At 70.5% G+C, this 115,343-nt stretch carries 92 protein-coding genes, 4 tRNA genes, 1 other RNA gene and 2 pseudogenes (1 of these 99 running past the window's edge); 46 read left to right on the forward strand and 53 right to left on the reverse strand.

The window, feature by feature from the left end; translation table 11 throughout:
• On the reverse strand, positions 1-347 hold a 347-nt coding region (locus QM779_RS00270; protein WP_428530074.1), incomplete at its 3' end, for an aminopeptidase P N-terminal domain-containing protein.
• A 97-nt stretch (positions 348-444) separates the two neighbouring features.
• On the opposite strand from QM779_RS00270, the gene QM779_RS00275 reads away from it, so the two are divergent.
• The 4 genes from QM779_RS00275 to rnpB all read left to right on the forward strand — a co-directional run bounded on the left by QM779_RS00275 (position 445) and on the right by rnpB (position 3,550).
• Positions 445-1,188 carry a zinc ribbon domain-containing protein gene (locus QM779_RS00275; protein WP_428530076.1) on the forward strand — a complete coding sequence of 248 codons (744 nt, stop codon included), beginning with the start codon at positions 445-447 and terminating at the stop codon, positions 1,186-1,188.
• Positions 1,188-1,667: a reverse transcriptase-like protein gene (locus QM779_RS00280; RefSeq protein ID WP_428530078.1), complete on the forward strand. Its 480-nt coding sequence runs from the start codon at positions 1,188-1,190 to the stop codon at positions 1,665-1,667. The genes QM779_RS00275 and QM779_RS00280 overlap by 1 nt, the downstream gene beginning before the upstream one ends.
• 9 nt (positions 1,668-1,676) lie before the next feature.
• On the forward strand, positions 1,677-3,113 hold the full coding sequence (locus tag QM779_RS00285) for an RNB domain-containing ribonuclease (RefSeq protein WP_428530080.1): 1,437 nt from the start codon (positions 1,677-1,679) through the stop codon (positions 3,111-3,113).
• Between the two features lie 44 nt (positions 3,114-3,157).
• An RNA gene (gene rnpB / locus QM779_RS00290) (RNase P RNA component class A) lies at positions 3,158-3,550 on the forward strand.
• Between the two features lie 234 nt (positions 3,551-3,784).
• Here rnpB and QM779_RS00295 read toward each other — a convergent pair.
• Positions 3,785-4,837 (reverse strand): threonine aldolase family protein, encoded by a 1,053-nt coding sequence (locus QM779_RS00295; protein ID WP_428530082.1) that lies wholly within the window; start codon positions 4,835-4,837, stop codon positions 3,785-3,787.
• A gap of 31 nt (positions 4,838-4,868) precedes the next feature.
• The gene (locus tag QM779_RS00300) at positions 4,869-6,242 is read right to left on the reverse strand and encodes a DUF6421 family protein (protein WP_428530084.1); all 1,374 of its coding nucleotides are present in this window, start codon (positions 6,240-6,242) and stop codon (positions 4,869-4,871) included.
• Between the two features lie 91 nt (positions 6,243-6,333).
• On the opposite strand from QM779_RS00300, the gene QM779_RS00305 reads away from it, so the two are divergent.
• A complete protein-coding gene (locus tag QM779_RS00305) occupies positions 6,334-7,191 on the forward strand; it encodes a hypothetical protein (RefSeq protein ID WP_428530086.1) in 858 nt (285 codons plus the stop codon).
• A gap of 234 nt (positions 7,192-7,425) precedes the next feature.
• On the opposite strand, the gene map is transcribed toward QM779_RS00305, so the two are convergent.
• On the reverse strand, positions 7,426-8,274 hold the full coding sequence (gene map / locus QM779_RS00310) for a type I methionyl aminopeptidase (protein WP_428530088.1): 849 nt from the start codon (positions 8,272-8,274) through the stop codon (positions 7,426-7,428).
• 47 nt (positions 8,275-8,321) lie between these two features.
• Between map and QM779_RS00315 the strand changes: the two genes are divergently transcribed.
• The gene (locus tag QM779_RS00315; protein WP_428530090.1) at positions 8,322-8,558 is read left to right on the forward strand and encodes a hypothetical protein; all 237 of its coding nucleotides are present in this window, start codon (positions 8,322-8,324) and stop codon (positions 8,556-8,558) included.
• A gap of 257 nt (positions 8,559-8,815) precedes the next feature.
• On the opposite strand, the gene QM779_RS00320 is transcribed toward QM779_RS00315, so the two are convergent.
• A complete protein-coding gene (locus tag QM779_RS00320) occupies positions 8,816-9,205 on the reverse strand; it encodes a VOC family protein (RefSeq protein ID WP_428530092.1) in 390 nt (129 codons plus the stop codon).
• 76 nt (positions 9,206-9,281) lie between these two features.
• Here QM779_RS00320 and QM779_RS00325 point away from each other — a divergent pair, with 76 nt between their 5' ends.
• The gene (locus QM779_RS00325) at positions 9,282-10,619 is read left to right on the forward strand and encodes a glutamine synthetase family protein (protein ID WP_428530094.1); all 1,338 of its coding nucleotides are present in this window, start codon (positions 9,282-9,284) and stop codon (positions 10,617-10,619) included.
• 334 nt (positions 10,620-10,953) lie between these two features.
• Here QM779_RS00325 and QM779_RS00330 read toward each other — a convergent pair whose 3' ends face one another.
• The 5 genes from QM779_RS00330 to QM779_RS00350 all read right to left on the reverse strand — a co-directional run bounded on the left by QM779_RS00330 (position 10,954) and on the right by QM779_RS00350 (position 16,362).
• Positions 10,954-12,675 carry an HlyD family efflux transporter periplasmic adaptor subunit gene (locus tag QM779_RS00330; protein ID WP_428530096.1) on the reverse strand — a complete coding sequence of 574 codons (1,722 nt, stop codon included), beginning with the start codon at positions 12,673-12,675 and terminating at the stop codon, positions 10,954-10,956.
• The gene (locus tag QM779_RS00335) at positions 12,675-13,901 is read right to left on the reverse strand and encodes an ABC transporter permease (protein ID WP_428530098.1); all 1,227 of its coding nucleotides are present in this window, start codon (positions 13,899-13,901) and stop codon (positions 12,675-12,677) included. Before QM779_RS00335 ends, QM779_RS00330 begins: the two co-directional genes overlap by 1 nt.
• Complete coding sequence (locus tag QM779_RS00340; protein WP_428530100.1) at positions 13,901-14,587, reverse strand: ABC transporter ATP-binding protein; 687 nt, start codon at positions 14,585-14,587, stop codon at positions 13,901-13,903. Before QM779_RS00340 ends, QM779_RS00335 begins: the two co-directional genes overlap by 1 nt.
• 22 nt (positions 14,588-14,609) lie before the next feature.
• Complete coding sequence (locus QM779_RS00345) at positions 14,610-15,806, reverse strand: efflux RND transporter periplasmic adaptor subunit (RefSeq protein WP_428530102.1); 1,197 nt, start codon at positions 15,804-15,806, stop codon at positions 14,610-14,612.
• A 172-nt stretch (positions 15,807-15,978) separates the two neighbouring features.
• A complete protein-coding gene (locus QM779_RS00350) occupies positions 15,979-16,362 on the reverse strand; it encodes a sterol carrier family protein (RefSeq protein WP_428530104.1) in 384 nt (127 codons plus the stop codon).
• 24 nt (positions 16,363-16,386) lie between these two features.
• Between QM779_RS00350 and QM779_RS00355 the strand changes: the two genes are divergently transcribed.
• On the forward strand, positions 16,387-19,350 hold the full coding sequence (locus QM779_RS00355; protein ID WP_428530106.1) for a bifunctional [glutamine synthetase] adenylyltransferase/[glutamine synthetase]-adenylyl-L-tyrosine phosphorylase: 2,964 nt from the start codon (positions 16,387-16,389) through the stop codon (positions 19,348-19,350).
• A gap of 440 nt (positions 19,351-19,790) precedes the next feature.
• Here QM779_RS00355 and QM779_RS00360 read toward each other — a convergent pair whose 3' ends face one another.
• Entirely contained in the window at positions 19,791-20,519 is a 729-nt protein-coding gene (locus QM779_RS00360; protein WP_428530108.1) for an HAD family hydrolase, read from the reverse strand.
• A gap of 65 nt (positions 20,520-20,584) precedes the next feature.
• Between QM779_RS00360 and QM779_RS00365 the strand changes: the two genes are divergently transcribed.
• The 3 genes from QM779_RS00365 to QM779_RS00375 are packed head-to-tail and all read left to right on the forward strand — an operon-like array spanning position 20,585 to position 23,610.
• Positions 20,585-22,018, forward strand: coding sequence for an FAD-binding protein (locus tag QM779_RS00365; RefSeq protein WP_428530110.1), 1,434 nt, complete (start codon positions 20,585-20,587; stop codon positions 22,016-22,018).
• A 55-nt stretch (positions 22,019-22,073) separates the two neighbouring features.
• Complete coding sequence (locus QM779_RS00370; protein ID WP_428530112.1) at positions 22,074-22,835, forward strand: decaprenylphospho-beta-D-erythro-pentofuranosid-2-ulose 2-reductase; 762 nt, start codon at positions 22,074-22,076, stop codon at positions 22,833-22,835.
• A 43-nt stretch (positions 22,836-22,878) separates the two neighbouring features.
• Positions 22,879-23,610 (forward strand): phosphotransferase, encoded by a 732-nt coding sequence (locus QM779_RS00375; protein ID WP_428530114.1) that lies wholly within the window; start codon positions 22,879-22,881, stop codon positions 23,608-23,610.
• 309 nt (positions 23,611-23,919) lie between these two features.
• Here the strand turns inward: QM779_RS00375 and QM779_RS00380 are convergent, their stop codons facing one another.
• From QM779_RS00380 to QM779_RS00395, 4 genes and pseudogenes are all read right to left on the reverse strand, one after another.
• Entirely contained in the window at positions 23,920-24,312 is a 393-nt protein-coding gene (locus tag QM779_RS00380; RefSeq protein WP_428530116.1) for a VOC family protein, read from the reverse strand.
• Positions 24,313-24,398: 86 nt separating this feature from the next.
• A complete protein-coding gene (locus QM779_RS00385) occupies positions 24,399-25,232 on the reverse strand; it encodes an MBL fold metallo-hydrolase (protein ID WP_428530118.1) in 834 nt (277 codons plus the stop codon).
• A gap of 167 nt (positions 25,233-25,399) precedes the next feature.
• A complete protein-coding gene (locus QM779_RS00390) occupies positions 25,400-26,386 on the reverse strand; it encodes a zinc-binding dehydrogenase (protein ID WP_428530120.1) in 987 nt (328 codons plus the stop codon).
• Positions 26,387-26,434: 48 nt separating this feature from the next.
• A pseudogene (locus tag QM779_RS00395) lies at positions 26,435-26,536 on the reverse strand (hypothetical protein); the annotation flags it as partial.
• Between QM779_RS00395 and QM779_RS00400 the strand changes: the two are divergent.
• From QM779_RS00400 to QM779_RS00415, 4 genes are all read left to right on the forward strand, one after another.
• Positions 26,524-27,531: a LacI family DNA-binding transcriptional regulator gene (locus tag QM779_RS00400; RefSeq protein WP_428530122.1), complete on the forward strand. Its 1,008-nt coding sequence runs from the start codon at positions 26,524-26,526 to the stop codon at positions 27,529-27,531. The pseudogene QM779_RS00395 and the gene QM779_RS00400 sit on opposite strands and share 13 nt — an antisense overlap.
• The gene (locus tag QM779_RS00405) at positions 27,528-27,980 is read left to right on the forward strand and encodes a heme-binding protein (protein ID WP_428530124.1); all 453 of its coding nucleotides are present in this window, start codon (positions 27,528-27,530) and stop codon (positions 27,978-27,980) included. Before QM779_RS00400 ends, QM779_RS00405 begins: the two co-directional genes overlap by 4 nt.
• Positions 27,977-29,122 (forward strand): Gfo/Idh/MocA family protein, encoded by a 1,146-nt coding sequence (locus QM779_RS00410; protein WP_428530126.1) that lies wholly within the window; start codon positions 27,977-27,979, stop codon positions 29,120-29,122. Before QM779_RS00405 ends, QM779_RS00410 begins: the two co-directional genes overlap by 4 nt.
• A gap of 85 nt (positions 29,123-29,207) precedes the next feature.
• Positions 29,208-30,185 (forward strand): hypothetical protein, encoded by a 978-nt coding sequence (locus tag QM779_RS00415; RefSeq protein ID WP_428530128.1) that lies wholly within the window; start codon positions 29,208-29,210, stop codon positions 30,183-30,185.
• A 103-nt stretch (positions 30,186-30,288) separates the two neighbouring features.
• Here the strand turns inward: QM779_RS00415 and glnA are convergent, their stop codons facing one another.
• Positions 30,289-31,719 carry a type I glutamate--ammonia ligase gene (gene glnA / locus QM779_RS00420; RefSeq protein ID WP_428530130.1) on the reverse strand — a complete coding sequence of 477 codons (1,431 nt, stop codon included), beginning with the start codon at positions 31,717-31,719 and terminating at the stop codon, positions 30,289-30,291.
• Between the two features lie 206 nt (positions 31,720-31,925).
• Between glnA and QM779_RS00425 the strand changes: the two genes are divergently transcribed.
• From QM779_RS00425 to QM779_RS00445, 5 genes are all read left to right on the forward strand, one after another.
• Positions 31,926-32,354 (forward strand): RDD family protein, encoded by a 429-nt coding sequence (locus QM779_RS00425; RefSeq protein ID WP_428533009.1) that lies wholly within the window; start codon positions 31,926-31,928, stop codon positions 32,352-32,354.
• 40 nt (positions 32,355-32,394) lie between these two features.
• On the forward strand, positions 32,395-33,375 hold the full coding sequence (locus QM779_RS00430; RefSeq protein WP_428530132.1) for an ABC transporter permease: 981 nt from the start codon (positions 32,395-32,397) through the stop codon (positions 33,373-33,375).
• Positions 33,372-34,292, forward strand: coding sequence for an ABC transporter permease (locus QM779_RS00435; protein WP_428530134.1), 921 nt, complete (start codon positions 33,372-33,374; stop codon positions 34,290-34,292). Before QM779_RS00430 ends, QM779_RS00435 begins: the two co-directional genes overlap by 4 nt.
• Complete coding sequence (locus QM779_RS00440; protein ID WP_428530136.1) at positions 34,289-36,412, forward strand: dipeptide ABC transporter ATP-binding protein; 2,124 nt, start codon at positions 34,289-34,291, stop codon at positions 36,410-36,412. The genes QM779_RS00435 and QM779_RS00440 overlap by 4 nt, the downstream gene beginning before the upstream one ends.
• 195 nt (positions 36,413-36,607) lie before the next feature.
• Positions 36,608-38,314 (forward strand): ABC transporter family substrate-binding protein, encoded by a 1,707-nt coding sequence (locus QM779_RS00445; RefSeq protein ID WP_428530138.1) that lies wholly within the window; start codon positions 36,608-36,610, stop codon positions 38,312-38,314.
• A 766-nt stretch (positions 38,315-39,080) separates the two neighbouring features.
• On the opposite strand, the gene QM779_RS00450 is transcribed toward QM779_RS00445, so the two are convergent.
• Both QM779_RS00450 and QM779_RS00455 read right to left on the reverse strand, forming a co-directional pair.
• A tRNA-Phe gene (locus tag QM779_RS00450) sits at positions 39,081-39,154 on the reverse strand.
• A 22-nt stretch (positions 39,155-39,176) separates the two neighbouring features.
• Positions 39,177-39,250 (reverse strand) — tRNA-Asp (locus tag QM779_RS00455).
• A gap of 100 nt (positions 39,251-39,350) precedes the next feature.
• Between QM779_RS00455 and QM779_RS00460 the strand changes: the two genes are divergently transcribed.
• On the forward strand, positions 39,351-40,811 hold the full coding sequence (locus QM779_RS00460; RefSeq protein ID WP_428530140.1) for an MGDG synthase family glycosyltransferase: 1,461 nt from the start codon (positions 39,351-39,353) through the stop codon (positions 40,809-40,811).
• 31 nt (positions 40,812-40,842) lie between these two features.
• Here the strand turns inward: QM779_RS00460 and QM779_RS00465 are convergent, their stop codons facing one another.
• The 4 genes from QM779_RS00465 to QM779_RS00480 all read right to left on the reverse strand — a co-directional run bounded on the left by QM779_RS00465 (position 40,843) and on the right by QM779_RS00480 (position 44,803).
• On the reverse strand, positions 40,843-42,126 hold the full coding sequence (locus QM779_RS00465) for a VOC family protein (RefSeq protein WP_428530142.1): 1,284 nt from the start codon (positions 42,124-42,126) through the stop codon (positions 40,843-40,845).
• Positions 42,127-42,136: 10 nt separating this feature from the next.
• Positions 42,137-42,727, reverse strand: a complete 591-nt coding sequence (locus QM779_RS00470) for a hypothetical protein (protein ID WP_428530144.1) — start codon at positions 42,725-42,727, stop codon at positions 42,137-42,139.
• A gap of 68 nt (positions 42,728-42,795) precedes the next feature.
• Positions 42,796-43,425 carry a TetR/AcrR family transcriptional regulator gene (locus QM779_RS00475; protein ID WP_428530146.1) on the reverse strand — a complete coding sequence of 210 codons (630 nt, stop codon included), beginning with the start codon at positions 43,423-43,425 and terminating at the stop codon, positions 42,796-42,798.
• Positions 43,426-43,495: 70 nt separating this feature from the next.
• Positions 43,496-44,803 carry an MFS transporter gene (locus QM779_RS00480; protein WP_428530148.1) on the reverse strand — a complete coding sequence of 436 codons (1,308 nt, stop codon included), beginning with the start codon at positions 44,801-44,803 and terminating at the stop codon, positions 43,496-43,498.
• Between the two features lie 129 nt (positions 44,804-44,932).
• Here QM779_RS00480 and QM779_RS00485 point away from each other — a divergent pair, with 129 nt between their 5' ends.
• Complete coding sequence (locus QM779_RS00485) at positions 44,933-47,341, forward strand: family 78 glycoside hydrolase catalytic domain (protein WP_428530150.1); 2,409 nt, start codon at positions 44,933-44,935, stop codon at positions 47,339-47,341.
• 20 nt (positions 47,342-47,361) lie between these two features.
• Entirely contained in the window at positions 47,362-48,891 is a 1,530-nt protein-coding gene (locus tag QM779_RS00490; protein ID WP_428530152.1) for a family 43 glycosylhydrolase, read from the forward strand.
• 44 nt (positions 48,892-48,935) lie between these two features.
• Here the strand turns inward: QM779_RS00490 and QM779_RS00495 are convergent.
• Both QM779_RS00495 and QM779_RS00500 read right to left on the reverse strand, forming a co-directional pair.
• Positions 48,936-49,011 (reverse strand) — tRNA-Glu (locus tag QM779_RS00495).
• Positions 49,012-49,139: 128 nt separating this feature from the next.
• Positions 49,140-50,462, reverse strand: a complete 1,323-nt coding sequence (locus QM779_RS00500) for an SH3 domain-containing protein (RefSeq protein WP_428530154.1) — start codon at positions 50,460-50,462, stop codon at positions 49,140-49,142.
• 203 nt (positions 50,463-50,665) lie between these two features.
• Between QM779_RS00500 and QM779_RS00505 the strand changes: the two genes are divergently transcribed.
• Complete coding sequence (locus tag QM779_RS00505) at positions 50,666-51,019, forward strand: metallopeptidase family protein (RefSeq protein WP_428530156.1); 354 nt, start codon at positions 50,666-50,668, stop codon at positions 51,017-51,019.
• Positions 51,020-51,167: 148 nt separating this feature from the next.
• Here the strand turns inward: QM779_RS00505 and QM779_RS00510 are convergent, their stop codons facing one another.
• The 3 genes from QM779_RS00510 to QM779_RS00520 all read right to left on the reverse strand — a co-directional run bounded on the left by QM779_RS00510 (position 51,168) and on the right by QM779_RS00520 (position 53,389).
• The gene (locus QM779_RS00510; protein ID WP_428530158.1) at positions 51,168-52,004 is read right to left on the reverse strand and encodes a hypothetical protein; all 837 of its coding nucleotides are present in this window, start codon (positions 52,002-52,004) and stop codon (positions 51,168-51,170) included.
• Positions 51,995-52,585 carry a hypothetical protein gene (locus QM779_RS00515; RefSeq protein WP_428530160.1) on the reverse strand — a complete coding sequence of 197 codons (591 nt, stop codon included), beginning with the start codon at positions 52,583-52,585 and terminating at the stop codon, positions 51,995-51,997. Before QM779_RS00515 ends, QM779_RS00510 begins: the two co-directional genes overlap by 10 nt.
• 114 nt (positions 52,586-52,699) lie before the next feature.
• Positions 52,700-53,389 (reverse strand): hypothetical protein, encoded by a 690-nt coding sequence (locus QM779_RS00520; RefSeq protein WP_428530162.1) that lies wholly within the window; start codon positions 53,387-53,389, stop codon positions 52,700-52,702.
• Between the two features lie 58 nt (positions 53,390-53,447).
• Here QM779_RS00520 and QM779_RS00525 point away from each other — a divergent pair.
• The 3 genes from QM779_RS00525 (at position 53,448) to QM779_RS00535 (ending at position 56,457) form a co-directional block, all read left to right on the forward strand.
• Positions 53,448-53,523 (forward strand) — tRNA-Lys (locus QM779_RS00525).
• Positions 53,524-53,651: 128 nt separating this feature from the next.
• Complete coding sequence (locus tag QM779_RS00530) at positions 53,652-54,806, forward strand: tyrosine-type recombinase/integrase (RefSeq protein ID WP_428530164.1); 1,155 nt, start codon at positions 53,652-53,654, stop codon at positions 54,804-54,806.
• A gap of 205 nt (positions 54,807-55,011) precedes the next feature.
• Positions 55,012-56,457, forward strand: coding sequence for a P-loop ATPase, Sll1717 family (locus QM779_RS00535; RefSeq protein WP_428530166.1), 1,446 nt, complete (start codon positions 55,012-55,014; stop codon positions 56,455-56,457).
• Positions 56,458-56,581: 124 nt separating this feature from the next.
• Here QM779_RS00535 and QM779_RS00540 read toward each other — a convergent pair whose 3' ends face one another.
• From QM779_RS00540 to QM779_RS00570, 7 genes are all read right to left on the reverse strand, one after another.
• Complete coding sequence (locus QM779_RS00540; RefSeq protein WP_428530168.1) at positions 56,582-56,800, reverse strand: helix-turn-helix domain-containing protein; 219 nt, start codon at positions 56,798-56,800, stop codon at positions 56,582-56,584.
• A 25-nt stretch (positions 56,801-56,825) separates the two neighbouring features.
• Entirely contained in the window at positions 56,826-57,734 is a 909-nt protein-coding gene (locus tag QM779_RS00545) for a hypothetical protein (protein WP_428530170.1), read from the reverse strand.
• Positions 57,735-57,758: 24 nt separating this feature from the next.
• A complete protein-coding gene (mobF, locus tag QM779_RS00550; RefSeq protein ID WP_428530172.1) occupies positions 57,759-60,719 on the reverse strand; it encodes a MobF family relaxase in 2,961 nt (986 codons plus the stop codon).
• A gap of 420 nt (positions 60,720-61,139) precedes the next feature.
• Positions 61,140-62,309, reverse strand: a complete 1,170-nt coding sequence (locus QM779_RS00555) for a Fic family protein (RefSeq protein WP_428530174.1) — start codon at positions 62,307-62,309, stop codon at positions 61,140-61,142.
• Between the two features lie 366 nt (positions 62,310-62,675).
• Entirely contained in the window at positions 62,676-62,810 is a 135-nt protein-coding gene (locus QM779_RS00560) for a hypothetical protein (RefSeq protein ID WP_428530175.1), read from the reverse strand.
• A gap of 146 nt (positions 62,811-62,956) precedes the next feature.
• On the reverse strand, positions 62,957-63,883 hold the full coding sequence (locus tag QM779_RS00565; RefSeq protein ID WP_428530177.1) for a hypothetical protein: 927 nt from the start codon (positions 63,881-63,883) through the stop codon (positions 62,957-62,959).
• Between the two features lie 235 nt (positions 63,884-64,118).
• Entirely contained in the window at positions 64,119-65,345 is a 1,227-nt protein-coding gene (locus tag QM779_RS00570; RefSeq protein ID WP_428530179.1) for a pentapeptide repeat-containing protein, read from the reverse strand.
• A 228-nt stretch (positions 65,346-65,573) separates the two neighbouring features.
• Between QM779_RS00570 and QM779_RS00575 the strand changes: the two genes are divergently transcribed.
• The gene (locus QM779_RS00575; RefSeq protein ID WP_428530181.1) at positions 65,574-66,491 is read left to right on the forward strand and encodes a hypothetical protein; all 918 of its coding nucleotides are present in this window, start codon (positions 65,574-65,576) and stop codon (positions 66,489-66,491) included.
• Positions 66,492-67,270: 779 nt separating this feature from the next.
• On the opposite strand, the gene QM779_RS00580 is transcribed toward QM779_RS00575, so the two are convergent.
• The 6 genes from QM779_RS00580 to QM779_RS00605 all read right to left on the reverse strand — a co-directional run bounded on the left by QM779_RS00580 (position 67,271) and on the right by QM779_RS00605 (position 73,272).
• On the reverse strand, positions 67,271-67,861 hold the full coding sequence (locus QM779_RS00580; protein WP_428530183.1) for a DUF1294 domain-containing protein: 591 nt from the start codon (positions 67,859-67,861) through the stop codon (positions 67,271-67,273).
• Positions 67,862-67,920: 59 nt separating this feature from the next.
• Entirely contained in the window at positions 67,921-69,177 is a 1,257-nt protein-coding gene (locus QM779_RS00585) for an amidohydrolase (RefSeq protein WP_428530185.1), read from the reverse strand.
• 58 nt (positions 69,178-69,235) lie between these two features.
• Positions 69,236-70,918, reverse strand: a complete 1,683-nt coding sequence (locus QM779_RS00590) for a hypothetical protein (RefSeq protein WP_428530187.1) — start codon at positions 70,916-70,918, stop codon at positions 69,236-69,238.
• Positions 70,919-71,027: 109 nt separating this feature from the next.
• Positions 71,028-71,762, reverse strand: a complete 735-nt coding sequence (locus QM779_RS00595; protein WP_428533012.1) for a nuclease-related domain-containing protein — start codon at positions 71,760-71,762, stop codon at positions 71,028-71,030.
• A 194-nt stretch (positions 71,763-71,956) separates the two neighbouring features.
• On the reverse strand, positions 71,957-72,931 hold the full coding sequence (locus tag QM779_RS00600) for an HNH endonuclease (RefSeq protein WP_428530189.1): 975 nt from the start codon (positions 72,929-72,931) through the stop codon (positions 71,957-71,959).
• A gap of 14 nt (positions 72,932-72,945) precedes the next feature.
• Positions 72,946-73,272: a YchJ family protein gene (locus tag QM779_RS00605; RefSeq protein ID WP_428530191.1), complete on the reverse strand. Its 327-nt coding sequence runs from the start codon at positions 73,270-73,272 to the stop codon at positions 72,946-72,948.
• A 409-nt stretch (positions 73,273-73,681) separates the two neighbouring features.
• Between QM779_RS00605 and QM779_RS00610 the strand changes: the two genes are divergently transcribed.
• Positions 73,682-74,557, forward strand: coding sequence for a nuclease-related domain-containing protein (locus QM779_RS00610; protein ID WP_428530193.1), 876 nt, complete (start codon positions 73,682-73,684; stop codon positions 74,555-74,557).
• Positions 74,558-74,744: 187 nt separating this feature from the next.
• Here QM779_RS00610 and QM779_RS00615 read toward each other — a convergent pair whose 3' ends face one another.
• Positions 74,745-75,596 (reverse strand): serine protein kinase RIO, encoded by an 852-nt coding sequence (locus QM779_RS00615; protein WP_428530195.1) that lies wholly within the window; start codon positions 75,594-75,596, stop codon positions 74,745-74,747.
• A gap of 202 nt (positions 75,597-75,798) precedes the next feature.
• Between QM779_RS00615 and QM779_RS00620 the strand changes: the two genes are divergently transcribed.
• Positions 75,799-76,491 (forward strand): VIT1/CCC1 transporter family protein, encoded by a 693-nt coding sequence (locus QM779_RS00620; protein WP_428530197.1) that lies wholly within the window; start codon positions 75,799-75,801, stop codon positions 76,489-76,491.
• A gap of 27 nt (positions 76,492-76,518) precedes the next feature.
• On the opposite strand, the gene QM779_RS00625 is transcribed toward QM779_RS00620, so the two are convergent.
• Positions 76,519-77,022 (reverse strand): DinB family protein, encoded by a 504-nt coding sequence (locus tag QM779_RS00625; RefSeq protein ID WP_428530199.1) that lies wholly within the window; start codon positions 77,020-77,022, stop codon positions 76,519-76,521.
• Positions 77,023-77,223: 201 nt separating this feature from the next.
• Here QM779_RS00625 and QM779_RS00630 point away from each other — a divergent pair, with 201 nt between their 5' ends.
• The 7 genes from QM779_RS00630 (at position 77,224) to QM779_RS00660 (ending at position 87,479) form a co-directional block, all read left to right on the forward strand.
• Positions 77,224-78,108, forward strand: a complete 885-nt coding sequence (locus QM779_RS00630; RefSeq protein ID WP_428530201.1) for a VOC family protein — start codon at positions 77,224-77,226, stop codon at positions 78,106-78,108.
• Positions 78,109-78,233: 125 nt separating this feature from the next.
• Positions 78,234-79,547 carry an IPT/TIG domain-containing protein gene (locus tag QM779_RS00635; protein ID WP_428530203.1) on the forward strand — a complete coding sequence of 438 codons (1,314 nt, stop codon included), beginning with the start codon at positions 78,234-78,236 and terminating at the stop codon, positions 79,545-79,547.
• Positions 79,548-79,628: 81 nt separating this feature from the next.
• Positions 79,629-81,470 (forward strand): DNA helicase RecQ, encoded by a 1,842-nt coding sequence (gene recQ / locus QM779_RS00640; protein ID WP_428530205.1) that lies wholly within the window; start codon positions 79,629-79,631, stop codon positions 81,468-81,470.
• A 218-nt stretch (positions 81,471-81,688) separates the two neighbouring features.
• Complete coding sequence (locus QM779_RS00645; RefSeq protein WP_428530207.1) at positions 81,689-84,142, forward strand: MDR family MFS transporter; 2,454 nt, start codon at positions 81,689-81,691, stop codon at positions 84,140-84,142.
• Positions 84,142-84,735: a TetR/AcrR family transcriptional regulator gene (locus tag QM779_RS00650; protein WP_428530209.1), complete on the forward strand. Its 594-nt coding sequence runs from the start codon at positions 84,142-84,144 to the stop codon at positions 84,733-84,735. Before QM779_RS00645 ends, QM779_RS00650 begins: the two co-directional genes overlap by 1 nt.
• 449 nt (positions 84,736-85,184) lie before the next feature.
• Positions 85,185-86,690 carry a DEAD/DEAH box helicase gene (locus tag QM779_RS00655; protein WP_428530211.1) on the forward strand — a complete coding sequence of 502 codons (1,506 nt, stop codon included), beginning with the start codon at positions 85,185-85,187 and terminating at the stop codon, positions 86,688-86,690.
• Between the two features lie 45 nt (positions 86,691-86,735).
• Positions 86,736-87,479, forward strand: coding sequence for a uracil-DNA glycosylase (locus tag QM779_RS00660; RefSeq protein WP_428530213.1), 744 nt, complete (start codon positions 86,736-86,738; stop codon positions 87,477-87,479).
• Positions 87,480-87,820: 341 nt separating this feature from the next.
• On the opposite strand, the gene QM779_RS00665 is transcribed toward QM779_RS00660, so the two are convergent.
• The 6 genes and pseudogenes from QM779_RS00665 to QM779_RS00690 all read right to left on the reverse strand — a co-directional run bounded on the left by QM779_RS00665 (position 87,821) and on the right by QM779_RS00690 (position 94,875).
• Positions 87,821-88,630 (reverse strand): ferritin-like domain-containing protein, encoded by an 810-nt coding sequence (locus tag QM779_RS00665; protein WP_428530215.1) that lies wholly within the window; start codon positions 88,628-88,630, stop codon positions 87,821-87,823.
• Positions 88,627-89,664, reverse strand: a complete 1,038-nt coding sequence (locus QM779_RS00670) for an HAD-IB family hydrolase (RefSeq protein WP_428530217.1) — start codon at positions 89,662-89,664, stop codon at positions 88,627-88,629. The genes QM779_RS00665 and QM779_RS00670 overlap by 4 nt, the downstream gene beginning before the upstream one ends.
• Before the next feature lie 301 nt (positions 89,665-89,965).
• A pseudogene (locus QM779_RS00675) lies at positions 89,966-90,886 on the reverse strand (SDR family oxidoreductase); the annotation flags it as partial.
• A complete protein-coding gene (locus tag QM779_RS00680) occupies positions 90,883-91,518 on the reverse strand; it encodes a hypothetical protein (RefSeq protein ID WP_428530219.1) in 636 nt (211 codons plus the stop codon). The gene QM779_RS00680 and the pseudogene QM779_RS00675, both read right to left, overlap by 4 nt.
• Before the next feature lie 616 nt (positions 91,519-92,134).
• Positions 92,135-93,916 carry an FAD-binding oxidoreductase gene (locus QM779_RS00685; protein WP_428530221.1) on the reverse strand — a complete coding sequence of 594 codons (1,782 nt, stop codon included), beginning with the start codon at positions 93,914-93,916 and terminating at the stop codon, positions 92,135-92,137.
• 194 nt (positions 93,917-94,110) lie between these two features.
• On the reverse strand, positions 94,111-94,875 hold the full coding sequence (locus QM779_RS00690) for an SDR family NAD(P)-dependent oxidoreductase (protein ID WP_428530223.1): 765 nt from the start codon (positions 94,873-94,875) through the stop codon (positions 94,111-94,113).
• A gap of 151 nt (positions 94,876-95,026) precedes the next feature.
• Between QM779_RS00690 and QM779_RS00695 the strand changes: the two genes are divergently transcribed.
• Positions 95,027-96,379, forward strand: coding sequence for a DUF2252 domain-containing protein (locus QM779_RS00695; RefSeq protein ID WP_428530225.1), 1,353 nt, complete (start codon positions 95,027-95,029; stop codon positions 96,377-96,379).
• Between the two features lie 46 nt (positions 96,380-96,425).
• Here QM779_RS00695 and QM779_RS00700 read toward each other — a convergent pair whose 3' ends face one another.
• Positions 96,426-99,302 (reverse strand): hypothetical protein, encoded by a 2,877-nt coding sequence (locus QM779_RS00700; protein WP_428530227.1) that lies wholly within the window; start codon positions 99,300-99,302, stop codon positions 96,426-96,428.
• Positions 99,303-100,450: 1,148 nt separating this feature from the next.
• Here QM779_RS00700 and QM779_RS00705 point away from each other — a divergent pair.
• Both QM779_RS00705 and QM779_RS00710 read left to right on the forward strand, forming a co-directional pair.
• On the forward strand, positions 100,451-101,311 hold the full coding sequence (locus QM779_RS00705; RefSeq protein ID WP_428530229.1) for a fumarylacetoacetate hydrolase family protein: 861 nt from the start codon (positions 100,451-100,453) through the stop codon (positions 101,309-101,311).
• A gap of 13 nt (positions 101,312-101,324) precedes the next feature.
• On the forward strand, positions 101,325-102,341 hold the full coding sequence (locus tag QM779_RS00710; RefSeq protein WP_428530231.1) for a zinc-dependent alcohol dehydrogenase: 1,017 nt from the start codon (positions 101,325-101,327) through the stop codon (positions 102,339-102,341).
• 4 nt (positions 102,342-102,345) lie between these two features.
• Here QM779_RS00710 and QM779_RS00715 read toward each other — a convergent pair whose 3' ends face one another.
• Positions 102,346-103,557: a hypothetical protein gene (locus QM779_RS00715; RefSeq protein ID WP_428530233.1), complete on the reverse strand. Its 1,212-nt coding sequence runs from the start codon at positions 103,555-103,557 to the stop codon at positions 102,346-102,348.
• A 94-nt stretch (positions 103,558-103,651) separates the two neighbouring features.
• Between QM779_RS00715 and QM779_RS00720 the strand changes: the two genes are divergently transcribed.
• Positions 103,652-104,905: an ROK family protein gene (locus QM779_RS00720; RefSeq protein WP_428530235.1), complete on the forward strand. Its 1,254-nt coding sequence runs from the start codon at positions 103,652-103,654 to the stop codon at positions 104,903-104,905.
• Positions 104,906-104,911: 6 nt separating this feature from the next.
• Here the strand turns inward: QM779_RS00720 and QM779_RS00725 are convergent, their stop codons facing one another.
• The 3 genes from QM779_RS00725 to QM779_RS00735 are packed head-to-tail and all read right to left on the reverse strand — an operon-like array spanning position 104,912 to position 111,197.
• Positions 104,912-106,780, reverse strand: a complete 1,869-nt coding sequence (locus QM779_RS00725) for an alpha-galactosidase (protein WP_428530237.1) — start codon at positions 106,778-106,780, stop codon at positions 104,912-104,914.
• Complete coding sequence (locus QM779_RS00730) at positions 106,777-108,192, reverse strand: hypothetical protein (protein WP_428530239.1); 1,416 nt, start codon at positions 108,190-108,192, stop codon at positions 106,777-106,779. The genes QM779_RS00725 and QM779_RS00730 overlap by 4 nt, the downstream gene beginning before the upstream one ends.
• On the reverse strand, positions 108,189-111,197 hold the full coding sequence (locus QM779_RS00735) for an alpha-mannosidase (RefSeq protein WP_428530241.1): 3,009 nt from the start codon (positions 111,195-111,197) through the stop codon (positions 108,189-108,191). The genes QM779_RS00730 and QM779_RS00735 overlap by 4 nt, the downstream gene beginning before the upstream one ends.
• Positions 111,198-111,370: 173 nt before the next feature.
• Between QM779_RS00735 and QM779_RS00740 the strand changes: the two genes are divergently transcribed.
• From QM779_RS00740 to QM779_RS00760, 5 genes are all read left to right on the forward strand, one after another.
• Positions 111,371-112,312 carry a hypothetical protein gene (locus QM779_RS00740; RefSeq protein WP_428530243.1) on the forward strand — a complete coding sequence of 314 codons (942 nt, stop codon included), beginning with the start codon at positions 111,371-111,373 and terminating at the stop codon, positions 112,310-112,312.
• Entirely contained in the window at positions 112,309-113,490 is a 1,182-nt protein-coding gene (locus QM779_RS00745) for a mandelate racemase/muconate lactonizing enzyme family protein (protein ID WP_428530245.1), read from the forward strand. The genes QM779_RS00740 and QM779_RS00745 overlap by 4 nt, the downstream gene beginning before the upstream one ends.
• Positions 113,487-114,218 (forward strand): SDR family NAD(P)-dependent oxidoreductase, encoded by a 732-nt coding sequence (locus QM779_RS00750; protein ID WP_428530248.1) that lies wholly within the window; start codon positions 113,487-113,489, stop codon positions 114,216-114,218. Before QM779_RS00745 ends, QM779_RS00750 begins: the two co-directional genes overlap by 4 nt.
• Before the next feature lie 220 nt (positions 114,219-114,438).
• Entirely contained in the window at positions 114,439-115,281 is an 843-nt protein-coding gene (locus tag QM779_RS00755) for a carbohydrate ABC transporter permease (protein ID WP_428530250.1), read from the forward strand.
• Positions 115,281-115,343, forward strand: partial view of a carbohydrate ABC transporter permease gene (locus QM779_RS00760; RefSeq protein WP_428530252.1) — the start only. The gene runs 792 nt beyond the window's last position; only the first 63 of its 855 coding nucleotides appear in the window; its start codon is at positions 115,281-115,283; the stop codon falls past the right edge of the window. Before QM779_RS00755 ends, QM779_RS00760 begins: the two co-directional genes overlap by 1 nt.

Here is a 115,343-nt window from a genome sequence, read left to right on the forward strand (position 1 = left end):
GCCTCGTGGCCGGTGTCGGTGGGCTCGAGGACGAGGACGGCGTCCGGCTCGCGGTCGCCGCCCAGCCCGGTCAGCCAGGCGAAGGCCGAGTGCGGCCGGAACCGGTAGTCGGTGTCGTTGGCCCGCACCTTGAACGCCCCCGCGGGGATCACCAGCCGCTCACCGGCGAAGGCCTCCGCGATGGCGCGGCGACGCAGCGCGGCCGGACCCGCTGCCGGGAGTTCGGCGGGGAGCTCCTCCGGGTAGGGCGCCCAGCCCTGCGGGATGAACTCCTTGAACGCCTCCGAGAACGGAACCTGCCGGTTGGGCAGGGCGGGCTGTTCGGTGTCGGTGGGCTCCTCGGTCATGTCCCGCATGCTATCCCGCACCGGCGCACAGCCCTCCGGAGGCCCCCGGCGCCGGCCACGCACTAGAGTCGGACTTCACAACTCCAGGAGGCTCATGATGTTGGCTGATCCCGCCGCGCAGCTCCGTCTGCTCGACCTGCAGGCGGAGGACACCGCGATCGCCCAGCTCGAGCATCGTCGCAAGTCCCTCCCCGAACACGCCACCCTCGCCGAGGCGCGGGTCGTGCGCGGCCGGCTGGGCGAGTCCCTGATCGCCGCGCGGACGACCGTGGGCGACCTGCAGCTGGACGTGGAGAAGGCCGAGTCCGACCTGGTCCCCGTGCGCGAGCGACAGGCGCGCGACCAGCAGCGGGTGGACGCCGGCACGGTGACCGACCCCAAGCAGCTGAACGCGCTCCTGGACGAGATCACGCACCTCGGACGCCGCATCTCCGACCTGGAGGACGTGGAGCTGGAGGTGATGGAGCAGCTCGAGTCGGCCACGGCGGAGCAGGACCGCCTCGCCGCGGAACTGGCCGACCTGGAGACCTCGATGCGTGCGCAGATCGCGTCCCGGGACGAGCAGGTGGCTGCGATCGACGCTGAGCAGGCCACCCACCAGGCCTCGCGCGACGGCATCGCCGCGGGCATCCCGGCCGACCTGCTGGCGCTCTACGACCGGATCCGGCCGCGCGCCGGCGGCGTGGGCGCGGCGGCGCTGAAGGGACGCCGCTGCGGCGGCTGCCAGCTCGAGGCCACCCAGAGCGCCCTCGTCGCCTACGCCGCGGCCGCGCCGAACGAGGTGCTGCGGTGCGAGGAGTGTGAGCGCATCCTCGTCCGGACCTCGGCCGTCGAGGCCTGATGCCTCGCCCGCCGCGCCTGCCCGGGGGCGTGCCGCCGGGTGCCGATCCTGCCGCGGACGTCGCGTCCCGTCGGCTCGTGGTCGAGGCGGACGCGGGCTCGCGCGGCGATCCCGGACCGGCGGCCTACGCGGCCGTGCTCCGCGACGCGGAGACGGGCGAGGTGCTGAACGACGAGGCGCTCCCGCTGGAGGTCGCCTCCGATGAGGTCGCCGAGTACGCCGCCCTGGTCGCCGGCCTGGAGATGGCCCGCGCGCTCGACCCGGCCGCGACCGTGGAGGTCCGGATGGACTCCCGGCTCGTCATCGACCAACTGACCGCGAGCGGGCGCGTCCGGGGTCCCGAGCCGTCGACACTGGCTGACAGGGTGCAGGAACTGCGGCCCGCGCGAATCACCTGGACCTGGGTCCCGCGGGACCAGAACGCGGCCGGCGCCCTCGTGGACGCCGCCCTGAACGGACACCCACGCACCCGACGCTGAGGAGGAACCGTGCCCAGTCGTTACGTCTCGCTCCAGACCAGTGAGCCGCCGGCCCTGAGGGAGGGCCTGCGCCGGCTCCGCGCCACGCTCGGGGTGCCCGGCCAGTTCAGCTCGGAGGTGCTGGCCGAGGCCGCGCACGCCGCGGCCAACCCCGTCCTGCCGACGGCCGACCGCACGGACGTCGAGTTCGTCACGCTCGACCCGGAGGGCTCGAACGACCTCGACCAGGCGTTCCACCTGGCCCGGACGGCGACCGGGTTCCAGCTGCTGTACGCGATCGCCGACGTGGCGGCCTTCGTGAGTCCCGGCGGGCACATCGACACCGAGGCCCACGCCCGCGCCGAGACGCTGTACGCGCCGACCCGCAAGACGCCGCTGCACCCGTCGGTGCTGTCGGAGGGTGCCGCGAGCCTGCTGCCGGACGAGGTGCGTCCCGCACTGGTCTGGGAGCTGGAGTTCGACGCGGACGGCCAGACCACGTCCACCCGGGTGGCCCGGGGGCTGGTCCGCAGCAGGGCCAAGCTCAGCTACACCGGCGCCCAGGCGGCGCTGGACGCGGGGGCCGGCGGTGAGCAGCTGGAGCTGCTGCGCACGCTGGGCACGCTGCGGCTGGAGCTCGAGGCGGCCAGGGGCGGGGTGAGCCTCTCGGTGCCCGAGCAGGAGGTGGTGGCGTCGGACGACCGGTGGGCGCTGCAGTTCCGGGCGCCGCTCCCGGTCGAGGACTGGAACGCCCAGCTGTCGCTGGCCACCGGAATGGGCGCGGCGTCGCTGATGCTGTCCGGCGGCGTGGGGATCCTGCGGACGCTGCCGCCCGCGCGGGACGGGTCGCTGGCCAAGCTGCGCCGGACGGCCGCCGCGTTGGGCATCACCTGGCCGCAGTCGCAGGGCTACCCGGCGTTCGTGCGCAGCCTGGACGCGTCCGTCCCTGCGCAGGCAGCGATGCTGAACGCGTGCACGACGCTGTTCCGTGGCGCGGGCTACCAGGCGTTCCGGGGGACGATCCCCGAGCAGCCGCTGCACGCGGCGATCGCGGCGCCGTACGCGCACACGACGGCGCCGCTGCGCCGGCTGGTCGACCGGTACTGCGGGGAGATCTGCGTGGCGATCAGCGCGGGCCAGGAGGTGCCCGACTGGGTCACGTCCACGATGGCGGAGCTCCCGCCGGTGATGGACGACGCCGACCGGAGGGCCAAGAAGTACGAGCGGGGGATCGTCGACCTGGTCGAGGCCCTGGTGCTCGCGCCGCGGCTGGGCCAGTCGTTCACTGGCACGGTCCTCGAGGTGGACCCGGAGGACGACCTGGGCGTCCTGCAGCTGCCCGATCCCGCCGTGGAGGCGAAGGTGAAGGGGGCAGAACTCGTCCTCGGCGAGCAGGTCTCCGCGACCCTGGTCGCCGCGGACCTGTTGTCGGGCAAGGTCGAGTTCCGGATCCTCGACCCGGCCTGAGCCGCGGCGGGGGGAGCATGGGGTCCGGTAGGCTGGACGCTGGACGAGTCGGCCGGGTGATCGCGGCGCAAGTCGAGGAAAGTCCGGACTCCACAGGGCAGGGTGGTGGGTAACGCCCACCCGGGGTGACCCGCGGGAAAGTGCCACAGAGAACAGACCGCCCCGCGCGAGCGGGGTAAGGGTGAAACGGCGGTGTAAGAGACCACCAGCACCCCAGGTGACTGGGGTGGCTCGGCAAACCCCACCCGGAGCAAGACCAAGAAGGGCCCCGGTCCGAGAGGACCCGGAGCCTGCGGACGCCGTTTGAGCGCTGCTCGCGCGAGGCGTTCGGGTAGGTCGCACGCCGGCAACGGCGAAGGGGGCTGGCAACAGCCGCCGCAGATGGATGATCACCGCCCCTCGGGGCACAGAATCCGGCTTACAGGCCGGCTCGTCCCCACAGATCACCCCGACTACGCCTGATGGGCTTCCAGTGGCAGAGTCCCGGCCTCGTCGTGCACCGTTTCTGACCGAGTTCGGTTCACAACGGTGCATGATCCGGCCGATGCTCGGGGTTGCACTCGCCCGGACCCGGTTGGGCGACCCGACCGTGGCGGCGGGCGTGGGCGTCACCCACCTCCGCTACCCCGTCCGCAACGGCTGAGGGGAATGCTGGTGCGCGGGGTCCCCGGTCAGGACGCTGCGGCGACCGCCTCGCGGACGAGGCCGGCGAAGGTGTCGACGTCGTCCTCCGTGGTGTCGAAGGAGCACATCCAGCGGACCTCGTTGACCGAGGCGTCCCAGTCGTAGAAGAAGAACCGCTGCCGGACCGCGTCCGCCACGCCGTCGGGCAGCCGGACGAACACCCCGTTCGCCTGCGTCGGCTGCGTGAACGTGATCTCTGGCAGCCCCTCCAGCGCGGCGCGGAGCCGGCTCGCCATCGCGTTGGCGTGCGTGGCGCTGCGCAGCCACAGGTCGCCCTCGTAGAGCGCCACGAGCTGGGCGGAGGTGAACCGCATCTTGCTGGCCAGCTGCATCGTGAACTTGCGCGCGTAGACGAGCCCGTGGACGACGTCCGGGTTGAGCACCACGACCGCCTCCGCGCCGAGCGCGCCGTTCTTCGTGCCGCCGAGGGTCAGGACGTCCACGCCCACGTCGGTCGTGAACGCCCGCAGCGGCAGCCCGAGGCTCGCGGCAGCGTTCGACAGCCGGGCACCGTCCACGTGGACGGCCATCCCCAACCCGTGCGCGTGCTCGGCCAGCGCCGCGATCTCCTCCGGGGTATAGAGCGTGCCCAGCTCGGTGGACTGCGTGATCGACAGCGCCAGCGGCTGTGCCCTGTGCTCGTCCCCGAACCCCCACGCCTCCGTGTCGACCAGCTCGGGGGTGAGCTTGCCGTCCGGCGTGGGCACGGCGTACAGCTTCAGCCCCCCGATCCGCTCCGGGGCGCCACCCTCGTCCACGTTGATGTGAGCGGTCTTCGCGCACACCACCGCGCCCCAGCGCGGCAGCACCGACTGCAGGCCGATCACGTTCGCGCCGGTTCCGTTGAACACCGGCCACGCCTGCGCGGCCTCCCCGAAGTGCCCGCGAACGACCTCCTGCAGCCGACAGGTGTAGTCGTCGTTGCCGTAGGACGACTGGTGGCCCAGGTTCGCCGCACCGATCGCGGTCAGCACCTCGGGGTGGACGCCGGAGTAGTTGTCGGACGCGAAGCCGCGCGCTGCGGTGTCGTGGATCTGCACCCGACGATTGTGGCACCGCCGGCGCGGCGGCTCAGGCGTCGACGCCGGTGATTCCCGACGTGGACGCGACCACGTCCCGCATCTTCTTCTCGAACGCCTCGTAGAACATCGACAGCGGGAACTCGTCGTCCATCACCAGGTCGGTGAGCTCCTTCGGCGTCCCCTTCAGCGGCAGGTCGCGGCTCTTCCACACCGAGGCCGGGTGCGGCTCGACGACCCCGCTGACCAGCGCGTACGCGGCCAGCCAGTGCGACACCTTCGGCCGGTCGATCGAGCGCCAGTACAGCTGCTCGATCTGGAGGCCGAGCTCGTTCACGCAGTCCGGCACCTCGTCCCAGTCGAACGCGAGCTTCGTGTCCGTCCAGTGCAGCACCCGCTTCTGGTGCAGCCATGCGAACAGCAGCTGGCCGCCCAGCCCGTCGTAGTTGCGCACCCGCGTCCCCGTGACGGCGAACCGGAAGATCCGGTCGAAGATCACGGCGTACTGGACGAGCTTCGCGTGCCGGGCCAGCCGGTCCTCCTCCGGCGTGCGGGACGGCAACGCGGCCAGCTCCCGCTCGATCCGGACGGCCTCGCGGAACGCGGTCAGGTCGCAGCGCAGCTCCTCCAGTGAGTACAGGAAGAACGGCATCCGCTGCTTGATCATGAACGGGTCGAACGGCAGGTCGCCCCGCATGTGGGTGCGGTCGTGGATCAGGTCCCACATCACGAACGTCTCCTGCGTGAGCCGCTGGTCGTCCAGCAGCTCGGCCGCGAGCTCGGGCAGCTCCAGCCTGGTCACGTCCACCGCGGCGCGGACGACCCGACGGAACCGGGCCGCCTCGCGGTCGCAGAAGATGCCGCCCCACGTGAACGGCGGGATCTCGCGCATGGCCACCGTCTCGGGGAACAGCACCGCGGAGTTGGTGTCGTACCCGGCGGTGAAGTCCAGGAACTGGATCGGGACGAAGGCGGCGTTGGTGTACGCGCCCGCCTCCAGTCCGGCCACGAAGTCGGGCCACACGACCTGGACGAGCAGGGCCTCGATGTGCCGGTCCCGGGAGCCGTTCTGGGTGTACATGGGGAACACGATGAGGTGGACGAGCCCGTCGATCCGGTTCTTTTCCGGGTGGAACAGGACCAGCGAGTCGTAGAAGTCGGGCTCCTTGAAGTAGCCGTCGCGCCAGCGCTCGAGATCGGTGATCGCCGCCTCGAGGTAGGCAGCGTCGTGAGGGAACAGCGGGGCGAGTTCGGCGATCCCCGCGGTCAGGTCGGCGACGTGCGCGCGGGCGTCGGCGTGGTAGGCGGCGTCGTCGATGGCGCCGTTGGGGGACTGGAGCGATGCCAGTTCGGTCGCGGACTGCTTCACCTTCAGCCACGCGGGGTGCTGCGTGAGCGTCCGGGTGTCGATCGTGACGGTGGTCATGACGCATTGTCACACGCACCGGCCCCGCGCGGGGTGTACGAGACCCGACGATCCGGGGGCGCCGGCGCGGGGACACGCCTACTCTGGCCTCGTGAGCGCACTCGTCCGTGCGGTGGGGGTCGCCCTGGCGGCGGTCCTGCTGTCGGGGTGCGGCATGGCGTGGCTGTGGAACGAGCCCGTCCACCGGGCCCCCTCGGCGACGCCCGTGGCGACCACGCCGGAGGCGTCGGCGTCCCCACTCGACGACCGCACCGCGCACCCGTACACCGGGGCGCTGGCCGAGGGCGCGACCTGCGTCCGCGCGAAGAAGCGGCAACTCGCGGACCTGGAGGACATCGGCGGGGTGGGCGGCTCGACCACCTATCCGGTGGGGGTGCTGGTCCGTGCGAACGCGGGGTGGTGGACGGTGGCCGTCGCGACGCGCACCACCGGCGACGGGGACGTCGATCCCTACGCGTTCTTCGTCACGAGCTACCCGACGTACGCCGACGACCCCGACCACGAACCGTTCGCCTGGCAGTTGGCCTCCACGGGCGGGGACGCCGCCGCGAAGAAGGCGCTGGCGTGCGTGAAGAAGCTGCCGGTGCCGAAGCTCCCGCCCGACCCCGACTCACCGGACAGCTACACCGGCCGGCTCGCGAAGGGCGCGGCCTGCCACGCGGTGTCGGCGAAGCTCCTCGCCCGCCTGCAGGCGGTCGGCGGCGTCGGCGGGGCCATCACCTACCCGCGCGGGACGATGGTGCACGCCAACGGCAGGTGGTGGACGGTCGCCGTGGCGACGAAGGTGAACCCGAACAGCCTCGGCTACACGAGCGACAACGTCGACGCGACCGCACTGTTCGTCACCAACGCCCCGAGCGCCGGTTCTCCCGCGGCCGCGGTGTCTTTCCCGATCAAGTCACACGCCTCTGACACGGCGGCCAGGAAGGCTCTGGGCTGCCTGAACTGAGGGGGTTCGGGCGGCCCCACCAGGTAGACCGGGGGGTTGGTGGCCTGGCGGGGCCTGACCACCGGCTCCGGTCGAACTTCAAGGGGGAGTGGAGCTGGGCGGCTGGCGTTAACGCTATCCCTATCGGGCGCGAAAAGCAGAATGCCGCTCGGCGGGTTTCTGGACGTCCACCCGCGGCTGGCTAGCGGCGATATTTCCACAGCTGGCCACGTCACCGACCGGCCGCGGGCGCGATCAGGGGACGGTGAGGATTTCCGCGCCGTCGGGCGTCACGACGAGCGTCTGCTCGAACTGCGCGACCCTGCTGCGGTCGTCCGTCACCACCGTCCAGCCGTCGTCCCAGACGTGCGACTGCTGGTCGCCCATGGCCAGCATCGGTTCGATCGTGAAGGTCATCCCGACCTCCATCACGGTGTCGAGGAGCGGCTCGTCGTAGTGCGGGACCACCAGCCCGGAGTGGAAGGCGGTGTGGACGCCGTGGCCGGTGTAGTCCCGGACCACGCCGTAGCCGAACCGGCGTGCGTACGACTCGATCACGCGCCCGACGACGTTGATCTGCCGTCCGGGCCGGACCGCGCGGATCGCCCTGTTCATCGCCTCCTCGGTGCGCTCGGTCAGCAGCCGGGACGCCTCGTCCACCTCGCCGCAGAAGAAGGTCGCGCAGTTGTCACCGTGGACGCCGTCGTGGAAGGCGGTCACGTCGATCTTGACGATGTCGCCGTCCTGCAGCGGACGCGCGTCCGGGATGCCGTGGCAGATCACCTCGTTCACCGAGGTGCAGCAGGCCTTCGGGAAGGCGCGGTAGCCGAGCGTGGACGGGTAGGCGTCGTGGGCGACGATGAAGTCGTGCACCACCTCGTCGATCTCATCGGTGGTGACGCCGGGGGCGACCACGGCCGCGCCGGCGTGCATGGCCTGCGCGGCGATCCGGCCCGCCACGCGCATCCGCTCGATGACGTCCGGCGTCTGCACGTGGGAGCCGTCGTAACGCTCCGGACGCGGGCGGCCGACGTAGGCCGGACGCGCGATGTGCGCGGGCACGGGGCGCATCGGCGAGACGGGGAAGGGCTTGATCGCGGTCACGCCCGGGATCATAGTGGGCGCAAACCAGAGGATCGGAGGCCGGGGTCATGGCGCAGGGCGAGTGGTACTACTGCCTCGACCACCACGCGGTGGAGCCCTACGAGGGGTGCCGGAGTGCGACCCGGCTGGGCCCGTACGCGACACCGGCCGAGGCCGCGAACGCGCTGGCGAAGGCGGCCGAGCGCAACGAGGACTGGGAGAACGACCCGCGCTTCAACGACGACACCGACGACAGCGCCGAGGACCGCGAGAACCGCGAGTCCCGCAACCCCTTCGCCGGCTGACACCCCGGAGACGTCCGCGCCGACTGCTGTCATCCCGGGCTTGACCCGGGCTCTCGTGGTCCCGTCCGCGCCCACTGCTGTCATCCCGGGCTTGACCCGGGATCTCGTTGTCCCGTCCGCGCCGACCGCTGTCATCCCGGGCTTGACCCGGGATCTCGCTGTCCCGTCTGGAGTGGAGCAGGGGTGACGTCCGCGCCCACTGCTGTCATCCCGGGCTTGACCGGGGATCTCGCTGTCCCGCCTGGCGTCTACCGGCGTCAGGTCCAGGCGAAGAGGTCGACGCGGTTGCCGTCGGGGTCGAGGACGGTCGCGTAGCGCTGGCCCCAGAACGCATCCCACGGCTCGCGGTGGACGGTGAAGCCGGCCTGGGCGACCTCGGCGACGGTGGCGTCCACCTCTGCGGGGGTGGCGCACTCGAACGCGAGGCTCATCGCCGGCCCGCCCACCGGGGGTTCCCAGCCGGGGTCGAAGCTGTGGATCACCGAGACGGTGTCGAACATGACCCGGACGCCGCCCGGGCCCTCCCACTCGACGTGCCCCTCGGCATCGTCCTCTGCCGCGAAGGACAGGCCGAGCAGGCGGTAGAACTCCAGGGTGGCGGCCATGTCGGCCACCGTGATCCCGATCGCGTTGAAAGTCGCAGCCATGCGCCTCACCGTACCCAGCCCGTCCGACAGCATGATGTAACCAGACTGAAACACTTCCGGCGGCAGACTTGGCGGCATGGATAAGCAGACCGAGTTCGTGCTCCGCACCATGGAGGAGCGGGACGTCCGCTTCGTCCGACTCTGGTTCACCGACGTCCTGGGCTTCCTGAAGTCCGTCGCGATCGCCCCCGCCGAACTCGAAGGCGCCTTCAGCGAGGGGATCGGTTTCGACGGCTCGGCCATTCAGGGCTTCGCGCGCGTGTACGAGTCCGACATGGTGGCCCACCCCGACCCCTCGACCTTCCAGCTGCTGCCCTGGCGCGGCCAGACCCAGGGGACGGCCCGGATGTTCTGTGACATCCGGCTCCCGGACGGTTCCCCGTCCTTCGCCGACCCGAGGTACGTGCTGAAGCGGACGCTGAAGAAGGCCTCCGACATGGGGTTCACCTACTACACGCACCCCGAGATCGAGTTCTACCTGTTCAAGCAGCCGATCGTCCCCGGCCAGCCGCCCGTCCCCGCCGACCAGTCCGGCTACTTCGACCACACCACGACGAGCCCGGGTGCCGACTTCCGGCGGCAGGCGATCACCCTGCTGGAGCAGATGGGGATCTCGGTCGAGTTCAGCCACCACGAGGGTGGTCCCGGCCAGCAGGAGATCGACCTGCGCTACGCGGACGCCCTCACCATGGCCGACAACATCATGACCTTCCGGGTGGTGATCAAGGAGGTCGCGGTGATGCAGAACATGTTCGCGTCCTTCATGCCCAAGCCGCTCAGCGACCACCCGGGCTCCGGCATGCACACCCACGTGTCGCTGTTCGAGGGCGACAACAACGCGTTCTATGACGCCAGCGCCGAGTACCACCTTTCGAGGACGGGGCGGCAGTTCATCGCCGGCCTGCTCAAGCACGCCGGCGAGATCACGGCCGTGACCAACCCGTGGGTGAACTCCTACAAGCGGCTGATCTCGGGCGCGGAGGCGCCGAGCTACATCTGCTGGGGCCAGAACAACCGCTCCGCGCTGGTCCGGGTGCCGATGTACAAGCCGAACAAGGGCGCGTCCGCCCGCGTGGAGCTGCGATCGATCGACTCCGCCGCCAACCCCTACCTCGCCTACGCGATGGTGCTGGCGGCCGGGCTGGCCGGGATCGAGAACGAGTACGAACTTCCCGAGGGCGCCGAGGACGACGTGTGGTCGCTGACCGACCGCCAGCGGCAGGCCCTCGGCATCTCGCCGCTGCCGCGCAGCCTCGGCAACGCGATCGACCTGATGGAGAACTCCCAGCTGGTCGCCGACACCCTTGGCGAGCACGTCTTCGACTTCTTCCTGCGCAACAAGAAGGCCGAGTACGACTCCTACCGCAGCCAGGTCTCGGAGTGGGAGCTCACCAAGTCCCTGCCCGCGCTCTGACCCCAGGCGTCCGCCGCCCGAGGTGGTGCGGATCCGGACAGAGGTGTACGGATCTGTCCGGGTCCCGAACAGTGTCACCGCCACGCGGTTGAATGGTCCTGCCACCGAACGCCGGGCCGACAACAAAGGCCCAGCACGCGCGCGCCCCGTTCGGGGGGACGGAGGCGTACGTGCGTCGGTGAGCGGGTCCGTCGGCACCATCCGGGGGGAATGTGCTGACGGACCCGCGGCGGCGCTCCCGTCCCCAGCGCTCCCGTCAGCCGCACGCCGCCCGACAACGACAACGACAACGCCGCCGCCCGGGGGTCCGGGCGGCGGCGTGTGGGTCGGTCGGTCAGCGAGCTGACGAACTCGCCGCCGCCGTCGGAGCAGTACTGGCCGCGCCGGTGCCGGCAGCCGTCGGGGCCGTGGTGGCCGCCGCGGACGCCGAGCTCGACGAGCTGCTCGAGGAGCTGCTGCTCGACGAACGCCGGTTCGTCGTGTTCGACGGGATCTCTGCCGTGTTGTCGGCCAGCACCACGAGCGTCCCGGCGTCCAGCCCTGACGTGATCTGGACCCAGCCACCACCGACCGCGCCGGTCTTGACCTCGACGGACGAAGCCGTCGTGGCGTTGGCGCTGTCGACGACCTGGACGGTCGCCGTGCCGCTGCCGGTCGGCGTCACGGCGGAGGCCGGCACCCGGACCACGCCCGTGACCGCGTTGACCGGGATCGTCACCGAGGCCTTCGCGCCGCTGGCCAGCAGCCCGGAGGCGTCGCTGACCGAGACGGTCGTGGTGTAGGTCGGGGAGTCGCCGCTCGTCCCGCTGGTCTCGACCGAGGAGATCGCGGTGATCTTGCCGGTGAGCTCCTTGGACGAGCCGGCCGGGGTCACGGTGACGGACTGGCCCACCTTGACCAGCTCCCTGGTCGTGAGCGGGAGCTCGAAGGTCACCACGGCGCTGCCGGTGCCGACGATCGTGACCGAACCGGACGCGCTGTCGCCCGCCGTCAGGCCGACGAGGCCGACCGTGCCGGAGATCGGGGCGACCAGCGTGGCGTTGGCGAGGTCGTCCTGCGCCGCGGCCAGGTCCTGCTGGGCCGAGAGCAGGGTCGCCTTGGCCTTCGCGACCGCGGACTTGCTGACCGTGGTCGACGAGCTGGAAGAGCTCTTCTTCTTCGACCCGGTGCCCGTTGCCGAACCGCCTCCGGTCCCGCTGGTGGAGGTGAGCTGCGTCACGACCGTCTGGAGGTTGGAGTTGGCGAGGATCACCTCGGCTCGGGCGTCGGCACAGGCCTGCAGCTCGTCGTCGGTGAAGTCGTCACTGTCCAGCGTCCTGGCCAGCTGGGACGCCGTCGCGGAGGCACTCGCGGACGCGTCATCCCCCGACTCGTCGTCCCCGGTGGAGGTGTCGTCCGAGCTGGACGCGGTCGGCGAGCTGGTCGCGCTCGCCGAGGCGGACGGGGTCGCCGTCGCTGTGCTCGCCGTGTCGTTGTCGTCGTCGTCCGCCGCAGGGAGGATCGAGCTGAAGATCGCGTCGCACTTGTCCGCCTCGTCGAGCACGGCAAGGTTGACCCGCGAGGTCGCCTCGAGGAGCACCGTCGGGTCGATCACGATGCTGGCGGCGGTCGCCCCACCCGAGCCCTTCGACGAGGAGCCGCTCGAGCTCGAGGAGCTCTTGCTGCTGCTCGAGGAGGACGAGCTGGACGGGTGCTGGGCGGAGTACAGCGACGCCTCGGCCTGGGCGACCGTGGTGGTCGCGTTCAGCACCGCGAGCCGGAGTTCGCCCTTGTTCAGCGTGGCGAGGGTGTCGCCCGCATCGACCTCGTCACCGACCGCGACGTAGACCTTCTTCACCGTGCCGCTGACGGAGAAGGACGCCTCGGAGGTGTTCTTCCGCGTCACCGTGCCGGTGGCGGTGTAGGTCTGCGTGACGTCGCCCGTCCCTGCCGTCGTGGTCACGAACCGGGTGCTCGCCGCGGTGGACGTCTGCGCGACCCCGATCCCGACCCCCGCCACCAGGGCGAGGGCGGCACCGGCGCCGAGGACGCCCTTGAGCCGCTTGTTGACCTTCATCATTCACTCCTCAGTGCGTCGATCGGGGCGAGCTTGGCCGCGCGGGTGGCCGGGTAGACGCCGGCCACGAGGCCGATGCCCAGCGAGACCACCAGGGCGAGCAGCGTCGCCGGGATGGAGATGAGCACCGTCATGCCCAGGACCGGGGTCAGGATCGCGGCGCCGGCGAAGCCGAGGCCCACGCCGATCAGGCCGCCGAGGATGCCGAGGATGCCGGCCTCCACGAGGAACTGGCGTCGGATGACACCCGGCGTCGCGCCCAGCGCCTTGCGCAGGCCGATCTCCCGCACCCGCTCGCTCACGCTCACCAACATGATGTTCATCACCCCGATGCCGCCGACGAGCAGCGAGATCGCCGCGACGCCGCCGAGCAGCAGGGTCAGGATGCCGGTCACCGACGTGGCCGTCTCCACCAGCGATGCCTGGGACGCGACCGTGAAGTCGGCGCTGTCGGAGGTCACCTGGTGCGAGGCCAGCAGCGCCGTCTTCACCTGCTGGTAGGCCGCCGACAGGCTGTCCGCGTCCTTGCCCGAGAGGTAGATCGAGGAGACGCTGTTCGCGCTGCTCGAGGTGGACAGGCGCGAGGCGAACGTGGTGATCGGCACCAGGACGGTGTCGTCCTCGTTCGACGTCCCCGAACTGCCCTCGGACGCCAGGATGCCGATGATCGTGAACGACTCACCGTTGATGCTGATGCTCTGGCCGACGGCCGAGCCGGTGGTGAACAGTTCCTCCGCCGTCTCGGAGCCGATCACGGCGACGTTCGCCGAGGAGTCGACCTCGGTCTGGGTGAAGAACCGTCCGGTCTCGACCTCCCTGGCGCGGACCGTCAGCCAGTCCGGCACGGTGCCGACGACCGTCGAGGTCCAGGTCGTCTCCGACGACTGCAGGGAGCCGCTGGTGGACGAGGTCGGTGCGACGGCGAGGACGTCCGGCGCGACCTCCGGGTCGGCCAGCATGTCCGCGTCCTGCATGGTCAGCGTGGACACGGTGCTGCCGCCCCCGCGGAAGCCCCCGGAGTTCGAGGACGAGGGGGAGACCACCAGCAGGTTCGAGCCCAGCGAGTTGATCTGCTCGGTGATCTGCGCCGAGGCGCCCTGGCCGAGGCCGACGGTCAGCATGACCGCCGCGATGCCGATCAGGATGCCCAGCATGGTCAGCGCCGACCGCATCCGGCGCGCGTTCAGCGCCGAGATCGCGGTCTTGAGGGTTTCGGTCCAGCCCATCATCGCCGTGCCCCCGCCGCGTCGACGGGGACGGACTCGCGCAGGAGGCCGTCGTAGATGTGCACGAGGTGCTTGGCCCGCTCGCCGACGTCCGGCTCGTGGGTGATCACGACGATCGTGCGCCCCGAGTCGTTGAGCTCCTCGAACAGCTCGAGGATCTCGGCCGTCGAGTGGGAGTCCAGCGCGCCGGTCGGCTCGTCGGCCAGGATCAGCGCCGGGTCGGTCACCAGTGCCCTGGCCACCGACACGCGCTGCTGCTGGCCGCCGGACAGCTCGCCCGGGCGGTGCTGGACGCGCTGGGCCAGGCCCACCTTCGCCAGCGCCGCGAGGGCGCGCTCCTTGCGCTCGGCCGCGGGAACACCGGCGTAGACCAGGGGCAGCTCGACGTTCCGCAGCGCGGTCAACGCCGGCAGCAGGTTGAACTGCTGGAAGACGAAGCCGATCTTGGAGTTGCGGATCTCGGCCAACTGCTTCTCGCTCATCTTGCTCACGTCGGTGCCGTCGAGTTCGTAGGTGCCCGCGGTCGGCACGTCCAGGCAGCCGATGATGTGCATCAGCGTGGACTTGCCGGAGCCGGAGGGGCCCATGATCGCCAGGTACTCACCCGCCTCGATGGCGAGATCGATCCCGCGGAGCGCCTCGACCTCGACCACTCCCGTGGAGTAGGTCTTCCGGACTCCGTTCATGTACAGCATGCTCATCGTCCGATCACCGACCGCCCTGGCCGCCGCCACCGCCGGGCGGGGCGCCGCCACCCCCGGTGAGACCGCCCCCGCCGAAGCCGCCGCCGCCGAAGTTGAGGCCGCCCTGCTCGTCACTGGACGAGGTGGAGGTCGAGCTCGGCATGCTGAACGAGACGCGGACGGTGTCGCCCTCGCTGACGCCGCTGGTGACCTCGGTGTAGCTGCCGAACACCTTGCCGACCTCGACCTCGACCGTGCTGGTCGTGGTGCCGTCGACCTTGGTGACCACGGTCTTGCCGTCCTCGGTCTTGATGGCCGCCGTGGGGACGGTCAGCACGTCGTCGTAGGTGCCGGTGGTGATCACCGCGGTCGCCGTGGTGCCGGAGAACAGGTCCGTGTGGGTGCCGCTGAGGTTGATCACGACCGGGAAGGTCGCGGTGCCGTCGTCGCTGGTCGACGTCGCGACGATGCCGACCGACGTGACCGTACCGGTCAGCTCGTCGGTGGTGGCGTCCGTGGTGACGGTGACCTTCTGGCCGGCCTTCACGCTGGCCAGGTCGGACGCGCCGATGGTGCCCTCCACCTTCCACTTGGCGGTGGAGATGATCGTGATCTGCGCGCTGCTGGAGGAGCTGGTCGAGCTGCTGGAGCTCGAGCTGCTGGAACTCGAGGACGAACTGGAACCGGCACTGACGGTGTCACCGACGGTGAGGTCGACGCTGGCCACCGTGCCGGCGATGGTCGCGCGGAGCACGGCGTCGTCGAGGTCGTCCTCTGCGCTGGTCACGGCGGCGTGAGCCGAGGTGACCTGTGCCTTGGCCGACTTGATGGCCGCGCTGCTGCCGTCGTTGTCGTAGATCTCGGTGAGGTTCGCCTTGGCCGTGGTCAGGTTGGCCTCGGCCAGGTCGAGCGCGTTCTCCAGGCTCGTGTCGTCGATCCGGGCCAGCTTCTGGCCCTTCTTCACCGTGTCGCCGGCCTTGACGTAGACCTTGGTCACCGTGCCGGCCACGCTGAAGTTCACGTCCGACTGCTTGGTGGGGCTCAGCGTCCCGTCCAGGCTCACGGTGAGCGTCTGGTCGGCCTTCGTGACGGTCACGTCCTGGCTGAACGACCGTGCGGCGCCGGAGTTGGAGGGCCGCAGGAGCAGGAACGTCCCCACGCCGACCCCGCCGAGCACGACGACGGCCGCCAGACCGACGGCCAACCACTTCTTCCACGTCATGCGGCGCTTCTTCGGCGCATCCGGCGTGTCCGCCGGGAAACCGGTTTCATCGGTTGTCATAGGTTGTGAATCTCCTCTGGGCGCTTTACCACGACGGCCACGCTATGGGGGCCACCTGTGGGCGCTCCTGTGTGAACCTGTGGTCCAGCTGTGGGGCTCCGCAGGCTCCCGATCAGCGCAGTTCGGGCAGCGGCCACAGCTCCGCGAGGTCGCTGTGGATCCCGGAGGCGCGGACCTGGTGGGTGGCCAGGGCGTCGGGCCAGGCCAGGGCCCCGGAGGCGAGCCGCAGCAGGGTGGCCGCGTCGGTCTGGACGACGTTGGGCGGGGTGCCGCGCGTGTGCCGTCCGCGTTCGCCGATGCCGAGCTGGACGGCGGCGAACGGCGGCACCCGGAGTTCGACCGACCCCCCGGGGTAGCGTGCGGCCAGCAGCCCGCAGATGGTGCGGGAGGCGGCGGCCAGCGTGGCGCGGGGAAGCTCGCCTGCCGGTTCGTCGTCGAGGGCGCGGATCGCGTGGCGGAGCTCGTCGACCTGGGCCTGCGTCGGGGTTCTCGCCACGTCCCAGACGCTAGCATCGCCCTCGTGAGCCGCATCGAGAGCCCGTCCGCGCGACTCGCCCGGCTCGGCTTCGCCGACGCCGTGGCCGCCGCGGCGATGGTCGAGGCCTGGGAGCAGCACGGCACGCAGGACCAGATCGACCTGGCCCTGGCGGAGCTGCCCGGCACCGCCGACCCCGATCTCGCGCTGGCCGGCTTCAACCGCCTCCTCGCCGCGCGTCCCACCCTGTTCGCCGAGCTGGGGGAGGACGCGGCCTTCGCCCGCCGCCTGATCGCGGTCCTCGGGGCGAGTTCCGCGCTCAACCAGCACCTCGGCACCCACCCCGACGACGTGGCGGCCGTCATGGGCAGCGTCGAGCGGCGGACGCCGACAGAACTCCGCGCCGAGTTGCTCCTCGCCGTCGGCGCGGACCCGGACAGCCCCGTCCCCGTCGCCGAGAAGGTCCGCTCGGACGACCTGCGTCGCGCCTACCGCAGGGCGCTGCTGCGGATCGCGGCCCGGGACCTCACCGCGCCCGATCCGCTGCTCGCGCTGCAGGACATCGCGGGCGAGCTCGCCGACCTGGCGGACGGGACGGTGGAGACCGCCCTGGCGCTGGCCCGGGGAGAGGTGCCCGGCTGGGAGAAGTGCCGGATCGGGATCGTCGCGCTGGGCAAGACCGGCGCCGGTGAGCTCAATTACGTCAGCGACGTGGACGTGCTCTACCTCGCCGAACCCGCCCTGGACGACGACGGCGAGCCGGTCTGCGACCCGGGCACAGCCGTCGCTGTGGCCACCCGGCTGGCGAGCGCGCTGACCCGGGTGTGCTCCGCCCACACGGGTGCGGGCACGATCTGGCAGATCGATGCCGCGCTGCGTCCGGAGGGAAAGGCCGGACCGCTGGTCCGGACGCTGGCCTCGCACCGCGCCTACTACGAGAAGTGGGCGAAGAACTGGGAGTTCCAGGCGATGTTGAAGGCGCGGCCGATGGCCGGCGACCTCGCCCTGGCCGAGTCGTTCGTGGACATGGTGTGGCCGATGGTCTGGCGGGTCGCCGACAACGACCAGTTCGTCGGCGAGGTGCAGGCGATGCGCCGCCGGGTCATCTCGCTGCTGCCGGCGCGGGAGGCCAACACCGAGATCAAGCTCGGGGCGGGCGGTCTGCGCGACGTCGAGTTCAGCGTCCAGTTGCTCCAGCTCGTCCACGGGCGTTCCGACGAGCGGCTGCGCCTGCGCGGCACGTTCGACGCGCTGTCGGCGCTGGTCGACCACGGCTACGTCGGCCGGGCGGACGGGTACGACCTCGCCACCGCGTACCAGTTGCAGCGCTTGCTCGAGCACCGGATCCAGCTCTACCGGCTGCGCCGCACGCACCTGATGCCGGACGACGAGACCAACCAGCGCTGGCTCGCCCGGGCGATCGGCCTGCCCGAGCCGAAGGAGCTGATGCACCTGTGGCGCTCGACCGCCCGCCGCGTCCTCACGCTGCACCAGCGGCTGTTCTACTCCCCGCTGCTGGAGACGGTCGCGCGGATCCCGTCCTCGCAGGTGGGGCTGACGCCGGAGGCCGCGGAGGTGCGGCTGCGGGCGCTGGGTTACGGGGACGCGAAGGCGGCGCTGCGGCACATCGAGGCGCTCAGCCACGGCATGACCAGGCAGGCGGAGATCCAGCGGCAGTTGTTGCCCGCGATGCTCACCTGGTTCGCCGCCGGCCCGAACCCCGACCACGGGCTGCTCGCCTTCCGGCAGGTGTCCGAGGAACTTGGTAGTACACCGTGGTACCTCCGCACCCTGCGCGACGGCGATGTGATGGCCGAGCACCTGGCGAAGATCCTCGCGTCCTCCCGCTACGCGGTGGACCTGCTGATGCGCGCGCCCCAGAACGCGGCCCTGCTCGGCGACCCCGAGGGGCTGCGCCCGCGCCCGGGCGCGGACATCCTCGCCGAGATGCTCACCGCGTCCCGCCGGCACGAGTCGCCGGACGCGGCGATCGCTGCCGTCCGGGCGACCCGGCGCAGGGAGTTGCTGCGGCTGGCGATGGCCGACCTGCTCGGCGACCTCGACGTCCCCGCCCTGGGCAGGGCGCTGAGCGACCTGGCCGGTGCCACGATCGACGCCGCGCTGGAGGTCGCGTCGAGGGGCGTCAAGGTGCCGCCGATCGCCGTGATCGCGATGGGCCGCTGGGGTGGGTGCGAGCTGTCGTACGCCTCGGACGCGGACGCGATGTTCGTGGTCGCCGACAGCGACGACCCGGACGCCACGTCGTCGGCGACCACGGTGGTGAGCCGGCTGCGCGCGCTGCTGGCCAAACCGGGCCCCGACCCCGCGCTGGAGGTCGACATCGACCTGCGGCCGGAGGGCAAGGGCGGCGCGATGGTGCGCAGCCTCGCGTCCTACCGGGCCTACTACGAGCGCTGGTCGTCGACCTGGGAGGCGCAGGCGCTGCTGCGCGCGTCCGCGGGGGCGGGGGACCGCGCGCTGGGCACCACGCTGCTGGCCGACATCGATCGCGTCCGCTACCCCAAGGGCGGGCTCAGCCACGCCCAGGTGCACGAGATCCGCAAGCTGAAGGCGCGGATGGAGGCCGAGCGGCTGCCGCGCGCGGCCGACCCGGGACGCCACGTGAAGCTGGGCCCTGGCGGGCTCTCGGACGTGGAGTGGGTGGTGCAGCTGTTGCAGCTCCACCACGCGGGCGGCGACAAGCGGCTCCGCACGACGGGCACGCTGGAGGCGCTGGACGCGACCGTCCTGGCCGGTCTCCTGGATGAGGCGGACGCCGAGGCGCTGCGCGCGGCGTGGCTGCTGGCCAGCCGGATCCGCAACGCGATCACGTTGCTGCGCGGCCGCGCGACCGACAGCCTGCCGACCGACGTCCGCGAGCTCTCCGCCGTCGCGCAGATCCTCGGCTACGCCAAGGGCGACTCGTCCCAGTTCACCGAGGACTTCCGCCGCGGCGCCCGCCTCGCCCGCCAGGTCATGGACCGCGTCTTCTGGGACACCACCGACTAAGGCTGTCCTCCCGGGCTTGACCCGGCGGCGAGTTTGCTCGTCATCCCGGGCTTGACCCGGCGGTGAGTTTGCTCGTCATCCCGGGCTTGACCCGGCGGTGAGTTTGCTCGTCATCCCGGGCTTGACCCGGGATCTCGGGGACGAGGCTGACTGCACCGTCGTCGAGATCCCGGCTTTCGCCGGGATGACAGGTGGTTTGGCGGGGGTCGCAACGTTGCCGGTGGGGTTTGTTTGTCATCCCGGGCTTGACCCGGGATCTCGGGGACGAGGCTGACCGCATGGTCGTCGAGATCCCCGCTTTCGCCGGGATGACAGGGCCTCGTCATCCCGGGCTTGACCCGGGATCTGGGGGACGGGGCTGGCTGCAGGGTCGTCGAGATTCCCGGCTCTCGCCGGGATGACAGGGGGGAGTGGTTGCGCTTGTCTTCCCGTCTCAATCCTCAGGGCAGCAGTTCAGCGAGGTCGGTGACGACGAGGTCAGCGCCCTCGGCGAGGAGGGCGTCGTGGCCGACGCCGCGTTCGACGCCGACGACGAGGCCGAACCGTCCGGCGCGTCCGGCCTGGACGCCGGAGATCGCGTCCTCGAACACGACCGCGCGCTCCCTGGGGACGCCGAGCGCCTCGGCCGCCCGCAGGTAGGTGTCGGGCGCCGGCTTGCCCGCGATGGACTCCCTCCGCGCGAGCAGCCCGTCCACCACGACCTCGAACCGGTCGCGCAGGCCGGCGGCGACCAGCACGTCCTGGGCGTTGGCCGAGGACGACACGACGGCGACCTGCACGCCCACCCCGGTCAGGTAGTCGAGCAGCCGCACCGACCCGGGGTAGGGCCGGACGCCCTCGGTGGCCAGCACGGCGGCGAACTCCGCGTTCTTGCGGTTGCCGAGCCCGCAGACCGTCTCCGCCTCGGGCGGGTCGGACGGATCGCCGAGCGGCAACTCGATCCCGCGGGAGGCGAGCAGGTCGCGGACCCCGTCGTAGCGGGGCTTGCCGTCGACGTGGGCGAAGTAGTCGGCGTCGGTGTACGGCCGCTGGTCGCCGTGCGTGGGCAGGAAGGCGTTGAACATCCGGGACCACGCCCGCATGTGCACCTCTGCGGTCGGCGTCAGGACGCCGTCCAGGTCGAACAGGGCGGCGTCACACACGCTCATCAGGGTCGAGTTCGCGCTCATTGCCGCCGATCGTAACCCCGGCGGGCGGCCTCGCGGCCGGTGGCCGCAGAGTAGGCTGAACGCCGATGAGCGCCACCCAGACCCCGGACCTGCCCACCGTCACCACCAGCCTCTCCGGCTGGGGTCGCACCGCCCCCTCCACCTCGCAGGTGCTGTCCACGTCGGACCCGGAGCTGATCGCGTCCGCGGTCGCCGCCGTCGCCGACCACAACGCCGACTCCCCGTCCCACCTCAAGCGCGGCATCGTCGCCCGCGGGCTGGGCCGCTCGTACGGTGACGTCGCCCAGAACGCCGGCGGGATCGTCGTCGACATGACCGCGCTGGACACGATCCACGCGATCGACCCGGCATCGGCCACGGTGGACGTGGACGCGGGCGTGAGCCTCGACACCCTGATGCGCGCGGCCCTGCCGTACGGGCTGTGGATCCCGGTGCTGCCGGGCACCCGCCAGGTCACGATCGGGGGAGCGATCGGCTGCGACGTGCACGGCAAGAACCACCACAGCGCAGGCTCGTTCGGCAACCACGTCGCCTCGATGCAGCTGCTGGTGGCGGACGGCCGCGTCCTCACCCTGACCCCGGACGGCACCGCGGACGACCCGGACGCGAGCATCTTCTGGGCGACCGTCGGGGGGGTCGGGCTGACCGGCATCATCCTGCGGGTGGTCCTGAACATGACCCGCACCGAGACGGCTTACTTCATCGCCGACGGCGTCGTCACGCACACGCTGGACGAGACGATCGCCGTCCACTCCGACGGCTCGGAGTCGCGCTACGACTACTCCAGCGCCTGGTTCGACGCGATCTCTCCCGCACCGAAGCTCGGCCGTGCGGCCTTGTCCCGCGGCTCGCTGGCCACGCTCGACCAGCTCCGCGAGAAGGCGCCGAAGCTCGCCGCGGACCCGCTCGCCTTCCACGCCAAGCCGCTGTTCGAGCTGCCCGACGTCTTCCCCAACGGGCTGGCGAACAAGTACACGTTCACCCTGCTCGGCAACCTCTGGTACGCCAAGAGCGGCAACTACACCGGGAAGATCCAGAGCCTCACCGGCTTCTACCACCCGCTGGACATGTTCAGCGAGTGGAACCGCGCCTACGGCTCGCACGGCTTCCTGCAGTACCAGTTCGTCGTGCCGCCGGCCGCCGTGGCCGAGTTCAAGAAGATCATCGCCGACATCCAGGCGTCCGGGCACTACTCGTTCCTGAACGTGTTCAAGCTGTTCGGGCCGGGCAACCGGGCGCCGCTGAGCTACCCGATGGCGGGCTGGAACGTGTGCGTGGACTTCCCGATCAAGGCCGGCCTGCACGAGTTCCTGCACGGCCTGGACGCGCGGATCCTCGAGTTCGGCGGCCGGCTCTACACAGCGAAGGACTCCCGCACGACGGCGGAGACCTTCCACGCGATGTACCCGCAGATCGACGACTGGATCGCGACCCGGCGCCGGATCGACCCCCACGGGGTGTTCGTGTCCGACCTCGGCCGCCGCCTCGAACTCGTCTGAAGTGACCCACCTGTCATCCCGGGCCCCGACCCGGGATCTCCCGAGGAGAAACACCATGATCGACGCCACCGGCAACCCCCAGACCGTCCTGCTGCTGGGCGGGACGTCCGAGATCGGCCTGGCCATCGTCAAGGAGTACCTGGCGAAGCAGCCATCGCGCGTCGTGCTGGGCGTGCAGCCCGGTGACGAGCGGCGGGACGCGACGATCGCCGACCTGTTGGCCGCCGGCGCCAGCGACGTGGACGCGCTCGACTTCGACGCGACGGCGTTCGACACGCACGCCGGGGTGATCGACGCCGCCTGGGCGATCGCGGACGTGGACGTCGCCATCGTCGCCTTCGGCCTGCTCGGGGACGCGGAGGAGCTGTGGCAGGACCAGTCGAAGGCCGTCCAGATCGCGCAGGTGAACTACACCGGTGCCGTCAGCGTCGGCGTCCTGCTGGGCCAGCGGATGAAGGCGCAGGGCTACGGCCAGATCATCGCGATGTCGACCGTCGCGGGCGAGCTCGTCCGGCGCTCGAACTTCGTCTACGGCTCGACGAAGGCGGGGCTGGACGGGTTCTACCGGTTGCTCGGCGAGGCGCTGGAGCCGTTCGGCCCGAAGGTGCTGGTCGTGCGTCCTGGCCAGGTGCGGACGCGGATGTCGGCGCACGTGAAGGAGGCCCCGCTGACGGTGGACCCGGACCAGCTCGCCACCCAGGTGGTGGACGCGGCCCGCAACGGCAGGACGCTGATCTGGGTGCCGGCGCCGTTCCAGTTCGTGATGTGGGCGCTCAAGCACGTCCCCGCGCCGCTGTTCCGCCTGCTCCCGATCTGAACCGCTGGGGACGGTTCCTGTCGATCCCCCCGTCGCCGTGCCGATGAGCTCTGACAACCCGAACACCCGGCTCGACGGCGTGGTCGTGCCCGGGGTCGTCCGTGACCTCGCCGCGGGGCGTCGGGTCTCGCCGGTGTGGCGCAACGAGATCGGCGGCGTCACGTTCAGCGTCGGCGACGGCGCGGAGTACGTGAAGTACGGGCCGCCGCACGCGGAGTTCGACCCGGTGGCGGAGTCCGAGCGGCTCGGCTGGGTGGGTGCGTTCGTCACGGCCCCGTGTCCGCTCGGCCACGGGCGGGACGCGGCGGGCAACCTCTGGTTCCGGACCGCGGGCATTCCGGCGACCTCGGCCGTCCTCGGCGGCTGGCGGTCCCACCCCGAACGGGTCGTGCCCGAGCTCGGACGGGCGCTGCGCCGCTTCCACGAGGTGGTGCCGGTCGACTCCTGCCGCTGGGAGTGGTCTGTCGCGGGCCGCCTGGCGTACCGGGGACTCCCCGCCGACCACCTCGGGGCGTGGCCGGACCTCGACCCCGTCGTCTGCCACGGGGACGCGTGCAACCCGAACTTCCTGCTCGATGCGGACGGGCGTTGCGTCGGCTACGTCGACCTCGGTCGGCTCGGCGTCGGCGACCGCTGGGCCGACCTCGCCCCCGCGCTGCTCAGCCTCGGCTGGAACTTCGGCCCCGGCTGGGAGCCGGCGTTCCTGGCGGCCTACGGCATCGACCCGGACCCGGCCAAGCAGGACTTCTACACCCGCCTCTGGAACGCCGAGTAGGCGAGGATTCGCCAGGTCCGTCCCTCGCGCCGGTGGTGGCTGGCACGTGGCGTCCACGTTGTCGTGGACGGATGTGCGGCGTAGTCACGCGTTTCCGTCCACTTTGTCGGTGCGAGGACGCCGCCGAGGCACAAGGTGGACGGAAGTGTGGCGTAGTCGCGTCAATGCGTCCACCTTGTGGTGGACGGTCGGTGGGGGTGGGGCTGTCATCCCGGGCTTGACCCGGGATCTCCGGTTCGGGGTGGCCGCACATGGACGCGGAGATCCCGGCTTTCGCCGGGATGACAGGGATGGGCGGAGCTTCGGAGATCAGGCGGTCAGCTCGGCGTCGGAGCGGAGGATGCAGAACTCGTTGCCCTCGGGGTCGGCGAGGACCACCCAGCCGGTGCCGGGGCCGTGGATGCCGCGGTGGTCGGCGATGAAGGTGGCACCGAGGCCGAGGACGTGCTCGATCTCCTCGTCGCGCGTGCGGTCGGTCGGACGCAGGTCGAAGTGCAGCCGGTTCTTCACCGCCTTCGCCTCGGGAACCTTGATGAACAGCACGCCCTGGCCGCCGCCGGGCGGCAGGAGCAGGCACTCCTCGTGGTCGGGCTCGTTCGGGTCGTCCGGGTCGGCGTGGTAGTCGAGCACCTGCTCCCACCACAGCGAGAGCTCGTAGGGCTGGTCGCAGTCGACGGTGACGTGGGAAATCCGGCAGGTCATGGCAGTCCTCTCACGTGACGGTGCGCACCATTGTCGCCGTCATGCCCGCTCAACTCCACCGCCGCACGGGGCCTCGCGACCGCCGCTCAGACCACGATCGCGGTGCCGTCGGGCACGGCCTCGGCCCCGCACCGGGCCAGTTCAGCCCGCAGCCCGGCCAGGGGCGGGTTGTCGTGCCCGAGGTGGACGGCGACCACCCGCGTCACCTCGTCGGCGGCACCGACCTCGCGCAGCCTGGCCACCGTCGCGGCGAACGTGTCCAGCCGCAGGTGCTGGTCGCCCTTGTCGGAACGGGTCCCGAAGGTCTCCTCGAGCAGCACCAGGTCGACCCTGCGACCCCCGAGGAGCTCCCACGCCGCCTCCGGAAGGAGCCCGGTGTCGCTCGCGTAGAGCAGGGTGGACGTCCCGTCCCCGACCAGGTAGCAGAGCGCCTCGCCGAACGCCTCGTGGTTCGCCGGCAGCGCCGTGATCCGGTAACCGGCGAGCTCGAACTCCTCGCCCGCGGTCACCGTTCGGAAGGTCACGGCGGTCTGGTCGGCGTCGAGCCACTGCCGCGCCCACGCGACCACCGGCGCGGGTCCGGCGACCTCCAGCGGGGCGGCGGTGACCCAGGACCGGTGCAGGAGCACGGCCGGGTCCAGGTGGTCGTCGTGGACGTGGCCGACCACGACGGCGTCCAGCCCGACGAGGTCACGGCCCAGCCTCGCCACCTGCCGCGGCGCCTCGGGGCCGGGGTCGATCAGGAGGCGTCCGTCCACCAGCGCCGACGTCGGCGTCCGCAGCTCGCCACGCTCGCGGTAGTCCGTGCAGGTCGCGCACCGGCAGAACAGGTTCGGGACCCCGTCGGCCGCACCGGTGCCCAGCAGCAGCACCTCCATCAGGAGGCGTCCCCGGTCGGCATGCCCCAAGGCTAGGGCCATTCGGGACGCGACGACGCCACCGTCCCCCGGCAGCCCACGGCCCCGCCGAGGGATCGACGGGGCCGTGACACATGAAGGGGAAATCAGGTTGGCTGTCGTCATCTACCTCCCGAGGTGCCGGTTCTTCGTTGCTGAGGACTACTCAACCCCCGGTGCCTGTGCTGACCTCAGGCCGTTCCTGTGGGTTCGGTGAGGACGACGAGCTTGCCGGTCGCCTGCCCGCTCTCCATCCGCTCGTGGGCCTCCGGTACCTGGTCGAGCCGGTACACCCGGTCGATGGGGACGAGGGCGCGCCCGGCGGCGATGTCGTCGAGGAAGCCCTGCAGTACGGCACCGGGGAGGTCGGCGGCGTCGCCGGAGTAGGCGGTCAGCCGGACGCCCCTGGGCATGTCCATGGGGTAGAAGTCGGGGATGGTCCACTGGTTCGACAGCATCCCGGTGAAGCAGACCGTGCCGTGGACGCGGGTGGCGGCCATCGTGTCGAACAGGGTCGGGGCGCCGACCAACTCGACGGCACCGTCCACCCCCTCGGGAACGATCGCGCGCACCGCCTCGGCGATCGCGCCGTCGTCGATGACCACGTGGTCGACGCCGATCTCCTCGAGCGCGCCCGCCTTGGCAGGGCTGCGGGTCGTGGACAGCACGGTCAGTCCCTTCCGCTTGGCCAGGACTGCCGCGGCCATCCCGACCGAGGACGTGCCGCCGCGGACGAGCAGCGTCTGTCCGGCCCGCGCGTCCACCCCGACGGTGAGCGACCCGTGGGCGGTCTGGAGCATCTCCGGCACGGCCCCGATCACCTGCCAGGGAAGGTCGGACGTGAACGCGATCACCTGGCCCGCGGGGACGCAGGTGTACTCGGCGTAGCCGCCGTCGAAGCTGCGCCCCATGCCGCCCATCATCGCGACGACCTGCTGGCCCTGTGCGAACTCGCCGCCCGGTGCGGCGGCGACCACACCGGCCGCCTCGATCCCCAGCACGCGCGGCCAGGTCACCGCGTCCCCGGAGAACCCCAGCCGGGTGTACAGCTCGGAGCGGTTCAGCCCGAAGGCGTGCACCCGGATCAGCACCCACCCCGGCGCCGGCTCGGGGACGGGCAGCTCGCGCACCACGAGCTCGGAGGCCGGGCCCGGCCCGTCCAGCACCACCGCGCGCATCGACCCAACCATCTGACCCCTTCCCTGCCCGGCAACGATAGGCCCGGGTTATCCGTCCGGATACTGACACGTGCAAGTGATGCTCTTGACCGGAAGACCTCGCGCTTCTACTTTCACGTGTAAGCAAGGAGGGTCAGATGCCGCGAGAGCGCAGCACGAGCACCGATGTGGCGCGACGCGCCGGGGTGTCGCGGGCGACCGTCAGCTACGTGCTGAACGGCCGGGCGGACCAGTCGATCCCCGAGGCGACCCGGCAGCGGGTGCTCACCGCCGCGCACGAGCTTGGCTACGTGCCGAACGCGGCGTCGCGGGCATTGCGGGGCGGACGCTCGCACCTCGTCGTCCTCGTGAACTCGGGCATGCCGTGGAGCACGAACATCACCGACGTCGAGGACCGGCTCACCGCGGACGTGGCCGCGTCCGGCCGGTCGCTGGTCGTCTGGCGGCGTCCCGGCCCGGACGACCTCGCCGCGACCCTGGCCAACCTCGAGCCATGCATCCTGATCGCGCTGGACCCGCTCAGCGCGGCCGAGCGCGAGGTGCTGGCCACCGTCGGGGTGCCGCTGGTGGAGGCCGACCCCGGCCACCCCGGCACCGACCCCTCGCCGCGCGTGCAGGCCGAACGCCTCGTCGGGGGTGGGCACTCCCGGCTGGGCTACCTGACCACCAGCGAGCCGTCGCTGCGCCGGTTCGCCGAGCCTCGCACGGCGGGCTTCCGGGAAGCCTGCCGGTCGCTCGGCCTGCCCGAACCGAGGGTGGGGGAGGTGCTCGGCGGGCTGGCGGCGAGCGTTCCCGCGGTCGCCGATGTGCTCGCCGGGTGGCTGACGGGCCCGGAGCCAGTGACGGCAGTGGCCTGCTTCAACGACGTCCATGCCGCCGCGTGCGTGGCCGCCGCGGACGGCCTGGGTGTCGCCGTTCCGAACGCGTTGTCGGTGATCGGCCTGGACGACGAGGTGTTCGCACCGTTCATCCGTCCGCCGCTGACCACGGTGCGACTGGACCCCCTCGGCTTCGCCGACGACCTGTGGGCCCGCTGTCTGCACCGCCTCGGCGAGGGCGGGGAGCCGGGCGCCTTCGTCCCTTCGGTACGACTCGTGGAGCGCGCCAGCGTCGGCGTGGCGCAGGGAAGCAGGGAGACAGCATGACGATCGACATCCCCGACCTCGAGCGGTTCGGGCACGACGAGGCGTGGCGGCTGGGCCGCAACCTCGTCGAGGCGTGCCGGAGGAACGCTCTGCCGGTGGCGGTCAGCGTCCATCTCGGGGCCCAGCGGGCGTTCCACGCGGGCCTGCCCGGCAGCAGCGCCGACAACGATCGCTGGGCGGAACGCAAGACCCGGATCGTGTGGCACTTCGGGGTGTCGTCGCTGGAGGTGTGGCAGCGCTACGTCGGCGCGGACGGCGACCCGCTCGGGTTCCTCGCCGCGTTCGGGCTGCCGGCCGCCGACTACTTCCCCGCCGGCGGGGCGGTGCCGATCCGGGTGCGGGGCGCCCTGGTCGGCGTGCTGGCCGTCTCCGGCATGGAATCGAACGAGGACCACGACCTCGCGGTCGCCGCCCTCGGTGAACTCTCTCGCGAAGGAGCAGCGGAATGACCGCGCAGACCCACGGCGGACGGATGGGACGGGTCGGCGTCGGCCTGATCGGCGCCGGCATGATCAGCGACACCTACCTGGACAACCTGACCAGCTTCCCGGATGTGGAGGTGGTCGTGGTGGGCGACCTCGACGCCGGGCGGGCCAAGGCCCAGGCCGAGAAGCACGGGGTCCCCGGCTGGGGCACGCCCGACGATGTGCTGGCCCACCCTGACGTGGAACTCGTGGTGAACCTGACCATCCCCGCCGTCCACGCGGAGGTGTCGTCGGCGGCGATCGGGGCGGGCAGGCACGTCTGGTCGGAGAAGCCGATCGGGATCGACAGGGAGAGCGCGCGGCAGTTGCTGGACGACGCGGCGCGGGCGGGACTGCTGGTCGGCGTGGCTCCGGACACGCTGCTCGGGCCCGGCTTCCAGACCGTCCGCAGGGCGATCGAGCGGGGCGACATCGGTGCCCCGCTCGCGGCCCGGACCGTGTTCGAGTACCCGGGGCCGGACCTGTTCCACCCGAACCCGGAGTTCCTGTTCGCGGCCGGCGCGGGCCCGCTGTTCGACGTGGGGCCGTACTACCTGACCGCGCTGGCCCAGGTGTTCGGGTCGTTCACGAGCGTGAGCGCCGTCGGGACGCGAAGCCGCGCCACGCGGACGATCCAGGTCGGCGAGCGGGCGGGGACGGAGTTCCCGGTGGTGGCGCCGAGCACCGTGTCGGCCGTCGCCGCGTTCGCCGGTGGCGGGATCGCGCAGAGCCTGCTCAGCTTCGACTCCCCGCTGGCCCGCATGGGCTACGTCGAGATCACCGGGACGGAGGCGACGCTGCTCGTCCCTGACCCGAACACCTTCGGCGGCGAGGTCCGGCTGACGCGACCGGCGACACTGGCCAACCTGCAGGCCGAACCGGAGTGGATCTCGCTGCCGGTGCCCGCGGAGACGTTCAGCCGGGGCGCGGGCGCCCTCGACCTCGCCCGCTGCGTCCGCACGGGCGGGACGCCGGTCGCGTCCGGAGAGCTGGGCTACCACATCCTCGACGTGATGGCCTCGATGGAGGAGTCGATCGCGACCGGTAGGACGGTTCCGATCGCGAGCACCACGAGCCCCGTCCCGCTGCTCCCCGAGGGCTGGAACCCGAAGGAGGCGACGCTGTAGTCCCGCAAGGTTGCCGCACCGCGTCACAATGGGGCAGCCGACAGCGCAGGCCCGACTGCGCGATCGCACGTCGGGAGGAGGAGCGGTGCGCAGAGGTTGGCGCGGAGCCCGGACCGCCGCGTTCATCCTCGCGGCCGGGACCGTGATGCTGGCGTCCCAGGCGACGACGCTCGGCGAGCAGGTGCCGGTCTGGTCCCACCCCGACCACTACCTGCTCTCGAACGGCTGCCGGGTGAACGCGCGCGGCATCGGCGACTGCGGGCCCCTGGTCGGTGCCGCGGTCGGCGGCAACAGCGATCCCACCCCGCTCGAGCAGCAACTCGGGCGGCAGCTGGCGGTCCATCGCACCTACTACCAGGCCGACCAGCTGGACGCGGCGGTGGCCGCCGCACGGCAGGACCTCTCGGCGGGCCGGATCCCCTGGCTGAGTTTCAAGCTGCCCTATCCCTGGGTCGACATGGCAGCGGGACGGGGGGACGACTGGGCCCGGGGTGTCGCGGCGGCCCTCAACCGGCTGCCCGGCCCGGTCTGGGTCGCGTTCCACCATGAGCCCGAGAACGATCAGCCCGACATCGAGGCGTTGCGCGTGACGCAGGAACGGCTGGGGCCAGAACTGCGCTCGGGTGCGCCCAACGCGGCGTTCACGGTGATCCTGACCGGCTGGAACCAGTTCCACCGCCCGGCCCAGTTCGGTCTCGGCGAGATCTGGCCGCACACGACGGTCGACCTCGCCGGGTTCGACCTCTACGCCTCCGCCTCGGGGAAGGGAGGCCTCAGCGCCGAGCAGTTCTCCCGCACGTACCTCGTCTCGCTCTCGACGTGGGCGAGGACGCAAGGGGTCGCCTGGGGGCTGGCCGAGACCGGCATCGACGACGAACAGTCGAGTGCGCACCCGAAGTGGATCCAGGAGGTGCGCAACGCACTGGCAGAGGCCGGAGGCCAGGCGCTCATCTACTTCGACTCCGAGCTGAACTCGACGGCGTCCTGGCCGCTGGACACCCCCGTCAAGCTCGCCGACTTCCGCGCGGCGTTGAACGCGTCACCGAGCCTCCCGCCGCGCTGAACCCCGCGCCGAACTGCCGTGCGGTGGCTCAGGAAAAGGCCAGTGGCCCGGGGCGAACCCGGGCCACTGGCCTTCGTGCACGAGAGATGCGATTGCGGAGCGATCACATGTCGTAGTACATCTCGAACTCGTGCGGGTGCGGACGGAGCCGGATGGCGTCGATGTCCGACCGCTTCATGTCGACCCAGGTCTCGATGAGGTCCGGGGTGAACACGTCACCGGCGAGCAGGAAGTCGTGGTCGGCCTCCAGCGCGTCCAGCACCGCACCGAGCGAGTCGGGGACGGTGGCGACCTGGGCGTGCTCGTCCGGGGGCAGCTCGTAGAGGTCCTTGTCGACCGGAGCCGGCGGCTCGATCTTGTTCTGGATGCCGTCGAGGCCGGCCAGCAGCATGGCGGGGAACGCCAGGAACGGGTTGGACGACGGGTCGGGGCAGCGGAACTCGAGGCGCTTGGCCTTCGGGTTCGAGCCGGTGATCGGGATCCGGATGGACGCAGAGCGGTTGCGGCTGCTGTAGACCAGGTTGACCGGGGCCTCGAAGCCGGGGACCAGGCGGTGGTAGCTGTTCACGGTCGGGTTCGTGAACGCCAGCACGGCCGGGGCGTGCTTGAGCAGGCCGCCGATGTACCAGCGGGCCAGGTCGGACAGGTTCGCGTAGCCGGCCTCGTCGTAGAACAGCGGCTCGCCGCCCTTCCAGATGGACTGGTGCACGTGCATGCCCGAGCCGTTGTCGCCGAAGATCGGCTTCGGCATGAAGGTCGCGGTCTTGCCCGCCGCCCACGCCGTGTTCTTGACGATGTACTTGTACTTCATCAGGTTGTCGGCCGCGGTCAGCATCGTGTCGAACTTGGTTGCGATCTCGCCCTGGCCGGCGGTGCCGACCTCGTGGTGCGCCCGCTCGATGGTCAGGCCGACGTCGATCAGGTTGCGGACCATGTCGTCGCGCAGGTCGGCGAAGTGGTCGACCGGCGGGACGGGGAAGTAGCCGCCCTTGTACTTCACCTTGTAGCCGCGGTTGCCGCGGCCGTCGGTGTCGGACTCGGCGCCGGTGTTCCAGGCGCCCGCCTCGGAGTCGATGTAGTAGAAGCTCGCGTTCGACTTGGTCTCGAAGCGGACGGAGTCGAAGACGTAGAACTCGGCCTCCGGGCCCATGAACGCGGTGTCGCCGATGCCGGTGGACGCGAGGTAGTTCTCGGCCTTGCGGGCGATGTTGCGCGGGTCGCGGCTGTACGGCTCCTTGGTCAGCGGATCGTGGACGAAGAAGCTGACCACCAGCGTCTTCGACCGCCGGAAGGGATCCACGAACGCGGTGGACGGGTCGGGCATGAGCGTCATGTCGGACTCGTGGATCTTCTGGAACCCGCGGATCGAGGAGCCGTCGAAGGACAGGCCGTCCTCGAACACCTCGGGACCGAAGAACTGGGCGGGCACGGTGAAGTGCTGCATCACGCCCGGGAGATCGCAGAACCGGACGTCGATGGTCTCGACGCCTTCGTCCTTGATGTAGGCCAACAGGTCGTCGGCGCCTTGGAACATTGGGTCCTCCACACGTAAGGGAATCGAACGAAGCACACGCTAGGCACCAGCGGTAACCATGGAGTTGCGTCCATGTTTCAGCGGCGTAACGCGCTGGGCGGACGCCTCCCGGGCCACTCCCGGTGCCGTGGCACGAGCATGCCAGCGCCGCGCCCGGGCCCGGGATCCGTCCACGGGTCGTCCCCTAAGCTCGGGGCGTGGCGAGTGTGCAGACCGACGAGTACCCGGGCTCGAGCATCGGCCTGCCGGAGGCCGGGCCGGGCTCGCTGGCGTCCTGGCTCTCCCGGATCGCCGCCCTGGTCCTCGACTGGGGCGTCTGCATGGTCGTCGCGGTGTTCCTGTTCGGGACCGGCGTCCTGACCGGCGGCGGCTGGCGCGCCTGGATGGTGCTCGCGGTCTTCTTCGTCGAGAGCGCCGTCCTGGGAGCCCTCGCCGGCGGCAGCTTCGGTCAGCTGATCGCCGGCATCGGCATCGCCAGGCTGGACGGGGAACGCCTCGGCTGGCCCCGTGCCCTGGCCCGTGCCGCGATGATCTGCCTCGTCCTTCCCACGGTCGTGATCGGGGCCGAACGGAGGGCTCTCAACGACCTCGTCCTCGGTACCGTCGTGGTCAGTCGCAGGGCCAGATCACGCTGAGCCGTTTGGGGAAGTCGGGTCCCTGCGCTACGTTCCCTGCATGGTTCGCTACATCGGGAAGCGGCTGCTGAACTACCTCGTACTGCTGTACGTCGCGGTTTCGCTCACTTTCCTGCTGGCTGCCACGCAGCTGAATCCTCGAGCCCTGTGGGCCGTGCGCCAGCCGCCGGTGGACCCAGCAATCGTCGAGGCGCAGTTGCGCCAGTACAACCTCAGTGACCAGGTGCCGCTCCTGGAGCGCTACTGGGTCTGGCTCACCGGGGTGCTGCACGGCGACTGGGGGTACTCGCCGACCGGCGTCAACGTCGCAGAGCAGATCAGCACCCGGATGTGGGTCAGCCTGCGCCTGCTGCTGATCGGCACCATCGCCGGCATCGTGATCGGCGTCGCCGCCGGGGCGTGGACCGCCACCCGCCAGTACAAGGTGAGCGACCGGACGATCACCGCGCTGTCGCTGCTGATCATCTCCACGCCGGCGTTCGTGATCGGCCACGTCACCCAGATCAGCGCGACCTGGTTCAACAACGTGACCGGCACCCGGATCTTCGAGTTCATCGGCGAGACGGGGACGGTGGGCGACTACCCCGGCGCCGAACTCGTCGACCGGTTGCAGCACCTGTTCCTGCCCACGCTGGTCCTGATCGTCATCGGGGCGGCGTCGATGAGCCGGATCCAGCGCAACCTGATGCTCGACTCGCTCGGCGCGGACTACGTCCGCACGGCCAGGGCGAAGGGCCTGCCCCAGCGCAAGGCCGTGATGAAGCACGCGCTCCGCACCGCACTCATCCCGACCGGCACCTACGTCGCGTTCAGCGTGGCCACGATGTTCGTCGGAGCCACCTACACCGAGCGGATCTTCAATTTCCCCGGCATCGGCCAGTACGGCGTCGACACGATCACCAACCGGGACGTGAACGGCGTCGTCGCGGTGACGGCGTTCGCCGGCGTCTGCGTCCTCGCCGGCGCGGTGCTCTCCGACATCATGGTCGCGATTCTCGACCCCCGAGTGAGGCTCGCATGAGCGCTGCCACAGACCCCGTGCTGACCGAGATCGTCGCCGCCAAGCCGGCCAAGCGGCTCTCCCGCGGCCAGCTGATCTTCCGGCGCTTCCTGCGCAACAAGGCTGCCGTCGTGGGGGCGTTCGGGATCCTGTTCCTGATCTTCCTCGCGATCTTCGGCTCGTTCTTCCTGTACTGGAAGTTCGACGACATCGACACCAACGCGTTCCTCAACCCGCCGGACTCCGCGCACATCCTGGGCACCACGCAGGCCGGACGCGACGTGCTCGCGCTGACGGTCCGGGGCCTGGGCAAGTCGCTGCTGATCGGCTTCCTGGTGGCGATCCTGTCGACGTCCATCGCCGCGCTGGTCGGTGCGTCCGCCGCCTACCTGGGCGGCTGGTACGAGAAGGCCGCCCTGTGGATCATCGACCTGCTGCTGGTCGTGCCGAGCTTCTTCCTGATCGCCGTCGCCTCGCGGGGGGCACCATCCGGGGACGCGGCCTGGATGTTGCTGGTCGTGCTGCTGGCCGCCTTCGCGTGGCCGCTGTCGGCCCGTGTCGTCCGCTCGCTCACCTTGTCGATCAAGGAGCGCGAGTACGTCCTGGCCGCCCGGTTCATGGGGCTGTCGGCGTTCCGGATCATCGTCCGGCACATCCTGCCCAACGCGTCGTCGCTGCTGATCATCGACGCCACCCTCAACGTCGGTTACGCGATCCTGTCCGAGACCGGCCTGTCGTACTTCGGCTTCGGCGTCCAGGCGCCGGACACCTCGCTCGGCACCCTGATCGGTGAGGGCGCACGGATGGCCACGACCTACCCGTGGATCTTCCTCGGGCCGGCCTTCCTGCTGGTCTTCCTCGTCATGTGCGTGAACGCCGTCGGTGACGGCCTGCGCGACGCCCTCGATCCCAGCTCGGCGTCGGGAGGCCAGGCATGAGTATCTCCACCCAGGTGAAGGATCGCCGCACCAAGGCCGGCGACACCGTCCTCAGCGTCCGCGACCTGCATGTCACGTTCCCCAGCGAGGCCGGTCCCGTCCGGGCCGTCCGCGGGCTCAGCTTCGACCTCGCCGCCGGCGAGACGATGGCGATCGTGGGCGAGTCCGGCTCGGGCAAGTCGGTCACGTCGCTGGCCGTGATGGGCCTGCACCCGCCGACCACCCGGATCAGCGGCTCGATCAGGCTGCACGGCGAGGAGCTGCTCGGCCAGAGCGACGACGCGCTCAGCAAGATCCGCGGACGCGACATCGCGATGGTCTTCCAGGACCCCCTGTCGGCCCTGACGCCGGTGTACACGGTCGGCGACCAGATCGTCGAGGCCATCCAGGCCCACTACGACCTGTCGAAGGCCAAGGCGTGGGACCGCGCGATCGAGTTGCTCGACCTGGTCGGGATCCCGAACCCGAAGGTCAGGGTGAAGTCGTTCCCGTTCGAGTTCTCCGGCGGTATGCGCCAGCGCGTGATGATCGCGATGGCGATCGCCAACGACCCCGACGTGATCATCGCCGACGAGCCGACCACGGCGCTGGACGTCACGATCCAGGCGCAGGTGCTGGAGGTGCTGAAGACCGCACAGCGCGAGACCGGCGCGGCGATCATCATGATCACCCACGACCTGGGCATCGTGGCGGGCACCGCCGAGCGGGTGGTCGTGATGTACGCGGGGCGTCCGGTCGAGCAGGGCGGCGTCGACGACATCTTCTACGCGCCGCGGATGCCGTACACGATCGGCCTGCTGGGCACCGTGCCGCGGCTGGACGAGACGGCGACAGGGGCGCTGCCGGTGCTGGAGGGCAACCCGCCCTCGGTCGTGGACCTGCCGCCGGGCTGCCCGTTCGTCCCGCGCTGCCCGATGGCTGTCGCGAAGTGCTCGGAGGTGGAGCCGGAACTCGAGCCGACCGACTCGATGGACCACCTGGCCGCCTGCCACCGGCTCGACGAGCTGGAAGGTGCCACCCACGCGCAGCTGTACCCCGCGCCCGAGCTGACCACGTCCGAGCTCGCCAGCACGCCGCGCGAGGAGCGGGACGTGGTGCTGCAGCTCGACGGGCTGAAGCGGCACTACCCGCTGATGAAGGGCGCCATCTACCGGCGCAGGATCGGCACCGTGCACGCCGTCGACGGGATTGACCTCGACATTCGTTCGGGCGAGACGCTCGGGCTGGTGGGGGAGTCCGGCTGCGGCAAGACCACGACGCTGCTGGAGATCCTGAACATGGGCAGGCCGACCGCGGGGACGGTGAACGTGCTCGGCAACGACACGTCCACGCTGAACCGGCGGACGCGCAAGCAGCTGCGGCGCAACCTGCAGGTCGTGTTCCAGGACCCGATGGCCTCACTGGACCCGCGGATGCCCATCTTCGACATCATCGCCGAGCCGATGGGGGTGTTCGGCTACCCGAAGGCCGAGATCGAGACCCGCGTCCACGACCTGCTGCGGCTGGTCGGGCTGGAGCCGGCGCACGCCGACCGGTACCCGCAGCACTTCTCCGGTGGGCAGCGCCAGCGCATCGGTATCGCCAGAGCGCTGTCGCTGGAGCCGAAGGTGATGGTGCTCGACGAGCCCGTCTCGGCGCTGGACGTCTCGATCCAGGCCGGCGTGATCAACCTGCTGGAGGACCTGCAGGGCAAGCTGGGGCTGTCGTACCTGTTCGTCGCGCACGACCTGGCAGTTATCCGGCACATCGCGAACCGGGTGGCCGTGATGTACCTCGGCTCGATCGTGGAGATCGGCCAGGTGGATGAGGTCTACACCAACCCGGTGCACCCGTACACGCAGGCGCTGCTGTCGGCGATCCCGATCCCCGACCCGCAGACCGAGCGGACGCGCCAGCGGATCGTCCTGTCCGGCGACCTGCCCAGCCCCGCCGACCCGCCGTCCGGCTGCAAGTTCCGGACGCGCTGCTTCCGCTACGCCGCCCTCGGTGAGGCCGACCAGGCCCGCTGCCGCGAGGTCGTTCCGCTGTTGACCACCCAGGGCGCCGACCACGAGTCCGCGTGCCATTTCCCGACCGAAGTGCCGGGGGAGAAGGAGCTCGTGGCGCCGTTGCAGTCCTAGTCGGCGCCGTCCGGATGGCCTTGGAGTCCACCGGGTGCGGAATTCGTTAGCAGGTCGTTACACGCCGCATTGTGGGGCGCGGGCGCCCAGCGGGTATCGTCAAGTGCTATCCGTATGGCCAAGGCCCGCGCCGCCACCATGTCGTGGGCCCGCCATCACGCACATGGAGGAAATGTGAAGGCTTCAAGAATCCTGATGCCCATCATTGCCGGAGGCCTGGCTCTGACCATGGCCGCCTGCGGTGGGCCGTCGCAGACCGCGACGTCGGGCTCGACCGCAGGGACGACGGCAACCCCCGCCGCCGGCGGTTGGGACATCAACGAGACCGCGCGCGACCAGCTCGCGGAGGGTGGCGAGTTCATCGGCTCGATCAGCCATGAGATCTCGACCTGGAACCAGTTCAACGTGACCGGCAACGACGCGGAACTGGTGTTCCTCGAGGCGCCGATCCGTCCGACGTACTACGACTACAAGGGTGACGGCACCCCGGTGATCAACACCGACTACCTCACCGCGGCCAACGAGGCCGTCACCGACGGCCACCTGGTGATCACGCTCGACCTGAACCCGAAGGCCGTCTGGAACGACGGCACGGTGATCAGCGCCGACGACTGGATCGCCACCTGGAAGGCGCAGAACGGGTCCAACAAGGACTTCGCCGCCGCGTCCACCGATGGCTGGAACCAGATCACCTCTGTGAAGGCCGGCACCGGCCCCCAGCAGGTCGTGATCACGTTCAAGTCCACCTACCCGGACTGGACGGCGATCGTGGCCGGCGGCCCGCTGCGCGCCGAGAGCGCCGCGACGCCGAAGGTCTTCAACGACGGCTGGGCCGACTACAACGACGCCTGGTTCTCCGGCCCGTTCACGGTGACCAACTGGGACAAGACCAGCGGCACGGTGACGATGGAGCCGAACGCGAAGTGGTGGGGCAACAAGCCGCTGCTGACCAAGCTGACCTGGAAGAACATCCAGTCCGACGCACTCGCGTCCGCGTTCGCGAACCAGGAGCTGGACTACTACGACATCGGCGCTGACCCGGACGGTTACGCGCAGGCCAAGAGCGCGCAGAACTCCGTCGTGCGCGTCGCGGCCGGCCCGAACTTCCGGCACTTCACCTTCAACTCGAAGTCGCCGGTGCTGTCCGACCAGAACGTCCGCCAGGCGATCGTGATGGGCATCGACCGGACCGTCATCGCACAGTCCGACCTCGCCGGCCTGCCCGGCGACAAGGTGCCGCTGAACAACAACCTGTACGTTGCCAATCAGCCGGGCTACGTCGACCAGGCCAAGGCCACCGGCATCGACTACAACCCGGACAAGGCGAAGTCGACCCTCGACGCCGCCGGCTGGACGATGAACGACTCCACCGGCTACCGCGAAAAGGACGGCAAGGAGCTCGACGTGGTCTTCGCGGTCCTGGGCGGCGTGGCCGCCTCGGAGAACGAGGGCCTCCAGGCGCAGAAGAGCCTGAAGGAGATCGGCGTCAACCTGAAGCTGAAGACGGTCGACACGAACAAGGACTGGCCGGGCGTGCTCACCAAGCACGACTTCGACATCATCGCGTTCTCGTGGATCGGCACGCCGTACCCGCTGCGCAATATCGGCCAGATCTACGGCGGCACCGGTACCGGTGACGACTTCAAGGCGAACGACTCCAACTTCGCCCAGCTCGACATCACCAAGGTGAACGAGCTGATCCCGCAGATCGACACCGAGATGGACGCGACCAAGCGTGCCGACCTCGGCAACCAGGCCGCGCAGGCGATCTGGGAGTCGGTGCACACCCTTCCGCTGTACCAGCGCCCGATGCTGATCGGCGTCCGGGAGAAGCTGGCCAACATCGGCGCCATGGGCATGGCCCAGGTCCCGAAGTGGGAGAACGTCGGCTTCACCAAGTGAGCTGACACCACCAGCAAGGAGAGGGGTCGGGCCGAAAGGCCCGGCCCCTCTTCGCGTGTCCGCTCAGCCGTGCGTTCACGGTCCCTGAGGAGCGAGCACGGCGCGCTTCGTGACGCCGGCTCGTTCCTCGCCGGCTCCTCAGGACCCGTGTCACGAAGGGCCGCCGACACGAACCGTAGTGTCGACGCTGTCATCCCGGCGGAGGCCGGGACCTCCGGGTGAGGGTGCGGTTGGTCTCCGTGGAGATCCCGGGTCAAGCCCGGGATGACAACCTCGGGTGGGTCGTCACGGTCCCTGAGGAGCGAGCGCAGCGAGCGTCACGAAGGGCGCCGCCGACACGAACCGTAGGGTCGACCCTGTCATCTCGGCGGAGGCCGGGATCTCCGTGTGAGGGTGCGGTTGGTCTTCGTGGAGATCCCGGGTCAAGCCCGGGATGACAACCTCGGGTGGGTCGTCACGGTCCCTGAGGAGCGAGCGCAGCGCCCTTCGTGACGCCGGCTCGTTCCTCGCCGGCTCCTCAGGACCCGCGTCACGAAGGGCCGCCGACACGAACCGTAGTGTCGACGCTGTCATCCCGGGCTTGACCCGGGATCTCGTTTTCCCACGGTGGCGGCCCTGGTCCCTGTCATCCCGGGCTTGACCCGGGATCTCGTCTTCCCACGGTGGCGGCCCTCGGCCCTGTCATCCCGGGCTTGACCCGGGATCTCGTCTTCCATGACCCCGAAAATGCAAAATCGCGATGGAATCGGATTCCATCGCGCGAATGTGGCCAGGGCCGGGATCGAACCGGCGACCTTTCACTTTTCAGGCGAACGCTACTACCATCTGAGCTACCTGGCCGAGAAAGCGTTTGCGCTTCCAGCGACCCCGACGGGACTCGAACCCGCGACCTCCGCCGTGACAGGGCGGCGCGCTAACCAACTGCGCTACGGGGCCTTGTGGGCCTCACCGACCGGTGTGCCCCGGCCAGCCCGGAAACTATAACGTACCCGCTCGCGCGGGGGAAAATCGGCGTCGAGTGGATACCCTGAGCGGCATGGGACGCCGGGTGATGATCCTCGCTGCCGGGGTGGGTTCGGGCCACAACATGGCCGCGAGCGCGGTGGAGGCGGGGCTGGACGGGCTGGAGCCGGGCGACGAAGTGCGCCGGCTCGACATCCTCGAAACCACGAACGAGGTGTTCAACCGCCTCTACGACGACGCCTACTTCCAGCTGGTGGCGCAGGTGCCGTGGCTGGTCGGGTGGGGCTACGACAACGCCGATCCGCCGTTCAAGCTGGCCGCGTCCCCGCTGCAGTGGCTGGAGCAGCTGAACACGGTCTCCTTCGTCCGTGAGCTGCGCGACTACAACCCCGACGTCGTGATCTGCACGCACTTCCTGCCCGCGCGGCTGGTGTCGCTGATGATCGCCCGCAGGCAGCTGCAGACGACGCTCACGGTGGTCACCACCGACTACGACTTCCAGGGGCTGTGGCTGACGTCGCCGTTCCACCACTTCTTCGCCGCCCGCGAGGAGACCCGCGAGTACCTGACCAGCATCGGCATCCCGGAGGACCGGGTGAGCGCGAGCGGCATCCCCGTCCGCAGGGGGCTGGCCGACCCGGTGGACGCGGCCGCGGTCCGCGCGGAGTTCGGGCTGCGGGCGAACGTGCCGGTCGTGATGATCTCCGCCGGCGCGGCGGGCGGCTCGTACACGACGCAGGTGGTGCGGCAGGTGTTGCGGATGGCCCACCCGTTCCAGGCCGTGATCGTATGTGGACGCAACGCCGAGCTCAAGGCCGAGGTCGAGCTGCTGGTGGCCGAGGCCCGACGCGAGGACGACGTCGTCGTGCTCGGCTTCACCGACCGGATGGCCGACCTGATGCGGGTGTCGAGCCTGTTCGTCGGCAAGCCGGGCGGGCTGTCGTCCTCGGAGTGCATGGCCGCGGGCCTGCCGATGGTGCTGGTGAACCCGATTCCTGGCCAGGAGGTGCGCAACGCCGACTACCTGCTGGAGTCCGGCGCGGCCGTCCGCTGCAACTACGCCACGACGGTGGGCTACAAGATCGACCAGCTCCTCGCGGATCCGCAGCGGCTGGAGGGGATGGCGGACGCAGCGCGCCAGGTGGGCCGCCCGGAGGCGGGCCGCGACGTGGCGAGGACGTCGCTCGCCTGCGGGCCAGTGCCTCTGTGGATCAGCAGGGACGCGCAGCGCTCGATGATGCAGTCGGTCGAGGACGGGGTGGCCGCGCTGGACGCGGAGGGTACCCGTCGGCTGCGGACGCTCCGTGACCCGCAGACGCACGAGTCCCTGGCGCTGGTGACCGAGGCGGAGCTGGAGGTGCTCGGCGTGCGCGAGTGGTCGCGCTCGGTGCACCTGGTGGGGACGCACCTGAACGCGCTGCGCTGGCAGCCGGAGAACTTCGACCTGGCCTCGACCGGACGCTGGTTGCTGGCCCAGCAGGACGAGAGGACGCTGGACGTGCTCGCGCCGGGGGAGCGGCTGCTCGCGCCCTGATCGGGCCGGACCGTCCCTCCGGGCCTCGGGCTCAGGCCTGCGCGGCTCGCACGGCCCGCCCGACCGTGACGGCGATGTCGAGCTCGTTGCCCTCGGGGTCGGCCAGCGTCCACCACGCGGGCGCCTCGGCGTCGAACACGACCCGACCTCCCGCAGCGATCGCCGCGGCCACCCGGGCCTCGGCCTCATCGTCGGGCACGAACAGGTCGAGGTGGAGGCGGTTGCGCTGCTCGCGGGGCTCCTCCATCTGCTGGAAGAACACCGGAGGGTTCAGCCGCCGCGGGTCGTAGAGGTCGTGCAGTCCGGGACGGGGATCGGCGACGTAGCCCAGCGCGGCCCGCCAGAAGGCCTCGACCGGGGGGATGTCGAGGGCGTCGATGCCGACCTGGAAGTCCCGCACGCCGGTCGGATCGGCGACCAGACCGAGGTCGTGGGCGGCCGACTGGACGGCGCGGGCGAGCTCGACGAAGCCTTCGGCGTCGTGCTGGTCCTTGCCGCCGTCCACGGTCACCCCGGAGTAGCGCAGGTCGACCATCAGCGGCAGGCCGGCATCGTCGGCCAGGGCGGCGACCGCCTCGACGAGTTCCACGCCCTGGAGGAAGGAGCCGGTCGGGTAGTGGACGGCCGCGGTCAGCATGGTGCGCCAGTCACTGGCACCCGGGTCCTCGAAGGTGCCGTGCTCTGCGGCGAGCGGGAACACGTCGGCCTCGTTGCCCTCGGCGTCGGCGATCGTGCGCCACCACTCGTTCTCGTAGGCGATGCGCCCGCCGGCGGCCAACAGCGCGGCGGTGGAGTCGGCGACGAGCTCCCACGGCGTGCCCGCGTCGATGTGGATCCGGTTGCGCAGGGGACGCGGAGCGTCCATCTCCTGGAACCAGATCCGTGGCTGGCGGCCCAGCGGATCGGCCAACCGGTCATCGGCGACCAGCTCGTAGCGGAGGGCGGCCTGCCAGAAGCGCGCGACCGCTGCCGCGTCCGTGGCGTCGATGGCGATCTGCAGGCGCTGCACGGCGGACGGGTCGGAGCGCAGGCCGAGGTCGGCGGCCGCGTCCGAGATCTGCCGGGCCAGGGCCACGTCGCGCTCGGTGAGCTGGCGCACGTCGTGGCTGAACACCCGCAGGTGGACGCCCAGCGGGCGCACGTCGATGTCGGGGTGGTGCCCGGCGGACTCCGCGAGGTCGGCCACCCTGCGGACGAACCGTGCGCCGGCGACGTGGGAGCCGGTGTCGTACCAGGTGTCGGCGCCCGCGTTGAGGGCGCGCCAGTCGCGCGTCCCGTCCGACCGCTCGAACTGCTGCGGGGTCAGGGTGGCCACGTCACCCGCCTCACTCGGTCCAGGCGGTGTCGCGGGATTTCCCGCGGGCGTTGAACTCGACCCACACCCACTGGGTGTCGCTCCCGCACAGGGGGTACTTCCAGCGCTCGTAGTTGCTGCCCCGGGTGTCGAGGGTGCCGTGGGAGTACAGCTTCCAGTACACGATGGTGTGGGTGTCGCCGATCCTGACCCGCTCGGCGTCCTGGGCGGTCGCGCAGGTGGCGGTCGTCGTGGCGACCTCGACCGCCTGCCGTCGCTGCCGCTGGAGGACGCCGGAGAGGCTGCCGTTGGCCTTTCGCACCCGGTACTTCACGACGGTCCTGACCGAGTAGGTGCCGGCGGCCAGCCACGCCGACTTCTTCCGCGTGACGATCCGCGTGCCGGCAGAGTTCCAGACCGAGATCCACTTCGTGACGATCTTCACCTCACCCTGGACGGACGCCCTGGCCTTCACGAGGACCTTGCCCCCTGCGGGTACGGGGGCGGGTGCGATGGTCGGGACTGTCACCGCCGTGGCCGCCTGGGCAGGGACGGTGGCTCCGATGCCGGACCAGACCAGACCCACGACCAGGGACGAGAAGACCAGGATTCGTGCGCTCATGTGCCGCTCCTCACAGGTGACACCAAGGCTACGTCTGCGGGCCGGTGGCGACCAGAGGCGCGGAACCGTCAGTCGATTCGCTCCGTCGCGTAGAGCTGGGCCTGGGAGCGCACCGCCTTGACGAGGTCGATCGCCGCGGGGTCGAGGAGCCACTGGGGGTCGAGCCCGTCCCGCATCCCTGCGATCTGGGCGGCGGCGTCGGGGATCGGCAGGTCCGGTTGGGCGTACAGGCCGCGGCGCCGGAGGTCCTCCAGCCCGGTGGTGGCCCAGTCCCGCACCTGGGCGTACCAGCGGGTGAAGTAGCCGTGGGCGGGGTGCGTGGGTGAGAGCGCCTCGCTGGACAGCATGCGGTACATGCGCAGGCTGTCGGGGTCGGTCAGGTCGTGTTCGGCGAGGGCGACGAGTCCCCGGAGGAGGGAGAGCCCGTCGTCGGGGTCGATCCGGACCTCCTGGAGGCCACCCTCGAGGTAGCGGTCGAGGACGGCCTCGAGCAGCGCGGTCTTGTCGGGGAAGTGGTGCAGCACGCCAGTGTGGGACATCCCCGCCCTGATGGCCACCTCACGGATCGACGTGCCGTTGAAGCCGGCCTCGGTGAAGGCGGCGACCGCGGCGTCCATGATCTGCTGGCGGCGCTGGGCGCTCGCCTCGGCCTGGCGGTTGACCTTCCGCTTGACCGGGACGTCGTCGGTGAGGGGCATCGTGGTTCTCCTTCTGGCCCTCACCCTATTCGTCCGTCCGGGGAGGGTCGGACCTCCCCGGACGTCACGATCAGCGGACGCGCCGGATCGGCACGATCAGGATGGCGCCGATGATGCCCGCCACGGCGGCGACGCCGAAGAAGACGGTGAAGTTCGCCGGCGAGGTGGTGCTGGCGCCGAGGGCCAGCAGTGCGGGCGCGACCGCGGGGACGACGATGTTGGGCAGCGAGCTGGCCAGGTTCATGATGCCGATGTCCTTGGCCGGGTTCTTCGGGTCGGGCAGCACCTGGGTGATCAGCGCGAAGTCGACGGCGAGGTAGACGCCCATGCCGATGCCCATCACCGCGACGCCGACCAGGAACGCCTCGAACGAGGTGGCCATGGTGATCAGCACCAGGCCGACGGCGAACACGGCGGCGGCGGTGACGACGAAGGGCTTGCGGCGTCCGACCTTGTCGGAGACCTTGCCCAGGACGGTCGCGAACACGATCGCGAGCACGCCGGAGATCAGGTTCGCGATGAACATCTTGCCGGCGATGTCGGCCGGGCTGATGTGCAGGCCCATGATCAGGTAGACGGCCTGGTAGGCGTTCACCGCGGCGATGGCCCAGAAGACGGCGAACCGGCTGCTGAACGCGAGGGCGAAGTCGGGGTGCTGCCGGGGGCTGACCCAGAACGTGCCGAAGGCCTCCCGCAGGGCGAGGGCGGGACGGTCCTCGGCCCGGATCGGATCGTCCTTGACGACGGCGACCAGGAGCAGGTTGCACAGGACGGCGAGCCCTGCGGGCACCATGATCATCAGGGCGAGGTTGGGGGAGAACAGCGAGCCGAGGAACAGCCCGACGATCGCACCGGCGCTCCCGGCCACGCCGATGATGCCGGAGACGACACCGCGACGCTCGGGCGCGAACTGGTCGGGGACGAGGGCGAACGTGCCGGCCTGGGCGGCGATCTGCCCGATCGTCATCACGCCCCAACCGAGTGCGACGAGCGCGACACCGGTGGCCTGAAGGACGGTGAACGCACCGACGGCGAGCAGCAGCGAGCCCACGAGGACGTAGGGGCGCCGGCGACCGAACCGCCCCAGGGTCCGGTCACTGATCCGGCCCATGACCGGGTTCAGCAGCAGCGCGATCACGCCGGCGACGACGTTCGCAACGGCGATGATCGTGGTCGAGCCCTGGGCGTCGATGGCGGTGGCCTTCAGCGGCATGGTCAGGATGCCGACGCTCAGCAGGGCTGCCATGAGCGAGATGGAGGCGGCGCCGATCACGGTCACGACTCCGCTGCCGGGATTGCGGAAGGTGGGTTGGGCGTCGGCGTCCGGGACCAGCGGATCCGTCCCGACGCCGAGCGAGGAAGAGGGTGTGGCAGTCACAGTGGAAGCTCCTTTGCTTGGAGGACGGTTCGGCGTCCTCGGCAACAGAAGCTAGCAATACGCAAACCATCTTGACAAGAGTTACCTAACAACTGGTAGAAAAGAGCATCACCTCACCGAGGAGGACCCGTGACCGCTCCCACCCTTGCCACCGCGCCCGGCGAGCTGGGCGACCTGCGCGTCCGGGAGGCGCTGGCGACGGCCCTCTGGATCTCGCCCGAGGAGGGTGCGGTCGCACCGCCCGGTCAGCGTCCCGCGTACCTGGTGCGATGCCGGTTCGACGCCGCCGGCGGAGCGCCGGCGTGGCTGTACGCCACCGCGCACGGGATCTACGAGGTGTTCCTCAACGGGGTGCGGGTCGGAGACCAGGAGCTCACTCCCGGGTTCTCGGCCTATCGCCGGCGGCTCGAGGTCCAGCGCCACGAGCTGACCGACCTCGTCGAGTCGGGGGTGAACACGCTCGTCGTCGTCCTTTCGGACGGCTGGTTCCGTGGACGCCACGGCTTCGAGCGACGGGCGGACGGTTTCGGGACGCGGACGGGGCTCCTGGCCGCCGTGGTGGGCGAGGACGGCGAACCGCTGACGGCGACCGACGCGACCTGGCGGTCGCGGCCCTCGCACATCACCCGCGCCGACCTGATGGACGGGCAGGCGGTCGACCTGCGCGCCCTGGACCCCGGGTGGTTCACCGGAACCGACGATGGCGGCTGGCGCCCCGTCGTCGTGTCGGCGGATGCGGGCGCTGTCGACCCCGGTCGGCTGGTCGCCCCTTCGGCGCCGCCCGTCCGTCGGGTGGAGGAGGTCCCCGTGGACGGCCTCAGCCGTCCGCGCCCGGGGACCGTCGTCGTCGACTTCGGGCAGAACGTCAACGGCTGGGTGCGGTTGGTCGACCTCGGTCCTGCCGGCACCCACCTCACCCTGACCCATGGCGAGGCACTCGATCCCGCAGGCCTGGTGACGACCCACCACCTGCGGGCCTTCGACTTCGCCAGCCACGAGCTCCTGCCCGCCGGCCAGGTCGACGAGGTGGTCTCGGCCGGGCGGCCGGGCGAGGTGTTCGAGCCGCGCCACACCACGCACGGTTTCCGCTACGTGCAGGTCGACGGGGTGCCGGAAGGGCTCGACCTGTCCGGCGCCACGGCTGTGGTCGTGCAGAGCGACCTCGCGAGGACCGGCGAGTTCACGTGCTCGGACGAGCGCCTCAACCGCCTCCACGAGGTGGTCCGCTGGAGCCTGCGCGACAACACGTGCGCGCTCCCGACCGACTGCCCGCAGCGGGAGCGATCCGGGTTCACCGGCGACTGGCAGGTCTTCGTCGCCACGGCGGCCCTCATGGCGGACGTGGACGCCTTCTCGCGTCGCTGGCTGCGCGACCTGGCTGCCGATCAGTGGGCCGACGGACGGATCCCGACCATCGTGCCGAACCCGGGTGGGGACCGGCCCTCCGGTGTGGCCTTCGAGGATGCGTCGGCCGGGTCGGCGGGCTGGGGCGACGCGGCCGCGATCGTGCCGTGGGAGCTGTGGCGCGCCTACGGCGACCTCGGGGGGCTCGCCGGGCAGTTCCCCGCGATGCGCCGGTGGGTGGACTACGCCGCGGGGTGCGCCGCGTCCCGCCGCCACCCCGACCGGGCCGCAGCCCGTCCCGTCCCCGCTGCCCACGAGCGGTACCTGTGGGACACCGGTTTCCACTTCGGCGAGTGGCTCGAACCCGACGTGCCGCCCGCCCCGGACGCGTCGGTCGACCACGGCATCGTGGCGACCGCGTACCTGCACCGGTCAGCCGCGATCACCGCCGCCACGGCCCGCGTCCTCGGCGAGGAAGCGGTCGCGGCGGGCTACCAGCAGATCGCTGAGGGTGCGCGTGACGCGTGGCAGGCCGAGTACCTGCTCCCCGACGGCACCCTGGCCGAGGAGCGCCAGGCCCACTACGTGCGCGCCCTCGCGTTCGACCTCGTCCCGGAGGGGTTGCGCCAACCGGTCGCCGACCGGCTCGCCGCCCTCGTCCACGCGAACGACGACAGGCTCAACACCGGCTTCCTCGCCACCGGGATGCTGCTGCCCGCCCTGGCCGACCACGGTCACGCCGACCTTGCCGGCCGGCTGCTCACCCGCACCGGCCAGCCGTCCTGGCTCGGCATGCTCGAAGCCGGCGCCACCACGATGTGGGAGCGGTGGGACGGTGTCGCCCCCGACGGCACCGCCACCGGCTCGCTCAACCACTACAGCAAGGGCGCGGTCGCCTCGTTCCTGCACACCCACCTCGTCGGACTGCGGCTGCCGGAGTTCCCGACGGCGGCCGAGGCCGGCTACCGACGGATCCGGATCGCCCCGACGCCGCTGCCGGGCATCACCTCGGCGTCCAGCACCCAGCAGACCGCGTCCGGTCCGCTGACTGTCGCATGGCGCATCGACGGGCCCACCTTCGTCCTCGACGTCGACCTTCCTGTCGGGACCATCGCCGACGTCGACCTTCCGGACGGCCGCACCTGCCGCCTGCGCCAGCGCGCACAGCTCACCTGCCCGGCTCCCCGATCCTGACTTCCGAGGAAGGTCATCCCATGACGTACAGCAACCCGATCGTCCGCGGCCACGCGCCCGACCCCAGCGTGGTGCGGGTCGGCGAGGACTGGTACCTGGTCAACAGCAGCTTCACCCAGCTGCCCGGCCTGCCGATCCGCCACTCCCGTGACCTGGTGAACTGGGAGATCGTCGGGCACGCGGTGACGCGTCCGTCCCAGTACCGCAAGGACGGGCAGGCAGGGCCGATGACGCTGTTCGCGCCGACCCTGCGCCACCACGAGGGCACGTTCTACCTGGTCTGCACGAACCCGGTCGCCGGCAACGGCAACTTCCTGCTCACCACCGACGATCCGGCAGGGGAGTGGTCGGACGCGGTCTGGATCGACGAGGACGCGTTCGACCCCTCCCTGTTCTGCGACGACGACGGCACCTGGTACTACACCCGCCGCAGCCTCGACTTCGGCCGTCCGGACGGACTGCTCGGCCCGATCGTCCAGGCCACCATCGACGTCGCCACCGGTGAACTCGGCGAGCTGCGTACGCTGACCGACGGCGGCGGGTTCGTCACCAACGACATCGAGGGTCCGCACCTGTTCCGCCGCGGGGAGTGGTACTACCTCACCGCGGCGGAGGGCAGCAGCTGGAAGGGCCACCTGCAGTCCATCGGGCGCAGCCGGTCCCCGTGGGGGCCGTTCGAGCCCGCACCCCACAACCCGATCCTGACCCACCGGGACCGGGTCGGACACCCGATCCAGAGCGTCGGCCACGCTGACCTCGTCGAGGCTGCCGACGGCTCCTGGTGGGCGTTCTCACTGGGCACCCGCCACGCCCCGCTGTCCCAGCACCACAACATCGGCCGCGAGACCTTCCTCACCCCAATGACCTGGACCGACGACGGCTGGCCGGTGATCGGCGACGGTGGCCACACGGAACTCGAGGTCGTCGACCATCCGGAACTGCCCGTCGGTGAGCCGCGTCGGGTGGCCGCAACCCTGTGGAACCAGGGCTGGGTCGGCATCCGACGCGTCCCTGCGAACAGCCCTCTGCCCGCGGGGAACCCGATCGAGGTCGCCGGCGGAAAGGACCTCGCGTCCGCCGTCAGCGGCGTGGGAGCGCTCCTGCGGCCGCAGACCGCCGACGACCAGCGGTTCACCGCCACCTTCGTCCCCCCGACGGACGGGGCCGCGGGCATCGCGGCGTACACCGACGCCTCCCACCACTACAGCGTGCTCGTCAGCGGGGCGGGCAGCACCCGGACGGCCACGGTCCGGCTGATCGTCGACGACCTGACGGTCACCCGGACCCACCCGCTGCCCGGGTCGGGTGAGCTCACCCTGACGATCGTCGCGCGCCCGGACGCGTACCACTTCCTGGCCACGGCCGACGGAACCGGGCACGACCTCGGCCGGGGATCGGCGCGACTGCTGTCCGCGGAGGCCGCCGAGTGGTTCGTGGCCACCCACTTCGCGCTTGTCCACGTCGGCGACCCCGGACAAGGCGTCACTTTCTGCGGAGTCGAGTGCGAGGACCTCCCCTCGCTGCCGCCCACGATCCGGCTGCCGTTCTGAGGCCCTGGGGCGCTCGCCCACGGTGCCTCTGGCCGGGAGGTGACTGGCATCCCCAACGGGATTCGAACCCGCGCTGCCGCCTTGAAAGGGCGGTGTCCTAGGCCGCTAGACGATGGGGACCTGACGCGCCACTATACGGCCCGCGCGGCGGGCGGCTCAAAACGCCTGCGGCCACCTCGGGGACGACGAACGGCCCTCGCCGGTGGCATGGCGAGGGCCGTTCGCCCGGGGGGAATCGGAGGGGGACGTCAACTGGGTTCGAACGACACGTGCACGTGGTTCATGTGGTTCTGGGTGTCGCTGCCGCGGTCCTCCATGGCCTTCCAGGACCCGCGGCTGAGGGTGTAGCTGCGCTGGCGCCACAGGATGTAGGTGACGTGGAGGCGCTTGCCGTTGTCGATGAAGTACTGGGCGATCGAGTCGCCGAGGGCCTTGTTGGACTTGTAGCTGGGGATCATGATGTCGATCGCGCGGCCGTTGGGGTGGTCGGAGGAGTACGCGCTGGAGGAGCGCCACCCGTAGATGGTGGTGATCTTGGGGAAGTTGGCGCGCACCTCGAGGACGGCGGCCTTGCCGTACGGCTCGAGCTTGTTCAGGCTGTCGGAGCCGAGGTCGACGGTCGCGGTCGCAGTGAGCTTGGACGTCCTGGCCCAGGCGGTTGAGCCGTTCCAGATGACCTGGGTGAAGATCCCGTCGGTGGTGCCGGTGGTGCGGATCGCGAAACCGAGGGTGATCGTGCCGAGTTCGGTCGAGGTCGCGTCCGCGGCGGACCGGATCGGGACGGACGCCTTGGCGCCGTAGAGGGTGGCCTTCCGCAGCGGGAGGACGTAGGCGGCCGTGGTGCCGCTGACGGCGTCCAGGTAGCCGGTGATGACCCAGCCGACCTTGCCGTCGTAGACGACCTGGCTGTAGGTGCCGGAGTGGGTGCCGGTGCCGCCGACGGTGCTGCCGCTGGAGATGGTGCCCTGGTTGGTCGCGGCGACCGAGGCGGTGGTACGCAGGGCGAGGTCCGTGGTCGTGGTGTAGCGGGCGACCGCCACGGGGGTGGTGTCGGTGGTCGTGGACAGGAACTGGGTGTGGACCCAGCCGGTGGTGCCGTCGACGGTGACCTGGGCGAAGGCGCCGGAGGAGTAGCCGGTGACGGTGATGGCGGTGCCCTCGTCGAGGATCGCGGTGATGTCCGCGTCCAGGCTGGCGGTGGCGCGGACGTTGACGTTGGCGAGGGCGGTCCTGCGTCCGGCCGGCCCGGTGAGGACGAGGCTGGCCGCGGTCTTGTCGGCGGTCAGGTACTCGGCCCACACGTAGGCGGTCGTGTTGTCGTAGGTGATCGGCAGCCAGTCGCCGGAGACCTTACCCGCGGCGAGGACGGACTGGCCCTTCTGCAGCTGGAACAGGATGGTCTGGCTGGTGCTCGCGCCGGTGCGGACGTTCACGGAGGTGGTGGCCGTGTAGGTCGTGGTCGTCGTCGCGGCGCTGGTGGGGGAGGCGGCGAGGAGTCCGCTGGCGAGCAGGGACGCGGTCAGCACGGCCCACGCCAGGGTGGCGCGAGTGGCGACCAGCTCTCTCTTCACGGGTTCGGGCCCCTTCCAGGTGTCGTGCTCGACGTGCACTCGTGCCCGGGCGGAGGACGGGTCTTCCCCGTGGCTTTCGTCACACCCGTCCCAACCGCCTCAGGCGAACAGGACTGTATTGACGCGGCGATTTCTCCGCGAGGGGATACTGAATAACTACATTGCTGTGATTCCGGGGTTGGGGGCGTGGCTAGGGTGGGAACATGGCGCTGCAGGTGAGCCCGGAGCGGTTCGAGGAATTGGTCGACGAAGCGTTGGCGGAGATCCCCGACCAGCTGTTCGACCTGGTCGAGAATTGCGCGCTGATCGTGGCCGAGGAGCCCGAGCCGGAGATGGGTGACGTGCTCGGCTTCTACGACGGAACTCCCTTGTCAGAGCGCACTTCGCAGTACTCGGGAGTGCTGCCCGACCGCATCCTGATCTTCCGCGGACCGTTACTGCGCCTGGTCTCCAGCGAGGACGAGTTGGTCGAGGAAGTGCGGATCACCGTGTGGCACGAGATCGCCCACTTCTTCGGCATTGACGACGACGAACTCGACGACCTCGGTTACGCGTAGACACCTGAGAAAACACCTAGAGCCCAACTTGAGACCTGAGCCCTGGGAACGGTCCCTGAGGAGCGAGCGAAGCGAGCGTCACGAAGGGGCGTAGCCGCAACCACGGTCCCTGAGGAGCGAGCGAAGCGAGCGTCACGAAGGGCCGCCGTCACTTCACGACGAGCGCGTCCAGTTCGCCCACCGCGAGCGACCGGCTCCCGGTGAAGCTCGCAGGGAAGGCCCCGGACAGCCCCAACGCGCTCCAGGTGATCCGCCAGTAGGTGGTGGAGGTGAGGGTGTACTCGCCCCTGGGCAGGGACGAGGTCTGGTAGGTGTAGCCGCAGACCGGCGAGGCGGCGCCAGGCTTCACGCTCTGCGACCAGGCCTTGGTCGCGGTGCAGCTCACGCTGCGCCCGTCGCCCATGCTGAACCGGGACGAGGTCCAGTCCGCACGAAGCGTGAAGGTGACGCCGTAGGCGCGGACGCGGTCGACGACGGACGAGGGCCCGGAGCTCCACAGCCACAACGGATAGCCGACAGCCGCCATCTTCCACTCGTTGGCGGACGGATCCGGACCGACCTGCGGCGCGGGGCTCGGGATCCGGATCCGGGAGACCAGGGTGCGCGCGATCCCGTCCAGGTCGATGATCATCTTCGCCGGCTCCGCCTTGCCCTTCTCCGGCGCGATCCACTCACACGGACGCCCGGCCTCCTTGGCCTCGCGGCACATGACGAGGTAGGCCGCCTTGAGTTGCTTCGCGGTCAGGGTCGACTTCTTGGTGAGGGTCTTCGACGACTTATGTGTTCCGTCCCCATCCTTCTTCTTGGTGTGATGATCGCGTCCCGAGATTCGGATGCGACCCTCGTAGGTTCCTGTGGAGGGCTCGCTAATGGTCGGCGGACTCTTGCCGTCGTCAGCGTGAGCCGGTCCGATTGGGAGGAGCCAGCTGGCCGCCGTGAGCACCAGTGCTGCTAGAAGGCCACCATGCCGCGGTCCTACTTGCATGTGTCTCCCTCCTTTCCGTCCGCGCCTTGAATCTTGAGTTGTCCGCTCACGCGGCCGAAGTAGAGGAGGTCTGACCCCGTACGACCCTGGCCAGCCTTCTTGCCACGAATCTGGATTTCGGCTGTGCTGGCATCGATACAGGCGCGCAGTGCGACGAGCGACCCACCCTTGGACGCTCCTGGGACTCGGAGGAGAGAAGTGAGCAACACCTGCCCGCCTACCAACTTTGAGTCGTCCTTCTTGAGCGAGCGGTAGTAGTCCATGGAGTCCTCCAGGAACGCTCCGGTGGTGGTTTCCTCGAGGACCGGCGTCGCCGTGGAGATGCCGCCCGCGCGCAGGATGCGCTCGTCCTCAGCGAAGAACTTCCGGTACACGGCCTCCGCCTCGGCGTACAGCTCGTCCTTGGCGACCATGTCCTGGTACTGCTTCTCGGTGCAGTCGAACTCGTCGCCTCCGGCTTCGGGGGTACAGCGGTAGCTGGGAGCGGGAGTGGGAGTTGGTGTGGCGGTGACCTGGCACCCCGTGAACAGGCACACTCCGGCCACCGTGATCACTGCGAGTCGCCGAGTGCCGCGGAGCATGGATACCTCCTGGGGTGGAGCGAGTTTGACACACCTCAGCACGTCGAAACAGATCCGGATGGGGTTATCCACAGGGCATTGGGAAAGTCGGACAGTTGTCCACAGAAGAGGTGGTCAGGAGGCGTCGGAAAGCATCCACGATTGGGCGCTGCTGCTGACCCAGGTGTCGCAAGTGCCGAGGCTGGACTCAGGGACGTAGCCGGCGCGCAGGTCCTCCCAGGGGACGGGAAGGGCGCCGACGAGGGAGCAGAGGGCGCGGCGTTGTGCGGCGTCCGGGATGAGGACGGCGGCGGAGCGGAGGGTCTGCTTGACGACGTTGACGCGCAGGGTGTCGATGACGTCGCCGCTGAGCGCGGGGGCGACGACCACGACGCTGCGGTCGCCGGCGCGGGCCTTCTCGAGGAGGGGGAGCAGCTCGCGGATGGTGGTCACGTCGTGGTCGGCGACGAGGATCCAGGGGGAGGGGAGGACGCACAGGCCGCTGGCCTCGTCGGTGACGAACTCGCTGCTGGTGTGTCCGACGGGGAGGGAGGGGGAGCCAGGGAGGCGGGCCTGAAGGGCGGCGCGCTCGGCGTCGGTGAGCGAGGCGGAGGGGTGGTAGGGGACGCGTTCGAGGGCCTCGTACCCGGTCAGGTAGTCGGGCGCGGGAGCGTCCGCCCGGAGACCGGGGATGTCCCGGTCGGGGGCGCCGGTGAGGGCGTCCTGCCGGTGGCTGGTGTCGGTGCGGTCGGACAGCCACCCGTGGACGACGACGGCGACGCCGATGACGAGCACGAGCCCGATGCCGAGGTAACCGAGGTCCACCCCTCCAGTGTGCATGGACCCGCGCGGCGTCGGTACGCTACCGGGAGCGCTCCGGCGCGGGCCTATAGCTCAATCGGCAGAGCAGCGGACTTTTAATCCGCGGGTTCTGGGTTCGATTCCCAGTGGGCCCACCAGAGGTTTCAGCGTTACGACTAGGGCAAACACTCAATCTGGCGAGTTGCTCTGGTGGGCTGGATGGATCGCACGTAGGCTGTCTTATCGCACGTGGATCGCACGAAATCGCATGATCTGGAGGCCTCAGATGGCTGAACGGAGAGACTTCGGCTACATCCGGAAGCTGCCCTCGGGCCGCTACCAGGCTAGCTTCACCGGTCCCGACCTGGCCCGCCACAAGGCGCCGGTGACCTTCGAGGTGAAGGACTCCGCGATCGTCTGGCTGCACAACGAGAAGAAGCTCATCGACCAGGCGGCGACCGACAACGAGCGCTGGCTCTCACCCGCGGAGCGCGCTGAGGTCGCGCGCCGCGACGCCGAGCCGGGGGAGTTGTTCGGCGAGTACGCGTCCCGGTGGATCGACGAGCGCCGCAACTCGAAGGGCGAGCCGCTGCGGGCGCTGACCCAGAAGGACTACCGGCAGGTGCTGGCGACCTACCTGGAACCGACCTTCGGTAGGCGCGCGATCGACCGGATCACGCGCGCGGACGTCCGCACCTGGCACGCGAGCCTGAGCAAGGCCGCGCCGAGATCTCGGACCAAGGCCTACGCCTTGCTGCGGGCGATCATGAACAGCGCAGTCGACGATGAGCTCATCGCTGCCTCTCCCGTCCACATCCGAGGCGCCGGGGCCGCGACGACGAAACGTCCGGTCGAGCCGGCCACCCCCGCCGAGATCGAGCTGATCGCCGACAACATGCCGCCGAGACTCCGCGCAGCCGTGTGGATCGCCGCCTGGTGCGCGCTGCGCTACGGCGAGCTCGCCGAACTCCGCCGCAAGGACATCAACGTGGCGACCCGCCAGATCAAGGTGCGCCGGGCCGTGACGTTCCCGCCGGGCGGTGCGGTGGTCGGCCCACCGAAGTCGGACGCTGGCTACCGTGACGTCTCGATCCCGCCCCACGTCTGGCCGATCGTCGAGGAGCACCTGGCGACCTACGTCCAGCCCGGACCGAACTCGCTACTGTTCCCGGGCGAGGCCCGCGGCCACATGTGGCACTCGGTGATGTTCAGCCACTTCACCAAGGCCAGAGCCGCCGCCGGCCGCGACGACCTCAAGTGGCACGACCTCCGCCACACCGGCGCGACGATGGCCGCCCAGGTCGGTGCGACCACCGCCGAGCTCCAGGCGCGCCTCGGCCATTCAACGTCCGTAGCAGCACAGCTCTATCAGCACGCGGCGAAGGACCGCGACCGCCAGATCGCCGAGAAGCTGTCGCGTCTAGCGGAAGGACTGCGCTAAGTCCGAACGACTCGAGCAGTCCGCCGTAGATATCCGGAGCCAGTTGGCCGCCCGTCGCCAGGTGAGGGGCCAGATTGGCAAACCGCTGCTGGACAGACAGGGCACGCCGACGCCGACGTGTCGCGCAGCAAGTGCGAGCGAAGTCGGCCAGCCCAGAATGTTGATTCGGCTCAGATTGCGGGCCCTGCTTGAGTAGCGTAAGGGTATGGTCGCCAAGTTTCCTTCGCTACGAGAGCTCCGCTTTGGCTCGCTGGACGCCGCTGAGGAAGCGATCTATGACCCGCACCTGCTCAAGGAGGGCTACTTCGACTACAAGGACGCCGCATACGGCATCGGCGCGGGGGACGTTTGGTTTGTTCTGGGCATCAAAGGGGCGGGAAAGAGCGCCGTTCTTGAGCACCTCAAGCTGAGTTGGGCTGACCAGTGGGATCGCTTCATAGACGTCTGGAACCTCCAAGAGTTCCCCGTGGCCAATGTGAGCCTGATGCGAACCGGTGAGACGACGAACCTGGCGCGGGCGCAAGCGGCGTGGCAGCTGATTCTTCTCTTGCGGGTCTTGAACATGCTGGACGCCGATCAGGGGCTGATTGCGTCGTCTGAGTTTCAAGACCTGGTTAGGCAGCTCAAGAAGGAGAGACTCGTTGGCGATGGGCTGCGTGGAAAGGTCATAGAATGGTCAACGGCGCGATTCACGGTGAAGTTCCCGTTCGCCGAGGTTGGCATCGACAAGAAGCCGGCTGAGTTGAGCGTCGAAGACCTGCTGCGTCGGATCCAAAATGCCATCAAGAATGTCCAGACTGACTCGCAGCATGTGCTGGCTCTTGACGGTCTGGATCAGTTTTTCTTCGATGCTGACGAGGAGTGGTCAGCGCTGGCCGGGCTGACCTATGCAATCGCAGCGCTCAACAAGTTCTTCCGCACACTTCGGCTGCGGATCACCATCGTTGCTGCGATCAGATCAGACATCTTTGACGTCCTCCCTGCGCCCGACGCGAACAAGATGAAGCCGCACAGCGTGGTCTTAGACTGGAGCGAGAAGGGGATCGGCGCGGGCAACCAGCTCTGGCAGCTTGTGACTGCCAAGGCACGTGTGGATCATCCAGAACTGCCAGACATTGTGAAGTCGTACCTCGCGACACCGATCTACTTGGGGCCTCATACAGCTATCTCGGAGTACTTTCTGGATCACACTCGCCTCCTGCCAAGGGATCTTGTGGCGCTGCTTGGTTACTTGCAGCAGGTCAAGCCGGGAAGTGGTCAAGTCACCGAGCAGGCGGCCAAGGACACTATTCGAAAGTACTGCGACGAATACTTTCAAGGAGAGGTGTTTAACTCCCTCGCGGGCGTCCTACCAACGGGTAAAGCGCGCGCGCTTTCCTCTTTCCGGGATGCCGTGAGGACTGTGCCGACGAGGTGTTTTTCCTTTGCTGACGTGCAGTCTGAGCTTCAGGGGGAGCTCGAGGAGAGCGAAACGAAAGCCCTATTGAAGCAGATGTTCGAGGTGGGCGGGATAGGGATCCGGAATGCGTCTGGCAGCGCGGAGCACACGGACTTTGTCTTCCGGCGGGCGTCTCGTGCGGGATTCACGATGCGCTATGGATTCATGCTCCACAATGCTCTCACGAGAGCATGGAATCGTCCTTGGAAGTAGGTTTCTGGCTGGACGTGGCGAATTGAACCTGGTTGACGCCTCCGGGCTTTCGCCAGGACGAGTGGGAAGGTAATCCACGCCGGGCGCCCGCCTGCCAAAGCCGGGCAGCGACCAATCGCTGCGCTCAGCACTTCAGCGATCGCATTGATTGGACGGGCCGGAACAGACGCTCGAGATCCCGCGAGTTCACCCGGATGATCCTCCGGCCGGAACGGACGGCGGGCAGGGAGCCGTCGACGATGCAGTGGCGGATGTAGTCGCGCGAGACGTGATAGCGCGCAGCCGCCTCCGCGATCGTCAGGAACTCGGCCGGCCGATCGCTCGGTCTGGGCTGTGCGGTCATGGTTGTCCTCCTCATGTTGGTTGGGTCAGATGCCGATGCCGTAGCCGTGGGGCCGATCCATTCCGGGCGGACGCATGCGCTCGTGGCGCTGGCCCATGCTCTCGGTGAACTCGACGGTCTCCCAGACCTCGTGAATGGGCTCTTGGCGTGGGCGGCGCTCGAGGCGGTAAAGCAGGGCGGCCGCGGCGTGGTCGTCCGGCAGCGGCCCGCGTCGCATCGCCCTCCCAAGAAGCTCAGGCAGGTCCTCACCCTCGTGCGCCAGCGAGGCGAGCTTCGCCGCCAGTACGGGAGTCTGGGGGTCGTCCCTCAGTTGCGGAGCGAGCTGGCGCGCCACCGCCGTCCAGTGCCGCAACGTCGGGCTGGATAGCCCGACGTGATCGTCCAGGACGCGCTGCCAGCGGGACGCCGAACCCGGCACCTGGGTCGGACCGGTCGGACTCAGGTCGTCCGCCGGCACACCCATCGCCGCCCGCCACACCGAGATTTGCGCGACCAACTCGGGGAACAGGTCGGCCGACAGCGCCTCCTGCCAGCGATGCTCGGTGGCTCCGGACGCCTCGTGCACCTGGGCGGCCAGGTCACGCACCAACTCCGAGCGGGACGCCAGGTACGGACCCCACTGAAGGTGCTCGGCGAGCCGGTCGGGAACCTTGCTGAGCCAGGGGAGTGGACCGTTTCGGTCCACCCAGTTGAGCCGGTAGGACAGCACGGCCGCCGGGTCGCGTGCGGCCTCCAGGCTGCCGTCGCGGACCGCGTTGCGCAGCACCTCCCCAGGGTCGGCGCCGGACGCGGCGAGGAGCATGAGCTGTGAGCGAAGCACCGGCCACGCCGGGGCGTCTGTCACTTCCGGCACCACGCGCTCGGCCTCGGCCTCGATCTGTGCCGCGCGCTCGCGTCCGACCATCTGTTCGGCGGCGAAGCCGAGGGCGTCCACGTAGCGGTCGACGGCCGGCTTCAGCTAGGTCGCGGGATCAGCCTCGACGCGCCGCAAACCAGTCGCCGACAGGGCAGCATCGTCGCGCGCCAGCACCGACTCGAGCACCTCGGTCGGGGTGGGCGGCCTGGCCGTCTCCCAGCGCGGCAGGCTGTCGGGAGTACCGTCGCCGACAACCTGGACGTACGCGTGGTTCGCCAGCCGTCCGCGGGTCATCATCGTGTACAGCTGCTGGCGGCTCTCCGTGCCGGTGAGCACCCCGTGCATGGTGTCGACCGTCGCGCCCTGAGCGCCGTGGATCGTGGTCGCATACCCCAGCTCGACGTCGTCGCGGACGTAATCGGCGGGCAGGGTGATGCGGGAGCCACGGCTGTTCGCCACGACCAGGCTCTGGTCGTGGCCCACCGCGGTCACCGTCCACCGGTCGCCGTTGCGCACCCAACCCGTCCGCGAGTACTGCAGGCGCCGCTCGTTGCGCCGGGTCACCACCGTGTCACCGACTGAAGCCCGGTTCCCGTCGGACAGTGAGACCTCGGCGGTGCGTGCTGAACCGCCGAGCCGGTAGTCCCGCGCCCGCCGGTTCAGCTCGGCCACCAGCTCGCGAGTGGGCGCGAGCATCAGGCTGTCCAGTCCGGACGCCCGGTCGACCGCCCACGCGATGAACGCCTGGTCCAGCGTCGAGCCGGCATCTCCGACGTGGACGCGTCCCTGGTCGAGGTAGAAGCCGAGGGCGTCCGGACGTCCTTCCCGCAGCGCGAGCGAGGCCGCTGCCTCGGCCGGGTCGGAGAACCGCACCACCTCGGTGAGCCGGACCGCGCCGTACTCGGCGGCGAGATCCTTCAGCACCCCGCCGGCCTCCACCGCGGCGAGCTGGTGGTCATCCCCGACCAGCCGGACGCTGCCGCCCCGGCCGACGACGAACGACACCGCCGCCTCGAGGGTGAGCGTGTCGGCCATCCCGGCCTCGTCGATGACCACCAGCGTGCGCGGCCCGATCTGCCCAGCCCACGCCGGCAGCCGGCGCTTCGCCAGACCGTGAGTGAGGATGTGCAGGGTGTCGGCGTGTCCGCCGAGTTGCTCGCCGAGCGCTGCGGCCGCAGCCGCGGACGGCGCCAACCCCAACACCTCGCCGCCGGCCTCCCGCCACGCCGCCGCCAGCGTGCTCATCGCCGTTGTCTTGCCCGCACCGGCGGGCGCGAGCGCCAGCTGCAGGCGGTCGCCGGAACTCGCCATCGACCGCACCAGGTTCACCTGGCCGGAGTTGAGCTCGACGCCGTTGGCCATCGCTGCCAGCAACGCCAGGCTGATCGACCTCTCGCCGACCACCATGCCGTCCCGCTGAGCGGCGATCGCGAGTAGCCGGGTCTCGGCGTCCAGGATCTGCTGCGAGGTGTAGATCGCCGAGTCGGCCACCGTGTACACCGAGCTGCCGTCCGGACGCCGCAGTTCGGCCGGCTCGCTGATCCCGTCCCCGGCCGGGGTGAGCCGCACCGAGGACCGTTCCAGGGCCAGGTCGACGACCCGCTCGAGAATGGACGCGAGTTCGGGCAGTTCGAAGCGGCGCACCTGGCGCAACGCCTCGGCCCGGATGTGCCATGGCTGCCACCAGGACCGATTCCGCTGCACGACCGAAACGACGTTGTCGGCCAGCCTCTGCAGCCACGCCTCGTCGATCGTCCGGGACGGGAGTGGCCTTCGGGTAAGGGCGCGGCCCAGCATGCGGGCCGTCCCGTCGCGTCCCAGCACCTCGTCGGCCTGCGCCGCCCAGACCCGGCGCTGCTCGGCGAGGGATCGTGGCTCGTGCTTGGCCTCCCGCGTCTCGAGGGTCGCCCGCTGCGCGAGGTCATAGAGCTCGGTCGGGGTCGGGGTGCGTCCGTGCCGCTGCTGGAAGTCGGCGACGAGATCGCCCTGCGCCCGAGTGATCATGGTATCCCGCTGCGACCACCGCTCCAGCAGAGCGAGGTCGACGCCGACGATCTCGCGCACCGGGCGCTCGGGATCAGAACCCGGACGGTTCGCGAACCGCACACCGAGCTCGTGGGTGAGGTGCTTCTCCAGCGCGGTGTTGTAGAACTCCGAGACCGTCACGTTGGCCTTGAACATGATCCGGCCGTCGATCGCCAGCCAGGCGCCGTCGTCTGCGGCCTGCACCTTGTTCGCAATCGCGACGTGGGTGTGCAGGTCGGGATCGCCGGCGCGGGAGTCGCGGTGGGTGAAGGATGCCGCGACGATCCCGAGCGTCTTGACCTGTCGGACGCCGTTGCGTCCGCGCCGGGTGTAGATCGCTCGCTCCTCGAGGTAGTGCAGGCTGTCGGCGACGGCGCGGTCGTGGCAGCGTTCGATGACTGCGGAGATCTCGGGCTCGGCCAGCGCCCACAACGCCGAGACCGACTTCACCGGCGAGAAGGTCGCGTCGTAGCCGGACACGCCGCTGCGCACCGGACGCTGCGCCCGCACAATGAACCCGGACAGCTCGCGGGCGTCGAGCGGGTCGCGTCCGAAGCGCTTGCGGAAGGCCTCGCGTCCGACCTCGGTGCGCAGCTCAGCCCGGACCTCCGCCGGCACCGGGTCGGACGCGTCGCGTCCGTGAGCGAGGTTCCAGTCGCCGATGCGCTGCGTGAGCTCGATGCTGAAGTCGGTCATGCCCGGGTAGACGCCGTAGCGCTGGCCGAGCTGCATCGCGTCCCTGATGTCGCGGTCGGTGGCGCGGGTGAGGGCGGCGAGCCGCTCGGTGGCCAGCGGATGATCGCCGAGCCCGAACAGCGACAGCATCTGGTCGGCGGTCACGACGTCGCCGGCCTCCAGACCGTCGATGCCGGCCAGGCCTGAGCCGACCCAGCGGCCGGGCTTCTCGCCCTTCAGGCTGTAGTAGTCGGCCAGGCTCAGGTGGCCCTTCTCGGTCGAGTCCATCGCCGCCACGTTCCGGGTGAAGTACTCGTAGCCGGTGCCGGCGGTCAGCTTGTGCAGGGTCATCACGATGGCCACACCTCCTCTCGCGCCAGGGTTGAAAATCCCGTCGTGCCACTAAGCCGAAAAAGGACCCCCGATCCGGACAGATCGGCGGAAATTGCTTCGGACGAGCCGCGGACCGAACTCCTGACAACCTCCCAAAGCCCAGGAACGCGGCGATCGGGACGCTCGAGCGTCGACATCTTCGACATCTCTCAGCCCTCCCGCCTGCGCTCGGGGTCGACGACGCGGCGACGGCCGCAGACCCGTTCACTTCCATAAGCCTTGGAAAGGGGCCGTTCCGGACAGGCTCAGCCGAGATTTCTCCGCCGGGTTGCAGGAGGCATGCGCGCTCGCCGGTTGCGGGACGAGCTTTGGCGCCTGAGACTCGTGGTCGAGGAGGGCGAGCATGGCGCCGGACCTGGACATCCAACCCGAGCTGCTCGCTGGCGCTGCCTACCAGAACCCGGGTTGCGCGGCGTCTGCGGTGATCTCGGAGATGAGCCCGGGGTAGGGGTCTTTGAGGGCCACGCGCTGGTCGCGGAGCTTCTGCATCTGTTCGCGAAGGAGCGCGCCCGCGGTGTAGTAGCGGGCGCGGGTCTGTCCGTGCGGCTCGAGGAGGCCGAGCTCGACCAGGCGAGCGAGATCACGCGTGGCAGTTCGGTCCTCGACCTCTGAGCGTTTGACGTAGGACGGCCGGGTGATGCGCAGTCCGAGAAGCGCGTCGAAGATGGCGTCTCCGGCCCGGTCGGGCAGCCCGTGTTGTGAGATCAGTGAGTCGATGAGCGTCCACTGGCTCTCGGCCTCGGCGACGCGCCGGCGGAGCGTCTGGGCCTGCATGTGGTGGGCCCGCAGGTTGAACTTCACCCACAGTCGAGTGCTGCGGTCAGGGTGCCAGGCGCCGCCGCCGGTTGCGGCGAGGACGTTGTAGTAGTGCTGGGTGTTGTGTCCCAGCCACTCCTCGATGCTGCTGAAGGTGGGCTCGAGGACCTGATCCTGAGCCAGCACCATGGTTTGCAGGGCCCTCGCCATTCGGCCATTCCCGTCGCGGAACGGGTGAATCATGACCAGGTTCAGGTGGGCCATCGCGGCGCGTACCATCGCCTCCCCATCCCGGCTCGACAGCGACGCGGCCAGCTCTCGCATCAGGTCAGGTACGACGGCCGGCTCGGGCCCTTCGTACATGGTGCGGCGGTTGGCTTCGTCCTGAACGTAGATGGAGCCAGTGCGGTAGCGGCCGGGCGACTTGGACAGTTCATGCTCCAGGAGCATGAAGTGCATCGAGCGAATCGAGCTCTCATCGATCTCGAAGCCGGGTTCCGCCCCGAAGCTCACCACGTAGGTGAGCACACGGCGGTAGGCCACGATCTCGGCCCAGGTGCGCTCGTCTGCGGAAAGTGGAGGTTCGTCCTCGACCGCCGCGGCGGCGTCCTGCTCGGTGATCGTGTAGCCCTCGATGCTGTTCGAACCCTGGATCGCGCGAGCCTGGCTCGTTCGACGAAGGCCGCCGGTCCATCGCTTCGGTGGACGCAGGACGGAGGCGAGCTGGTCGCGGATCGAGTGAATCTCCTCGATCACGACGACGTCGTCTGCGGCAAGCTGGGGTGCTTCGAACAGCTGGCTCATGAGTGTCCCTATGTCTTAATCATTCGGACACCGCCAGCATACGGCGCTGAGGCTGCCTGTCGCAATGAATCGGACATAGAGACATTCATCGCTCACCGCCACTCAGGCGACCGCATCCGCCCGGGCCCCGCTCCGACGCCTCCATCGTCGTACCACCGGATGTCCCGCTGATGTAACCAACCCCTGTGGAGACAGGCGCCTCAAGTGCCACAGACCTCATGCATCCTGGTCGCGCGCGGCACGAGGTTCGGGGCTCCGCGAGCGATGGGCAGTTCCTCCGCAGACCGCCAGTCGTGACCAATCGGCCTCGCAACGTAGAGCTCGCGTCGGGTGAGGTCCCGGCGCCCGCGTTCGGCGTCCAGTCCATCAAACAGCATCGGGCCATTCGACTTCTTCGAGCAGCTTGTCGTCGATCTTGACGACGTAGTCCGGCGAGATCCCAGGCATGTTCATGTCGGTGGCGGCGTGATGGATCTTGCACAGCGCCCTGCCGCTCGACACTGCTGCCGACAGCCCAGCTTCGTCGTGATCGGGAATGATGTGGGCTGCATCGAGCAGTTAGCCGTGTCGCAGGCGGCAGGTTGCGCAGCGCGTCTCGTAGGAGGCGATCACCGTCCTGGGAAGCCCGGGATCTCGAGGACGGGGGGCTAAGTGGGCGAGGCCGACGACTTCCAACGAGAGACTCTCCGCCTTCCACGCCACCGCTTGATCAGCGGGATGCGTCCCCACTGCGCGAGATGCTCATCGACCAGGTCAATGAGCGCGTCATCCGTCATTAGGCTGCTCGCGGGGACGAACTCTGCCCAGCGGAGCCGCCGCGAAAGCCGGTACGCGTGCAGTGGACGACCGGTGCGCTTCATCGCGAGCGCGTAGAGCCTGCGGCGGCACACCTTGCCTGAGCCTCGGCTCTTGACCTGGGCGGCGGAGGAAAGATTGTGCGGCTCGTTGTCTCCCCACCGTGCAGTCTCGGCCCAAAGCATGTCCACGAGCGCGAGGATCATCTCCTGTTCTCCGTGGAAGTCGTGAGTGGGGATCCACCACGCCTCCGACGGCCACGGCGCACCTTCGTCTTCAAAACTCCCTGTTCCGGCCATCCACCGAATCGCGGCTCCGTGGCGCGCCACCTCGGGCCCAAAGATGCGATACGCGTCGGTGGGTGCGATCCGCCCCGAGAGCAGCAAGTCTGTGCAATAGGCAAAGAATCGGACAACTGCCCGTACATGAGCACTCTCTGCGCGCAAGGCGTTGCCCCAGTCGTCGAGCGACATGGTCGCGTGGGCTGAGTCCTGAGCCTGGCTGAGGCTCTCCAACTCGAGGTTCCGGACGCGCGCTCGCTGTTTGAGATCCGCGTCGACGTAGTAGTCCGACGACCCCCGGTAGAGGAGCAGCGAGACCGCCCAATGCTCACTAAGCGACTCCCACTCTTGACGAAGCGCCGTCAGATAAGCGCTTCGACTGGTCGAGTTGGCGCGCATGGACAGGATCAGCGCCACGACGGCGACACCGACTGAGAGCGCCAGAAGGAGCAACTCGGTGTAGTCCAATCCGGTCGGCGAGGTAGCGGAAGGATTCACAATTGTCAGCCTAGGCACGTTGAAGCCGCGCCGCACAGCCTGAGCTTCGGGTCAGGATGCGTTCGACCTACAAGGCCTCCTTCGCTGGCTTCAAGCGGCTCATCGACGCCCGAACCGGCCCCGCCCGAGCCAGGATGTGACCGGTGACAGGGGCCTTGCACGTCCCGAGGGTCGCTGCGCATGGGTGGATCAAGGTGCTGGTGGTTCATCGCCTGGGCGGGGCATAACGGGTGCGTCAGTCGGGCAGCCCCGCTACGCCTTCGTAGGGTGAGGGGGCGGCGTAGTCGGAACCCGCGTCGATCAACTGTGCCCCGGGTGCGAAGTTGGCTTGCTCAAGGTCAGGTTCGTGCTCACCGAATGCCGCGCCGGCGAACCATGCGACACTATGGAACGTTGCCCCGGAGAAGAGGGTGAAGTCGGCAAACGTTGCGCCGTGGAACCGCGCCTCCCCTTCGAAATTGACGCCGTCAAACCGCGCCTCTCCGGTGAAGTCCACGCGGTCGAAGATGACGGAGGCGGCGAAGTTTGCTCTCTGGAAGTCCGTGTTGCCGGCGAAGGTCGCTTCGTGAAACCACGCTCCGCCGTTGAAGGCCACTTCGGGGAACAGTGCGTCGTCATGAAATGTCGTGCCGTTAAACCGAGCGTCCTTGGCGAAGGTCGCGTCGGCGAAGATGGCGCCCGAGTTGAATACGACGTCGCTGAATACGGCGTCCTCGTCGAAGCTGGCGTTGATGAACTCGGCGGTCCCCAGGATCGTGCTCCGACTGAACCATGCGCCTCCACGGAACTTTGCCATCCGGAAGTTGATCTTGCCGATGACGCACTCGCTCCAATCGAGTCCGTTGAGGTCCCCGCCAGAAAGGTCGAGGTCCAGCTCTGACCAAGACTCGTAGCCCGGCGGCCGCTTGTCGTCCCGCAGATGCGCCCCGATGACCCTGAGGATGGTGCTGCGGACTTCAGACTCGCCGCTTTGAGTATCTGGGTTGGAGTCCCACGGAGTGCGCACGTGGGCGCAGAGCACATCAACACACTGTTGTCGGCGAGCCATCCACGCGTCCGCGAGATTGGCGAGGGCATAGACACCTGCCAGACGTACCGTCGAGTTGGCGTGAGCCAACTGCTCCACGGCCGCTCGATACTGATCGAGGCATGACTTCTCGGCCTCACGTTTGGAGGCAGCCGCGGCTCGCTGTTCCTCAGCGACTTGGCGCGGTTCGTGTCGCTCAGCAAGCCGCTGCTTTCGATACGCAACAGTGAGGGCTACTGCCCCGCCGACGCCGGCGGAAACCGTGAGTGCGACCTTGAGTAGCCCTAGCCAGCCTTCGCTTCCGCCGTTGGCGTTCGGAGCCGCCGGCGTCAGCGTGCCAGGCAATGCGCCGAACAGGAACAGGCCCATCACCCAGAGGGCGAGTGCAGCGATGGCCAGCCCGAAGAGGATCACGCCGAGCACCACGAGGGCCATCGGCCATCGAGATGTGTGAAAGATGGGGTGACTCAAGATGTCCCGGGCTTGGCGTGGCGTTTGGTCACCTCGCGGGGCGCCCGGATCTACGGCCATGCCGCGATACTCCCACACGAAGTCGGTGACGGCGGATCCTTTGATGCAGGCGTGAGAAGGTGCGACGGCTCTGGGCGAGTTCCGTGCCTTCAGGGCCGACGCGCCAAACTGCTCAGCGGTACGGTTCCAGGCGTGCAGTTCGGAATCCAAGGGAGCCCAAATCAGCGATTCGCGGTCGATGCTGCCCTGAGCAACGTCGAGCAGATGGCCCGATGGCAGCGGATGCTGCCGAGTCACTGGACGCATCTGGCGAAGCCGGGGTCACACCTCGACGCGTTGCTTGATGAACTCCCGCGCGGACCTGTGGATCTCCGAGAGACCCTGTTCGAGGGACTGTGGGCGGGTTTTACTTGCCTCGAGGAAGTGGCGTCGTTCGCTCGTCAGGAACGGGGAAGTGCATCGCCACCCGTCCTGACAGTGCTTCGGACTGCGATGCTCGCTGGGAGTCGAGTGATCTACGCCGTAGCGCCCAGCACGAAGTCGTCGGATCAGCTGGCTCGTGCCACCACGGTCATGGCGCAAGAGGCTGCGAGCGTTCGCCGTTTGTATGAGATGTCAGAGGGCTATCGCGATGCGGGGATCGTCAACCTGCCGCCCCAGGACCAGATCGACGAACGGTTGGAGCTGGCCGAAGAGTTACTCGCGAAGAGACCGTTCTTCGGTGACGCCAAGCTTCTCGAGGGAGTGGCGACTGTGACCGCGGAACTGCTCGAGGAGATCGGGCAGGGGTCAACGCCGAATATCACGCATGACCTCCTCTGGCTCTTCAACGTCGGGAGTGGAGTTGCCCATGGACTTGGCTGGCCGTCCCAGCTGTTGTGGGTGGGTTCATTCCCAACGAATCTGCCGCGCGATTTCTTGCTGGCCAGGATCATTGTCGACCACGCGCACCAGTTGGTACTTGAGGAGTCGGGCATCGGTACGGGGCTGAAGGCCGTGGGCAAGCAGCGGAATCGAAGGCGGTCGCGACCTCCAAGATCTCGGCTCCTCGGGCGCCTGGGCTGGCGACGCCAGCCGCAGCCTGACGACGATGCACTGGATCCAGGATGACGACGAACCCAAGTTGACGCTCGACCCACGGTGTAGCGGCCATCACTTCGAACCCCCGCGGATTCTGCGGCTTCGACATATCGGCCACGACGTCCGGATCGAGGGCAGCTGATACCGAACCGCGATCGTCTGTTCGCAGCTTCCCAGTCAGTCGCGGACGAACCCAGTCCGCGGGTGGCCGGAGGACCCCGGCCAGCGGACTGCCGGGGTGAAAGTCCGCGCCAATCCTGACGCACGCAGGTGGTTACGCAGCCGTAGGAGACCTAGTCAAGTGCCAGTTAGGGACGGTCTTTTAATCCGCGGGTTCTGGGTTCGATTCCCAGTGGGCCCACGGACGGCCCACTTGCAGGTCCACCGACGCCCGTGGAGCAGGCGCCATGAAGAGCCCCCGGTGACGGTCCCTGAGGAGCGAGCGCCAGCGAGCGTCACGAAGGGCCGCCGCCAGGGCCCTGCTCGAACCTTCACTCCTGTGCGGACGTTCACGTTCCTGAACGGGCGCGTTCGCGGCGATCGGTTCGGCATCGTCGGCACGCCAGCACTGGGCTTCAGTGTGAATCGGTGCACCGTGTTTGGTGGACAAAGTCACAGCTTCCGCCGACCGCTCGCCTCTGCCGCAGCGCGCGTGGGGCGTGTGGCTCCAATCCCGAGCGCGCAGGTAGGTGGCCGCGGCTCTCTCAGGCTGACCTCTGCGACGCGCGAGTCGGTGCAGAGGTCAGCCTCTTCCCGTGGGGCTACGCCGAGACGAGTCGTCCCCGATGCGTCGAGGAAGGCCTTCCCGCTCAGAACGGCGCGGGCCGCCCCACCGCCAGCCCGACCCACACGGCGCAGTTCGCCACGACGCAGATCCAGAACACCGTCTGGAACGGCTGCTTGCGCGTCTTGTGGCGGTAGACGCGCTGGGCGATCAGCGCGCCGGGCCAGCCGCCGAGCAGTGCCACGAACTGGAGTGTGGACTCGGCGGTCCGCCACGTTCCCTGCAGCGCCGCCAGCTTGTCGGCGCGGTACAGCGCGAACGCGCCCAGGCTCAGGATCACGGAGACCACGACCGCCACGACAGGCAGCGTCCCCAGCGCCGCCAGGACTCCCACCACCACGTAGAAGCTGAGCGACACTCCCACGGCCGCCTCGACGCCGCGTCCTTTCGCCGAGGCCCGGAGCGCCGGCGCACCGACGAACTGCACCTCCGTCGCCCGGAGCCGCTGCCGGTCGTCCCGACCCACCACGAAGCTCACCTCCGTGCCGGCAACCGGACGCGCCCCGCGGCGGAACTCGCTGACATGGACGAACACCCGCGAGCCGCCGTCGGCCGGAGTGATGAACCCGAAGCCCCGCTCGTCATTCCACTGGGTCACCACACCCTGTTGCCGCACTCGTTCCCCCTCGACGTCCCCGCCGACTGTAGGCCAACTCCGCCGCGGCGCGGGCGGGTTCAGCCCAGCCACTCCTTCGCCGCCGCGACCAACGCGGCGACGCCGATGCTCAGCGTGGGTTCGATCACGGGCGCGTAGCCGGGGGAGTGGTTGGACGGGATCGTGCCCATCACCGCCAGCATCTCCTCGGGCGTCGTCGCGCCCCCGAACGGCGTCGGGTCGGCTCCGCCGAGGATCCAGTACACGCACGGCGCGCCGGCCGCCTTCGCCAGCTCGCCGACGTCCTCGCTGCCGGTGACCGGGCCCGGGTCGATCACCCGCCGCGGGCCACCGACGACGCTCGCCAGCGCGGGAATGGTCCGCGCGCACCCGTCCGGGTCGTTGAAGAGCAGCGGGAAGTGGTCGGGGTGCTCGACGGTCGGCTCCCGCGGCGCCCCGGACGCGGCCGCCTCCGCCTTCACGATCCGCGCGATCGCGTCCAGCACCCGCGTCCGCACCCGGTCGTCGTACGTGCGCACGTTGACCTGGAGCTCGGCCGTGTCCGGGATGATGTTCACCTTCGTGCCCGCGTGCAGCGTCCCCACCGTCACCACCGCGGTCTCGCCCCCGGCGACCTCGCGCGACACCACCGTCTGCAGCCGCAGCACCACCGCCGCCGCCATCACCACCGGGTCGATGCACGCCTCCGGCCGCGACCCGTGCCCGCCCCTGCCGTACAGCGTGATCTTCAGCGAGTCGGACGTGGCGTACGCCGCCCCCGGATGCAAGGCCAGCAGCCCCGCTGGCAGCGGTCCCACGTGCTGCCCCAGCACCACGTCCGGCGTGCCCACTTTCTCGTACAGTCCGTCGGCGACCATCGCGTTCGCCCCGGATCCGAGTTCTTCCGCCGGCTGGCCGAGCATGATCAGCGTGCCCGACCACCCCTCGTCCGAGGCGAGTTCCTGCGCCGCCCCGAGCAGGCACGTGACGTGCACGTCGTGCCCGCACGCGTGCATCACGCCGACCTCGTTCCCGTCCGGATCCGTGGCCCGCGCCGTCGACGCGTACGGCAGCCCGGCCGCCTCGGTGACCGGCAGCGCGTCCATGTCCGCGCGCACCAGGACGGTCGGTCCGTCGCCGCGACGCAGCACCCCCGCCACCCCCGTGCCGCCGAGCCCGCTGTGCACCTCGAAGCCCAGCGCCGCCAGCGATTCGGTCACGATCCGGGCCGTTCGTAGTTCGGCGTAGGACAATTCCGGGTGGGCGTGCAGGTCGCGGTAGAGGTCGGCCAGGGTATCCGCGGTCGCGTCCGCGGTGATGATCACGTCGTCGGTCACGGACGCCAGACTAGGCCCGCTGGCGGAACCCGTGGCAGCCGTGGAGGGAAAGCGTCCGCTACTGCGGGTTGTGGACAACCCGGACGTCCAGCGTCTCGGTCATCGTGCCCCCGGACGGGTCGTCGATATCCGGCAGGGTCTTGGTGGAATGAATCTCCCCGATGATCGGGTCGCCAGGGCCGGCCTCGATGGGGATCGAGACGCTGGTCGGGGTGTCGGACTCCCCTTCGCGGAACTGCACGAACCGGGACGCCCAGAGCGCGCGGTGCATCGTCGGACCGGTGCTGCTGTCGGTGCAGTCGTCCTGGCTCACCTCCGCGGTCTCCTTGGTGGAGCTCTCGATCGGCGTGAGCTCGAGCGTCCCGTGCACGGCCGAGCCGGCGTCGTGGGTCGGGTCGTTGTTCGGGTTGAAGTTGAACCGGATGTTCACGTGCCACTTCGGCTCGGGGCTCTCGGTGAGGTTCAGCTGGTCGTCGGTGCGTCCGCCGCCCTGGGGGCACTTGATGCTCTGCTTGTGCTGGAACTCCGGCGTGGTCACCCAAGGCGTGGGCAGGTCGGGCTCCTCGGTGAGCCAGTCGTCGATCACGAACTGGTCGGCCTTCATGTGCCAGGTGCCGTGGGCCTCCTTGTGGAGGAACCCGTCCACGACGTAGTCGGTGTGGACGGTGATGGTCTCCTCGACATCGAACTCGAGGCGCATGCATGCGTTCACCGCGTCCACAGCAGCGGGGGAGTGTTCGTCGCCGAGCAGAGTCAGCTGCCGCGCAGCCCCGAGGATCAGGCCCACCTGACGGATGTCGTGGCTCGTCCGGCACCGCTCGGACGCTCGCTCGTAACCCCGAACCAGGACGTTGACGAGACGGAGGCGGACGGACTCAAGGAGCGCCGGGTCAACCTCGACCCCCATCAGCGCCAGCTGCCGCTCCCAGCTGAACGCGACCACGGCGGCGTCCGGAGCGCGGTCGAGGTCAGCCTCCGCAGCCCGCAGCGCGGGTTCGACGACGTCGTTGTACCACGTCATGTAGACGGCAGCCAGGTCCTCGCCGCCGAACAGGTCCTGCATCAGCTGGCCGTCGGTGGCCGACGGGACGTGGAGCAGGATCGCCTCCAGGTCGCCGGGGGAGAACGTGCCCACGTAGTACAGCGAGAAGTGGGTGAGCCACAGCGTGACGGCGGTGTCGCCGACCTTCGCGAGCCCGTAGCCGTGCGGGTCGACCGCCCCGGCGTCCGCGGCGAGCGCTGCGACCCTGCTGTCCGGGGTGGACGCGGGGACGCCACCCTTGGGCGTCACGGTGAGGGTCACCGGCTGCTGGAACACCAGCCCGTGTGGCTTGAGGTCGACGCCGCCCAGGCCACCGCTGATCGGCGCCCCGGACAGGTCGGTGATCGGCGTCATGGTGATGTCGACGTCGCTGAGAAGTGCGCCCAGAGGCACGGTCAGGGTGAAGGTGGTTCCGTCGCGTCCCCTGGTCGTGATCGACGTCTCTGTCCGCCAGCCGGCACGCTTCGTGGCCGCGCGGGACGCGTCCGTCCTCACCGTGGCGGCAGGCAGCGGGTTCGCGGTCCTGGGGTACACACCGGACGGCCCGGAGTTCGTCGGAACGGCGACGGTGGTGGACGCCGTGGTCGGTCCCGCCGTCGATGGCCCATCGCTTGTGGCGGACGGGCTGCACGCCGCGAGCGCGAGCAGCAGGACACAGGTTCCGGCGACCAGCGCGCGAAATCGAGTGTTGCGTGGCACATTTCCCCCTGATGACCGCGCGACCGGATGGGTCCCTGCTGGCGCGATGGTAGCCATGCCCTGGCGGCGGGCACAGGTGGTCAAGCTGCTGAGCGGGCAAGATGCCGGGCTAGGGGTGAGAGAGCTGTGTTCTTTCCCGCTCCGTGGATGGTTGGGCCGACCAGGTCGAGCTCAGGCGTGCGAAGCCGGCGATTCGCGTCCGGGTTGCGCCGTCGAGATAGGGCGGCTGGCTGCGGAGGTAGTCGACGAGGGCGGTGTGATTCACGATCTTCACGATGTTCGAGGGCTGCCTTGTCGCGTCCTTCTTCGCATCGACGGGCACGACGAGCCCCTGAACCCGGACGCAGATCCTCGTCGCCATGGTGAGGGCTTGGGCCGCTCGTTGAGCCTCGTCTCGGCCGACCCGGATATCACTGCCGGTCCAGGTGCGGCTGCCGGCGTGTCGACCGGCATTGATGGTGAACACGCCGCCAGGACCGATCACGAGGTGGTCGATCTGGACGCCCCGGCCCGCCCCCGGGATCGCAGTCAGGCAGATCCAGCGACCGTCCGCCGTCCTGAGTCGGTCCAGTTCGATGGCCACGGATGTCGAGCTGGCCGCACCGCTACGGCACTGCGAAGACCCCAGGTCCGCCACGATCGGTGGCCCTACGGGCGCGGTCCACAGCGAGCTGGGTACCGATGCGGCCGCGAAGGCCGGCGCGAAACCCGGCGCCTCGCTTCGGTCGGCATTGTTCTCTTCGCTGGGGTCGGCGTCCGCCAGCAGAGCCCGACGCGGCCGGTACTCCGCAGTTGCGTTGGGGAGACGTACCAAGTTGGACAAGGCAGGCGCAGTGGTCGGCATTGGGGGGCTGGCGGACACGTGGCCAGCCTGCCGGTGTGCCGGTTGGGCGCCAAGACCCCATTCGGGCGACAGGGACGCGTGTTGGTTGGGGCAGTGGATACAAGACGTACTCGAGCGATTCGACGGCTTGGTCGCGCCGCCTGAACACGCCGTTTCCCCAAGCGCTCGAGCGGAGGTCGGTGCGTGGCCCTGATCTACGACGCGCGCCGCACGAACGCTGCGAAACGTTGCTCGAGCCGCGTCTTGTCAGGGCGGTCCTGCCTTCGTTGTGGAACAGTCAGCGTGGTCCCGTGCATCTCTTGAAGGCCGTGCAGCAGCATCGGCCCGTCGACCTCCTCGAGAAGGCGCTGGTCCACCCTGACCACATAGTCGGGCGAGATCCCGAGCATGTTCATGTCGAAGGCTGCATGGTGGATCTTGCAGAGCGCTAGGCCGTTGGAGACTGCCGGCAGGCCGGCCTCGTCGCGATCTGGAGTGATGTGGGCCGCGTCCAAGAGCTCACCGTGGCGGAGCCGGCAGATCGCGCACCGAGTCTGATAGGCCGCGATTACTCGCCCACGGAACTCGGCCTGATGAAGTCGCTGCTTCACGACGCGCTCGGCGTAGCGGCGCTCCGGCGCGTCGGGACTGCCAGTACCGAGGAAGCGGACGCTCTCATCGAGCGCCAGCAGGAACTCGCGTTGGTCGACCAGATCATCGACGACGTACACCGGGGCGTAGGGGACGTAGACGCCATCGCGTACCTTGCGGAGCAGGATGATCGGCACGCCCAACTCGAACGCGCGACGAAGCTTTGCGTTGTCCCCGTTGATCGAGCCTTCGCGGTACGAGTAATGGAAGAGCCCGCCTTCTACCTCGCGGTCTGAGTACGGCCCGGAGGGGGAACTAACGACGCTGAGCGTTGCGTCCATGTCACGCGGGTTCCAGATTCCGCGCGCCGCATCGATCACCCGTCGGCTGTCACCCGTCGGCAGTGAGACGAACGAGAGATCAGCGCGTGTGACGAAACCGCCGTTCTTGCTGGCCCGATCCATCACTGTGGAGATGATCGAGTCGCGCAGGGGCTCCGCCGTAGGCACGCCATTTTCATACCACCATCCCGATCGCCAGTCCGCCCAGCCAGGCGAGTTCAACTGAGGATTGGCCGCATCAAGTGACGTCAGCGGCATCAGCGCAGGGGCTCTCAGTTGCTTTCCAGGTAATACCAGCGGCCGTCCTCTCGGACGAACCGGGAGCGCTCGTGCTGGACGCCGACGCCGCCTGCGGGACGCAGATAGGTGGCGCGGAACTCGACGATTCCAGTCTGGTCGGTCGGGCCGCCGGCCACGGTGTTGACGATCTGGAGGCCGCGCCAGACCGGGTTGTCGTGCAGGTGGAGGGACGAGGGCCGCGTCGACGGGTGCCACGAGGCCAGCAGCCAGGCGGTGTCCCCGGTGCGGAACGCCTCGAACCGGGAGCGCATCAGCGCTTCGGCCGTCGGTGGCCAGGCACGATCCTCCCAATACGTCACGCCTCACATTCTGCCGGTGCTGCGGTTGCGAACGTGTCGCGCTGCGCCCCCGGTCGCCCGAGCGGGGACTTCATCGAGCGAAGTCTCCGGTGGAAGGCTTCTCCTGTGAGTTGCCACATCGCCTACGTCGCGCTGGTTCCGCTGGCTGCGGGCTGCGTTCTGGCACTCACGCCATCGTCTCCCGCGCCAGCCGCCGCCCCGGTTCCCACCGTCGCGTCCGTACCCGGGTCCCACTCCTCGTCCGTTGCGACGCCGGTGAACACCGTCCCCACGGTTGGTGCTGCCCAGCCCGGGACCGGACAGAATCCTTGACCTCGCCGCACTCAGCAGCCTCGTTCCCCGCGGGCTTCGGTAACCGATGAGCGCGGACGCCACCGCGGAGCCCCGTCCCAGTACCACCGTCAAGCGGATGAAGCTCCGCTACGCCGGCACCTGCGCGCGGTGCGGGACGCCGATCGACGCCGGCGTGACCGCCGACTACGACCGGGTCAGCAGGAGCGTCACCTGTGTCGCCTGCCCGGCGCGGCGCGCACTGCCCGAGCCCGCCGAAGCCTCCGCGTCCCCGCGTCACGCCATCACTCCCGAGCTGCCGCCACACCTTGAGGCCGTCGACGGCACCGCCGGCGGATCGGCCGTCCGCGAGTTCGACCGTCGGCACGACGCACGCCAGCAGCGCGTCCAGACCGCCCACCCCAGGATCGGGAGATTCCTCCTCGCCGTGTTCGACGACCCCCAGTCCACCAAAGCGTGGGCGACCGGCGCCGTCGGCGAACAACGCCTCGGCGACATGCTCGCCGGCATCGCCGGACCCGACCTCCGCGTGCTCCACGACCGCCGCGTCCCCCGCAGCACCGCCAACATCGACCACCTCGTCGTCTGCCCCTCCGGCGTGTACGTCGTGGACGCCAAGCGCTACCGAGACGCCCGTCCCGAACTCCGCGTCGAGGGCGGCCTCATCCGTCCCCGCCGGGAACTCCTCTTCGTCGGCGGACGCGACCGCACCAAGCTCGTCGACGGTATGCACAAGCAACTCGCCCTCGTCCGGGCGGCCCTCGCCGACCAGCCGGACGTGCCCGTCCACGGCGTCCTGTGCTTCGTCGACGCCGACTGGCCCCTGATCGGCGGCTCCTTCACCGTGCAGGGCGTCGCCGCGCTGTGGATGAAGAAGCTGCGAACCACGCTCACCGTCCCCGGCGCGCTCGACCCCGACCGGATCGCCGACCTCCAGTGGCAACTCCACGAGGCCTTCCCACGCCAGAAGGAGTCCTCCGCGGCACGTGCGTGAGGACTGCTCCCTCGCGGAGGGATGGCAGCACGATGGTGACGGCGGCCCTTCGTGACGCTCGCTGCGCTCGCTCCTCAGGGACCGTTCTACCGCGGGTCTTCGTGACGCTCGCTGCGCTCGCTCCTCAGGGACCGTGTGGCGGTGGCCTCCGCTGCGCTCGCTCCTCAGGGGCCGTTGGCAGGGCTCCTCACCACGCCTGGCTGATCACTTCGGCGAAGAGGGCGTCGGGGTCGACCTCGTGGCCTCGGGCGGTGAACCAGGCGGCCATGTTGGTGCAGTCGCGGTGCAGGAAGGACTCCGCGTTCGGGTTGGCGTAGAGGTCGGTGAGCTGCGGGACGTCGATCACCACCAGCCGCGGGTCACCGGTGCCCACGCCGGTGACCAGCGTGTTGTACGGGCTCAGGTCGCCGTGGACGAGACCGAGGCCGGCCATCGTCCACAGCGCTCCCAGCAGCTGCTCGAACAGCGCGTCCAGCTCGGCGGGCGACGGACGGGTCTGGTGCAGCCGAGGGGCGGCGCCGTCCCCGTCCGCGATGTACTCCATCAGGATCTCGCTGCCGTCGACCTGCACCGGGTACGGCACCGGAACTCCGGCCAGGAACAGCCGCTTGAGCGCCTCCCACTCCGCAGTCGCCCACAGGCCGGACTCGACCGCGCGGCCGTGCTCGGACTTGCGGGCCATCGCCCGGGTGTCGCGGGTGTTCCGGATCCGGCGGCCCTCGGTGTAGCCGTCGCCCCGGTGGAACAGCCGGTGCGCGGTCGCCCGGTAGCGCTTCGCCGCGAGCAGGCACGTCCGGCCGGGGTCGTCGACGGACGTGCGCTCCAGCAGCGACACGTCCGCCTCCTTGCCGGTCTTGAGGACGCCGAGGTCGGTGTCGATCGCGTCGCACGTGACCAGCCAGTCCGGCCACGGCTCGGGACCGCGGCACAGCCGCTCGATGCCGTCCCACGTCGACCAGCGCTGGTCATCAGCCAGTCGGTCGTCGCGGGCATGGAAGGTGAGATCGTCCCAGTCGAAGGACGAAGAAGGGTGTGACAAGGGTGTTTCTCCTACGGGAGGAGGCACCCGCGCGCATGATCAGGCTGCGGGAGCCTCGAGTGGACGGGCGGTCGGGGACAGCCCAACGACAGTGGGTGACATCTCACGACCTCCTTCCACGAGGCTTCGGCGCAACGCGCGCTCCCGGAAACCGTACCAGCGCTCCTGTCCGCGTCAAGGCTCGCGCTGGCAGACTGCTGCCGTGGCCACCTCCACCTGGCGACAGCGCCTCGCCGCGAGCATCGACCCGGCGCGCGTCCGCGACCGCGTCGAGAACGTGAACGACGGCATCCTCGCCATCTCCGGCTTCAGCGAGGGACTGTCCGGCGGCGGAGAGATCGCGAACCTCTGGTCGCCGATCGTCCTGATGGCCGCCTTCGCCGGCGCACTGTCGGTCGCCTGTGTCGTGCTCAGCGCCGAACTCGCGAACCGGGACGCCGAGCAACTGGTCGCCGCCGAAGAGCAGCGCCGCTCCGCGCTCGCGCCCGAGGAACAGATCGCCGAACTGGCCGCCCACTACGAGGGACGCGGCGTCTCCCCGGCCACGGCGAGGCAGGTCGCCGAGGAGCTCAACGCGTCCGACAGCCTCGGCGCACAGCTCGACATCGACGGCTTCGACGAGCGGACGACCATCGGCGGCGCCGTCTCCACCGCGGTCCGGGCCGCGCTCGCCTTCCTGCTCGGCGCGTCCGTGCCGATCCTGATCTCGGTCGCCACGCCCGGGGTGTGGCGGGACGAGTACACCGTCGTGGCCGTGGCCGCCGCGCTCGCGGTCACCTCCGTCGTGCTCGCGCGGCTCGGCCACACCCGGATCTGGCAGACGCTGCTGCGCTCGGTGTTCATCGGCCTCGCCGCGCTCGGCTCCAGCTACCTCGTCGGTGCCGCCCTGCTCTGAGCATCCCCGGGGTTGCTCCCGGAGTGCCTACTCCCCGGTCGCGCCGTCGATCGCCTCGCGGATCAGGTCGGCGTGGCCGTTGTGGCGGGCCCACTCCTCGACCAGGTGCAGGTAGAGGGTGCGGACGGACCAGAGCTCGCCGCGACGGCCGAAGGTGTGGTCGAGGTCGAACCGGGCCGCGGTCGCGTCCACCGCCGCCCAGCCGTCGACCAGCTGCCGGTAGTCGGCCTCCGCGCCCACGGGGTCGACCCGCGTCCACTCCTCGTCCTCGTCGTAGAGGCTCGGCACCGGCTCGCCGGCCACCCGGACCCGCCACCAGTGGTGCTCGACCTCCGCCATGTGCCGGACGATCCCCAGCAGGCTGAGGCCCGTGCTCGGGATCGGACGGGACGCGAGCTGCTCCCCGGTCAGCCCCGACACCTTGAACAGCAGGGTCTGGCGGTGCCAGGTGATGAACGCGGCCAGCGCGTCCCGCTCGGGCAGGTCGAGGGGGAACTCGTCGCGGACGACGTCCGGGGCAGTCCAGGTCATGGGGGACATCCTCGCGGACCGCTCCCCGGGCTGTGAAGAAGGTCGCGGATCCCGGCGGGACGCGTGCACCCGGCCCGCCCGGGGTATGGCTGGATGCTGCGGGCAGCCGTGCGGCGTCCGCGCGTCTTTCCCCTGTCGGTGGCCACTCCTAGGCTGCGACAGCAGGGGGGAGTCGGCCCACCGGCGAGGAAAGGACGAGCAATGCAGCGGATCGTTCCCAACATCTGGTTCGACCACACCGCGGCGGAGGCCGCCGAGTTCTACACCTCGGCGTTCCCGGACGCCCGGGTCGTGGAGTCCGTGCACTACCCGACCGAGGGCCTGCCGGACTTCCAGGCGGACATGGCCGGCGAGGTGCTCACGGTCGAGCTCGAGATCGGCGGCTACCGGCTGCTCGGCATCAACGCCGGCGCCGAGTTCCGTCCCAACCCCTCGGTGTCGTTCTTCGTGAACTTCGACCCTTCGCGCGACCCCGACGCGAAGCAGCACCTCGACGAGGTGTGGGCGAAGCTGTCCGAGGGCGGCAACGCCCTGATGCCGCTCCAGACCTACGATTTCAGCCCCCACTACGGCTGGATCGAGGACCGCTACGGGGTCAGCTGGCAGCTGATGCTGACCAACCCGTCGGGCGAGCCGCGTCCGTTCCTGGTCCCGTGCCTGCTGTTCACCACCGACGTGCAGGGCAGGGCCAAGGAGGCGATCGGGTTCTACACCTGGCTCTTCGAAGGAGAGATCGGCACGGTCGCGACCTACCCGGAAGGGGCAGGAGACGTGGCGGGCGAGGTCATGTTCGCCGACTTCGAGCTCGACGGCCAGTGGTTCGCCGCGATGGACTCCGCCGGCCACACCTTCGGCTTCACCCCCGGGGTGTCCCTGATGGTGTCCTGCGACGGCCAGGCCGAACTCGACCGCCTGTGGAACGAGCTGAGCTCGGTCCCCGAGGCCGAACAGTGCGGGTGGTGCACCGACAAGTTCGGGCTGAGCTGGCAGCTCGTGCCCGCCAACATGGCCGAGCTGATGAGCACGCCCGGCGCGTACGACAAGCTGATGGGGATGAAGAAGATCGAGATCTCCGACTTCGGCTGAGCCGGCTCCGTCCCGGGGCGCGGGAATCGTGGCAACGAGCCCGCCGCGGCCCGCCGCCGGCCAGTAGGATCCCCACCGTCCCGGGTTCTGGATCGGCCAGCGGGCACACCCCCCGGGAGAACTCGATGAGGCGCCTGATCCGCCGTTTCCTCCGCACCCTGGCACTGGTGCTCGCCGTGGCGCTGCCGCTGACGAGCGTCACGGCCGGTGCGTCGACCACCGCCGTCGCGGCCTCGGGCTCGCCGGCAAAGGTCACCAAGGTCTCTCCCGCCACCGGACCGCTCATCGGGGGCACGACCGTGACCCTCACCGGCTCGGGCTTCACCAAGCTGACCGCCGTGACCTTCGGCGGCGTCGCGGGTACGCGGCTGAAGGTGCTGTCGTCGAAGCGGCTGACCGTCCGGGTTCCCGCCCACGCCGCGGGCACCGTCCCGGTGGTGGTCAGCGGCCGGTACGGAGACAGCGCGACGACAGCGAAGACAACCTTCCGCTACGTCGCACCGCCCACGGTAACGGCCGTCTCGCCCGCGCAGGGGACGACGAAGGGTGGCACCCGGGTCACGGTCACGGGCACCGACTTCTCGGCGGTCTCGAAGGTGCTCTTCGGCACGAAGAAGGGCACGAAGGTCTCGGTCAAGAGCTCCACCACGCTCACCGTCGTCACCCCGGCCCGATCGGCCCGCGTTGTGGACGTCACCGTCGTCACCCGCTACGGACGCAGCGTCGCCAACGACGCCACGAAGTACACGTTCGGCGCGGTCGTCAGTTCGTTGTCGGCGACCAGTGGCGACCTGGCGGGGAACGACGAGGTGACGATCGGGGGCAGCGGCTTCACCGGCGTCAGGAAGGTCACGTTCGGCGGCGTCGCGGCGACAATCCTGGCCGGCACGGCCACCAGCCTGCAGGTGCGCACCCCCGCCCACGTCGCAGGCAAGGTCACGGTGCGGGTGACCACTCCGAACGGCACCAGCGCGACCACGGGCTCGCCGCGGTTCACCTTCACCGTCGTCGCCCACCAACCGGGCACGGAGGAGGCCGAAGTACTCCGGCTCACCAACGAGGCCAGGGCGACCGCTCGCACCTGCGGGGGGAGCAAGGTCTACCCGGCCGTGTCGCCGCTGGCCTGGGACACCACCCTGGGCGACCTCGCCCTCGCCCAGAGCCGGGACATGGCCGCCCGCGACTACTTCAGCCACAGCACCCCCGAGGGCCAGGACCCGTTCGAGCGGATGGCGCTGGCGGGCTACAGCTTCTGGTCAGCAGGGGAGAACATCGCCGCGGGGCAGGGCACGCCGGCCGAGGTCGTCGGCGCTTGGCTGAACAGTGCCGGCCACTGCGCGAACCTGATGTCCGCCTCGTACACCTCGATCGGTGTCGGCTACGCCACCGGGGGCTCCTACAGGACCTACTGGACGCAGGACTTCGCCACGCCGCGGTAGCGGACGACACCCGTGCGGGATCTGGCGCCCGCCATCGGCCGGACGCGGGCGGCGTCAGCCCCGTGACCTAGCATGACCACCGTGCCGTCTCCCGCCCTCGACCTGCTCCGGACCACGTTCGGGTACGACAGCTTCCGGGGCCAGCAGGAGCGGATCATCAGCCACGTCACCGGTGGCGGGGACGCGCTCGTCCTGATGCCGACCGGCGGCGGCAAATCGCTGTGCTACCAGCTGCCCGCGCTGCTGCGTCCCGGCGTCGGCGTCGTGATCTCGCCGCTGATCGCGCTGATGCACGACCAGGTCACCGCACTGGAGGCCCTCGGCGTCCGGGCGGGGTTCGTGAACTCCAGCATCAGCGCGGCCGAGCGGCAGGCCACCGAGCGGGCGGCGCTGGCCGGCGAACTCGACCTGCTCTACCTCGCGCCCGAGCGGCTGGGCATGGCGTGGACGCAGGAGTTCATCGACCGCCTCCAGGTGTCGGTGTTCGCGATCGACGAGGCCCACTGCGTGTCCCAGTGGGGCCACGACTTCCGTCCCGACTACCTGCGGCTGTCCGTCCTGCACGACCGCTGGCCGGACGTGCCCCGGATCGCGCTCACGGCGACCGCCACCCCGGCCACCCGCCACGAGATCACCGAGCGGCTGGCCCTGCAGCAGGCCGAGGTGTTCGTCTCCAGCTTCGACCGGCCCAACATCCGCTATCGGATCGAGGCCAAGCAGCAGCCGCTGAAGCAGCTGCTCGACCTGATCCGCGACGAGCACGCCGGTGACGCCGGAATCGTCTACTGCCTGTCCCGCAACTCCGTGGAGAAGACCGCGGAGGCGCTGGCCAAGGAGGGAATCCCGGCGCTGCCGTACCACGCCGGCCTGCCCGCGTCCGTCCGCTCGGCCAACCAGAACCGGTTCCTGCGCGAGGACGGCGTCGTGATGGTCGCGACGATCGCCTTCGGCATGGGCATCGACAAGCCCGACGTCCGGTTCGTCGCCCACCTCGACCTGCCCCGCAGCATCGAGGGGTACTACCAGGAGACGGGCCGGGCCGGACGCGACGGACTGCCGGCGACCGCCTGGATGGCCTACGGGCTGGCCGACGTCGTCCAGCAGCGCCAGCTGATCGACTCCTCCGAGGGCGATGACGCCCACAAGCGGCTGCTGGGCAGGCAGCTGGACGCGATGCTCGCCCTGTGCGAGACGCTGCGCTGCCGCCGGCAGGTCGTCCTCGAGCACTTCGGCGAGGCGAGTGAGCCGTGCGGCAACTGCGACACCTGCCTGACCCCGCCGGAGTCGTGGGACGGGACCGTCCCCGCACAGAAGCTGCTCTCGACCATCGTGCGACTCAAACGGGAGCGCAACCAGCAGTTCGGCGCCGGGCACCTGATCGACATCCTGCACGGCCGGCGCACCGACCGGGTCGCGCAGTGGGGCCACGACGAGCTGAGCACGTTCGGCATCGGTGGCGAACTCACCGACGTGCAGTGGCGCGGGGTGGTGCGCCAGCTGCTCGCGAGTGGGCAGCTGGCCGTCTCAGACCGGTTCGGGACGCTCGGGCTGACCGACTCCTCGTGGCCGGTGCTGCGTGGTGAGCAGCCGGTGTGGCTGCGTCAGCAGGTGGCCGTGGCCGGATCGCGCCGGCGGCGCTCGGCGTCCGGCGACGCCCCGCGCACGCGGTCCGCCGCGGCGGCGACCCTGGCCGAGGCGGATCGCGTGCTGTTCGAGGCGCTGCGGTCCTGGCGGGGCGAGGTCGCGCGGGCGGCCGGGCTGCCCGCGTACGTCGTGTTCCCCGACGCCACGCTGGTGGGCATCGCGCAGACGCGTCCGGCCTCGCTCGACGCGCTGGCGGACGTCAGCGGCGTCGGCGCGAAGAAGCTCGAACAGTACGGCGCGGACGTGCTGGAGGTCGTCGCGGCGGCCGCGTCCGGTTAGGTCCCGTGCGGCCTGTGGGCAACCCGGGGGAGTAGTCCTACTTACCTTCCCTCTGTGCAAACTTGCATGCGTGCAAGGTTGCGCTACTGTATTTCTGCGCTGCCGCACACGGCAGCGTTTCGCATGTAGGAGGAGATGTGGCTTCCGCCACCATCGAGCGCACGGCTCCGATAGAGACATCCACTGACGCCAAGCCGGTCATGAGCCACCGTCAGATCATGTTCGTCATGTACGGCCTGATGGCCGGCATGTTCCTGAGCGCCCTGGACCAGACGATCGTGGGCACCGCGATCCGGACCATCGGCGACGACCTGCACGGCCTCGACCAGCAGGCGTGGGTGACCACCGCCTACCTGATCGCCGCGACGGTCACCACCCCGCTGTACGGCAAGCTGTCCGACCTGTTCGGACGCCGCCCGCTGTTCATCCTGAGCATCAGCATCTTCATCGCGGGCTCGTTCCTGTCGAGCTTCGCCAACTCGATGCTCATGCTCGCCGCGTTCCGCGCCTTCCAGGGCCTCGGCGCCGGCGGCCTGATGTCGCTCCCGCTGGCGATCATGGGCGACATGCTCGCCCCGCGCGAGCGGGCCCGCTACCAGGGCTTCTTCCTGGCGACCTTCGGCATCGCCTCCGTGATCGGCCCGCTCGTCGGCGGCCTCTTCGCCGGTACTGACACCATCCTGTGGATCGCCGGCTGGCGCTGGGTGTTCCTGGTGAACGTCCCCGTCGGAATCATCGCGCTGCTGATGGTGATCGCGTTCCTGCACCTCCCGCACACCCCGCACGCCAAGCCCCGGATCGACTGGTGGGGCGCAGGCCTCGTCGTCGCCACTCTCGCCCCGCTCCTGCTGGTGGCCGAGCAGGGCCGCGAGTGGGGCTGGGGATCGCCGGCGTCCATCGCCTGCTACGCCGTCGGTGCCGCCGCCCTGACCGCATTCATCCTCGTGGAGCGCGCGATGGGTCCGAGCGCGATCATCCCGCTGAGCCTGTTCTCCAACACCTCGTTCTCCTTCGCGACCGTCCTCAGCATCCTGGTCGGCTTCGGCATGTTCGGCGCGATGCTGACGCTGCCGCTGTACCTGCAGATCGTGCTCGGGATGAGCCCGACCGCGTCCGGCTTCGCGACGCTGCCGATGATGGCCGGCATCATGCTCGCCTCGATCGGCACCGGCCAGATCGTGGCGCGCACCGGCAAGTACTCGGCCTTCCCGAAGACCGGCACGGCGACCACCGCGCTGGGCTTCCTGATCCTCGCGTTCATGACGCTGGACAAGCCCTACTGGTACCTCGGCATCGCGATGTTCGTGATCGGGCTCGGCCTCGGCCAGCTGATGCAGACGCTCACGATGGCCGTCCAGGCGTCCGCTGCCGCCCAGGACATCGGCGTGGCCACCAGCTCCGCCACGTTCTTCCGCCAGATCGGCGGCACGCTCGGCACGGCGATCATGCTGTCGCTGCTGTTCAGCATCCTGCCGACCAACATCACCAACTCGCTGACCGACAAGAACACCACGTGGGACGCGCTCGACGCCGCCCTGAACCCCGCGGTCGCCAACGATCCGGCGAACGCGGCGATCATGGACAAGATGTGGACGCCGATCACCGACAAGATCAAGGACACCGTCGACGACAACCTGGCCGACGCCACCACCACGGCGAAGAAGGCGATCAAGTCCGCCGTCAAGGCCAAGGTGACCGCGGCGGTCGCCAAGAAGATGGGTGAGGCCAACGGCAAGCTCGGCAACGGCCTGGACAAGCTGGCGACCGGCACCGGCCAGTTCGTGGACGGTGTCGGCAAGATCGGTTCCGGCGCCCAGCAGCTCGCCAGCGGGCTCACCAAGCTGAGTGCGGCGGAGAAGGTCGCGGCGAAGAACGCCAAGAACGCCACGTCCGACTTCAACGCCCTCAGCGCGGCGCTCGCCGCGATGGGCTCCGACCAGAAGGAGTGCGCGGACGACAGCACCAGTTCGGCCTGCGACAAGCTCGCCGACGACTCGTCCGCGGTCAGCGCGGCGATGAAGGACCTGGGCACCAGCGTCTACACGACCAGCGGCTACCTCAACGGCGCCCAGGGCCAGGCCGGCCTCGCGACCGGCCTGTCCCAGGTGGCGTCCGGCGCGCACAAGCTCGCCGACGGTGCGACCACCGCGGCCGACAAGGGCAGCGCGATCCCCGACGGCGCCGCCGCCGCGGCCAACGGCTCCAAGCAGCTGTCGAAGGTCGAGAAGATCATCGACAAGGCGGTGAAGAAGGCTCTCCCGAAGGCGTACAAGAAGGGCCTGCAGCAGGTCGCGTTCGAGCAGAACCTCAGCGTCAAGGACGGCAAGCTCGCCATCGACTGGTCCGACCCGGTGCAGCGGTGGGCGATGGTCGACAAGCTCGTCCCGACGATGATCGACCAGATCAAGACCGGCGACACCGGCGACACCAACGTCAGCACCGACAACAGCACGAGCGACACCTCGTTCCTGACCGGTGCGGATCCGCGCCTGACGAAGCCGTTCATGACGGGCTTCAACGACTCGGTGGTCACCATCTACTGGGTGGGGCTGGGCGTGATGACCCTCGCCTTCGTGGTCGCCCTGTTCTTCAAGGTGCCGCCGCTGCGGACCCGGTCCGCGCTCGAGGAGAAGTCCGAGATGGAGAGCGCGGCGCTGGAAGGGCTGGCGTGATGAGTGAGGCGGTCGTCGAGCGTCCCGGCCTGCGGGAGCGCAAGAAGTCGGCCACGCGGGCGGCGATCCACGAGACCGCCCTCCGCCTGGTCGGCGAGCGTGGCCAGCACGCCGTGACCGTGGAGGAGATCTGCGAGGAGGTCGGGGTCTCGCCGCGGACGTTCTTCAACTACTACCCGAGCAAGCTCGCCGCGGCCTTCGACTTCGTCGTGACCGACATCAGCGAAGAGGAGCGGACCCGGTTCCTGGCAGCACAGGGGAGCCTGATCGGCGACATGTGCGAGCTGGTGGCACGGAACGTGACCCTGCCCACGGACTTCTCGCGGATCAAGGCGCTCTTCCACGGCAACCCGGACCTGTCGATGGACTTCTGGACGCAGGCGATCGGACGGCTCAAGCCGCTGTTCGGGCTGATCCAGCAGCGCGCCGGCGACCCGCACGCCGCCCGGATCGCCTTCGGGATCATGATCTCGTCGGTCACCGCCTCCATGGGCCGCCCCGACAGCGACCGGGACGGCGAGATCCTCGACCGGCTGAAGGTCGAACTGCGCACCATGCGCGACCTCCTCGCGGACGCCGCGCCCGACCTCTGACGTCTGAGCCGCTGCCGCCGCGCGTCCTCGCCCGCACACCGGTGGCGGCTGGCTGTCGTCGAGATCCCGGCTTTCGCCGGGATGACAGGGGGTGGGGTGTCATCCCGGGCTTGACCCGGGATCTCGTCGTTGTTGGCTGTCGCCGGGATCCCGGCTTTCGCCGGGATGACAGGGGGTGGGTGTCATCCCGGGCTTGACCCGGGATCTCGTCATTGTGGTGGTCGCCGGGATCCCGGCTTTCGCCGGGATGACAGCGAGGGTGGTGTCATCCCGGGCTTGACCCGGGATCTCGTCGTGGCGATTCGGCGGATCGGGGGAGGCGTGAGAGACTGGCGGGGAGGGCGCGAGCGTCGTGCCCTGCATCGCTCTTCCGCACCGCGCCGACGGCCCGCCGTCGAGGACGCGAGCGGACTGGGACGTGGTGACCACCTCTTGACGAAAGCAGTTCCTTGCCCTCTTCGAAGCCTGCCCCGACGTCGTTCGCGTCGCTGGGCGTTCCCACCGCGCTGATCGACCCGCTGTTCCAGCGCGGGATCAGCACCCCCTTCCCGATCCAGACCGCCACCCTTCCCGACACGCTCGCCGGGCGTGACGTCCTCGGCCGCGGCCGCACCGGTTCCGGCAAGACGCTCGCATTCTCGTTGCCGCTGGTCGCACGCCTGGCCGGCCTCGTGCGATCCGACACCCGGATCGCGCGGACGAGCCGTCCCGGCGCCCCGCGCGGCCTCGTGCTCGCCCCGACCCGCGAGCTTGCCAACCAGATCCTCGAGACCGTCGAGCCGCTCGCGGCCGCGTCCGGGCTGCGCGTGATGACGATCTTCGGCGGCGTGAACCAGACCGGTCAGGTCCGGCGGCTGCGGCAGGGCACCGACATCGTCGTGGCCACGCCCGGACGGCTCGAGGACCTGATGGGCCAGGGCCACGTCAGCCTCGACGACGTCGTCGTGACCGTGCTGGACGAGGCCGACCACATGGCCGACCTCGGGTTCCTCCCCGGCGTCACCCGGATCCTCGCCGCGACCCCTGCCGGCGGGCAGCGGATGCTGTTCTCCGCCACGCTGGACGCCGGCGTCGACAAGCTGGTGAAGCGCTTCCTCGACCACCCGCTCGTGCACAGCGTGGACGCGGAGTCCTCGCCGGTGGAGGCCATGACCCATCACGTCCTGCTCGTCGGGGACGCCGGCCAGAAGCGGCAGGTGGTCCGCGAGCTCGCGTCCGGCACCGGCCGGCGGCTGCTGTTCACCCGCACCAAGCACCAGGCGCGCAAGCTGGCCCGTGAGCTCACCGCGGACGGGATCCCCGCCGTCGAGCTGCACGGCAACCTCTCCCAGAACGCGCGCGAGCGCGGGCTGTCCGCCTTCGCCGACGGCCAGGTGCGCGTCATGGTCGCCACCGACATCGCCGCCCGCGGCATCCACGTCGACGGCGTCGAGCTCGTCGTCCACGTCGACCCGCCGGCCGAGCACAAGGCCTACCTGCACCGCTCCGGACGGACCGCCCGCGCGGGCCACGCCGGCGACGTGGTCACCCTCGTCCTGCCCGAGCAACGCAAGGACTTCCACGCCCTCGCCCGCGCGGCGAAGATCACCGTGACCCCCACTCCGGCGCGCGCCGGTGACCCGCTGGTGCGCGAGCTCGCCGGGCCCGCCGCGGCGGCCGTCGCTCCCGACCAGGCACCGGCAGCTGCCGCCCGTCGCGGCGAAGTGCAGGCTCCCGGCAAGGCCGCGGTGGCCCGGAAGGCCTCGGGCCCCCGCACCCAGGATGCGCCGCGTGGCGCAGGGTCGAGCCGGACGCGACGCTCTTCGAACGCGCGGTCCGGCCGTCCGCAGGCGTCGGCGCAGAACGCCCGGTCGGGGCGTCCGCAGACGTCGTCCGCACAGAGCGCCGCCGACTTCTCCGCGCGGCAGGGACGCCGCCAGGGCGCCCGACGTCCGAGCACCCGCCGCGCCGCGTAGACCTTCGGGTCGCCTCGCCGTCCCCGACGGAGCACGATAGGGCGCGTGCCAGCGAGCAACGCGTCCGACGACCCGACCCGCGCGGGGGCGGCCACGTCTCTGGCCGAGCTCGATGCGCTGGTGGTCGACTGCCGCGCGTGCCCGCGGCTGGTGGCCTGGCGGGAGGAGGTCGCGGCGGAGAAGCGGGCCTCGTTCCGCGATCAGGAGTACTGGGGCAGGCCCGTGCCCGGCTTCGGTGATCCGCGCGCGTCGATCGCGATCGTCGGACTGGCCCCGGCCGCGCATGGCGCCAACCGCACCGGCCGTATGTTCACCGGCGATCGCTCGGGCGACTTCCTGTACGCGGGCCTGCACCGGGTCGGGCTGGCGAACCAGCCGACCTCGGTCGCACTCGACGACGGGCTGGCGCTCACCGGCGTCCGGATCACCGCGCCCGTCCGCTGCGCGCCGCCGGCGAACAAGCCCACGCCGCAGGAGCGTCGTACGTGCGCGCCCTGGCTGGCCAGGGAACTGGAGCTGCTGGCTCCGACGCTTCGGGTCCTGGTCGCGCTCGGCGGCTTCGGGTGGCACGCGCTGCTGGCCACGCTCGCCGACCTGGGCTGGACGGTCCCCCGTCCCTCACCCGCTTTCGGTCACGGCGCCGAGACCGTCCTCACCACTCCCGAGGGACGCGACGTCACTTTGCTCGGCTGCTTCCACGTCTCCCAGCAGAACACGTTCACCGGCAAGCTCACCCCGCCGATGCTGGACGCCGTCCTCGATCGGGCGGTGCAACTGTCCGGGCGTTGAACCGCGCGGTGGCGCGGAGCGCGGTGTGAAGTTCGGGAAGAGCAGCCCGGTCCTCCTGAGGAATGGTCTTCACTCACCGCTGCCGCTCTTCCCGCGGAGAGCCTTCCACACGCCGCGTCGAGCGGTCCCACTACGCTCTCAACAGTTATTGAAACGTTACGCGTTCAATGAACGGCGGCCGCGGCGGCCCTTCGTGACGCGGCCGGGTTCGTTCCTCACCCGTCCGCTCCTCAGGGACCGTTTGTTCCATGCCGTCGAACGCTCCCTGAGGAGCGTTAGCGAGGAACGAGCGAACGCGTCACGAAGGGCGTCCGCCTGAAGGAGATCGCGCGCGCTGGCCCTCAGGCGGCGGTCGGCCAGTCCATCTCGTGGCGGCGCAGGGCGTTCTCGAAGATCGTCAGGCCCTCCATGCCGGGGAGCTTGGCGATGTTGGCGTCGATGCGGCGGATCTCCGCCAGGCCGTCCTCGCCGTTGAACAGGTGCTTCATCACGTGGTCGAGGTCGGCCTCCTCCGAGATCGAGGAGCCGACCGGACGCCACGCCTTCGCCAGCACGAGGCGCGTCATCGTCCGGGCCATCTTCGACTTCTCCAGCCGCTTGCGGGCCTGCGTCGCGTAGAACGCGGTGTGCCGGGTCTCCTGCTGCCCGATCCGCTTGAGCAGCGGCGACAGCGCGGGGTGCTGCTCCAGCGTCGCCAGCCGGCGGTACGCGGCGGTCGCGCTCCACTCGTTTGCCGCACCCCAGCTCATGTGGACGGCGACGAAGTCGTCACCCACGATGTTGCCGAGGATCGACTGCTTGAGCGGTGCGAGCTTGTCCCGCCACTCCAGCTTCACGCGGGCGGCCTTCAGCTCGTCGTAGTCCACCGTGATCCCGTGCCGGCCCAGCACCGCGGCCAGCGCCTCGCCGTGCCAGTACTCCTCGCGGTTCCACATGGTCATGAACGCGCTCACGTCCCGCTCCTTGTGGGACGGGGTCACCAGCAGGTCGCGCAGGTAGCAGACCGTGTGGTACTCGACGTTGCACATGTAGCGGACGGTGCGCAGCGTGTCCTCGCCGAGCGGGTCGGTGTCGAACGCGCCGAAGTCGAGGTCCTCCCAGGTCACGCCCTCGGACGTCTCGGCGTACTGGTCGATGTCGAACGCCATCATGCGCCTCCCGGTTCCTCATCAGTGCTTTCCGCGTCGGAAGCGCCCGTCCGCTTCCACTCCACGACCTCCCAGTGCTTGCCGCGGGCGAACACGTAGAGGCGCTGGTCGGGGTTCACCGCGACCGGGTTGCCGACCAGCCGCAGCCAGGACGTGTCCGCCTGGCTGTCGCCGTACCCGTAGGACTTCGACAGGTCGAAGCCGTGGCTCTCCGCGTACTGCCGCAGCCAGGCCGCTCGCGCCTCGCCCACGATCGGCGGGGCCGCGAGGTAACCGGTCAGGACGCCGTCGCGCTCGTGCAGGCCGCTCGCCACGACCTCGTCGAAGTACGGCGCGGCCACGCCGGCCAGCAGGTCGACGCCGCCGGTGACCAGGACGGTGTGGTGACCGGCCGCGCGGTGCTCGGCGACCCGCGCCAGGGCGTCCGCCAGCAGGTGCGCGTGCAGCTTGCGTCCGGCGCTGCCCGCGACGTACCGCTCGATGTCGGCCACCTTCATGCCCTTGTGCAGACGCAGGAAGCTGCGGATGAACTCGCTGCGGTCGCGCCGTTCGGCGGCCAGGTAGCGGGGGAGCAGGGCCAGGATCTTCGTCACCTCGCGCGGCACGGACGTCATGTCCCGCTCGGCGTCGCGCAGCCACAGGTACTGCTGCACGAGGTTCGCGTGCAGCACCGTCCCCTCCAGGTCGAACACGGCGAGCACGCCCGGCCCCGGAACCAGCGGCTTCTGCGTCCGCCCGCTGCGTCCCGCCCGCCCGGCCAGCGCGCGGGGCAGGGACGTGATCGCCGGCAGGTGGATGTCCTGCAGGTAATGGCTCCAGTCGATCGCGGTCACGTCGAAGCCGGCGTCGTCGTCGGGGCCGGAGGAGACCTTGTGGTCGAGCGCGCGGGTGGACGCGTCGTCGAACAGCACCTCCGACTGGACGTAGGCCTGGTAGAGCCCGGAGAACTTGCGCAACAGTTGCAGCTTCGAGCGCGCCGAGTGCAGCGAGTCGGCCCAGTCGCGCGACCCCGAGGTCGCCGGCAGCCTCGAGATCACCGCGTCGGTGAGCTTCGTGCCCAGTTCCTTGCGCTTCAGGCCGGCCTCGAAGCGGATCCCGCCCGGGAACTGCCACGTCGGGATCGCCGTCCGGCCCCTCGGCGCCGGGGATCGGGTGCGCGGTGAAGTAGGAGCGGATGTTCTCCACCATGTGGTGCAGCGGCAGCGGGTTGGACGTGCCGGAGACCATGTGGAAGTAGCGGGCCCGCTCGCGGGGTGCCGGCGTGGCCGCGGCGGCCAGGACGGCGTTCACGACGAAATCGACCGGGACGATGTCGAGCACGCTGTCGGGCAGGCCCGGGAACTCGGGCAGGTTGCCGCGCCCATAGGCGACGATCAGCGGGTCGGCCACCTTGAAGCCGTCGATCCAGCCGGGGAACGGGTGCCGGAACGCGCTCTCGATGATCGAGGGACGCACGATCGAGAGCCGGTGCCCGCCGCCGAGCCACAGCTCCTCGGCCAGCCGTTCGGCCAGCGCCTTGGTGAGCGTGTAGACGTCCGTCCAGCCCAGGCTCTGGGCGCGGGTGAGGCCGTGGGAGACCAGCTCGTCGTTCACCCACGTGCAGCGGGCCGCCTCGGTGGCCTCCGCGACCGCGCGCGGGCCGACCTTGCCGACCTCCTGGTTCGCCTGCCGGAGGAAGCGGCGCAGCATCTCCGGGGTGCGGGAGAGTTCGTCGGTGCGGACGCGGGCCGAGCGGGCGGCGGCCTCCTCGGCCCGCCAGTCCGCCTGGTGCTCGACAGGGCCCTCGGTGACCAGGCCCTTGCGGGCGGCGTTCACGTAGGCGGTCGACACGTGCACGACGTGCGGGTCGGCGCCCGCGTCCAGCAGGCCCTGGTAGAGCTTCGACACCCCGGTGACGTTCGTGGCGAAGGCCGCGTCGATCGGGTCGTCGAAGTTCACGCTGGACGCGCTGTGCAGGACGATGTCGAGCCGTTCGGGCTCGGGGCCGAGCGTCCCCAGGCCGCCCTCGACGACCACCACCCGCTCGGCGAACTGGCGGCGGGCCTCGTCCTCGCCGACCGCTTCGAGCCAGCGGGAGAAGGCGGGCTTGCGGAGGAGGTTCTCGACGCGGTGCTGTGCGCCGAGCGACCCCTTGGGCCGGGCCAGGACGAGGATCGTCGTGCCGGGGTGGCTGCTGAGCAGGCGTTCCAGGATGGCCTGCCCGACGAACCCGGTGCCTCCGGTGAGCAGGATCCTGGCGTTGCCGAGGTCGACGCTCACCGGGCCGCCGCCTTCGCCGTCCGGGCGGCGGCGCTCCGGACGAGGTCGAGTCCCTCCAGGCCCGGCAGGGCGTCCACCTTCGCGTCGATGAGGGCCAGGTCGGACGCGGGCACGACCTCGCCGAGGAGGCGGGCGACCAGCGCCGGCGGTTCGTCGGCGGAGCCGAGCGGCCAGGCCAGCTTCGGCAGGCGGCGCCGGGCGAGCGTGCCTGCGCTCGGGGACGCGGCCAGCCGGTCGCGGGCGTCGGCCTCGAAGTAGGTGATGTGGCGGCTCTTCACGTCCTGCAGGATCTCCAGCGTCCGGGTGAAGGCCGGGGACGGGGACGCCGCGGCCAGGTGGGTGTAGGCGGCGTGCAGGATCCACTCGTCGATGGCGCCGGCGCTGGTGTGGACCGCGATCACGTCGTCCCCGATCAGGTTGGCGACCACGGACTCGGTGATCGGTTCGATGCGCTCGGCCACGGCGTTGCGGAGCCTCGTGAGGCGGCCGACGCCCGGGGTGACGGGCGGCGTGTGGTCGGGATGGGCGAGCACGACCTGCTCCAGGGCGTCGGCCATCCAGTACTTCTCGTACGCCCAGGTGACGAGGAACGCGGTGACGCGCGCGTCCTTGTGGGTGGGGGTGACGAGCACGCTGCGGAGGTAGCTCAGGGCGCCACGCTCGAGGCGGGTGAGCAGGTCGACGACGGCCAGGGTGGCGCTGTCGAGGGGCTGGTCTGCGTAGGAGTCGAGGTCGAGTGAGGTCGCGGTGGCTGCCGCGCGCGGTGCGGGCGAACTCCTTGATGTCGAAGTCCGCGGCGGGGACGCGCGCGGACTCCGAAGCAGCGATGATCCGCTCCGTCTCCGAAGAGACGTCCTGCCGGGTCATTGCCGCCTCCTCAGGACTCGTGGCCGGGTGACTGGCACCGTACCAGCCGACCCCCGGAAGGCCGTCGGCGTCCGACGAGGGCAGCAAGATTACGTAGCCGCTTCTGGTGACCGGCTTGGGGGCTCGGCAAGGTGGACGGTTGTGCAGCGACAAACCGTCCACCTTGTGTCGCGGACGGGACGGCGAGGCCCCGGGTCAAGCCCGGGGTGACAGTGGCGGCAGCAGCGTCCCCCGGCCTCCGCGCCCACCACAAGGTGGACGCTTCTGCGGCGAACTCACGACTTTCCGTCCAGGTTGTGGTGGACGGGGACGCTGCCGACAACAAGGTGGACGGTTGTGCGGTGTAGTCGCGTTCCGTCCACGTTGTGGGGACGGGCTGGCTCAGTCCTCGCTCCGGGGGGCGGCGAAGATGTTGTTGCCGACGGCGAAGACGTTGCTCGGGTCGACGGCGGCCTTCAGCGCCTTCACCGCGGCCACGTTCTCCTCGGACGCGACGCGACCGACCACCGAGCGACGCAGCTTGCCGACGCCGTGGTGGTGGGAGATCGAGCCGCCCGCGTCCATGATGGCCGTGCGGATGTTGCGCTCCATCTCGGCGAACTTCTCGTCCCCGTCCTCGATGCCGCGGTGGTACAGCCCGTGGGTGAAGTACAGGCAGACCCCGCTGTGGTACATCTGCGTGAGCCGTGGGGACGTGAACGGCCGGCCGGGGAAACCGAGCCGGGTGTGCTCGGAGTTGGCGACGCGGTCGACGGCCTCGCAGACGTCGTGAATGCGGTTCCAGGGCACGGTGGTCTCGTAGGTCTCGCCGATGATGTAGTAGTCGGCCAGGAAGTCGCGCAGGTAGGCGATCGCGTAGGTGAGCATGTAGCCGCGTTCGCCGTTGCCCGAGCCGCCCTGGATGCCGCCGAACTGCTTCGCGGTCTGGGCGACGACCTTCTCCTGCACGGCGACCTCGGCGTCCGAGCCCTCGTAGACGATCGTCGCCGCGACCATCGTGTGGTGGTCGAAGCCCTTGATCCGGGTCACGAAGACCTGCTCGACCTTGCTCATCACGACCTTGGTCCCGCTGGGGGCGGCCTTCAGCGACTGGCCGAGGCGGAACTGGAGGTTGTCGACGAGCCTGATGCTGGCCGGCTTCACCCCGGTGCGGTTGAGAGCCTCCATGAACGAGACACCGGTGGCCCAGTCGGCGAAGATCACCGACCCGTACTTCTTGGCCTCGGGCAGCGCGTGGACGTGGATCACGGCCTTCGTGATCAGGCCGAGGTTGCCCTCGCTGCCGAACAGCGCCTTCTGGAGCTGGATGCCGGGGGACTGGCGCGGCGTGGCGTACTGCTGCTCGATCGTGCCGGCCGGCGTGATCAGGGTGAAGTTCTCGACCAGGTCCTCGATGTTGCCGTAGCGGTTCTTCTTCATGCCGGACGCGTTGGTCGCGATCCAGCCCCCGAGCGTGGACAGCTCGGAGCTGTCCGGCTCGTGGCCGCAGGTGAGGCCCTCCTTCGCGAGCTGCTCCTCGAGCTGCGCGCCGGTGACACCGGCCTGCACCGTGGCGGTCAGGTTGGCGCGGTCGATCGAGAGGATCCGGTTCATCCGGCGGGTGTCGACGGACACCACCATGCGGGACTCCGCGTCCGGCACCAGCAGGGCGCTGCTCACGTTGGTGCCGCCGCCGAACGGGATCAGCACGACGTCGTGCTCCACGGCGAGGGACACCAGCGCCTGGCAGTCCTCGTCCGACTCGGGCCACACGACGAGGTCGACGCACCGGTCGAGGTCGTTGTACAGGACGCGGGACACCTCTTCGGTGGTGGTCTGGCCGTGGCTGTGCAGGAGTCGCTCGCGGTCCTCGTCGCTGGTCTGGTCGGGACGCAGCGCGCCGGCCAGCGCACTGAGGAAGGCCTCGTTGCGGGCGGCGGGCGTGACCTTGTGGTCGGTCGTGAGCGGGCGCGGCGAGGAGAAGTCGATGGTGACGTCGAGCTCGTTGTTGATGAACGGGATGAGGTACGGCATCCGGTAGCCGCACAGGTTGTAGCGGCTGCCGGTCATCTCGACGGAGTTATCGCCGAACACGACCAGCTTCGTGTCGTGGAAGCCCCAGCGGTGGTCCCACAGCGTGGGGTCGAGCGCCGAAGTGTCGCGGTTCAGCGATTTGTCAGCCATCTGTGCAGGTCCTTGGGTCGTCGGAACAGCTCGTTTCGGTGATCATTCCACCGGCACCGGGGCGGGCCCCCGCAGCGTAGCCGACGCCGCAGCCCGGGTGCGGAGAAGTACTCCCGCGCGTGGACCGGAACGGCACGATAGGAACCGTCCCCATCGTGCCGGGGGAACGATGGGGACGGTTCCTGTCGTGCCGCTCAGTCGCGGCTGCGGACGAGCGCGCGGGAGACGGCGCGGACGGCGGCCGCCGGCGCCAGCTTGAGGACGATCCGCGTGATCTTCCACTGGAGGCCGGGGACGCTGAGCACCTTGCCGCGTTCGGCGTCGGCGAGGATCTCGGCGACGACCGGGTCCGCGTCCTGCCAGATCCAGTCGGGCAGCGCGCTCGTGCGGATGCCCGCGCGCTCGTGGAACTCGGTGCGGACCCAGCCCGGGCAGGCCGCCGTGACGGTGACGCCGCTCCCGTGCAGCTCGTTCGACAGGCTCTCCGAGTACGCGCGCACCCACGCCTTCACCGCGGAGTAGTGGCCCTGGGTGGTCCAGCTCGCGAGCGAGGAGATGTTGATGATCCGGCCGTGCCCGCGCGCCCGCATGGCGCGTCCGGCTGCGCCCCCGAGGACGAGGACCGCGTAGCACATCACGTCGATCGCGTTGCGATGGACGGCGACGTCGGGGTCGGTGAGCCGGGTGTGGAGACCGAACCCGGCGTTGTTCACCAGCAGGTCGATCGGACGCTCGGAGTTCTCCAGCTCCGCGGCGACCGCCCGGAGGTCGGCGTCCACCGACAGGTCAGCACGCAGGACGTCCACCGTGACGCCGTGGGCGGTCCGCAGTTCGGCCGCTGTCGCCGCGAGCCGTTCCTCGTCGCGCGCGACGATCACGAGGTCACTACCCCGGGCGGCCAGGGCACGGGCGAACGCCGCCCCCAACCCTGACGTGGCACCGGTCACCAGAGAGCGCATGGGCGCCAGCGTACTGAGGTGGGCGCCGTGGACGGGGAACGCAGGCGGTGGCCCTTCGTGACGCCGTGGGGCTCGTTCCTCGCCGCACGGCTCCTCAGGGGCCGTTGCCGCGGCGCACGGGATAGTGTCGCTCTCGCGCGAAGGAGGGGCGATGCACGAGACGACGGCAGACCTGCTCGGGAGGGGACGCGGACTCCGCGCCGGCACCCCCCGCTCCGTCATCGGGACCGGACTGGACTTCGACCGTGACCCGGTCGCGATCCTCGACGCCCAGAACACCGCCCGGCTGACCGACCTCGTCCCGCTGCGATGGACGCGGATGGTGGTCTCCCCGTTCACGTTCTACCGCGGCGCGGCGGCCGTGATGGCGCACGACCTCGCCCCGACGCCGGTGTCGGGCGTCCGCGTGCAGGCGTGCGGCGACGCCCACCTGTCCAACTTCGGCCTCTACGCCTCGCCCGAGCGGGCGCTCGTGTTCGACCTGAACGACTTCGATGAGACCCACCGCGCCCCGTGGGAGTGGGACGTGGAGCGGCTGGCGGCGTCCTTCGCCATCGCGAGCAGGCAGAACGGCTTCGGCGACGCCCACGCCGGGGACGCCGCGGCGATGGCTGCGCGCGCGTACCGCGAGACCATGATGGCCGCCGCCGACCGCAGCGCCCGCGACCTCTTCCACGACATGGTCACGATCGAGACGCTGCTGGCCCGCAACGACGCCACCGAGGCGGCAGCCAAGGTGCGCAAGCAGCGCGCGAGGGAGCTGGAGCGCGCGGCGACGAAGGCCCGCCAGCGCACCGCCGACCAGGCGTTCGCCAAGCTCGCCGCGACCGGTGAGGGCGGCGAGTTGCGGATCGTCCAGCAGCCGCCGCTGATGTTCCGTCCCGACCCGCTGCCCTCGGACCTGCTGGAGGTCCCCGAGCGCTACCGGGCCAGCGCGCTCCCGGACGTCGAGTCGCTGATGCGCCGGTTCCACGCGGTCGACCTCGCCGTGCGTGTGGTCGGCGTCGGTAGCGTGGGGACGCGCTGCTACATCCTGCTGTGCCTGGACTCGACCGGGTCCCCGCTCCTGCTGCAGGCCAAGGAGGCCACGACCTCGGTGCTGGAGCCGTGGACGTCCCCGTCCCGCTACACCCACATGGGCCAGCGGGTGGTGGCAGGGCAGCGGATCATGCAGGCCGCGTCCGACCGGTTCCTCGGCTGGACGGAGTCCGAGGGCCGCCACTACTACGTGCGGCAGTTCCGGGACATGAAAGGCAGCTTCGACGTCGAGCGGATGTCCCCGTCCCTGCTGGTCGACTACGCGATCATCTGCGGCGGCGTCCTCGCCCGCGCCCACGCGCAGAGCTGCGAACCCGTGGTCATCGCCGGCTACCTGGGCCATGGCAGGGCGTTCGACGAGGCGATCGGACGGTTCTCGCTGGCCTACGCCGACCAGAACGAGCGCGACCACGCCGCGCTGCGGGACGCGATCGCGTCCGGCCGGCTGGTGGCGAGCGAGGGCTGAGCCCGGCCGTTCCGTTCCTGGAGCGGACGCCGCGAAGGGATCTGCCTCAGCGGCAGCCGGCTTCGGCCGGTTCGTCGCCGCCGACCAGTCGTGCCCACTCGGTCGCGCTGAGCCCGGTCCCTGCGCTCGCGCAGGCCTGCGCTGCGACCACCTCGATGCCGAGGTCGCGCACCGACACCCTGGCGGTCCGCGTGTCCGAGCCGAAGTAGCCCGTCACCAGCGTGTGCCCGTCCGGGGCGAACGCCCAGGTCTGCGGGACGCCCTCGAACCCCGGCGGGACGGGGAGCGTGGCGGACTCCTGGAGGGTGGCCAGGTCGTAGAGCACCAGGCCCGAGCGGGTGGGGACGCCGACCAGGCCGCCGGCTCCGGCCACCGGCGGGTTGGCCTGCAGTGATCCGGTGCTCGTCCGGGTGCCCGCCGTGGTGAGGGTGGTCACGGTCCCGCGGCCCAGGTCGGGCAGGACCCGCACCGTGCCGTCGAGCTGGGAGACCAGGAGCGTCGTGCCCGACCACTCCAGGCCCGCGACGCCCTCGCCGTCCGGCCAGTCCTGCTCGTGGACGACCGCGCCGGTGGACGCGTCGAGCACCCGCAGGGACGGGGTCGCGCCGGCCTCCTGCTCGTCGCCGTCGGCCGCCCGCTCGACCAGCGCCACGTAGCGGCCGTCCGCGCTGAACCGGCCGAGGTCGTAGGGGTCGGCCCCGGCCGATCGCGTCCCGGTCTCGCCCTCCAACTCGGCCGTGGGGGCCCGCCGGGTCTGGACCACCCCGCCCGACGTCGCCACCAACACGGTTCCCGCCCCGGTCACGTACACAGCGAGCGGCAGTTCGGGGTCGGCGGGATCGCCGGCCACGCCCGGCAGGCCCAGGTTCCAGCGCGCCACGCCGCGGGGGAGACCGGCCACCACGCCGCCGGGGGCCGAGCTCACCACCAGGACCGTGTCGTCGTCGAGCCACACCGGATCGGACAGCGGCTGGTCCTCCCCGTCCGGATCGAGGCTCGTCGACCCAACGGTGGTTCCTGATCGCCCGGGCAGCGGGACCACCTCCAGCGTGGCCGCGCTGTTCTCCAGGACGGCGATCCGGGACCCGTCCGGCGAGATCGCCATCACCGAACTGCGGTAGTCGACGGCGTACTCGGGCACGCCCCCGACCGGCCGCGGCGCCAGCGCGACGCTCGCGGCGTCGCGCCCGACGCCGCCGAGGTCGAGGAAGGCGAGCTCGGTGCGCGCGGCGGCCACCGCCCGGGTCGGCCCGGTGAACGCCAGGGCGCCGACCCCGGCCATGCCCGCGATCCGGGTGGTGGGCAGCTCGGCCCCACCGCCGCGGACGGACGCCACCCACAGGCCGGTGGAGGCGTCGTTGACCAGGACGAGCGCCCCGTCCGGACTGGCCGCCAGGCCCAGCGGATCGGTGAGCTGCACCCCTGCTGTCCGGGCCGTGGGATGGCCGCCTGCGCCCAGCGGCCACAGGCGCACCTTCTGCCCGCGCGTGATCGGCGCGGCGAGGATGAAGTCGGTGGCTGGTTGGGTCACGAAGAGGTCCAGCCACGGCGCCCACTCGACCCCGCCCGCCCGGCGCGTCCGGCCGGTCTCGATGCCGAGTTCCACCCACCGGTTGTCGTTGCTGACCAGCCGCAGCCTGCCCTCGGTGAGGAAGGAGAGGTGGTCGGTGTACTGCGGGTAGACCGACGGCTGGCCGGCGGCGGGAGCCAGCGGGTCGACGCTCCGGGCGACCACCTCGCCGGTGGCGGTGTCGAGGACGCGGATCGGTCGGGTCGCGGTGGCGTCGACCAGGGCGGCCCTGCGCCCGGACGGGGAGAGGGCGAGGGCCTCGGCGTCGACCAGGTCGGCGGACGTCGTCAGGGTGCGCATGCCGGCGGCGTCCGAGACGGAGAGCGTCGCGCCGGCAGCGGCGAGGACGACGGACCCGTCCCTGTTCGTTCGCAGCGCGGTGACGGCGGCGGGCAGGGTGAAGCGGAGGCGGGGCGTGCCGCTGCCGCCGACCGTGTACACGCTGCCATCTGCGAGCCCGAGGGCCACGGTCGTGCCGTCGGTGCTCGCGGCGAGTGCGGTGATGTCGGCGTCGAAGCGGGTGACGCGGCTGACGAGTGGGGAGGCGAAGGCGGCCTGCAGGAGGGCCTGGCGCGTGGCCGCGGAGTCCTCCGTCCGGTACCCCTGGACGGCCAGCAGCTGGGCGGCCCGCAGGTCGGAGTCGAGCAGGCCGGATGCGGCGGACGCGAGCTGGCGCGACCGGAGCGTGGTGGCCTGGCGGAGCACGTCGTCGCGCTGCTGGACGGCGAGCACGGTGGCCACGATCGAGGCGGCGAGCAGGACCACCAGCGCCGTGACCGCTGCCCGCGTGAGCCGAAGGACCCTGCGGTGCTGGACGAGGTCCTCCCCGACGAGCTCGTCGCGCGGGATGCCGCGGATGGGAGCCGACAGGTCGGCCATGGCTGCGGTGAAGCGGGGATCCGAGGCGGGCGAGGTCGAGTCGTGCAGCCAGCGCAGGTCCAGCCAGCGCGGCTCCTCGGTGAAGGCGTCCCTGAGCGACGGAGGGACGGGACTGTCGTCGGTGAAGGCACCGGCGGTCGCGTCCCAGACGAGATCTCCCTGGTCGAGGACCAACAGGACGGTCGCGGGCCCCTTGTGGGCGAGCCACCACGCGACCTCCCGCTCGACGTAGGGGGAGTCGCGGGCGCCGGGGCTGAGCAGGACGACGAGGTGCCCGGCGCCGCTCAGCCCGTCCTCGATCGAGGACCACAAGGCGGGGTTGGTGGACAGGGCCGAGTCGTCGCGGAAGACCCGCGCGGCGCGTCGCCGGCGCCACGGCCGCGCGAACCGCTCCAGCCCGCGCTGGACGGCGACGGCCGTCTGCCCCGAGGCCGCGCGGGAGTACGAGATGAACGCGTCCCACGCGGTGGCCACGGCCGAAATTCTCGACCCAAGGCCGTCCAAGGGATAGAGGCAGCCGGACGAGACGGGGATGGTTGGTCATCCCGGGCTTGACCCGGGATTTGCGGGACAAGGCTGTCCGCACGCACGAGACAGGTGGGGGTGTGTGATCCCGGGCCTGACCCGGGATCTCCGGGAGAAGGCTGTCCGCACGGACGTCGAGATCCCGGCTTTCGCCGGGATGACAGGGGGGTGGGTGGTCCGGGTCGGGGATGGTTGCTCGCGTGCCGCGCGACTTGCCATCCCGGGCTTGACCCGGGATCTCCGGGACACGGCTGACTGCACGGACGTCGAGATCCCGGCTTTCGCCGGGATGACAGGGGGGTGGTCCGGGTCGGGACGGTTGGGCGGGTGCCGCGCTGCTTGTCATCCCGGGCTTGACCGGGGATCTGGGGGAGAAGGCTGTCCGCACGGGCGTCGAGATCCCGGCTTTCGCCGGGATGACAGGGGGGTGGGCGGTACGGGTGAGGATGGTTGGGCGGGTGCCGCGCTGCTTGTCATCCCGGGCTTGACCCGGGATCTGGGGGAGAAGGCTGTCCGCACGGGCGTCGAGATCCCGGCTTTCGCCGGGATGACAGGGGGGTGGGCGGTCCGGGTGAGGATGGTTGGGCGGGTGCCGCGCTGCTTGTCATCCCGGGCTTGACCCGGGATCTGGGGGAGAAGGCTGTCCGCACGGGCGTCGAGATCCCGGCTTTCGCCGGGATGACAGGGGGGTGGGCGGTCCGGGTGAGGATGGTTGGGCGGGTGCCGCGCTGCTTGTCATCCCGGGCTTGACCCGGGATCTGGGGGAGAAGGCTGGCCGCACGGACGTCGAGATCCCGGCTTTCGCCGGGATGACAGGTGGGGTGGGTGGTCCGGGTCGGGACGGTTGGGCGAGTGCCGCGCTGCTTGTCATCCCGGGCTTGACCCGGGATCTCGGGGACAGGGCTGGCTGCACGGACGCGACAGGTGGGGGTGTGTCATCCCGGGCTTGACCCGGGATCTCCGGGACAGGGCTGTCGGCACGGACGTCGGGGCCCCGACTTTGGCGGACGACAGGTGGCGATTTAGTCAATCCATTGGCGAAAATCGGGATCGGCGGTAGCGTGCTGCTGGCTGTCAGGTCGACGAAGGGGTCCCGGATGAGGCTGATGCGGATCGGCGAGGTCGGAGCGGAGCGTCCGGTGCTGCGGATGGACGACGACCACTACCTGGACGTCTCGGACGAGGTCGACGACTTCGACGAGGGCTTCTTCGGCTCGGGCGGCCTGGCGCGGCTGGCCGCGATCGTCGCCGAGCGCGGTTCGGCCGACCGCTGGCAGGCCTTCGCGGGCGAGCGGATCGGGGCACCGATCGGCCGTCCGCACCAGATCCTGTGCATCGGGCTCAACTACCGCGACCACGCAGCGGAGACCGGTCAGGCCGTGCCGGCGGAGCCGATCCTGTTCACCAAGTCGCCCAACACCCTCGTCGGGCCGGACGACGACGTGCGGCTGCCCCGTGGATTCAGCAAGGCCGACTGGGAGGTCGAACTCGGCATCGTGATCGGTGCGCGGACGTCCTACCTGGACTCCCCGGCGGACGCGGCCGCCGCGATCGCCGGCTACACGGTGGTCAACGACGTGAGCGAGCGGGCCTTCCAGATGGAGCGCGGCGGCCAGTGGTCGAAGGGGAAGTCGGCGGAGACGTTCAACCCCTGCGGGCCGTGGCTGGTCACTCCCGACGAGCTGCCCGACGTGCACGCCCTGCAGATGTGGCTGGACCTGAACGGCGAGCCCCGCCAGCGCGGCACCACGGCGACGATGATCTTCGACCCGCTCTTCATCGTCCACCACCTCAGCCAGTTCATGGTGCTGGAGCCCGGCGACCTGATCAACACCGGCACCCCGCCCGGCGTCGGGATGGGCTTCCACCCCCCGGTCTGGCTGCAGCCGGGCGACGTCATGGAACTCGGCATCGACGGGCTCGGCAGCCAGCGCCAGCGCGTCGTCGCCCCACGCTGAACGGAGTCTGATCATGTGGGCACTGCTCCTCGTCGAGTTCGGGCGGATGGAGGTCCGCGAGTACCCCGACCCCGAACCCGGCCCGGGTGAGGTGCTGGTGGAGGTCGCCTTCACCGGCATCTGCGGCACGGACATCCACGGCTTCACCGGCCAGAACGGACGCCGCGTCCCCGGCCAGGTGATGGGCCACGAGACCTCCGGACGCGTGGCCGCGCTCGGCGACGGCCTCACCGGCCCGGCGGTCGGCACGCCGGTCACGGTGAACCCCGTGGTGGTGCCCGCGGGGGACGCCGACCAGTGGCGAGGCCGCGAACAGCAGCACCCCGGCAAGTGGGTGCTCGGCGTCCGCCCCGACGTGGTCGCCGCCTTCGCGCAGCGGGTCGTCGTGCCCGCGCGCAATGTCGTCCCGCTCCCTGACGGCATGCCGCTCGCGCACGGCGCCCTGATCGAGCCGATGGCCGTCGCCACCCACGCCGTCGGCCGGCTGGCGCTCCCCGACGGCCCGGTCCTCGTGGCGGGCGGGGGACCGATCGGGCAGTCGGTGGTGGTCGCCCTCCAGCAGGCGGGCGCGACCAGCGTGCTGGTCAGCGAACCTGCGGCCACTCGTCGCGAGGCCCTGGAACGACTCGGTGCGATCGCCATCGACCCGGGCGCGGGATCGGTCGCGGAGCAGGTGCGTGACCTCGCCGGCGTCCCTGCGGTCGCCGCCTTCGACGCCGTCGGGAACTCCGCGTCCCTGGCCGGCTGTCTCACCGCGACCCGTCCGGGGGCCTCGGTCTGCCTCGTCGGGATGGCCACGCCGACGCTCGACCTGCCGTCGTTCGAGATCAGCGCGCAGGAGCGGTCGCTCGTCGGGAGCTTCGCCTACTCCAGCGTCGACTTCGGCCTGGCCACGCAGCGCCTCGCCGCGACACCCGCGTCCGCCGACGCGCTGGTCAGCCGGACGGTGCCGCTCGCCGAGGCACCGGACACGTTCCGTAGCCTGGCCGCGGGGAACGACACCCCCGGAAAGGTCCTGGTCGCTCTCTGAGGCCTCACCGGCCGAAGACGACGACGTGCTCGGACAGGTAGCGGTGGACGCTCGGGCCCAGATCCTTCACCCACAGGCGGGCCCGCCGACCCAGCCGCACCGACGTGTGCCGGCCCTCGACGTCCGAGGCGTCGGCCAGGGGTTGGAGCGACGGGTACCACAGCGTGTGCCCGGGCTTGCGCAGCAGCAGCTGCGGCGACGTCCACCGCTGGCTGTTCGCGCCCTCCCCGAGATCGGGGTGCTCGTTGAAGCTGATCCAGACCGAGTCGCCCGCCCAGAACTCGGACTCCACCCGCCCAAACGTCATCACCCAGCAGTCGAGGTGGGTGTTCCAGCTCACCGATGGTCCCCAGTGGAACGCCCGGTCACCCGCCGACACGGGTCCGCCGCCGTCGGCCGGCGGCACCTGGAGCGCTGCGATCGGGGCCCCGACGCCGTCCCAGGGTGCGGCGAAGGACCGCCCGTCCCAGCGGTGTGCGCGTCCGGTCGGGCGGTCGAGGTCGGCGAGCGCGATCCGGGCGACGCTGATGCACTGGCCGGACGCCTCGGCCGCCGCGTCCCAGGTGTCCGGACGGTACTCGCCCGGGTAGCCGTACTCGCCGAAGAACACGTACAGGTGGTCCCCGCACGCCACCGCGGACGGATCGCCCACCCCTCCGGGGAAGGTGTGGTTGCGGTTCGTCGGCGCCAGTACGAGCCGGGATTGCCGGTCCTCCAGCAGGATGCCACGGTCCATCCAGGACGCGCCGCCGTCCACCGACGCCATGATCCCGATCCGGCAGACGGCCTGGGCCGACCCCTCGCCCTGCAGCCCCGCCGGCCAGTCCGCGTCGTGGTACCCGCTCCCGGTCGCCTCGTCCCAGGGCAGGGTCACCGGGTAGTTCTCGTTGTGGTACAGCGCGTACAGGCGCTGCCCGTCCGGGTCAGCGGAGTGGATCGACTCGAACCAGACCGCGCCGTGCAGGCCGGGGTTCCCCGGTGCGGCGTTGGACGGCAACGCCGGGGTGGCGAAACCGTCAGGCGGCGTGGTGAACGCCTCGATCGCGTCGGCGCCGTCCGCGTAGCGGAGGTCACGCGCCTCACCCCACACCGGGTCCTCCCCGTACTTGCCGGTGAAGATCCGCAACGCGCCGTCGACCCACGCCTCGGCGATGTTGCAGTCGACGAACGCGCCGTAGACCAGTCGGTCTGCCGGCTCAACGGTGAACTCGGGCACGGACTGACCTCCGGCGGATCGATGGACAGACACGAGGTTGGTGACAAAATACATCCACTTGAGTAACACCCACCCCGGCCGAAGGAGGCCGAACATGCGACCGCTGCGCAGGGGCACCAACCTGTCCCGGGTGGCCGGGTTCAACGAAGCCGTCGTGATCGACGCCGTCCGCACGGCCGGTGACGGGCTGAGCCGCGTCGAGATCTCCGAGCAGACCGGGCTGTCCGCACAGACGGTGTCGAACATCGTCCGGCGGATGCTCGAGTCCGGGCTCCTGCTCGAGGGCGACCGCGTCAACCAGGGTCTCGGCAAGCCGCGGACGCCGCTCACGCTGCACCCCGGCGGACGGTACGCCGTCGGCGTCCACCTCGACCCCCTGGTGACGACGATCGTGCTGGTCGACCTGCGCGGAGAGGTCGCGGCCCACGTCCAGCGGCCCAGCCCCGCGCACGCCGACCCGGTCGAGATCCTCGCCGACATCGCCGAGACCGTCCCCTCCCTGGTCTCGGGCGCGGGCGTCGACCCCGAACTGGTCGCCGGCATCGGGTTGGCCTCGCCGGGGCCGGTCGACACCGCGTCCGGGACGGTGCTCGACCCGCCGCACCTGCGCCGGTGGCGGGACGTGCCCGCGGTCGCGGAGCTGTCCGCGCGGATCGACCTGCCGGTCGTGCTCGACAAGGACGTGGTGGCGGGCGTGATCGGCGAACGCTGGACGGGGGCGACGATCGGCCAGGCCAACTCGCTGTTCCTCTACCTCAGCACGGGGATCGGGCTCGGCATCGCGCTGGACGACAGCATCCTGCGGGGCTCCGCGGGCAACGCGGGCGACATCGGCCATCTCGTCGTCGACGACAACGGGCCCGCCTGCACCTGCGGGCTGCGCGGGTGCCTCGGCGTGACCCTGAGCCCCGGCGCCCTCGTGGAGCGTGCCGTCGCTGAGCGCCTCCTCAGTGGTACCCACCTGGACGCGGTTCGCTCGTCCGACCCCGCGCAGGTGGACACCTCCTTCGCTGCCCTCTGCGCCCTCGTGGACGCGGGGGACAGGGGAGCGCTCGCCCTGGTCGACGGCGCGTCGGTGCAGCTGACGAAGGCGATCACGACCCTCGCCGGCGTGTTCGACACCGACGTGGTGGCGATCGGTGGTCCGACGTGGCTGCGGCTGGCCGACGTCCTGCTGCCCCGACTGCGGGAGCTCGTCCCGCTCGGCCTCGGCCGCCGCGCCGGCCACAAGCCGGTCGCCGTCGTGGGCACGGCGCTGGGCGAGAGTGCGATCGCGATCGGCGCCGCCTGCCTCGTGCTGGACAGGGAGTTCGCGCCCGCGGTCAGCGCGATCGCCCTCGAGCACTGACGGCGGTCAGGACGGCTGCTCCTGCAGTGCCAGCAGCCACGACGTCGCTCCGGAGTCCCGGCGCAGCGTGATTCCGCCGGCGGCGAGTTCCGCGCCGGACCCCGCGGTCGTGCCGAGGTCGGTGTCGGCGGCCCCCGGTCCGAGCAGCCGGACGCGGTAGTCCGCCTCCGGCCGCAGGCCGAGCGGGTGGACGACCGCGCTCGCCTCCGCTCCGTCCAGGGCGACGGCCATCACGACGTGGTGGTCTCCCGCGGACAGTTGGAACGCCGGCCAGCGCTCGCCGCGTCCATCGCGCAGCGGTTGGGCGGTCAGCGGACGCACCACGCCGTGCGCGCGCAGCGCGGGCACCACGTGCTCGCGGTAGACGGCGGCGTGCCCGCGGACCCGGTCGCGCAGTGCCGGGGGCAGTTCGACCAGCCGCAGCGAGAGGGCGAACCGGTGCAGCATCACCGCCCGCAGGGACGCGTCGAAGTCCGCGGCGGAGACCGTCTTCGGGTCGAGGTGCTGGCGCGGGTGGAAGCCGCGCCACTGCGACTCGCTGAAGTGGAAGATGCTCGCGGCGGGGAACTGCTGGCTGACCCCCCACAGCAGCTGCAGCTGGAACTCGGTCCAGTCCGGGTCGGAAAGGAACCCGCAGTGCACGTGGGCGAGCAGTCCCAGGTCCAGCCGCAGGCCGCCGGAGGAACAGTCCTCGACGATCAGTTCGGGGTGCCGGCCGCGCAGCACGTCCAGCACCTCGTACAGGCCGAGGTAGTGCGCGTAGAGGCCGTCGCCCGCGTCGTGGCCGTGGTCGGTACGCGAGCAGCCGGGCCCGGGGTCGAGGTTGAAGTCGACCTTCAGCCAGCGCGCCCCGGTCCGCGTCACCAGTTCGTCCAGCGCGCCCAGGACGTGCGCGCGCCCGTCCGGGGAGCCCAGGCAGACGTAGCCGATCCAGCCCTGGTCGCCCTCCTTCGGCCCCTGGAAGTCGGGGTCGTCGTCGCGCCGGGCGACGATGCCGGGTCGGCGGGACGCGGCCAGCGCGTCGTCGCCGAGCGCCTCGACCTCGCACCAGATCCCAAAGGCCAACCCGCCCGCGCGGGTGGCGTCGGCGAGCGCAGCCGTGCCGCCGGGGAAGCGGACGGTGTTCTCGTCCTCCCAGTCGCCGCGGATCTTCCACCACTCCGACGCGGCGTCCGCGCCGCCGAACCACCCTGCGTCCAGCACCGCCAGCTCGTAGCCGAGCTCGCGCCCGGCCGCCACGTTCGCGAGGAAGCTGTCCGCGTCGATCTCCTGGTCCTCGTAGGGCCACCAGTGGTTCCAGGTCAGCGGGACCTCGGGCGAGCGCGGCGCCACCCAGCCCGAGAACGCGGCGGCGAGGCCCGCGCTCGCGTCCGCCCTGGTCGATGCCGTCGCGACGTAGACGGTCGCGGCCCGGAAGTCCTTGCCCGGGCGCACAGTGCGGGTGAACTTCCAGGGGCTGATCCCCGCCCGGACCAGGAGGCCGCCGGCCGGCGTCGGGTCGACGTCGATGCGCCAGTTGCCGCTCCAGGCGGGGCTGACCACGGTCGCCGAGCCGTCCGCGGCGACCAGGCACAGCCACGGGTGCTGGCCCTTCGACGAGCGCCCGGTGGTGATGCCGAGCCGCAGCGGCCCGGCCACCACCTGTTGCTGCGGGGTGAACTCGTCGCCCCAGTCGGAGGTGAACCAGTGCGCGGTCCACTCCCCGGCCGGCAGTTCGACCTCCACCGTCGGCAGGTCGCTGACACTCACCTCGGCGTCGGCGGACGCCGCAAGGTCGCAGCGCGTGACCCGCGCGTACGGGTTCGGCAGGTCCTGCCAGGCGGGAGAGAGCCGGAGCCCGTCGTGGGCGGGAGCGTGCAGTGTGGGCGCGGTCATCCGTGGGCCTCCTCCGTGCAGTGGACTTCCAGTGTGTGTGGGACGGCGGCGTCGACGACGGGCTGGTCGGCCGGCACCTGGTGCCCGTCGGCGAGGACCTCGGCGACCCGGCTCCCGCTGCCGTCGAGGACGAGGTTGAACCGGGAGCCGCGCCAGGGCAGGCCGACCAGTTCCACGCGCCCTGCCCCGGGCGGGGGGCACGGCGCGAGTCGCAGCCCTTCGAGGCAGGGACGCAGCCCGGCGAGCCCGTGCAGGACCGTGCCGAGGAACGCGGTCGCCGACCAGGTCTGGTCGGGCTCTGACCGCCACCACCGGCCGGCCTGCCAGCCGCCGTCTGCGACGCCGGTGAAGGGGTGGTAGACCTCGAAGAACTCCCTGCCGCTGCCCTCGAACAGCGCGCAGAGCGCTTCGAGTTCGGTGCCGAACGCGACCGCGTCCCCGCTGGCTGCAACGGCCTGTGCCCACACCCCCATGACCATCGGCCACAGCGCGGTGCCGTGCCGGCCGAACCGGTGCTCGTCGAAGCCGTCGAACGCCGGCCAGACCGCGGGCAGGCCGTGGGGCGTGCGCCACGCGCCCGCCACGCTCGCCCTCGCCTGGGCGGGGTCGGCCACGCCGGCCAGGATCGCCAGCGCGAGCCCCAGGCCCTCCTGCTCCCGGGACGGCGCCGCGCCCGCCGTGTCGGCGGCGGGGTCCGGCAGCAGGTAGCCGAACCGGTTCTCGGCGCTGATCCAGAACCGGTCCCGGACCAGCGCGGCGAGCGCCTCGGCCCGTCCGCGCCACTCCTCGCCGGATCGGCCGCTTGCCTCGGCGAGGTCCGCCAGGCAGCGCAGGGCGAGGACGTGGAGCGCGTTGGTGGACAGGCACCGGATCCGGTGGGTGGCGGCGTGGTCGAGCACGAACGAGTCCCCGGCCCTGGCCGGGTCGTGCAGGGAGGGCGGGTAGCCGGTGATCCCGTCCGCCATCACCGCAGGACCGCGGTACAGCCCGTCCGGCCCGAGGCAGCGCTGGTCGAGCCGGGCGAACGTTCCCTTCCCCACCTCCAGGGCGCGACTCGCCCAGCCGCGGTCGCCGGTGACCACCGCGAGCTGGCGCGCTCCGACCAGCCAGCTGACCTGGTCCCACCACTGGGTGTCCCACACGACGGCCGAGCCGTCCCGCTCGCACACCATCGTCAGGGTGTCCCGGCTCACCTGGGGGAACAGCCAGCTGCCGGCCTGCCAGGTGTTGATGGCCGCGTCCCTGGTCCAGGGGTCGGCGTACCCGCCGCCCGCGCGCAGGTAGGCCGGCTCGCCTGCGCCTCGACCGGGGACGATGTTGCGCGCGACGCACGACTGGGCGGCGTCGACCAGCCGGGCCAGCCTCCGCGCGAGGACGCTGCTGCCCTCCACGCGGAAGGTGGCCTGTGTCATCGGACTCCGCGGAAGCGCAGCGTGACGATCTCGAACGGACGCAGCGTGAGGGGCACCGTCCCTGCCTCGGACGCGTCGCCGGGCACCAGCGGACGCTCCAGGAGGTCGGTGCGCTCCGCGGCCTTGAAGCCGAACCCGGCGCGGACGACCGCGGTGGCCCTGCTGCCCAGCGCCTCGTACAGGCGGACGACGACGTCGCCGCTGCCGTCCTCGGCGAGCTTGACCGCCTCCAGGATCACCGCGGGGGAGTCGACCGCCACGATCGGCTCCACCGCCCGGGCGCCGCGGATCTCCCGCACCGGCTGGTTCAGCCGCTGGCCGGCCCGGATCGCGCTGGCGATGTCGGCGCCGCAGACCGCGCTCACCCGTAGGTGGTGCAGCCCCTGGTCGGTCTGCGGGTCGGGGAACATCGGGCCGCGCACCAGCGACAGCCGCACGGTCGTGCCGGGGGCGCGCCCACCGGGGTGGTCGCGGCGGATGTCGTGGCCGTAGGTGGAGTCGTTGGCCACCGCGAAGCCGAAGCCCGGCTCGGCGACCTGCACCCAGCGGTGTGCGACGGTCTCGTAGCGGGCGACATCCCAGGACGTGTTCACGTAGGTGGGCCGGTGGATGTGGCCGAACTGGATCTCCGAGGCCGCACGGTCGGTGAACACGCTGGTCGGGAACGCCAGCTTCAGCAGGGTGCGCTGCTCGTGCCAGTCGATGTCGAGGTCGAGGTCGATCGCGGGCGACCCGGCGGTGAAGGTGATCCGCTGCGTGATCGTGCTGGCGCGCGGGGAACGGACCACCTCGAAGGTCACCGTCCGCGCGTCGTGGGCGAGCAGCCGGACGGAGTCGGCCTCCACGACGTCGGTCACCACGCGCCCGATGTGGCCGTCGATGTCCCACGCCTCGTACATCGAGGGACGGTCGTTGTGGAGCTGGAGCAGCCCGAACCGGCGGCCCTCCGCGACCAGCTCGCGTCCGCTCGCCGCGTCCACGACGGACGGGAGGAGGCCGTCGGCGTCGACCACGGCCCGGATGGCGCCGGTGTCGACCACCCAGCCGCCGTCCTGCTCGGTGACCACGACCTCGCCCTCGCCCTCGACCGGGGGGCGGACGGCGAACGCGTCCACCCCGGCCAGCGCGACCGGGGCGGCGTTGGCGACCAGCGCGCCCTCGCCCTCGCCGACCAGCGCGGCCAGCGAGCGCTCGATGATGCCCTCCAGCACGCCGGCCACGCGCGCGTAGTTGGCCTCCGCCTGCCGGTGCACCCACGCGATCGACGAGCCGGGCAGGATGTCGTGGAACTGCTGCAGCAGCACGGTCTCCCACACCTGCCGGAGCTCCTCCGCGGGGTACGCCAGCCCGGCCCGCACCGACGCGGTGGTCGCCCACAGCTCGGCCGCCCGCAGCAGGTGCTCGCTGCGGCGGTTGCCCTGCTTGGTGCGCAGCTGGGACGTGTACGTGCCGCGGTGGGTCTCCAGGTACATCTCGCCCGACCAGGTGTGCGGGTGGGCGAGTTCGGCCTCAGCCTCGCCGAAGAACTCGTTCACGGTACCGATCCGCACCTTCGGCGAGCCCTCCAGGTCGGCGGTGCGGTGCGCCTTGGCCACCATCTCGCGGGTGGGCCCGCCGCCCCCGTCCCCGTACCCGAACGGGACGAGGGAAGTGTTCCCGTGGCCCTGGTCGGCGTACTGCCGCTCGGCCTTCGCCAGCTCGAACGCGGCCAGCCGGGAGTTGTACGTGTCGACCGGGGGCAGGTGGGTGAAGATCCGGGTGCCGTCGATGCCCTCCCACCAGAAGGTGTGGTGGGGCAGCACGTTGGTCTCGTTCCACGACATCTTCTGGGTGAGGAACCACCGCGCACCCGCGGCGACGGCGACCTGCGGCAGCGCCCCGGAGTAGCCGAACGAGTCCGGCAGCCACACGTCGAGCGGCTCGTAGCCGAACTCGCGCTGGAAGAAGCCCTTGCCCATCACGAACTGGCGGGCCAGCGCCTCCGAGCCCGGCATGTTCGTGTCCGACTCCACCCACATGCCGCCGACGGGGACGAATCGGCCCTGCGCGACCTTCTCCTTCAGCCGGTCCCACAGCTCGGGGTAGAACTGCTTCACCCACGCGTACTGCTGGGCGGAGGAGCAGGAGAACACGAGGTCGGGGTGTTCCTCGGTGAGCGCGATCACGTTCGCGAACGTGCGCGCGCACTTGCGGACGGTCTCCCGCACGGGCCACAGCCACGCCGAGTCGATGTGCGCGTGGCCGGTGGCGACGACGCGGTGCGCGCTGGCGTTGGCGGGGCTGGCCAGCGCCGGCGCGAGGCGTTCCCGCGCGCGGGCGGCCGTGCCGGGGACGTCGGCCGGGTCGAGCGCGTCCATCGCCTCGTTCAGCGCGACCACGAGCTCGGCGCGTCGGGGCAGGTCGGGCGGGAGCTCCTCGACGAGCCCGGCCAGCACCTCGATGTCCTGGTTGAGCTCCCAGACGTCCAGGTTGCGGATGGCGAGCTCGAACCGCCGCAGCACGTACAGCAGGGTGTCGGGGACGGTGTCCTTCGAGCTGAACGGGGTCGGGTGCCAGGAGCCGCCGACGGCGACCTCCGGATTGGCAGCGGCCTCGAGGTAGAGGTCGATCGCGTCCGGGTCCTCGACCGGGAGGTAGCGGTTGAACGGCTCGATCGCCTTGATGATCGAGCCGTCGGGACGGAAGGCGAGGCCTTCGGCCTGGCCGCCGTCCAGCTCCTTGCGGAAGCCGAGGTCGACGACGATCTCGTAGGGGCGTCCGGCCCAGTCCGCGGGCACCGCGCCGGTGACGTGCAGCCACAACGTGCTCCAGCCCCTGCCCCAGGCCGTGCCGACCTCGAAGGGCGCGTACTCCTGCCGGGCGGCCTCGGCGAAGGGCACCGGCTCGTCGGGGACGGGCCACGCGGTGAGCTCCAGGGGGTGGGTCTCGCCGTAGAGGTGGGGGACGACCAGTTCCTCGAGGAACCGTCCCAGGCGTCCGCGGTACAGCCATTCGTTGTCGCGCACCGCAGCTCCTTTGCCGGCCCGAGGGGTGTTGCAACAGTTTCGTCAAATTGAAAGACTTAGTCAACGGACCGACGGAGGTGCGGCGCCCCCGCGGAGCGACGGACGGAGCGGTGATGGCTGGTTCTCCCACCCGTGCTTGGGCCCGGGTCGAGTCGTCCTGGACGTTGCAGGGGATGGCCGCCCCTGTGCTCGCCAGCGACCGCCTGCGGGTGGTCGTCCTGCCCGACCTCGGCGGTCGGGTCTGGGAGGTCACCGACCAGCTCAGCGGCCGGCAACTGCTGTGGCACCACCCCCGGCTGCGGCCCGCCCCGGTCGCCTTCGGGGCGGGCTACGACGACAACTTCCTCGGGGGCTGGGACGAGTTGTTCCCCAACGACGTCCCGGAGGAACTGGGCGGGGAGGCCTTCCCCGACCACGGGGAGGCCTGGGCGGACCGCTGGGAGTGGGAGGTCGTTCCGGGCGAAGCGGCGGCGATCCGGCTGACGCTGGCCACCCGGATCTCCGCAGTGAGGCTCGTCCGGACGCTGCGGCTGGCGCCCGGCTCGGACGCGCTCGAGGTCTCGGTCGAGCTCACCAACGGCCCGGCCGCGCTGCCGATGCTGCACAAGCAGCACCTCGCTGTCGCCCTCGAGCCGGGATCGCGGATCGACCTGCCCGCCGCACGGGTCGAGATCGGCGACTTCGGGACACCGCGGTCGGGGAGCGCCGGCGACCGGTTCGCCTGGCCCGGCACCGGCGGCGCGGACTTCTCCGCGCCCGCGCCGCGGGGAATCGCGGAACTCCTGTTCGCCGACGACCTCGCGTCCGGCTGGTGCGCGTGCACCGGGCCGGACGGGGTGGGCATCGGGCTCTGCTTCGACCGGGCGACCTACCCCTCGGTGTGGACGTTCGCGTCCTGGGGCGGGTGGCGGGGCCTCGACGTCGCGGTGCTGGAGCCGTGCACGGGGGTCGGGCTCTCGGTCGCCGAAGGGCAGGCCGACGGACGCCACCGCAGCCTCGCGCCCGGCGAGACCCTCCGCACCGCACTGAGCGCGGTCGTGTACCGCGGGCTGCGCCGGGTCACCGGGATCAGCGGGCACGGGATCGACTGCGTGGTGGAGGGGGAGCAACGGTGAGGATCGAAGCGGTCGACGTCTTCTTCCTCGCGCTGCCGGTGATCGAGGACATCGGAGATGGCAGCCAGGACATGGTGCTGGTGCGCGTGCGCGCCGGCGGGTACACCGGCTGGGGGGAGAGTGAGGCCTCTCCGCTGCCGACCATCGCCGCCTTCGTCGCTCCGCCGTCGCACTCGGCCTGCCACGGCGTGCTCGACTCCGTCCTCGGCGAACCGGTCGACGGTCCCGGCGACATCCTGCGGCTCTCCCGCAGGGTGGCCGAGCGCGGCCTGGACCTCCTCCAGACGCCGCACGCGTGGTCAGGGGTGGAGATCGCGCTGTGGGACCTGCTCGGGAAGGCCCGCGAGGAGCCCGCGTGGTCGGTGCTGGGGCTGGCGGCGTCCCACCCGCGCCGGCCGTACGCGTCCCAGCTGTTCGGGGACGACCCGCAGCAGACGTTCGACCGCGCCCGCACCGTGGCCGCGGACGGGTACCGGGCGGCCAAGTTCGGCTGGGGCCCGTACGGACGCGGCAGCGTCCGCGCCGACGCCGACCAGGTGATGGCCGCCAGGGAGGGCCTCGGCCCGGACGCGTCCCTGCTGGTGGACGCCGGCACGGTCTGGGGCGAGGACGTCGAGGCCGCGGCCGCGCGGCTGCCCGCGCTCGAGGCCGCCGGGGTGGTCTGGCTGGAGGAGCCGTTCGTCGGCGGGGCGCTGGACGCCCACGCGGCGCTGGCGGCGCAGGCGGGGAGCGTGCGGCTGGCCGGAGGCGAGGGGGCCCACAACGCGTGGGCCGCGCGCGCACTGGTCGACCACGGCGGCCTCGGCTTCGTCCAGGTCGACACCGGACGGATCGGCGGCCTCGGCCCGGCGCGGGAGGTCGCCCGCCACGCGGCGGCACGCGGGGTGGTGCACGTGAACCACACCTTCACCTCCCACCTGGCCCTCGCCGCGTCGCTCGTCCCCTACGCCGACTACCGCGGCGAACTGCTGTGCGAGTACCCGGTCGCCCCCAGCCCGCTCGCCCTCGGCCTCACCCGGACCCACCTGGACCGCGACGACGAAGGGCTCGTCCGGCTGCCCGACGCGCCGGGGCTCGGCCTGGAACTCGACCTCGACGCCGTGCGGGGGTACCTGCAGGACGTGGAGATCACGATCGACGGCCGCGTCGCCTACCGCACCCCGGAGCTGGAGCAGTGAGCGCGGACCGGCCCCGCCGGGCCCTCGTCACCGGCGCGAGCAACGGGATCGGGCTGGCCGTCGCGACCGTGCTGGCCGCGGAGGGAGCGATGGTCACCGGACTGGACGTCGAGCCGGGCGCGGGGGAGTGGGAGTCGGTGGAGCTGGACCTGTCCGACCTGCGCGCCGTCGAGGCGGCGGCGTCCCGGCTCGGCGCCCGGGGGTTCGACGTCCTCGTGAACTGCGCGGGCACGTTCGCTGCGACGCCGCTGCGGGACCTGGACAGCGCGGCCTACCACCGACTGCTCGCGGTCGACCTGCACGCGCCGGTCCTGTTCATGCAGCACCTCGGCCGGGGCATGGCCGATCGGGGCTGGGGCCGGATCGTGAACGTTTCCAGCGTGCACGCGGCGGTGGGAGAGCCCGGGGCGCTCGCCTACGACATCGCGAAGGCGGGGATCGAGGCCGCGACGAGGGTCGCGGCGATCGAACTCGCTCCACACGGCGTGCTGGCCAACGCCGTCGCGCCCGGCTTCGTGAGCACGCGGATGTCGGTGGTGGACGGTGTCGACGAGCTGACCACCCCCGAGTTCCAGGAGTTCTACGTGCGGCGGGGGCGGCTCCCGCTGGGCAGGGCCGCGTCCCCGACCGAGGTCGCCGAGCTGGTCGCGTGGCTGGCCGGGGAGCGGAACACCTACGTCACCGGCCAGTCGGTCCGGGTGGACGGGGGTCTGACGGCGCGCTTCTGAGCCCGCTGGATACCAGCTTGGTCACGATTGCGCAGGGGTCTTGACCGCCTCTGGAGAGTGACCCATGATGGGCTATTAATCAGTTCAGTGGATTTAATACCAGGTCAGAGGAGCTCTGGTGACAACCACGACGGCAACCTCGACAGCGCCGGCCCCTACCCGCCGACGGCCGCGCCTGAGCGGTCTGCGGCGACGGGAAGCCTTGTGGTGCTACGTTTTCATGGCTCCGGCTGTCCTCGGCGTGCTGCTCTTCTCGATCGGCCCGATGATCGCGTCGCTGTGGCTCAGCCTGACGTCCTACGACATGCTGTCGGCCCCGGAGTTCGTCGGACTGGCCAACTACGTCAAGTTGATGGGCGACAAGCTGTTCCTGAAGTCGCTGTCGGTCACGATGCTCTACGCGGTGGTGGTCGTCCCCGGCACCATGCTGGCCGGCCTGGTGGTCGCGATCCTGCTGAACGCGAAGATCCCCGCGATGGGCTTCTTCCGGTCCGCCTACTACCTGCCGTCCGTGATCGGCGGCGTGGCCGTTGCGCGGGTGTGGGCGATGCTCTACAACACCGACTACGGCCTGTTCAACCTGATCCTCGGCCTGTTCGGCATCGACGGCCCGGGCTGGCTCACCGACGAGCGCTGGGCGATCTGGTCGCTGATCTTCATGGGGATCTGGGGCTTCGGCGGCACGATGCTGATCTACCTCGCCGGTCTCCAGGGCATCCCGAAGGACCTGTACGAGGCCGCCGAGGTGGACGGGGCGGGCAAGTTCCGCCAGCACCTGTTCATCACCGTCCCGATGCTCTCGAACGTCACCTTCTTCAACCTCGTGATGGGCATCATCGGCGCCCTGCAGGTGTTCGCCGAGCCGTTCGTCCTCACCGGCGGCAAGCCGAACAACTCCACGCTGCTGCTGCCCCTGTACCTGTACCGGGTCGCCTTCACCTACCTGGAGATGGGTTACGCGTCCGCGATCGCCTGGGTGGTCTTCGCGATCACGCTCGTCCTGACCCTGCTGGTGTTCCGTTCGCTGCCGCTGTGGGTGCACAACGAGGCGGGGGAGGACTGATGGCCAAGGTGCACGAGGGCGGCGTGCGGCTGCGTCCGGCGGAAGTCGCGATCCGCGTCTTC

Source organism: Propionicimonas sp. (assembly GCF_049840635.1).
GTDB lineage: Bacteria > Actinomycetota > Actinomycetes > Propionibacteriales > Propionibacteriaceae > Propionicimonas.

Coding starts and splice junctions, on each gene's coding strand:
- QM779_RS00275 (WP_428530076.1), top strand. CDS start 445: ATGTTGGCTGATCCCGCCGCGCAGCTCCGTCTGCTCGACCTGCAGGCG.
- QM779_RS00475 (WP_428530146.1), bottom strand. CDS start 43,425: ATGCCCCTCACCGACGACGTCCCGGTCAAGCGGAAGGTCAACCGCCAG.
- QM779_RS00345 (WP_428530102.1), bottom strand. CDS start 15,806: ATGACGTGGAAGAAGTGGTTGGCCGTCGGTCTGGCGGCCGTCGTCGTG.
- QM779_RS00595 (WP_428533012.1), bottom strand. CDS start 71,762: ATGCCGACCACTGCGCCTGCCTTGTCCAACTTGGTACGTCTCCCCAAC.
- QM779_RS00570 (WP_428530179.1), bottom strand. CDS start 65,345: ATGGCCCTCGTGGTGCTCGGCGTGATCCTCTTCGGGCTGGCCATCGCT.
- QM779_RS00695 (WP_428530225.1), top strand. CDS start 95,027: ATGCACGAGACGACGGCAGACCTGCTCGGGAGGGGACGCGGACTCCGC.
- QM779_RS00325 (WP_428530094.1), top strand. CDS start 9,282: ATGGATAAGCAGACCGAGTTCGTGCTCCGCACCATGGAGGAGCGGGAC.
- QM779_RS00280 (WP_428530078.1), top strand. CDS start 1,188: ATGCCTCGCCCGCCGCGCCTGCCCGGGGGCGTGCCGCCGGGTGCCGAT.
- QM779_RS00375 (WP_428530114.1), top strand. CDS start 22,879: ATGAGCTCTGACAACCCGAACACCCGGCTCGACGGCGTGGTCGTGCCC.
- QM779_RS00445 (WP_428530138.1), top strand. CDS start 36,608: ATGCCCATCATTGCCGGAGGCCTGGCTCTGACCATGGCCGCCTGCGGT.
- QM779_RS00335 (WP_428530098.1), bottom strand. CDS start 13,901: ATGGGCTGGACCGAAACCCTCAAGACCGCGATCTCGGCGCTGAACGCG.
- QM779_RS00710 (WP_428530231.1), top strand. CDS start 101,325: ATGTGGGCACTGCTCCTCGTCGAGTTCGGGCGGATGGAGGTCCGCGAG.
- QM779_RS00490 (WP_428530152.1), top strand. CDS start 47,362: ATGACGTACAGCAACCCGATCGTCCGCGGCCACGCGCCCGACCCCAGC.
- glnA (WP_428530130.1), bottom strand. CDS start 31,719: ATGTTCCAAGGCGCCGACGACCTGTTGGCCTACATCAAGGACGAAGGC.
- QM779_RS00540 (WP_428530168.1), bottom strand. CDS start 56,800: ATGACCGCACAGCCCAGACCGAGCGATCGGCCGGCCGAGTTCCTGACG.
- QM779_RS00725 (WP_428530237.1), bottom strand. CDS start 106,780: ATGACCGCGCCCACACTGCACGCTCCCGCCCACGACGGGCTCCGGCTC.
- QM779_RS00340 (WP_428530100.1), bottom strand. CDS start 14,587: ATGAACGGAGTCCGGAAGACCTACTCCACGGGAGTGGTCGAGGTCGAG.
- QM779_RS00405 (WP_428530124.1), top strand. CDS start 27,528: ATGACGATCGACATCCCCGACCTCGAGCGGTTCGGGCACGACGAGGCG.
- QM779_RS00510 (WP_428530158.1), bottom strand. CDS start 52,004: ATGCAAGTAGGACCGCGGCATGGTGGCCTTCTAGCAGCACTGGTGCTC.
- QM779_RS00390 (WP_428530120.1), bottom strand. CDS start 26,386: ATGCGCGCGGTGGTGCTGGACGGGCCGGGCCCGGCCTCCGAGCTCGTG.
- QM779_RS00705 (WP_428530229.1), top strand. CDS start 100,451: ATGAGGCTGATGCGGATCGGCGAGGTCGGAGCGGAGCGTCCGGTGCTG.
- QM779_RS00645 (WP_428530207.1), top strand. CDS start 81,689: ATGTTCGTCATGTACGGCCTGATGGCCGGCATGTTCCTGAGCGCCCTG.
- QM779_RS00740 (WP_428530243.1), top strand. CDS start 111,371: ATGGCCGCCCCTGTGCTCGCCAGCGACCGCCTGCGGGTGGTCGTCCTG.
- QM779_RS00530 (WP_428530164.1), top strand. CDS start 53,652: ATGGCTGAACGGAGAGACTTCGGCTACATCCGGAAGCTGCCCTCGGGC.
- QM779_RS00440 (WP_428530136.1), top strand. CDS start 34,289: ATGAGTATCTCCACCCAGGTGAAGGATCGCCGCACCAAGGCCGGCGAC.
- QM779_RS00665 (WP_428530215.1), bottom strand. CDS start 88,630: ATGATGGCGTTCGACATCGACCAGTACGCCGAGACGTCCGAGGGCGTG.
- QM779_RS00360 (WP_428530108.1), bottom strand. CDS start 20,519: ATGAGCGCGAACTCGACCCTGATGAGCGTGTGTGACGCCGCCCTGTTC.
- QM779_RS00370 (WP_428530112.1), top strand. CDS start 22,074: ATGATCGACGCCACCGGCAACCCCCAGACCGTCCTGCTGCTGGGCGGG.
- QM779_RS00410 (WP_428530126.1), top strand. CDS start 27,977: ATGACCGCGCAGACCCACGGCGGACGGATGGGACGGGTCGGCGTCGGC.
- QM779_RS00690 (WP_428530223.1), bottom strand. CDS start 94,875: ATGCGCTCTCTGGTGACCGGTGCCACGTCAGGGTTGGGGGCGGCGTTC.
- QM779_RS00320 (WP_428530092.1), bottom strand. CDS start 9,205: ATGGCTGCGACTTTCAACGCGATCGGGATCACGGTGGCCGACATGGCC.
- QM779_RS00650 (WP_428530209.1), top strand. CDS start 84,142: ATGAGTGAGGCGGTCGTCGAGCGTCCCGGCCTGCGGGAGCGCAAGAAG.
- QM779_RS00505 (WP_428530156.1), top strand. CDS start 50,666: ATGGCGCTGCAGGTGAGCCCGGAGCGGTTCGAGGAATTGGTCGACGAA.
- QM779_RS00435 (WP_428530134.1), top strand. CDS start 33,372: ATGAGCGCTGCCACAGACCCCGTGCTGACCGAGATCGTCGCCGCCAAG.
- QM779_RS00460 (WP_428530140.1), top strand. CDS start 39,351: ATGGGACGCCGGGTGATGATCCTCGCTGCCGGGGTGGGTTCGGGCCAC.
- QM779_RS00515 (WP_428530160.1), bottom strand. CDS start 52,585: ATGCTCCGCGGCACTCGGCGACTCGCAGTGATCACGGTGGCCGGAGTG.
- QM779_RS00380 (WP_428530116.1), bottom strand. CDS start 24,312: ATGACCTGCCGGATTTCCCACGTCACCGTCGACTGCGACCAGCCCTAC.
- QM779_RS00535 (WP_428530166.1), top strand. CDS start 55,012: ATGGTCGCCAAGTTTCCTTCGCTACGAGAGCTCCGCTTTGGCTCGCTG.
- QM779_RS00685 (WP_428530221.1), bottom strand. CDS start 93,916: ATGGCTGACAAATCGCTGAACCGCGACACTTCGGCGCTCGACCCCACG.
- QM779_RS00470 (WP_428530144.1), bottom strand. CDS start 42,727: ATGAGCGCACGAATCCTGGTCTTCTCGTCCCTGGTCGTGGGTCTGGTC.
- QM779_RS00385 (WP_428530118.1), bottom strand. CDS start 25,232: ATGGCCCTAGCCTTGGGGCATGCCGACCGGGGACGCCTCCTGATGGAG.
- QM779_RS00315 (WP_428530090.1), top strand. CDS start 8,322: ATGGCGCAGGGCGAGTGGTACTACTGCCTCGACCACCACGCGGTGGAG.
- QM779_RS00635 (WP_428530203.1), top strand. CDS start 78,234: ATGAGGCGCCTGATCCGCCGTTTCCTCCGCACCCTGGCACTGGTGCTC.
- QM779_RS00720 (WP_428530235.1), top strand. CDS start 103,652: ATGCGACCGCTGCGCAGGGGCACCAACCTGTCCCGGGTGGCCGGGTTC.
- QM779_RS00730 (WP_428530239.1), bottom strand. CDS start 108,192: ATGACACAGGCCACCTTCCGCGTGGAGGGCAGCAGCGTCCTCGCGCGG.
- QM779_RS00630 (WP_428530201.1), top strand. CDS start 77,224: ATGCAGCGGATCGTTCCCAACATCTGGTTCGACCACACCGCGGCGGAG.
- QM779_RS00330 (WP_428530096.1), bottom strand. CDS start 12,675: ATGAAGGTCAACAAGCGGCTCAAGGGCGTCCTCGGCGCCGGTGCCGCC.
- QM779_RS00600 (WP_428530189.1), bottom strand. CDS start 72,931: ATGCCGCTGACGTCACTTGATGCGGCCAATCCTCAGTTGAACTCGCCT.
- QM779_RS00400 (WP_428530122.1), top strand. CDS start 26,524: ATGCCGCGAGAGCGCAGCACGAGCACCGATGTGGCGCGACGCGCCGGG.
- QM779_RS00755 (WP_428530250.1), top strand. CDS start 114,439: ATGGCTCCGGCTGTCCTCGGCGTGCTGCTCTTCTCGATCGGCCCGATG.
- QM779_RS00430 (WP_428530132.1), top strand. CDS start 32,395: ATGGTTCGCTACATCGGGAAGCGGCTGCTGAACTACCTCGTACTGCTG.
- QM779_RS00365 (WP_428530110.1), top strand. CDS start 20,585: ATGAGCGCCACCCAGACCCCGGACCTGCCCACCGTCACCACCAGCCTC.
- QM779_RS00625 (WP_428530199.1), bottom strand. CDS start 77,022: ATGACCTGGACTGCCCCGGACGTCGTCCGCGACGAGTTCCCCCTCGAC.
- QM779_RS00610 (WP_428530193.1), top strand. CDS start 73,682: ATGAAGCTCCGCTACGCCGGCACCTGCGCGCGGTGCGGGACGCCGATC.
- QM779_RS00555 (WP_428530174.1), bottom strand. CDS start 62,309: ATGAGCCAGCTGTTCGAAGCACCCCAGCTTGCCGCAGACGACGTCGTC.
- QM779_RS00300 (WP_428530084.1), bottom strand. CDS start 6,242: ATGACCACCGTCACGATCGACACCCGGACGCTCACGCAGCACCCCGCG.